The organism is Micromonospora sp. NPDC047730 (assembly GCF_043204765.1).
Lineage (GTDB): Bacteria > Actinomycetota > Actinomycetes > Mycobacteriales > Micromonosporaceae > Micromonospora.
This window is the reverse complement of sequence record NZ_JBIDCU010000003.1, coordinates 174,778-288,703: the sequence shown is the minus strand read 5'-3', so window position 1 is coordinate 288,703 and position 113,926 is coordinate 174,778. Positions and strand designations below refer to the sequence as shown.

Below are 113,926 nucleotides of genomic sequence, written 5' to 3'. Positions count from 1 at the left end.
GTCGCGCCGGCCCGGATGGTGGCCAAGCGGGAGGTGCGGTCCTGGCCGCTGGTCGGGCTGCTCGCGACCGCGGCCGGCACCGTCCTGGTCGACCGGGCCCGGCCGCGCGACCTGCCGGCGACGGTGGCCCGGGTCGCCGCCACCCTGCGCGCCGGCCGCCCGGTGGCGGTCTTCCCGGAGGGTACGACGTGGTGCGGGGCCGCCGACGCGGTCGGCTGCCGCCCCGGCCGGGGGTTCCGCCCGGCCCTGTTCCAGGCGGCGATCGACGCCGGGGCGCCGGTGGTGCCGCTACGGATCGGCTACACGTGCGCGGCGACCGGCGTGCCGACCACGGCCGCCGCCTTCGTCGGCGACGACAACCTGTTCCGCTCGCTGGGTCGGGTGCTCGCCGCCCGCGACCTGGAGGTCCGGGTGACCGTCTCCGCCGCGCTGCACCCCGCGCGGGACGCCGACCGTCGGCTGCTCGCCCGGACGGCCGAGTCGGCCGTGCACCTCGTGCCACCGCCGGCCGGGGCGGCGGCCCCGGGCGCGCCGGTCCCCGTGCCGGTGCTGTCCCCGCCGGTGCTGTCCGCGCCGGTCCCTGTGCCGGTGCTGTCCCCGCCGGTGCTGTCCGCGCCCGTCGCCGTGCCGGTGCCGTCCCCGCCGGTCGCCGCGCCGTCGGAACCGGGGCCGCCCACCGGGCCGGCCGGACCGGAGCGGAGGCTCGACCTGGCCGCCTGACCCCCGCCGGCGAGGACCGTCCGCCGTCCGGCGGCCTCGCTTGCCATATCGCGATGTATCGCGTTAGTGTCCTGCCGTGGTACGCGCCGGGTCGGCGCGTCACCGGAGGGAGGACCGATGACCGGCTGGACCGTGGACGCCCCGCAGCGGCTCACCCTGGACGGGCCGGTCACCCGGCTGGACGTCCACCTGCTCAGCGGCCGCCTCAACGTGGTGGCCGCCGACGGCCCAGCCCGGGTCGACGTCACCCGGGTCGGTCGCCGGCCGGTCCTGGTCGAGCACCGGGACGGTCGGCTCTCCGTACGCCAGCAGCGGCGCCGGCGGTGGTCGGAGTTCGTCTGGTGGGTGGGGCCGCTGGCCCGGCTGGCCCGGGTCGACGTCTCCGTCGCGGTCCCCGCCGACGTGCTGGCCGACCTCGAACTGGTCGAGGGCTCGCTGGTCGCGTCGGGCCTGCGCGGCCGGACCCGGGTGGAGGTGACGGCGGGGCGGATCACGCTGATGGGGCTGCGCGGCCCGACGTCGGCGAAGACCACGTCGGGCCCGGTCGAGGCGCTCGGCGTGTCCGGCGACCTCGACCTGGAGACGGTCTCGGGCGAGGTGACCGTCGCCGACAGCGCGGCCGGGCAGGTGCGCGCGACCACCGTCACCGGCGCCATCACCTGCGATCTGGACAACCCCCGACGCAGCGACATCCGGCTCAGCACGATCTCCGGCGGCATCACCGTCCGCGTCCGCGAGGACAGCGACCTCGCCGTGCGTCTGCACACCACGTCGGGCCGGATCACCAGCGGCTTCGCCCAGGTGCGGGGCAGCGCCGCCCCCGGGGCGGTGGTCGACAGCGAGGGAGTGCTCGGCGCGGGCGAGGGTAAGCTCTGGGCTTCCGCCACCTCGGGCAGCATCGCGCTGCTCGCCCGCCGGGTGGACGACCAGGAAGGGGAGCTGCCGTGACCGCCGTGTTCAGTCACGGGCGGCTCCGGCTCTACCTGCTCAAGCTCCTCGATGACGGCCCGAAGCACGGCTACGAGCTGATCCGCCTGCTGGAGGAGCGGTTCCTCGGCCACTACGCGCCCAGCGCCGGCACCATCTACCCCCGGCTGCAGCGGATGGAGGCCGACGGGCTCGTCACCCACACCGCCGTCGGCGGCCGCAAGGTCTACGAGATCACCGAGGCCGGCCGGGCCGAGCTGCGCCAGCGGGCCGGCGAGCTGGCCGCCCTGGAGTCGGACATCGCGGCCTCGGTCGAGGACCTGTCCGCGCTGGCCGGGGAGATCCGCGACGAGGTACGCGGCTCGGTCCGCGACCTGAAGCGGGAGCTGCGCGAGGCGGCGCGGCAGACCCGACGGGCCCGCTGGACGCCCCCGGCGCCCGGTCCGGCGCCCGCCCCCGGCCCCGCCCCCGGCCCCGCCCCAGGGCCGGGAACGACGCCGCTCGCCGAGTTCGACCAGCGGCTGGCGGCCTTCGCCGTCGAGGTGGGCGCCCTGGTGCGGGCCCGCAGGCTCACCGATTCGCAGCTGCGTACGGCGATCCGGCTGCTCGACGGCGCGTTGGACGGGCTGCGGCGGCTCCTGCGCTGATCACGACGGTCGGCTCACAGGCTTTTTCCAGGAAGTGCCCAGCGCGGACGCAGCGAGAGCGCGGATGATGGGCGCATGGCCGCTACCCAGACCGAGGCGCGACTGCTCGTCGTCGAGGACGACCCCAACATCCTCGAACTGCTCTCCGCGAGCCTGCGCTTCGCGGGCTTCGACGTGGCCACCGCGACGAGCGGCAGCGCCGCCCTGCACGCCGCCAAGGACCACCGGCCCGACCTGGTCGTGCTCGACGTGATGCTGCCCGACCTGGACGGCTTCGAGGTCATCCGGATGCTCCGCGAGGGCGGCACGCGCACGCCCGTGGTCTTCCTCACCGCGCGCGACGCCACCGACGACAAGATCCGCGGGCTGACCCTGGGCGGGGACGACTACGTCACCAAGCCGTTCAGCCTGGAGGAGCTGACCGCCCGGATCCGGGCGGTGCTGCGGCGGACCAGCACCGGCGAGCAGGCGCCCTCCCGGCTGACCTTCGCCGACCTGGAGCTGGACGAGGAGACCCACGAGGTGCACCGGGCCGGCCAGCGGGTGCAGCTCTCGCCGACGGAGTTCAAGCTGCTGCGCTACCTGATGCTGAACGCCAACCGGGTGCTGTCGAAGGCGCAGATCCTCGACCACGTGTGGAACTACGACTTCCGGGGCGACGACAACATCGTCGAGTCCTACATCTCCTACCTGCGCCGCAAGGTGGACAACACCCAGCCCCGGCTGATCCACACCCTGCGGGGCGTCGGGTACGTGCTACGCAAGCCGGCGGCGTGAACCCGGTCCACCAGGGGAAGGCATGGCTGCGCGGCGTCCCGCTGCGGGTGAAGCTGGTCGCCGCGGTGCTCGCCCTGGTCGCCGCCGCCCTCCTGGTGATCAGCTCGCTGACCACCGTCTTCCTCCGGGGCTACCTCATCGAGCAGGTGGACGAGGAACTGAGCCGCACCACCGGCTCGGTGGCCGCGGTGTTGAACCTGTACAAGGAAGGCCAGAAAGGCACCACCACGCTGCCCAGCGACTTCATCATCTCGTTGGCCCAGCCGGCCGGGGTGATGTCGCCCGAGTACGACAGCCGCAACATTCGCCCGGAACAGCTGCCGCGGCTACCGAGCACCACCAAGGGGTTCGCCGCGCTGACCGGCGAGCCGCGCACGGTGCTCGCGCAGGACCACAGGTCTCGCTGGCGGATGCTCTACACCCAGTTGGACGACGGCGAGATCCTGGCCGTCGGCCAGCACCTCACCGACGTCGACCAGGCCGTCAAGCAGCTGATCTGGATTGACCTGCTGGTCGGCGGGTCGGTGCTGATCCTGCTCGCCTCGATCGGCGCGGCGATCGTCCGGACCAGCCTGAAACCGCTGGTGGAGATCGAGCGTACGGCCGCCGCCATCGCCGGCGGTGACCTCACCCGGCGGGTGCCCGACCCGGAGGAGGGGCAACCCGTACCGACCTCGGAGCTGGGCCGGCTCTCCCGGGCGCTGAACGCCATGCTGACGCAGATCGAGGCCGCCTTCACCGCCCGGGCCGCCTCGGAGACCGCCGCCCGGGCCGCCGAGACCACGGCGCGGGACGCGGCTGGCGCGGCGCGGGCGTCCGAGGCGCGGGCCCGGCGCTCGGAGGAGCGGATGCGGCAGTTCGTCGCGGACGCGTCGCACGAGCTGCGGACGCCGCTGACCACCATCCGGGGCTTCGCCGAGCTGTACCGGCAGGGCGCGGCGAGCGCGCCGGAGCAGACCGCCGACCTGCTGCGCCGCATCGAGCAGGAGGCGGCCCGGATGGGGCTGCTGGTGGAGGACCTGCTGCTGCTGGCCCGGCTGGACCGGGAACGGCCGCTCGCCCTCGCCCCGGTGGAGCTGCCCGTGCTGGCCAGCGACGCGGTCGAGGCCGCCCGGGTGGTAACGCCGGAGCGCCGGGTGGAGCTGGAGATCGAGCCCGGGTCCGGCCCGCTGGTGGTCTACGGCGACGACGCCCGGCTTCGTCAGGTGATCGGCAACCTGATGACCAACGCCCTCACGCACACCCCGCCGGACGCCTCGGTGACCCTGCGGCTGCGGGCCGAGCCGGGCAACCTGGCCGTGGTGGAGGTGGCTGACACCGGCCCCGGGCTCACCCCGGACCAGGCGGAGCGGGTCTTCGAGCGCTTCTACCGGGTGGACGCGGCGCGTACCCGGCGGGCCGGCGGCAACACCGGCACCGGGCTCGGCCTGGCCATCGTGGCGGCGCTGGTGCGCGCGCACCACGGCACCGTCGAGGTGGCCGAAACCCCGGGCGGGGGCGCGACCTTCCGGGTCCGGCTGCCGCTCGTGCCCGACATCGAGGGTGATGGCGAGTGACTTTCAGCCAACATTCAGGCCGGTTCCAGGCTGGTCGCAGTGGCCCGAGCGAAGGTGGATCCATGACCGAGTACGAGTCCGACCCGCAGCGCCGGCCGGCCACCACCGACGCCGAGCCGTCGCACCCCACCGCCGAGCTGCCGCGCGTCGAGCGCGCGCAGTCCGACTCCCGCCCCGACCCCGCCCCGGCCGCCCTCGGGGACACCGCCGCCCCGGCGGCGGCCGCATCCGCCGCCCCGGCGTCGGCCGCACCCGAAGCGACGGGCGGCGACGCCTTCCGTACCGCCGAGCCGGGCCGGACCACCGACGCCCCGGTCGCGGGCGACGTCGCAGCGCGCGCCCCGGAGCCGGCCCGCGCCCCCGAGGGCGTCACCGCCCCGGACGCGGTCCGTGGCCCCGGCGTCCCGGCCGGGCAGCCCACCCCGGCGGGACCGTTCCCACCCGCCACGGCCGCCCCGCCCGCCCCGCCCTACCCCGTGTCCGGCCAGGCACCGGGCGGCCACCCGCACGCGGCCGGGCAGCCCGGCCAGCCGCAGGGCACGCCGTACCCGGGCGCGCCGTGGTACGGCCAGCAGTCCGGCTGGAGCGGCGGGGGACAGCCGGGACAGCTGGGGGTGGGCTACGGCCAGCACCCGCACCACCCGGGCCAGCCGGTGCCGCCCTGGGCCCCCGCGCCGGCGGTCGGCCCCCGGCCGGGCCGGATCGCCAAGCTCGCCGGCGCCGGCGTCGCGGTCTTCGCACTGATGCTCGGCTCGGGCGTCGCCGGCGGGGCGCTCGCGCTCGCCGTGGACGGCGACTCCGGGATCACCCGCACCTACTCCGCCGCGCCGGTGATCAACAGCGCCGACCTGCCCCGGATCGCCGCCGCCGTGCAGCCCAGCGTCGTCTCCATCGCCACCGACAGCGGCGAGGGCTCCGGCGTGATCCTCACCGCCGACGGCTACGTGCTCACCAACAACCACGTCGTCGCCTCCGCCGGCCAGGACAGCGTCCGGGTGGTCTTCGCCGACGGCAAGACCGTCCAGGCCCGGATCGTCGGCACCGACCCGAAGACCGACCTGGCGGTGGTGAAGGCCGCCGGCGTCAGCGACCTGAAGCCGGCCACGTTCGGCGACAGCGACGCGATGCAGGTTGGCGACCAGGTGCTCGCCCTCGGCAGCCCGCTGGGCCTCCAGGGCTCGGTCACCGCCGGCATCCTCAGCGCCCGCGACCGCACCATCCAGGCCGGCAGCGGCCAGCAGCGGCAGGAGCCGGGCCAGGGCGCCAGCTCGATCGCCGGGCTGCTCCAGACCGACGCGCCGATCAACCCGGGCAACTCCGGTGGCGCGCTGGTCAACACCCGGGGCGAGGTGATCGGCATCAACACCGCGATCGCCACCGCCGGTCAGGGCAGCACCGGCAACATCGGCGTCGGCTTCGCGATCCCCAGCAACAAGGCCGAGGACGTGGCCGGCAAGCTCCAGCGGGGTGAGAAGGTCAGCCACCCGTCGCTCGGGGTCAGCGTGACGGCCGCCGAGGGCGGCGGGGCGCTGGTCGCCGCCGTCACCTCCGGCAGCGCCGCCGAGAAGGCCGGGCTCCAGCGCGGCGACGTGATCACCCGGTTCGGCGACACGGTGGTCAACGACTCGGACGACCTGGTCGGCGCCGTGCAGGCCGGCAAGGTCGGCGACCGGGTAGCGGTGACCTACAAGCGCAACGGCGCCGAATCCACCGCAACCGTGACGCTCGCCGAGACGTCGTAACCCGTAACCGAGACTTTCCTCCTCCCTCCGGCGGCGGGTGGCGGGGCCAAGGGGGTTGGCTCCGTCACCCGCCGCTTCCTCTGACGGCGGTTCGCCCGGTGCGGGTGAGCCGCCGTCACCCGTCGGGCCGGCATCGTCGGTGGCAGACCGGCGATGGCGTACGGAGGGATGCGATGACCACGGCAGCGGCCGTCCGGACCGACGATCGGATCCAACGGGACGTGCTCGACGAGCTGGCCTGGGACGCCCAGGTGCAGCCGAACGACATCGGGGTGACCGTCGCCGACGGCGTGGTCACGCTGACCGGTTGGGTGGACGGCTCCGCCCGTAAGTGGGCGGCGCAACGCTGCGCGCAGCGCGTACGCGGGGTGCGGGCGGTCGCCGACGACATCGAGGTGCGCCTGCCCGGCGAGGCGGGGCGTACGGACGCCGAGATCGCGATCGCGGTGAGTCGGGCGCTGGAGTGGGACAGCTTCGTCCCCGCCGAGCTGCTGGACGTCACGGTTGCCAACGGGTGGGTGATGCTGCGCGGCGAGGTGGAGTTCGGCTGGCAGCGGCGTACCGCCGAACGGGAGGTGCGCCGGCTGCGCGGCGTGCGCGGGGTGACGAACCTGGTCGAGGTGCGCCCCGCCGCCCGTCCGGACGCCGAGCGGATCCGGCGCGACCTGCAGCGGGCGCTGCTGCGGGGGATCGGCACCGAACGGGTGACCGTCGAGCTGGACGGGGACACGGTGATCCTCGGTGGCGTGGTCCGTTCCTGGTGGGAACGGGACGAGGCGGAGCGGCTGGCCTGGTCCGCCGCGGGAGTGCGGGCGGTGCGGGACCGCCTCCTCGTGGGCGGGTGAACGCCCGGCTTGTCCGGTTTAGCCGTGCCGTCACCGGGAAACCGTCCTCGATCCCGCCGTGTGGGGTGACCGGCCGGAGCGCATCCGGCGCCGGCTGCCCACCCGCACCACCGACCGACGGGGAGGACTCGTGGCCGTGAACCACCTGCCGACCGACCGGGCGGCGGAACGGCCGTTGCGGATCGCGATGGTGGTGCCGCCGTGGCTGTCGATGCCCCCGCCCGGCTACGGCGGGCTGGAACAGGTGGTGACCGGCCTGGTGGAGGCGTTGAGCGAGCGGGGACACGCGGTGACCGTGTTCGGGGCGGGTCAGGAGCACGGCACCCCCGCCGACTTCGTCTCCACCGTGCCGGAGCTGCAGTACGAGCGGCTCGGCGAGGCGCTGCCCGAGCTGGCCCACCTGGCCCGGGTCAACCACCTCGTCGACGCGGCCGACTTCGACGTCGTCCACGACCACACCACGATCGGCCCGCTGGTCGCCGGCCGCCGGGCGGTTCCCACCGTGGCCACCGTGCACGGCAACCCCGTGGGCGAGTACGGCGCCGTGCTCAGCGACACCGACCCGGGCGTCGGGCTGGTCGCCATCTCCCACGCCCAGCGCCGGCTCAACCCGCGACTGCCCTGGGTCGGCACGGTGCACAACGCGATGGACGTCCAGGGCATCCCGCACAAGACCGCGCCCAGTCACGGCCCGGTGCTCTGGCTGGCCCGGTTCAGCCCCGACAAGGGCCCGGACGTCGCCATCCGGGCGTGCCGGGTGGCCGGCCTGCCGCTGGTGCTCGCCGGCAAGTGCAACGAGCCGCCCGAACGCCGCTACTTCGAGGAGGCGGTCCGGCCCGTGCTCGGCGAGGACGTCCACGTGGTGCTCGACGCCGACCGGGCGGAGGCGCTGCGGCTGCTGGTCGAGGCCCGGTGCCTGATCATGCCGATCCAGTGGGAGGAGCCGTTCGGCATGGTGATGGTGGAGGCCATGGCGACGGGCACCCCGGTGGTGGCCCTGAACCGGGGGGCCGTGCCGGAACTCGTCCGGCCCGGGGTGACGGGCCTGATCTGCGAGGGCGTGGACGACCTGCCCAGCGCGCTGCGTGCCGTGCCCGGCCTCGACCCGGCGGACTGCGTCGCGCACGTGGCGCAGAACTTCTCCACCGCCCAGATGGCCGCCGGCTACGAGCAGGTGTACCGCCGCTTTATCGCCGACGCGGCCCGGTCCGCCGGGGTCCGGGAGCCGGCCCGGGTGGCCGGGCGTTGACCGTGGCCGGCCGTACCTGACCGGCCCGCTCCGGCGGCCCGCTCAGCCCGCGCCGTCCGGCGCACCGAGGCCCGGCCGGCACCGGCACCGGACGGCCGCTTTCCGGCCCGTGCCAGGATGAGGCCATGGCGCGGGGACCGGTGGCGTTCGTGCTCGGGGGCGGGGGAGTCCTCGGCGCGGTCGAGGTGGGCATGCTGCGGGCCCTGTTCCGGGCCGGGATCCGGCCCGACATGGTGCTCGGCACCTCGATCGGGGCGGTCAACGGCGCCCTGGTCGCCGCCGAACCGTCCGAGGCGGTCACCGACCGGCTGGTCCGGCTCTGGGCCTCGCCGGAGGCGAGCGAGGTGTACGGCGACTCGGTGGCCCGGCAACTGCGCCGGTTCGCCGCCCGGACCCACCTGCACTCGCCCCGCCCGCTGCGCAAGCTGCTGGAGAGCGAGCTGGGCGCGGAGACCACCTTCGCCGACCTCCGGGTGCCGTTCCGCTGTTGCGCCGCGAACATCGAACGGGCCGCCGAGCACTGGTTCGACAGCGGTCCGCTGGTGCCGGCCGTGCTGGCCTCCGCCTCGGTGCCGGGGCTGCTGCCGCCCGCCCGGATCGACGACCAGCACTACGTCGACGGCGGGATCGTCAACTCCATCCCGATCGGCGAGGCCGTCGCCGCCGGCGCCGGGCGGATCTTCGTACTCCAGGTCGGGCGGATCGAGCGGGAGCTGAGCCCGCCCCGGCGGCCCTGGGAGATCGCCCAGGTCGCGTTCGAGATCGCCCGGCGGCACCGGTTCGCCCGGGAGATGGCGGCCCTGCCCGACGGGGTGGAGGTGCACGTGCTGCCCACCGGCGGGCTGAACCCGCGCGACGACACGCCGTGGGCGTACCGGGACATGGCGGCGGTGGGGCGGCGGATCAGCCGGGCCTACACGGCCTCGCGGCACTACCTGGCCACCCAGGTGGAGCGCTGATGCCCCTGCCGCCGCGGTGGGTACGCCGGGTGCTCCTGGCCCCCGGCGTGGTGCTGCTCGCCTTCCTGGTGGTGACCACCCTGCCGGTCTGGGCGCTGCTCGCGGCGGCCGCCTCGCCGCTGGTCCCGGGCCGGCTCCGGCCGCTGCGACTGCTCTGGATCGGCTGCGTCTACCTGGTCTGGGACGCGGCGGCGCTGCTCGCGCTCTTCGGGCTCTGGGTCGCCTCCGGCTTCGGCTGGCGGGCCCGCTCGCCGGCCTTCCAGCGGGCGCACTACGTGCTCGCCGGCTGGTTCCTGCGGGTGCTCTTCTGGCAGGCCCGCTGGACGCTGCACCTGAGCATCGACGTGGTGGGCACCGATCCCGACACGGCCCTGCCCGGCCGGCCTGAACTGGTGCTCTGCCGGCATGCCGGCCCCGGCGACTCGTTCATCCTGATCCACGCCCTGGTGAACTGGTTCAACCGGGAGCCGCGGATCGTGCTCAAGGACAGCCTCCAGTGGGATCCGGCGATCGACGTGCTGCTCAACCGGCTGCCCAACCGCTTCCTCGCGCCCGGTCCGGACGGGCGGGGCTCGGTGACCGAGCAGATCGGGCACCTGGCCGAGGGCCTGGACGACGACGACGCCTTCGTGATCTTCCCGGAGGGCGGCAACTTCACCCCGCGCCGCCGGCTGCGGGCCATCGCGCGGCTGCGCGCGCTGGGCCTGGAGCGCATGGCGCTGCGCGCGGAACGGATGCGGCACGTGCTCGCCCCGCAGCCCGGCGGGCTGCTCGCGGCCCTGGACGCCGCCCCCGACGCCGGGGTGATCTTCGTGGCGCACACCGGCCTGGACCGGATGCTCACCGTGACCGACGTGTGGCGGGAACTGCCGATGGACAAGCGGATCGTCATGCGCTTCTGGTCGGTGCCGCCCGAGGAGGTGCCGACCGGCCGGCAGGAGCGGATCGACTGGCTCTTCGACTGGTGGGCGCGGATCGACGAGTGGATCGCGGCCAATCGGGACGGCGCCGCGTAGGGTGCGCTGGTGGACCAGATCTGCGTGGTGACGACGGTGGTGGACGCGCGGTCGGTCGCCGACGTGCTGGCGGCCGCGGCCGTCGCCGGGCGGCTGGCGGCCTGCGCGCAGGTGGGCGGCCAGGTGGACAGCACCTACTGGTGGCGTTCCGGGGTGGAGACCAGCACCGAGTGGTCGGTGCAGTTCAAGACCGCGCCGGACCGGGCCGCCGCGCTGGTGGAGCAGATCCGCGCCAGCCATCCGTACGAGGTGCCGGAGATCCTGGTGACCCGGGTGGACAGCGGCGACCCCGCGTACGCCGCCTGGGTGCACGAGCACACCCGGCCCTGAGTACGCGCACTCTGGGGCGGTGACGGGAGCCGGCCGACAATGGCCGGGTGCAGAACACCGGTTACCCCTGTCCCGCCTGCGGCGCACCGGCCTCCCTCGGCTCCGGCTGCTCCGGTTGCGGGCGACCGCCGTACCCGGCCGCCGCCGAGGTGATCCGGCTCGACCGGGAGATCGTCGCGCTCGGCGGCGAGGTCGAGCGGGCCCGCGCGGCGTACCAGGGGCTCGTCGACCGGCTGGCGGCGAGCCGGCGGCGCCGGGCGGAGCTGGCCGCCGCGATCCGGGCGGAGTTCCCGGGCCCCGCCGCGCGTCCGGCTCCCGCCGCCGTCCCGGCGTTCGCGCCGGCCCGCCCGGCGCCGGCGTGGCCCGCCGGGGGGCCGGTCGCGCCCATTCCCGCGCCGGCCGCCGTCGGCGGGGCGGAGACCTCGACCCGGACGGTCCAGAGCCTGCTCTTCGTCCTCGGCGGACTGCTGCTGGGCACCGCGGCGGTGGTCTTCACGGCGGTCGCCTGGGCGGCGGTCGGGGTCGCCGGCCGGGCCCTGATCCTGGCCGCGTTCACCGCGCTCGCCCTGGCCGCGCCGCTGGTGGCGGTGCGGCGGGGGCTGCGCGGCACGGCGGAGACCTTCGCCGCGGTGGGGCTGCTGCTGGTGCTCCTCGACGGGTATGCCGCCTGGACGGTGGACCTGTTCGGGGTGGCCGGCTGGCCCGGCACCCGCTACGCCGCGCTGGTCGGGGGGGCCGGCGCGGCGGTCGCGGCCGGCTACGCCCGGCTCAGCGGGCTGACCGTGCCGTGGTTCGCGGCCCTGGTGACCGCGCATCCGGTGCTGCCCCTGCTCGCCGTCGCGGCCCGGCCGGACGCCGCCGGCTGGGCGGTGGTCTTCGTCGGGGTGGCGCTGCTCGACCTGGCGGTGCTGGTCGCGCTGCGCCCTCGGGGCGGCCCGGCGGGCGGCGCCGCGACCCCGGCCGACGGGTCACCGACGGTCGCGGCACCCGGGCCCGGGGCGCCCACGCCGGCGGTGCCGGGGCCGGCGGTCGCGCCGCCCGGTCCGGCCGTCGCGCCACCCGGTGCGGGGGGCGGATCGGGGGAGCGTCCGGTGGTCATCGCCGGGCGCGTCGTCGCCTGGATCGGGTACGCCGGCGCGCTGGCCGTGGCCGCGAGCTGCGCGCTGGTGCCGCTGGCCCTCGGCCGGGCCGCCGGCACCCCGCTGCTGGCCGGGGGCCCGCTGCTGCTGGTGGCGCTGACGTTGCTCGGCGCGGCGGTGTTCACCGGCGGTCGGGTGTTCCGCGCCGTCGCCGCCGGGCTGCTGGTGCCGGTGCTGGCCGGGGCGGTCGTCCGCCCCGTCGCGGAGCTGGGGACGGCACCGGTGCTCACGGCGCTGGTCGTGGTGGCGCTGGCCGGCGCGGTGCGGCTGCTGCCCGCCGGCTGGCGGACCGGTCCCCGGGTCGGCGCGCTGCTGGTGGCCGGCGGGACCGCCCAGCTCGCCGTGCTGGGAGCCGTGGTGCTCGCCGGCGGGGCGGTCGGTCGGTCGCTGCCGCCGTGGCACGGCGCCGCCGCCGGGCCGGACATCGCCCGGGGTTGGCAGTTGCCGGTGGTGATCGCGCTGACCCTGGCGGCCCTGGGGCTGCTGCTGCCCCGGGCCGCCCGGCCGGCGCTGGCCGCGTTCGGCGTGGCGGCCACCGTGCTCGCCGTGCCCGCCGGCTGGCCGTCGCCGTGGCCCGCCGTGGTGGCCCTGGACCTGGCGGCGGGGGTGGGCCTGCTGGCCGTCGGGGTGGGGCGGCCCGGCACCCGGTCCTGGACGGCGGTGACGGCGGCGGCGTCCGGAGCCCTCCTGCTCGGGCACGGGCTGCTGGTGGGGCTCGCCGCCCCCGGCGGGGCGGGGGCGGCGCTCGCGGTGGTCCTGGCCGCCGGGCTCGCCGTGGCCGCCGCCGGGCGGCGCGGCACGGCCGTCCAGCGCGGGATCGCCGGGGTGTCCCTGGCCGTCGCGTCGCCCGCGGTGCCGGCCGTCGCGGCCGTCGCCCTGATCGCGGCCGGAGCGCCGGCCTGGTGGCAGGCGCGGGCGGCGCTGGCCGCCGTCGCGGTGCTGCCGGTCGGGCTGCTCGCGGTCCGCCGGCACTGGCCCGACCTGCGGACGTACGCCTCCGTCGGGCTCGCCGTGGCGGTCGCGCTGGTCGGGTTGGCGCCGGTGGTCGTACCGGCCGACGAATCGGTGGCGCTCTACGCCGCCGTGGCGGTCCTGCTGGTGACGCTGAGCGGTGCGACGCGCTCCGACACGGTCCTGCGGGTGGCCGGCGTCGGGCTGCTGGTGATCTCCCTCGCCGCCGCCGCGCCGGTGGCGTTGACGGTGCTCCTCGCCCCGTACGGCGGGGTGTCGCCCTGGTCCGGGGCGCCCGCGGTCGAGCCCGTCCCGGAGGCGTTCCCGGCCGGCGTGGCGCTGGCCGCGCTGGCGGTGGCCGCGCTGCTGGCGGCGCGGCCCGACCGAGCTGTCCCGGGCGCGGTCGGGCCCGGTGCCGGCAGGGCCGGCGCCGCCGGGGGCGGTGCCGGCAGGTTCGGCGCCGCCGGGGCCGGTGCCGGTACGCCGGGTGCGTTCGGGTCCGGTGCCGGCATGCCAGGCGCCGGCGGAGCGTCGGCGCGCGGCGGGTGGTGGCCGGCCGCGCTCGTCGCGCTGCCGTTCGCGGCGACCGCCCTGCCGGTGCTGCTGGTCGCCGTCGGCGCGCCGTGGCCGGTGGCGCCGGCCGCCACGCTGGCCGTCGGGGTGGTCGCGGTGCTGGTCGCCGCGTTGGCCGCGCCGCGCCCGCTGCTCGCCCCGGTCGGGGCGCCGGTCGGGTTGGCGTTGACCGCCTCCGGGCTGCTCGGGCTGTTGGCCACCAGGGCGGGCACGCTCGCCGGCCTGGGCGTGCTGGTGGTGGCGGCGGCCGTGGTCGGTGTGGCCGCCCGCCGGGACGACGTCCGGCTCGTTGGTCGCCTGGTCGCGGTCGCCGCCGCGACCGGCCTCGCGGTCACCGCGCCGCTGGCCGGCGGGCTGCCGCTGCGGACGGCCGCGTTCAGCGTGCTCGCCGTCGCGGTGCTCACGCTGGCCGCCGCCGCGCTGCTCGGCGGCCAGCGGGCGCCGGTCGGGGCCGCCCCGGCCCGCCAAGCGTCCACCCCGGCGGCGGTGCTGGACGCGGCCGCCCAGGCGGTGGCGCTGGTCGCGCTGCTGCTCGCGGTCGGGGCGCTCCGGCACGCGGCGGCGGTCTGCGTGCTGTGGGGCGCCGCCGTCGCGCTGCGGGTGCTGCGCCCGGGCGAGCCGGCGGGCCGCCGCTGGGCGTTCGCGGGCATCGCCGGCGGCAGCGAGCTGCTCGGCGGCTGGCTGCTGCTGGCCGCCGGGGGAGTGGCGGTCCTGGAGGCGTACACGGTGCCGGCGGCGGTGCTGGCCCTCGGGGCGGGCGTGGCGGCGCTGCGCACCCGGCCCGGGCTGACCAGTTGGCTGGCGCTCGGCCCGGGGCTCGCGGCCGCGCTGCTGCCGAGCCTGGTGTCGGTGCTGGTGGCGCCGGATCCCCAGCCGTGGCGGCGGCTGCTGCTGGGGGCCGCCGCGCTCGGCACGGTGCTCGCCGGGGCGACCCGTCGCTGGCAGGCGCCGGTGCTGCTCGGCGGGGTGACCCTGGCGCTGCTCGCGCTGCACGAGCTGGTCCGCGGGTGGGACCTGCTGCCCCGGTGGATCTTCCTGGCCGTCGGCGGGTTCGCGCTGATCGGTCTCGCCGCCACGTACGAGCGCCGGCGGCGGGACCTGGCCCGGCTCCGGGCCGCCGTCGGCCGGATGGGCTGACCGCCGGGGTCCGCGCCCGCCGGCCGGGGGTAGGGCAGGCCCTACCCCCGGCCGGGGGGTGGACAGGGTTACTCAGCGCAACCGTTCTCGGGAGACTGGACGGCAGGGGCGCGCCGGCCGGCGCGGTATCCGGGATCGAGGAACGGGAGCCGCAATGGTGCTCGCAGCGGTGGCAGACCCGCCGGTACGGCGGGGCAGTGACTACTCGCAGTTGTCCCGACGGATCAGCGGGGCGGGGCTGCTGGAGCGGCGCCCGGGCCGGTACGTGACGCGGATCGTGCTCACCCTGGGCGTCTTCGCGGCGGGCTGGGCCGCGGTCGGGCTGGTCGGGGACTCGTGGGCGCAGCTCCTGGTCGCCGTGTTCCTGGCCGTCGCCACCACGCAGGTCGCGTTCCTCGGCCATGACGCCGGCCACCGGCAGATGTTCCGCCGGCGCGGGCCGAGCGAGGCGGTGGGCCTGCTCACCGGCAACCTGGCGGTGGGGCTCAGCTACGGCTGGTGGGTCGACAAGCACAACCGGCACCACGCCAACCCGAACCACGAGGACGAGGACCCGGACGTCGGGGCGGGCGCGCTGGTCTGGACGTACGAGCAGGCCGCCGCGACGCGCGGCGTCAACCGCTGGCTCGCCCGTCGGCAGGCGTGGCTGTTCTTCCCGATGCTGCTGCTGGAGGGGCTCGCCCTGCACGTGGCGAGCGTGCAGGCGGTCGTCGGGCGGGAGCCGGACGGCGGGTTCCGCACCCCGATGCGGCACCGGAGGGTGGAGGCGCTGCTGCTGGGCCTGCACGCGGTGGGCTACCTCGGCGGGCTGCTGCTGGCGATGTCCCCGGGCAAGGCGCTGCTGTTCGTCGCCGTCCACCAGGGGCTCTGGGGCCTCTACATGGGCTGCTCGTTCGCCCCCAACCACAAGGGGATGCCGATGCCGACCGCCGACGACGAGCTCGACTTCCTGCGCAAGCAGGTGCTGACCTCCCGCAACGTCCGGGGTGGCCGGTTCGTCGACGTCGCGCTCGGCGGGCTTAACTACCAGATCGAGCACCACCTGTTCCCGAACATGCCGCGGGCGAACCTGCGCCGGGCCCAGCCGATCGTGCGCGCGTACTGCGTCGAGCGGGGCATCCCGTACGCCGAGACGGGGCTGGTGGAGTCGTACCGCCAGGCGCTCGCGCACCTGCACGAGGTGGGCCGGCCGCTGCGCGGCTGAGACGCGCGGCGGGGGCGGCGCCGTCCGGCGCCGCCCCCGCCTCCGTGCGGTCGGGCTCAGGACCCCATGGACTCGATCAGCTCCTGCGGGGCCTCCTGCGTCTCGCTCGCGGCGGGCTTCTTCACGGTGACCGGGGCGCCGAAGTCCGAGTAGGTGGTGGTCATCATGCCCAGCGACTCGTGCAGCACGCTGGTGTCGATGGCGAACTCGACGAGCCGGCCCTGGTCGTCCACCTTGGCGGTGAACGGGACGGCCTTGGCCTTCTCGCCGAGGGCCTTGATGGACGGGTCGTCGGCCTTCGTGCGGGTGTAGTCGAGGGTGCCGGCGTAGCTGCCGGTGCCGGTCTTCTCGACGTCCACCACGCTCTCGATCATCTGCTTCGCGCCGCCCGGGTCGCCCTCGGGCATCAGGTTGAACTGGCCGCTCTTACCGAGCTTGGTGGTGTCCATGTGCAGCCACTTCTTCGGCATCCCCTGCATACCGGTGATCTTCAGGTAGGCGTCGTCGCCGAGCAGCAGGATCCGGAAGGTGCCCTCCGCGCCCAGCTTCATCGTCATGTCGCCGGTCTTGGTGGCCGGGTCCATCACGCCGCTGCCGTTGACGACCGCCGACTTCAGTACCATCCGGACGCTCTGCTGGTTGAGCTTCTGCGCGGCGGCGGTCAGCTCGGCGCGGGCGTCCGCCGGGGCCGAGCTGGCGGGTGCCGCGCCGGTGCCGTTGCCGGCCGGAGCGTCCGCGTCCGTCTTCGTGCCGCACCCGGTGAGACCGAGGCTGAGCGCGGCGACGATAGCGACCCCCGTGGTCGCCAGCCGTCGAGTGTTCATGCTGAGAATCTCCTCTGGCAGGGTGGGCCGGGGGCGACGCCGGTCGCGGCCCGGCCGGGCCGCCGGTCAGCCTAACGTCCGCCGGCCACAGCCGCGGATCTATGTCCCGTCCGGCCGCCCGCCGGGTGGGACACACCTCCCGCCGCTGGTCGGCGTCGTTCCGACCCCTCCCGGTAGGGTCTCCCCATGGCAGACGTGCTCACCGCCGAGGCGGTGCGAGACGAGCTGGGCGGGCTGACGGGCTGGTCGGGAGACCCGACCGGGATCACCCGCACCGTGGAGCTGGCCAGTTTCCCGGAGGCCATCGCGGTCGTCGACCGGGTCGCCGTGACGGCGGAGGAGCTGGACCACCACCCCGACATCGACATCCGCTGGCGCACCCTGACGTTCCGCTGCGTGACGCACTCGGCGCGCGGGGTCACCCGGCGTGATCTGGAACTGGCCCGGCGGATCGACGAGATCGTGGGGAGCGTCCGATGAGATTCGAGATCAGCAAGGTGCTCGACGCCATCGAGGGGCGGGTCTGCACCGACCCGTCGCTGGCCCGGGCCGTCCTCGACCTGGCCGAGGTGATCCGCTACCAGGACCTCGACGGCGGCCGGCCGGCCAGCCTGCTCCGCCTCGGCATGGTGATCGACGCCCTCGCCCGGGAGCTGGAGGAGGACAGCGTCCCCGTCTACGCGGTCGTCCACCGGGCGCTGCTCTCCGACGCCGACCTCACCTCCAACGAGCGGATGGTGGTCCGCCGGTGGGCCGACGACGGGCTGGTCGAGGTGCTCGACAACCCGGGCGACCGGATGCTGGAGGTGGCCGACCTGCTCGGGCTGCCGGTGCTCACCCGGGTGCGGACGGACGGCCTGCGCGGGCGCTACCCGTGGCTGGTCGAGCAGCCCGGCCGCGTGCTGGCCCCGGTGCCGGGCGCCGGCGGGCCGGCCTTCGTCGCCCACGTCGGCGGCGGGCACACCCCGGTCGCCGGCGACCGGTCGCCGGCCGGCGTGAAGCTGCTCTCCCGGCAGTGGCGCTGCCCGGAGCCGGGCTGCGCGCTCTTCGGCGGCGGGGGCGGCGGATCCTTCGCCGACCTGGCCCGGGTGGAGCGCAGCCCCGCCGCCCAGCCTCCGCCCTCCCTGCGCGGTGGCGCGCCCACCTGCCCGCGGCACGGCGCCCGGCTCGGCGACGCCGGTCCGCGACCGCGCAGCGAGGTCCTGGCCGTGCGCGTCGGCGGGCTGATCCGGCGCCGCTTCGTGCTCACCGAGGACCAGCCGGCGCTGGTCGGCCGGGCGCCCGACCAGGCCGGCGGGATCGTGCTCGGCCAGTGGCTCAACGACGAGGCGCGCCGTTGGATCAGCCGCAGCCACCTCCGGTTCGAGCTGCGGGTCGGCGAGGTGATCGTGACCGACGTGAGCACCAACGGCTCCGGCATCCGGCCGGGCGGGTCGATGGCGGAGAGCGACCGCGTCCCGCTGGCGCCGAAGCAGTCGCGGGTGGTGGCCGAGGGCGACATGGTCGAGCTCTACCCGGGGGTGCAGATCGGCCGGCCCGGCGAGCTTCCCGCCGGCGCGCCGTACACGCCGAACTCGGTGATGGCCGAGGCCCCCACGATGGCGATGCGCCTGCCCCGCTGACTGCCGGGAAACGACGGCGGGCGCCGGGACCGTGTCCCGACGCCCGCCGCTGTCGTACGGGGTCAGCCGGCCAGCACGGCGGCGAGCTGGGCCACCGCGTGGTCGATCTCCTCTTCGGTGATCACCAGCGGCGGGGCGAGCCGGATGGTGGAGCCGTGGGTGTCCTTGGCCAGCACGCCGCGCTCGGCGAGCCGCTCACAGGCCTCCCGGCCGCTCATCAGCGCCGGGTCGATGTCCAGCCCCGCCCACAGTCCGCGGCCCCGCACGGCGACCAGGCCCTTGCCGACCAGCGACTGGAGGCCGGCGTGCAGCCGGGCGCCCAGCTCGGTCGAGCGGCGCTGGAACTCGCCGGTGGCCAGCAGCCGGACCACCTCGGTGGCGACCGCGCAGGCCAGCGGGTTGCCGCCGAAGGTCGAGCCGTGCTGGCCCGGCTTCAGCACACCCAGCACGTCGGAGTTCGCGGCCACCGCGGAGACCGGCACGATGCCACCGCCCAGCGCCTTGCCGAGCAGGTACATGTCCGGCACGACGCCCTCGTGCTCGCAGGCGAAGGTGGCGCCGGTGCGGCCCAGGCCGGACTGGATCTCGTCGGCGACGAAGAGCACGTTCCGCTCGGTGCAGACCCGGCGTACGCCCGGCAGGTAGCCCTCCGGTGGCACGACGACGCCCTGCTCGCCCTGGATGGGCTCGAGCAGCACCGCGACGGTGTTCTCGTCGATGGCGGCGGTCAGCGCGTCCAGGTCGCCGTAGGGCACGACCGTGAAGCCCGGCGTGTACGGCCCGAAGTCGGCGCGGGCGTCCTCATCGGTGGAGAAGCTGACGATGGTGGTCGTGCGGCCGTGGAAGTTCCCCTCGGCGACCACGATGTTGGCTTGGCCCGGCGTCACGCCCTTGACCTGGTAGCCCCACTTCCGGGCCACCTTGATGCCGGTCTCCACCGCCTCGGCGCCGGTGTTCATCGGCAGTACGAGGTCCTTGCCGCAGAGCTCGGCCAGCTCCCGGCAGAAGTCGGCGAACTGGTCGTGGATGAACGCCCGGCTGGTGAGGGTCAGCTTGTCGAGCTGCGCGTGCGCGGCCGCGACGAGCTGCGGGTGCCGGTGCCCGAAGTTCAGTGCCGAGTAGCCGGCCAGGCAGTCGAGGTAGCGCCGGCCGTCCACGTCGGTCAGCCAGGAGCCCTCGGCGGAGGAAATGACCACCGGCAGCGGGTGGTAGTTGTGCGCGGTCCACCGCTCCGCGTCGCGGACCGCCTCCGGCGTCCGCAGCATGTCCTCGATCACTTGCTCGCCTTTCCCTGACGGAGTCGCAACGTGCAGCACTTCGGCCCGCCGCCGGCCTTCCGCAGCTCGGACAGGTCGACGCCGATGGTCTCGTAGCCCCGGTCGCGCAGCTTCGCGGCCAGGCCGATGGCCTGTGCGGGCAGCACCACGTGCCGGCCGTCGCTGACCGCGTTCAGCCCGAAGACCTCGGCGTCGGCCAGGGTGGCGTGCACCGCGTCCGGGAAGAGCCGGCGCAGCACGGCCCGGCTGCCGGGCGAGAACGCCTCCGGCAGGTAGGCCACGGTCCGCTCGTCGAGCACGGTGAGCGCGGTGTCCAGGTGGTAGAAGCGCGGGTCGACCAGTTGCATGGTGACCACCGGGTAGCCGAAGACCTCCTGGAGCTGCGCGTGCGAGGCGTGCGCGGTGCGGAAGCCGGTGCCGGCCAGCAGGAAGTCGCCGGCCAGGAGGATGTCGCCCTCGCCCTCGTTGACGTGCTTCGGGTCGTGCAGCTCGAAGCCGGCGGCCTCGAACCAGGCACGGTACGCGGGGGCCTCGTCGGCGCGCTGCGGGTCGCGGAACTGCACGGCCATCGCCTTGCCGTCGATCACCGTGCCGCCGTTGGCGGCGAAGACCATGTCGGGCAGCCCGGGCACCGGAGTGATCTCCTCGACGGTGTGGCCCAGGTCCCGGTAGATCTGGCGCAGCTGCTCCCACTGCCGGACGGCGAGGTCGGCGTCGACCGGGGCCGTCGGGTCCATCCACGGGTTGATCGCGTAGTCGACGGCGAAGTACGTCGGCCGGCACATCAGGAAGCGCTGGCTGGTGGCGTCCATCGTCATTGTCCTGCTCCCAGGGGGTCGGGCGCGCCCCGGCCATCTTCGACCCACGGGGCTGGCGCCGTCCGTCAACGCTATGCGGGCCGGGCCGACAGGATCCACCGGTGATGGTTGCGTGGGGCGGAGGATCGTTGCGTATGAGACCGCGCCGCCGTCGAATCGTTGCGTCCTGGCGGGAGAGGGTCGCGGTCGCCGCCCGTTCGTCCGTCGGCCGCCCGGATCCCCGACCCCGGACGCACTTCGGGGGCGGCGAACCGCCGCCCCCGAAAGGATGTGCCCGGCTGGTGAACCACCAGGCTGGTCGGGCGTCGCCGATGAACCACCGGCACTGCCGGCGCACCGCCGGCGAGCCCGACAGTGCCCGCTACAAGCGGTCCGCAAACTGTGAGTCGAGCCACTCCCGCAGGCGCCCCACCCAGTCGCCGTCGGTGGTCGGCCAGTCGAACCGGCCGGTCATCGCGAGCACGCCCAGGACCACCGCGCCGAGGCCGAACGCGATGCCCAACAGGGCGTCGGTCTTGCCCGCGATGTGCCGGCGTCGGGTGGCCACGAGACCCAGCACGGCGAGGACCGCACCGACCGCACCGAGCCCGATGCCGTACCCGGCGAGGGTGCCGGTGAGCACGAAGAGGGCGCCGGCGACGCCGACGACCAGGCCGAGCGTGGCGAGCAGGCTGGCCCGGGGCTTCGGGCGGGCGACCACCGGCCGCTCCGGGGCGCGGTCGGCGACGCCGTCGCCGTCCCGGTCGACGGGGTGGTCCACCGGGAGATCCCGGTCCGGCCCGGCGGCCCGCGCCGCCGCCGCGTCCCGGTCCAGGTCGACCGTCCGGCCGTCGACGGTCCGTTCGAGGGCCGGGTCCGCGTCGATGATCCGGGGGTTGCGCCGGGTGTCGTCGTCGGCCGGCCGGGCGGTGGCCGCCCGCGCGACGGCGGCGCGCTCGGCCGCCCGCCGCTCGGCGTCGCCGCCCCGCCCGCCGGGTCCGGTCGCCCGACCGTCGGCTCCGGCCGCGGCGCTGCTGCGGTAGGTCGCCTGGTCGCTCTCCCGGTCGGTCACCACCGGGCGGTCGGCCCGGCCCGTGTCCTCGGCCCGGTCCCGGCCGATCGCGTCGTCGTCCGTCGGCGCCGGCTCCGTCCGGCGCGACAGGGAAGGAATCTTGACCACACCACACCTCCTGATGAATGCGCGGCGGCCGATGGAGCGGGTGGCGCCCGCGCGGTAACGAACCCGAGGTACCCAGCCGCGACCTCCGCGACACCCGGCCGCGTCGGCCCCGGCCCCGTCCCGGCTACCGTTGCCGTCGTGCCTGAGGGACACACCATCCACCGACTCGCCGCGCGGCACGCCGAGCTGTTCGCCGGCGACAAGCCGCACGCCGCCAGCCCGCAGGGCCGCTTCGCCGAGGGCGCGGCCCGGCTCACCGGCACCGTGCTGGAGGCCACCGAGGCGTACGGCAAGCACCTGCTGCACCACCACGCCGGCGAGCTGACGCTGCACGTCCATCTCGGGCTCTACGGCAGGTTCACCGACGGCGCGGGGGAACCGCCGGAGCCGGTCGGCCAGGTGCGACTGCGGCTGACCAGCGACCGGCACTGGCTCGACCTGCGCGGCCCGACCGCCTGCGAACTGCTCACCCCACCCGAGGTGGCGGCGCTGCGCGGCCGGCTCGGCCCCGACCCGTTGCGCGCCGACGCCGACCCCGACCGGGCGTACGCCCGGATCTCCCGCAGCCCCACGCCGCTGGCTGCGCTGCTGCTGGACCAGTCGGTGGTGGCCGGCACCGGGCTGATCTTCGTCACCGAGGCGTTGTTCCGGGCCGGGCTGCCGCCGACGCTGCCCGGGCGGCGGCTGCCCCGCGCCGGCTGGGACGCACTCTGGGCCGACCTGGTGACGCTGATGCGGCTCGCCGTCACGCGCGGCCGGATCGACACCGTCCGCGACGCGCACCTGCCCGAGGCGATGGGCCGCGCCGCCCGGGTCGACCGGCACGGCGGCGAGGTGTACGTCTACCGCCGCCCCGGCGCGCCCTGCCACGTCTGCGGCACGCCCGTGGGCCGGGGCGAGCTGGCCGGCCGCAACCTCTACTGGTGCCCCACCTGCCAACCGGCCTGACGCCCGCCGCGCTCACCCTGGGCCGAGCAGCCAGCGGACCACCTCGACCTGTCGCGGGAAGACCTGCCCCTCGCCGATGCTCCACGCCAGCGTCTGCCCGACCGTCCAGCCCCGCACCCGCTCCCGGTCCAGCCCCAGTTCCGCGCTCAGCCGGTCCAGCCGGTGCCGGACGGCGTCCGGCGAGTGCCCCAGCTCCGCCCCGCGCACCAGCGGCACGACGCCGAACTCCCGCTCGCCGGCCAGTGGCTTCGGGTCGATCACCAGCCACGGCTCCCGGGCCGCCCGCAGTACGTTGCCGGCGTGCAGGTCCTGGTTGACCAGCACCTGCTCGCCCTGACTGCCGACGAGGTCGCCGAGCAGCCCGAGCGCCGCGTCGAGGAGCCGCCGCTCGTACGGCCGGCCGGCCCGTTCCCAGTTCACCGGCAGCCGCTCGCACCACCCGGCGGCCTCCTCGGCGAGCGGGGTGAACGGTGGGCCGGCCGGTCGCCACAGCCGGGGCAGCAGCCCGACCGCCACGTCCAGCGCCGCGTCGGCGGGCAGCTCGTGCAGCGGCGTGCCGGGCACGCACCGCTCCACCAGCAGCGCCCGCCGCTCCGGGTCGTGCGCGAGCAGCCGGGCCGCCCCCGCCCCGGCCCAGTGTTCGAGCGCCGTCGCCTCGTGCACGCTGTCCGGGTCCGGGTACTGGAGCTTGAGCACCGCCGGCGTGCCGTCGGGCAGCGTGGCCGGCAGGGCCAGTGACGCGAAGGCGTACGGGTAGGGGCGTCCCACCCGCAGGTGCCAGCGTTCGACGCACTCCGCCAGCCGGGCTGGCAGCACCGCCCGCCACGCCCGGCCCGCCTCGACTTCCTCGGTCCAGCGCAGCCCGTCGGGGATCTCCAGGTCCACGGCCATCCGGTCATCCTCGGCCACGCCGGCTTGTCGCGTACAACCGTTTCCGGGCCGGGGCCGTCTGGAACAGGGAACCCCACGGAGGTGGCCGGATGCCGGACGCATCGGACCAGGAATACATCGAGTACGTCACCGCACGCCTGCCGGCGCTGCGCCGGCTCGCGTACGCGCTCTGCGGCGACGCCGACCAGGCCGACGACCTGGTGCAGGAGACCGCGACCCGGCTCTATCGGCGCTGGGCGCGGATCGGGGAGGTCGAGCAGCTCGACGCGTACGTCCGCACGGTGCTGGTCCGGCTCTTCCTGGACACCCGACGGCGCGGCTGGTGGCGGGTGCACCTGTTCGGCGGGCCGCCCGACGTCCGGTCCACCGAGGACCGGGGCGCCGAGGAGCGGACCGTGCTGCGCGAGGCGCTGGCCCAGGTGCCGCCACGCCAGCGGGCCGTGCTGGTGCTGCGGTTCGTGCACGACCTGCCGGTCGACGAGGTGGCCCGGACGCTGGGCTGCTCGGCCGGCACGGTGAAGAGCCAGACCTCGCACGGGCTGGCGGCGATGCGACGACTACTCGGCGGCCGGGAACTGGCCAGTCGGGCCGGAGGGGAGCGGAGATCATGACGATGGACGAGGAGCGCGTCACCGACCTGCTGCGTCGGCTCGACGACGAGCCCGACGGGCCGCCCCGGATCGATGTGCCGGGGGCGATCCGGGAGGCGCGCCGCCGCCGGCGCAACCGCCGGGTGGCGGTGGCTGGCGCAGCCGCGTTCGGCGTGCTGGCGGCTGCCGCCCTGCCGGCGGCCCTGCACGGCGGCGACGGGGCGACCCCTGCTCCGGCGGGAGTGAGCGTCAGCCCCGTGCCCCCCACCCCGAAGCCGTCGCCGCCCGGCCCGTGGCAGGGAAAGTGCGAAGCCGCGCTACTGCCGGCGCCGGACAGTGCCGCTCCCGGGAGCGAGGTCACCGGAGGTGACCCCGACGGCCGGTGGCTGGTCGGCCACCTGAGCCCGAACGGGTCGCCGGACCACCGCGTGCTGGTCTGGGACGCCGGCCGGGCCCGGGAGGTCGAGATCCCTGGCACGTACCAGGAGTTGCGCGACGTCAACCGGGCCGGCCTGGCGGTGGGCTCGACGAGGCGCATTGGCGGAGGGCTGGAGGCGTGGGCGGTACGTGACGGCCAGCCTGTACGCCTGTCCGTGGTCGGCCCCGGGGCGGCGAGGGCGGTCAGCGACGCCGGCCGGATCGTCGGCTACCGGACCGACGGGACCGGGCCCGGGGGCTTCCCGAGGTGGCGGCCGGTGGTCTGGGACTCGTACGAGAGTCGGGCGGTCGACCTACCGCTGCCCGGCCCGCAGTGGGAGGGAACAGCCGTCGGCATCGACGAGGACGGCACCATCTTGGCCACCATGACCAACGGAGATCTGCATCAGCCTCCGCGCGCCGTCGTGTGGCGGCCGGGCGCGACCCAGCCGGAGGTGGTGCCGCTGCCCCGGGTGCCTGGCGGGGTCGCCTTCCAGTTCCTGCCCGTCTCGCTGGCAGGGGGCTGGGTGACCGGGAGCGCCGGCCGGGAGACGAAACCGGGAGAGCCGGGCACCTCGACGGGGTACAAGGTGCGGATCAATCTGCGGACCGGGCAGTCGGAGGTGCTGTCGGCCGACGTGGGTATGGCAGCCGTAAACAGTCGGGGTTGGATAGCCGGTGTGCTGCCATCCCGGGTCCCCGCCGTGGCCACCGGTACGACAGTGGTGAAGCTGCCCGGGCCGGACGGTAAGACCGGTGCGCGGGGCTGGGTGCGGAGCATCAGCGATGACGGGCGCGTGGTCGGCGGGCAGCTCTACCTGAACAACAGGGGCTGGGCGGTGCGCTGGACCTGCCGCTGACGGGCCGCCGGCCTGCCGCTGACCGGTCCGGGGGCGGTCCCGCACCGCCCCCGGACCGGAGCATCTCAGCGCAGCCGGCGGATGTCGCCGTACGCCCGGTAGAAGCCGCCCCGGCCGGATTCGCGGACCTGGGTGACCAGGTAGCGCGCGCCCGGCTCGCGGATGCCCTTGGGGAACTGCACCGACCAGTCCGGGCGGTAGCCGGGGGAGAGCACGTGCACGCGCAGCCGGCCGCGGTCCTCGACGCACTGCACCACCACGCCGCCGTCGACGTCGCTGGTCACCTCGACCGTCGTCCACGCCGCCGGCTCCGGCAGCCGGGGCGGGGCCTTGACGTCGACCACCTCCGGCACGCTGCCGGCCTCCGCCGCCCGGATCGCCGGCTCGCTGGCGTCGACGCAGGCCAGGTAGCCACCGGTGGTGACCACGTAGAGGCGCTCCTCGTGGTACTGCATCGAGTAGGCCGAGCCACAGCCGGTGCCGAGCTTCCACAGCCGGTTGCCGGCCGCGTCGAAGCAGTAGATCGAGGACTGGCTGTCACCGGCGAAGACGAACCGGCCGCCCTCGGCCGTGGCGCAGGAGAAGACCGGGGCGTCGCACCGGTAGGTGCGCTCGGTGCGGCCGTCCTTCGCCAGCCGCACCACCTCACGGGTGCCGGTGCCGGCGAACACCGCGCCGGGCTCCTGCCAGCCGAAGAGCACCGAGCCGGTGCGGGTGTGCCACAGCTCCTGCCCGGTGCGCCAGTCGTAGCCGGTCACCCCCTGCGAGTGGCCGTGGTAGACCGCGTCGGCGTCGCAGCGCACCATCCAGGCCGACCGGCCGCGCCCCGCCCGGCGCCAGAGGAACTCGTCCTCGTGGTCGACGGCGGCGATGCCGCCGTCCGCGTCGGAGACGCCGAGCACCCCGTCGTGGATGTCGAGCCAGTAGATGTCGATGTCGGGGGCGATCGCGTACGCCACCCGGGGCACCTTGCCGGACAGGTCGTAGACGTTGCCGTCGTCGCACCCCGCGTAGATCCAGGCGTCGTCGGCGACGATGCACTTCACTCCGTCGGGGAGGCGGACCTGGTCCAGCACCCGGGCGTCGTGACCGAGGGTCGTGATGACCCCGCGCTCGTTGCCGACCATGCAGGTCTGCCCGTCAACGAAGATGCCGAAGGCCGGGGCGCCGGAGTCGTAGCGCCAGAGCACCGGGGCGGTGCGGGCGGTGGATCGCGTGCTGACGATCTGTCGCCGGGAGACGGCGCGCTTCTGCCGTGCGCCGCGCACGGCCGGCGCGTATCCCTTGCGGACCTTCTCGCCGATCTTCTTGGCGGCGGCCGCGCGGGCCCGGGCGTTGTCCGGGTATGCCGTGGTCTTGACCTGGCCCTGGTCGCCGATCCGGCCGTAGCGGACGGTCAGCGCGGCGTCGTCGACCACGACCTCGTAGAACTTGTGCGCGCCACCGTCCGCTTCGGACAGTTCGAGGTAGGTCGTCTCCTGCGACAAGGGGGCCTCCGAGGGGTCAGCGACCGGCCCGACGTGGCCGGCGCGGCGACAGCGGGCACACGGTAACCGCCACCCCCGACAAGGATCGACCGCTTGGTAAGGAAGGGCCCCTTCCTAACCTCAGGTGTTAGGAAGGGGCCCTTCCTCTACCTCAGGCGTTAACAAGGTGCCCTTCCTTACACCTACCGGCGGGAGACGGTCAGGGCGTCGACGGCCTTGCGGGCGGCGATCAGCACCGGGTCCCAGACGGGGGCGTACGGCGGGGCGTAGCCGAGGTCGAGGGCGGTCATGTCGTCCACCGTCATGCCGTTCCACAGTGCCACCGCGAGCGTGTCGATCCGCTTCGCGGCCTCGGACCAGCCGACGATCTGCGCTCCGAGCAGCCGGCCGCTGGGCTTCTCCGCGATCAGCTTGACCGTCATCGGGCGGGAGCCCGGGTAGTAGCCGGCGCGGTTGGTGGACTGCGCGATCACGGAGACGAACTCGAAGCCGGCCGCCCTGGCGTCCCGCTCGCGCAGCCCGGTGCGCCCCACCTCCAGGTCGCAGACCTTGGTGACGGCCGTGCCGATCACGCCGAGGAAGGTGGCGTACCCGCCGCCGATGTTGATGCCGGCCACCCGGCCCTGCTTGTTGGCGTGGGTGCCCAGCGGCACGTGCACCGGCATCCCGGTGACCCGGTGCACGGTCTCCACGCAGTCGCCGGCGGCCCAGACGCCCGGTACGCCGGGCACCCGCATCCGGCGGTCCACCCGGACCCCGCCGGTGACGCCCAGCGGCAGGCCGGCGGCCTCCGCGAGCGCGGTGTTGGGGCGTACGCCGAGACCGAGGACGACCAGGTCGGTGGGGATCGGCCCCTCGGCGGTGACCACCGCGGAGACCCGGCCGTCGGTCTCCTCCAGCCCGGTGACGGCGAGGCCGGTGCGGATCGTGATGCCGATCGCGCGCATCGCGTCCGTGACCAGCTCGGCCATGTCCGGGTCGACGGTGGACATCGGCTGCTCGGCCTGCTCCACCAGCGTGACGGAGAGCCCGCGCTGGATCAGCGCCTCGGCCATCTCCACGCCGATGTAGCCGCCGCCGACCACGACCGCCCGGCGCGGCCGGGGCTCGGACTCCAGCCAGGCGCGCAGCGCCGCGCCGTCGTCGAGGGTCTGCACGCCGAACACCCCGCCGGTGCCGGCACGCGCCCAGTCGGGCTTCGTCGGCACCGCGCCGGTCGCGTACACCAGGGTGTCGAACCGCTCGCGGACCTCGCCGCCGTTCCCGAGGTCCCGCGCGACCACCTCGCGCCGGTCGAGGTCGATGGCGGTGACCTCGTGCCGCATCCGGACGTCGATGGCGAACTTCTCCCGGAACGTCGCCGGGTCGCGGGCGATCAGCTCGTCCCGCTCGGGCACCAGCCCGCTGATCCAGTAGGGGATGCCGCAGGCCGAGTACGACGTGAAGTGCCCGCGCTCGAACGCGACGATCTCCAGATCGCCGCGGTCGCGGCGGCGGCGCGCCTGGGACGCCGCCGCCATGCCCGCCGCGTCTCCACCGATGACGATCAGCCGTTGCGCCACGGGGACCATCCTGTCACGGGCGAGCCGCCCCGCGGGTCTGTCGCGCGACGTCGGAGACCACGTCCACGAGCGTGCCGCCGCGGGCGAGGACGGCGCGCTGCCGGGCCGCCCCGCTGCCGTGCCGGCGCAGCCCGCCGACCAGGTCGGTCACCTCGTCCAGGTCGCCGTGCCGCTCCAGCGCCGGGCACAGCCGCTCGACGAGCTGGTCGAAGAGCTCCCACGCCGGGCGCAGCTCCCCGTCGGTGAGGTCGACGCCGTCGCCCTCCAGCCCGTCGTGCGCCGCCCGCCAGTGCGCGGCGACCAGCAGGTGGTGGTCGGTGCGGATGGCCGGCCGGCCGGCGGCCATGTCGTCCAGCGCGGTCGCCACCATGGCCCGGACCAGCGCGGCGACGAGCACCGCGTCGTCCACGGACGGGCAGACGTCGCCGATCCGGATCTCCACGGTCGGGTACCTGGCCGACAGCCGGGCGTACCAGTAGAGCATCCCCTCGTCGAGCATCACGCCGCTGGCGATGAGCTGCCGGATCAGCCGTTCGTAGTGCTCGTGCGACTTCAGGAACGGGGTGGGCGCCACCGACGGCCAGTGCTCCCACTCGATCGACCGCCAGCTCGCGTACCCGGTGTCCTCGCCCTTGGCGAACGGGGAGTTGACGGTCACCGCGTGCAGCACCGGCAGCCAGGGCCGGACGTGGTTGAGCACCTGCACCCCGGTCTCCGCGTCGGGCACCCCGACGTGCACGTGCATGCCGTTGTTGCCGGGACCGGGGACCAGCAGGCGGAACCGCTCGACCATCCGGTCGAAGCGCGGCTTGTCGACCACCGGGGGCACCGGCCCGTCGACCGGCCCGGTGCCGATGGCGAGCAGCCGTACGCCGGCCCGCTCGGCGGCGTCGGCGAGCGCGGCCCGCAGCACCCCGAGGGAGTGCCGGATGGAGGAGAGTTCCAGGCCGGGCGGGCTGCCGATCTCGATCTGGCTGGTCTGGAACTCCCGCTCCACCTGGCCGCGCAGCTCGGGGGGCACCTGCTCCATGACGAGGTCGACGGCGGGCACCGCGGCCCCGGTGTGCGGGTCGACGAGCAGGAACTCCTCCTCGACACCCACCGTGAGCAGATCCGTCCCCTCGGCCGTCGCGCTCGGGGCCTCCGCCACCTGGCCGGTCATCGCCACCACCGTCCGTTCGCGCCCGGTCGCGGTCTGTCCGTGCCGGGTCGGCCAGTGGTTACCCACCGTGCCGACGCCGGGAAACGCGCCCCGGCGCGTCGCCCGGCGTGTCGCCCGTCGCGTAGCGGGCCCGCCCGGCACCGCCGCCGGCGGCAGGCCGCGCGGGGCCGGTGCCACCGCTGCCGGCGGCACGCCGCGTGGAGCGGTCGCCGGCGGTCGTCCTCGCCGCCGGGCGTCACCGTCGGCGGTCGTCCTCGCCGTCCTGCACCATGGCGCGGACCCGGCGCAGGGTCGCGTCCTGGGCCAGGATGGCCTCCCGCCACCGGTCCAGCGTCCGGCGCAGGTCCCAGACCGTGGCCCGGAGCTGCTGCACCTGTTCGCGGGTCGCTTCGAGTTGCGCCCGGGTGACCAGGGCGGTCTCCTCCAGCTCGGCGACCCGGGTGCGCAGCGGCTGCACCAGCGTGAGGGCGGCGTCGGTGAGGGTGTCGGCGGCGTCCGCCTTGAACTTGCCGCGCTGCACCACGACGGTCGCGATGGCGGCGAGACCGCCGGCGCCGCCGAGGACCCCGAGGATGGAGAGCAGGACCTGTACCCACTGCGGTGCGCTCGGCGCGGACGCGTTCACGTCCCACCTCCGGTGGAAGCCACGCCGCCGTCCAGCCCGACGGGCTGGGCCGCCTGGGCGGCCCGGGTGAGGGCGCGCAGGTCGCGCACGATCTGTGCGGCGCGCCAGCCCGAGCCGATGGACACCGCCCCGACGAAGGAGGTCGCGGCGACCCCCTGCTGCCCGGCGACCACCGCCACGGCGACGGCGTACATGCCGGTGATCGTGCCGAGCATCAGCACCGAGGCGAGCTCGGTGCCGAGGGCGGTGGAGAGCCGGCCGGGCCAGAAGATTCCGAGCAGCCCGGCGACGCCGGCGACGACGAGACCGAACTCCCACCCCACCTGGATGGGGCCCGGCATCGCCACCTCCACCGACTGCGGCCGGACGCCCAGCGAGATCAGGAGGACCCCGCACACGGGGGCGGTCACCATGACGGCGATCTCGAAGGGCTGGTGCCGCGGGCGGATGCGGTTGTGGGGCACGGTGGCTCCTTGGTGGTGGCCCACCACCTCGTCGAGGCGGCCCGTCGGGCCGGGCGGGCGCCCGGCCGTGAGGGGGTGTGCCGGGAGGGCCCGCTCCCGCTGGCCCGGTCGGCTCGGCGGCCTGCCCGACGGGTCGGGCGGCGCATCGGTGACCGGGAGTGACGACAGGCCGGCGTTGGCCCGTCGATGCCCCAAGTCGTACCACTCCCACGGAGGCTCCGTCCACCCCGGATCTGTCGTAAAACAGCAGGTCAGAGCGTTCGGGAGTCGCCGATCGGGCCGGTCGGCGTGACAGCGGGCCCTAGGCTGGTCGGCGTGCCGGGAGCGTGGCGGGTCGTGCTGGGGACGTGGGCGTACGCGCTCACCCACCTGGCCCTGCTCGCCGACCGTCCGGCCGGCCTGCTCGCCGGGGCCGCACTGACCGCCGTCGTGCTGCTCGCCGCCGTGCTCGCGCTGCACGCGGCGGTCGGCGTCGGCGCTCCCCGGGCCGGCCGCGCCGCCGCCCTGCGGGCCCGGGCCCGCCGTCGCCGGGTGCCCCGGCAGGTCGATCCGGACGCCGCCGGGCGTCCCCGCCCCCGGGCGCCCGGGGCCGTTCCCTCGGCCGCGTAGCGCCGCCGCCGCGCGGCCGATTCCGCCGTCACCCGAGGCCCGGCGACGCCCTGTCGTCCCGTCGGGCCGTCACCCGGAATCGGAACGAGGGGTCACCATGCTCGCCTTCGCACCACTGCACGACGCCGTCGGCGCCGCCGGCAGCGCGCTCTCCTGGCTCACCACCCTGCTCGAACCGCTGGCCGGCGGCGCGGCCACCGCCGCCGCGATCGTCGTCCTCACCGTGGCCGTCCGGCTGCTGATCTCGCCGCTGACCCTCGCGCAGGTTCGCGGGGAGCGGCGTCGCGCGGCGCTCGCCCCCGAGGTCCGCGACCTTCAGCGGCGGTACGCGCACGACCCCGCCCGGTTGCAGGGCGAGTTGTTCGCGTTCTACCGGGCCAACGGCGCCAGCCCGGTGTCCGGCTGCCTGCCGATGCTGCTCCAGGCGCCGGTCCTGCTGGTCATGTACCGGCTCTTCACGACCGTCGACGGCGGCACGGGGCTGCTCGCCGAGCGGCTCGCCGGGGTGCCGCTGGGCCACCACCTCGGCGACGGCCTGGGCGGCGCGGTGCTGCCGCTGTTCGGCGTGCTGCTGGCAGCCCTGCTCGCCCTCGCGTGGTGGACGTCGCGGCGGATGCGGCGTGCCGCGGCCGCTACCGGCACGGTGGCCGGTGCACCGACGGAGGGACCGGGGGCCGCGGTGCTCGGCCGGCTGCTGCCGCTGCTGCCGTACGCGACCGTGCTGGTGGCGCTGGTGCTGCCGCTGGCCGCGGTGATCTACCTGGTCACCACGACCGCCTGGTCGGCGCTGGAGCAGGCGGTGCTGCGCCGCCCGCAGGCCGCGCCGGCGGACATCGATCGACATTGACATCTGTCGGGTCGGCACGTACAACTCGTGAGAGAGCGCTCTCTCGACCCGTCCCCGCAGAGAGGCACGTCCATGACACCTGCCCCGGCGGCCCCCGCCGCCCCGCCCCCACGACGCCGGCCGGCCCTGGCGTCGGCACTGCTCGCCGTTGTCGCCACCACCGCCCTGGCCGGGGTGACCGTGACCGCGAACGCCGCCGTGCCGGCGCCCGCACCCGGCTGGAGTCTGGTGTGGAGCGACGACTTCACCGGCGCGGCCGGCACGCTGCCGTCCGCCGCGAACTGGATCATCGACACCGGCACCAGCTACCCCGGCGGACCGCCCAACTGGGGCACCGGCGAGATCCAGACCTACACCGACAGCACCGCGAACGTCAGCCACGACGGCGGCGGCAACCTGCGGATCACCCCGCTGCGCGACGCCTCCGGCCGCTGGACCTCCGCCCGCATCGAGACCGTGCGCAGCAACTTCAAGCCCCCCTCCGGCGGCGTGCTCGCCATCGAGGGCCGGATCCAGATGCCGAACGTGACCGGGGCCCAGGCGGCTGGCTACTGGCCGGCGTTCTGGGCGCTCGGCTCGCCCTACCGGGGCAACTACCAGAACTGGCCGAGCATCGGCGAGTTCGACGTGATGGAGAACGTCAACGGGATCAACTCGGTCTGGGGCGTGCTGCACTGCGGCGTGGCCCCCGGCGGGCCGTGCGACGAGTTCAACGGCATCGGCGCGTCCCGGGCCTGTCCCGGCAGCACCTGCCAGTCCGCGTACCACACCTACCGCTTCGAGTGGGACGCCTCGGTCAGCCCCCAGCAACTGCGCTGGTACGTCGACGGCCAGCTCTACCACACCGTGAGCCAGTCCCGGGTCGGCGAGCCGTACTGGTCGCAGATGACCGGCCACGCCGGCTACTTCCTGCTGCTGAACGTGGCGATGGGCGGGGCCTTCCCGAACGGGGTGGCGGGTTCGGCCACGCCGACGGCCGCCACCGTCTCCGGCCGGCCGATGCTGGTCGACTACGTGGCCGTCTACAGCCGGGGCGGCGGCACCACCCCGCCGCCGACGACCCCGCCTCCCGGCGGGGTGCGGGATGCGTACGCGACGATCCAGGCGGAGTCGTTCAGCGCGCAGAACGGAGTGATCGTCGAGGCGTGCGCCGAGGGCGGCCAGAACATCGGCGCGCTGCGCAACGGCGACTGGGTGCGGTTCGACAACGTCGAGTTCGGCGCCACCCCGCCGCGCGACTTCGTCGCCCGGGTCGCCTCCGGCGCGGCGGGCGGGGTCAGCGGCCTGGTGGAGGTCCGGCTGGACAGCCCGACCGGCCCGCCGATCGGCAGCTTCGCGATCGCCAACACGGGGGGCTGGCAGAGCTGGCGCTCGGTGCCCGGCAACGTCGCCGGCCCGACCGGCCGCCGGACGGTCTACCTGACCTTCACCAGCGGCCAGCCCGCCGACTTCGTCAACGTCAACTGGTTCACCTTCCGTCGTTGAGCCGCGGGGAACCCGGGCGGTCGCCGCCCGGGTTCCCCGCCCCGCCGCCCCTGGACAGAAACAGTTAACAGTCCTAATAATAGGCGTCAATGTCGATGCCAATGGATGTCGTCCGGGTGTGGAGGGTGCTGTGAAACGATCCAGGTCTCTGGTGTTGTCGCTGGTCACCGCCGTGGTCGCGGCGGTCGGGGCGGTGTGGGTGGCGATGCCGGCGTTCGCCGCCGGGGCCACCGCGAGCTTCGTGAAGACGTCCGACTGGGGGTCGGGCTGGGAGGGGAAGTACACGATCACCAACGGCGGCGGCACCACCGTCGACGGCTGGGCCGTCACCTTCGACCTGCCGGCCGGGACGACCGTCGGCTCGTACTGGGACGCCCTGCTGACCTCGTCGGGCCAGCGGTACACCTTCACCAACCGGTCCTGGAACGGCAGCATCGCCCCGGGCGCCTCCGTCTCGTTCGGCTTCCTGGGCAACGGGCCCGGCGCCCCGGCCAACTGCCAGCTCAACGGCGCGTCGTGCGGCGGCGGCACCGCCCCGCCCACCACCGCACCCCCGACCACGCCGCCGCCGACCAGCCCGCCGCCGAACACCGGGCTGCCGAAGCACATCCTCACCGGGTACTGGCACAACTTCGACAACCCCGCCGTGGAACTGCGGCTGCGCGACGTGCCGAACGAGTACGACGTGGTCGCGGTCGCGTTCGCCGAGGCCACCGCCACTCCCGGCGCCGTCACCTTCGCCGTCGACCCGGGGCTCTCCGCCGCCCTCGGCGGCTACACCGACGCGGACTTCTCCGCCGACGTGCGCACCCTCCAGTCCCGGGGCAAGAAGGTGATCATCTCGGTGGGCGGCGAGACAGGCCGGGTGGCGGTCAACGACGCCGCCTCCGCCGCGGCGTTCAGCGACAGCGTGCACGCCCTGATCCAGCGGTACGGCTTCGACGGCGTCGACATCGACCTGGAGAACGGGCTGAACCCGACCTACATGGCGCAGGCGCTGCGCTCGCTGCGGGCCAAGGTCGGCAGCCGGCTGATCATCGCGATGGCCCCGCAGACCATCGACATGCAGTCCCCGGGCAGCAGCTACTTCAAGCTCGCGCTCGACATCAAGGACATCCTCACCGTCGTGAACACCCAGTTCTACAACTCGGGGGCGATGCTCGGCTGCGACCGCAACGCCGCGTACGCCCAGGGGACGGTGAACTTCGTCGTCGCGCTGGCCTGCATCCAGTTGGAGGCCGGGCTGCGTCCCGACCAGGTCGGCCTCGGCCTGCCGGCCGGACCCGGCGCGGCCGGTGGCGGCGTCGTCGCGCCGAGCGTGGTGAACGCGGCACTGGACTGCCTGGCCCGCGGCACCAACTGCGGCAGCTTCCGCCCACCGCGCACCTACCCGGGCATCCGCGGCGCGATGACCTGGTCGGTCAACTGGGACGTGACCAACGGCAACGCCTTCGCCCGCACGGTAGCCCCCCACCTCGCCACCCTGCCCTGACGGCCCCGGGTCAGCGGGTGGCGGCGCCGGCGCGGTCGCGGTGGCGGGCGCGCCGGCGGCGGGACTTCTTGACCGCCCACCAGACGATCATCACCACGAGGACGGCGACGATGCCGTAGTCGAACCAGTCGCTGTACCGCTCGATCCGCTGCCAGCGGGAGCCGAGGGCGTAGCCCAGGCCGACGAAGAGCGAGTTCCAGACGCCGCTGCCCAGCGTCGTGAAGGCGACGAACTCGGGCAGCGGCATGCGGTTGGCCCCGGCGGGGACGGAGACCAGGCTGCGCACCACCGGGATCATCCGGCCGAAGAGCACCGCCCACCGGCCGTGCCGCTCGAACCAGCGGTCCGCCCGCTCCAGGTCGTCCCGGTCGACCAGCGGCAGCCGGTCCAGCCAGCGCTTGAGCCGGTCCTCGCCGGCGACCGCGCCCAGCCAGTAGAGGACGAGCGCCCCCACGAGGGAGCCGGCGGTGGCGGCGAGGACCACCAGCACCACGTTGAACCGGCCCTCGCCGGCCAGGTAGCCGGCCATCGCCAGGACGATCTCGCTCGGGATCGGCGGGATGATGCTCTCCAGGGCGACCAGCAGCGCCACGCCGAACGCGCCGGCGGCATCGATGACCCCCGCCACCCATCCGGTCAGCCCGCCGAGCCGGGTCGGGTCGACGTTCTCGGCGAGTGCCATCGCGATCCTTTCGCCGGGGCCGGGGGATCAGAGTCCTCTACCCCGCGACCCGCCGGTCACACCTGCCCGTGGCCGGAGCCACGCCGGCTCAGCCCTCCGGGTGCAGCGCCGCGTCGGCGGGCCCCCGCCGCCACCCGGTGAACCGGATCCGCAGCCCCGCCCGGGTCGGGGAGCAGCAGTACGGCCCGGCCGTCGCCACCGCCTCCGGCGGCAGCGGGGCGAGCCGGACCAGCCGCCACGGCTCGCCGCCGGCCCGGGCCCGCACGGTGAGCGCGTCCCGGTCGCGGCTGACCCGGACGGTCACCTCCCGCCCGGCCCACTCCGGCACCGGGGCGACCGACCAGTCGGACACCTCCCGGGTCACCACGGCGCCGACCTGCGGCAGGCCGTCGCTGACCTCCACCCCGGCCTTCACCCAGTTCCGCTCGTCGACGCGGACCAGCACGCCGGCCTGGTCGAACTGCTCGCCGTAGTCGAGGTGGAAGGCCACCTCCACCGCGTCGCCGACGGGCAGCGGCGCGAGCAACGCCGGGGCGTCGTCGTGCACGAAGCCGTACGAGGTGTGCCGCCACAGGTCGCTGCCCCCGGCCGGCTCCACCAGCAGCCCGCCGGCCGGCCCGTGCTCGACCCGTACCGGCTCGTTCCACCACTCGCCCTTGGCCCAGTCGACTTCACGCGCTCCGTCTCCCATGCCGGCGACCGTACCGCCGTCCGGACCACGCGCCGCTGCCGCCCGGTCCCGCGTTTGCCGGACGCGGGGATCGGAGACATTAGGTCGGCATGGCTGACAGGTGGTATTCCGAGGCCGTCGTCTACTGCCTCGACATCGACACGTACGCGGACTCCGACGGCGACGGCGTCGGCGACATCAGGGGCCTGATCGGCCGACTCGACTACCTCGCCCGGCTGGGCGTCACCTGCCTCTGGCTGCACCCCATCCACCCGTCGCCCAACCGCGACGACGGCTACGACGCCACCGACTTCTACAACGTCGATCCCCGCTTCGGCACCCTCGGCGACTTCGCGGAGCTGCTGCACCAGGCGCAGAACCGCGGCATCCGGGTGATCATCGACCTGGTCGTGAACCACACCTCGGACGAGCACCCCTGGTTCCAGTCCGCCCGCTCCTCGCCGGACTCGCCGTACCGCGACTGGTACGTCTGGTCCGACCACGAGCCGGACGACCGCCACCAGGGCATGGTCTTCCCCGGCGAGCAGAACGAGACCTGGACCTACGACCGGACCGCCAAGGCGTGGTTCTACCACCGGTTCTACAAGTTCCAGCCGGACCTCAACTTCGCCAACCCGAAGGTGCGCGAGGAGGTCAAGAAGATCGTCTCGTTCTGGCTCCAGCTCGGCGTCTCCGGCTTCCGGATGGACGCCGTGCCGTTCATCATCGAACTGACCGAGGCGGGCAACCCGAACTCCCCGAAGGACTTCGACTTCCTCACCGAGCTGCGCCAGCACGTGCAGTGGCGCCGGGGCGACGCCGTCCTGCTCGCCGAGGCCAACGTGGAGCCCGACCAGCTACCGACCTTCTTCGCCGACGCCGGCGGCTCGGCGAACCGCCTGCACATGCTCTTCGACTTCATGCTCAACGGGCGGCTGATGCTGGCCCTGGCCCGGCAGGACCCGGAGCCGATCATCGAGGCGCTGCGGGACACCCCCGCGCTGCCCGAGGGTGGGCAGTGGGCCACCTTCCTGCGCAACCACGACGAGATCGACCTGTCCCGGCTCACCGCCGAACAGCGCAACCAGGTGTACGCGGAGTTCGGCCCCGACGAGAACATGCGCATCTACGACCGGGGCATCCGCCGCCGGCTCGCCCCGATGCTCGGCAACGACCGCCGGCGCATCGAGCTGGCGTACTCGCTCCAGTTCTCGCTGCGCGGCACGCCGGTGCTGCGCTACGGCGAGGAGATCGGCATGGGGGAGGACCTGTCGCTGCCCGGCCGGGAGGCGATCCGCACCCCGATGCAGTGGTCGTACCAGCCGAACGCCGGATTCTCCACGGCCGACCCGGAGAAGCTGGTCCGGCCGGTGGTCGACAAGGGCGAGTTCGGCTACGAGAAGGTCAACGTCACCGCCCAGCGCGGCGACCCCAGGTCGCTGCTCGCCTGGTTCGAGCGGATGATCCGTACGCTCCGCGAGGCCCCCGAGGTGGGCTCCGGCTCGACCACGCACATCGACGTGGCGATGCCGCCGGGCGTGCTGGCGCACCGGGCCGACGGGCGGACCGGGACGATGGTCTTCCTGCACAACCTCGGCACCTCCGACGCCGAGGTGGACCTGGGCACGCTGGAGCCGGAGGCGGACCTCCCCGTCGACGTCCTCGCCGACCGCAACTACGGCGGGGTCGGCAAGCTGGACCGCCTCAAGCTGGCCGGCCACGGCTACCGGTGGATCCGCCTCTGCCGGGGCCGCGGCCTGTAGCCCGGCCCCATGCCGACCGGTCGTCCACCCCACCTCGGCGGACGACCGGTCACTCCCGCCAGCCGGCCAGTTCGACCCCCTTGGCGAGTTCGACCCGGAAGCCCATGGTGATCTCGCCGCTCTCGCCCGGCCCGAGTCGCAGCCGCCAGGTCAGCTCGCCCAGCTCGGTACGCTCGGCCGGCGGCGGGACGACCGTGGCTTCCCGGACGACCACCGCCTCGTCGCGGGACACCGGAAGCTGGTCGCGTACCTCCACCGTCGCCGTCTGGGGCGTGTGGTTGGCGACGCTGATCCGGTACTCCACCTCCCGTCGCCGGGTCGAGCCGAGCGTGGCCCGGGTGTCGGCGCGCCGGCCCAGCTTCCGCTCCACCCGTACCCGGTCGTCCACCCCGAGCGCCAGTTCGGTCTCCTCACCCGGCGACCACGTCGACAGCCGGGTGGCCGCGACGAAGTCGGCGCCGTGGAAGACCGCCGCCGGGCCGGGGAGCAGCGTGTGCGCCGAGGTGTTGCGGACCGTCGCACGCAGGTGCGCCTCGGCCGCGCGGACCGGCGCGGTCACGTGGTCCAGCCGGGCCGGCAGCTCCAGCACGGCGATGGTGGCCCGGTGCGCGCTGCCGTCCGCCGGCACCGCGACCGGGCGGGCCGGCCGGTAGGTGGCGGCGGTGACCCCCTGCTCGACCGTGGCCACGCTCTCCCGCACCTTGGGACGCGGCGGGGCGGACCGGGCCGCACCATCCGCGGCGGCCGGCGCCGCGCCGGGCGCCGGCGGTGGCGGCAGCGCGCCGAAGCTCGCCGCCGACCTGGGCATCGGCGATACCGGCCGGACCCGGTCGAGATACCAGGGCGACAGTTCGGGTACGCCGGTCGCCGCTGCCGGGCGGGCGGTCGAGAGCTGGAGTTCGCACTCCGGCCAGTCCTCGCCGGTGTCCTGGCTGACCAGGCCGAACCAGGTGACGGTCATGGTGTCGTCGACCAGCCGCAGGTCGTAGGAGGGCTGCCAGCGGGCTCCGTCGACCAGGTAGGTCAGCTCCAGGTCCAGCTCGGCGTCGTCGGCGTCCACCGCCACGGTCACCTCGGCGGCCAGCCGGTCCGGTTCCCGCTTGCCGTTCGCCGCCGCCAACTGTCGCTCGACGGCCGCCAGCTCCTCGGCCAGGTCGGCACGTCGCCGGGCCAACCCGCGCCGCCGGCTGCGGGAGTCGGTGAGCTGGCCGGCCACCGAGTCGGCGAAGCTGGCCACGTCGGCCGGGGCGGCGTCACCGGAGGCCAACGCGCGGGCGTACGTGCCGCCGGCCCGCTCGGCCAGCCGGCCGATGAACTGCCCCCGCTGCGCCTCGATCTCGTCCGCGTCGTCGACCTTGGCCAGCTCGTCGGCCAGCTCCCGGCTCCGCTGCTCCAGCTCGCGGACCTGCCCGTCGGTGCTGCGTGCCTGCCGCCACGTCGTCACGTCCACGCCGAGCACGGTGACCGCGCCCCGGCCGCCGACCCGTACCGAGTCCCGCCGCAGGCCCAGCGGCAACGGTGCGACACGTACGCGGTGCTCACCTGCGGCCAACCGGGTGCTGCCCCGGCGGGTGACCCGGGCCCGGTCCGGGTAGACGGTGACACCGGCGACGGGTGCTTCGATCTCCACTGCGTTCACGGCGGCGACGGTAGCCGAACCGTGCTCGTAACCCCGGCAGGCCGCGGCGGGATGTCGGCAGGACCGGCGTCCCGCGCCCGGCAGGCACGCCGTACGCCTGGGTTAAGCTCCTCCGATCGAGCGGAAGTTACCGGGAGGTAGGCATGTCGGAGGAACAGCGGGTCGCCATCGTCACGGGGGCGGCGCGGGGGATCGGGGCGGCCACCGCCCGCCGGCTGGCCGCCGACGGCCTCGCGGTCGCGGTGGTCGACATCGACGAGTCGGCGACCAAGGACACGGTGGACGCGATCGCCGCCGCCGGTGGCCGGGCGCTTGGCGTCGGCGCCGACGTGTCCGACCGGGCCCAGGTCGAGGCGGCCGTGGAGCGGGTCGCCGCCGGGCTGGGCGCGCCGACCGTGCTGGTGAACAACGCCGGCGTGCTGCGCGACAACCTGCTGTTCAAGATGAGCGACACCGACTGGGACACGGTCATGGGCGTGCACCTGCGCGGCGCGTTCCTGTTCAGCCAGGTGGCCCAGAAGCACATGGTCGAGCAGAAGTGGGGCCGGATCGTCAACCTCTCCAGCACCTCCGCGCTGGGCAACCGGGGCCAGGCGAACTACTCCGCCGCGAAGGCCGGCCTCCAGGGCTTCACCAAGACGCTCGCCATCGAGCTGGGCCCGTTCGGGGTGACCGTCAACGCGGTCGCGCCCGGCTTCATCGTCACCGACATGACCGCCGCCACCGCCGCCCGGATGAAGGTCGACTTCGACGACCTCCAGAAGCACGCCGCGGCGGAGATCCCGGTCCGCCGCCCCGGCCGGCCGGAGGACGTCGCGCACACCATCTCGTTCCTGGTCAGCGAGGGAGCGTCGTTCGTCTCCGGCCAGGTCGTCTACGTCGCCGGCGGCCCCAAGGACTGACCCCGCCCCCACGTCCCACCCCGTCCCGGCGAGGCGGGGTGGGTCAGGTGCGGGCGGTGCGGGTGCGCCAGAGCCAGAGCAGGCCGAGCACCGGCAGGACCAGCGGGATGTAGCCGTACCCGCTGCCGAACCGCGACCAGACCGTCTCGTCCGGGAACAGCTCCGGGTCGGCCACGCTGAGGATGCCGACGCCGAGCACCCCGGCCAGCTCCACCGTGCAGCACGCCAGGGCGACGCGCCGGCCGGCGGCACCCGCACGCGCCAGCCCCACCGCCGCGACGATGTAGATGGCCGCGGCGAGGGCCGAGAGCAGGTACGCCACGGGGGCCTCGTCGAACCTCGTGGCGATCTGGAGGCCGGCGCGGCTGGTGGCGGCGATCGCGAAGAGCAGGTAGACCGCGATCAGCAGCCGTCCCGGGCCGGCGTTGGTCCGCGTCCGTTCCGGGGCCCGCACCTCAGCCACCCAGCACCTCCCACGTCTGTTGCAGCCGCACGACGACCACCGGCGTGACCAGGCAGACCGCGCAGACGATGGCTGAGCCCCAGCGGGTCGGCTCCATCCGGGCCAGCACCCAGGCCAGCGGCGGCAGGCAGACCAGCGTCGCCAGGTAACCGAAGAAGGCCCCCGGCTCCCCGGGGCGCTCGCCGCCGCCGAGGGCGACCCCCGCCACCACCGCGAGCACGAGCAGCGCCGCCTCCAGCAGGGCCAGACCGGCGAACTGCACCCGGTCCGGCGCGCGATGGCGCAGCGTCGCCACCAGGGCCCAGGCGGCGACGAGGAGCGAGAGCACGATCGATGCGGTCGCGAGGAGCCCGTCCACCGGCGAACCGGCCGAGGCTGCGCTGGTCATCGGGGCCACCCGGGGCTCGCTTCGGTCACCGGCACAGCCTACTAACCCGCGTAGTACACCCCGCCACCCGCCGCCCCGGACACCTGGAATAGGCCCGGTCACACGGGCGGGCGTCGGGGCGGGCGACTAGCGTGGACCGGGGCCGCGGGGTGCTGCCGTGGCGCGACGACGACGGTGGGGGTTCTCGTGGTGCGGTTCGGGTTGTTCGGCACCGGTCACTGGGCGGCGCAGACGCACGGCGCGGCGCTGCACGCGCACCCGGGGGCCACGATCGCCGGGGTGTGGGGCCGCGACCCGCGCAAGGCCGCCAGCCTGGCCGACCGCTACGGGGCGCCGGCGTTCACCGACGTCGACGCACTGCTCGACGCCTGCGACGCGGTCGCGGTGGCCCTCCCGCCGGACGTCCAGGCCGACATCGCGACCCGCGCGGCGGCCGCCGGCCGGCACCTGCTGCTGGACAAGCCGCTCGCGTTGAGCGTCGCCGACGCCGACCGGGTGGTCGACGCCGCGCAGGCGGCCGGCGTCGCCTCGGTGGTCTTCTTCACCGGCCGCTACCAGCCGGACATCGCCGCCTTCCTGGCCTCGACCGCCGCCGTCGGCGGGTGGCACACCGCGAAGGCGGTCCGGTTCGGCTCGATCTTCCAGCCGAGCAGCCCGTACGGCGCCTCGCCCTGGCGGCGGCAGTACGGCGCGCTCTGGGACATCGGCCCGCACGCGCTGTCGGTCATCCTGCCGGTGCTCGGCCGGGTCACCCGGGTCGCCGCGATGGACGGGCCGCGCGGGCTCGTCCACCTGCTGCTCACCCACGACGGGGGAGCGACGAGCACGATCTCGCTGACCCTGGACGCCCCGCCCGAGGCGGTGAGCCGGGAGTTCGTCTTCTACGGCGAGAACGGCGTCGAGACCGTCCCGGCCGGCGAGGGCGACTCGGCCACCGCGTTGGGGGTGGCGATCGACCAGTTGCTGGAGGAGATCGGGTCGGGCACCCGGGACCACCGCTGCGACGTGCGCTTCGGCCGCGAGGTCGTCGCCGTGCTCGCCGCCGCCGAGACCGCCCGCGCCGAGGGCCGCACCGTCGACCTGCCGGCCTGAGGGCCGCACCGTCGACCTGCCGACCTGAGGCGGAAAAGCGGTCGCCGGTCGGCGACGACGGAGCTAGGGTCGCGGGCATGTCCGCGCACGCTCTGATCGAGGGGGTCGGCACGCCGGCCGCCTTCGGGCCACTGCTGGCCCGCCTGCGAGTCCGGCGTCCGGCCCTGGCCGGCGCGACCCGCGACTGATCCCGCACCGCACGCACGGCGCCCTCCGCCCGGTCCTGGCCGGGCCCTCGGCGCCGCCCCACCGCCGCCCCGGGTGACACCCCGGGGTGGTGCCGCCGTCGGCGCCACCCCGGTCACCCGCCCGGGTGACGTGCCGCGCGCTACCCCGGTCTCCGGCCGGGCGGTGGCGTGCCGCACCGACCCCGGTCTCCGGCCGGGCGGTGGGTGCCGCCGTGCGCCGCCGACCCGCAGTCCCCGCGCCACGCCCACGGCCGTCCGAGTCCACTCTTCCCTCGGACAGGCCCCCTTCCGGCTGCCTGTCCGCACCGTCGCCGCACGGCGACAGACAGGACGACGACCCGTGGCGCCCCGCCGTACCCGAGCAACCGAACGCGACCGCTCCCGGCGCGTACTCTCCCAGAACTTCCTCGTCGACCCGGCCGCGATCGCCCGGCTGGTGCACGCCGCCCGACCCCGGCCCGACCGGCTCCTGCTGGAGGTGGGCGCCGGCCGGGGCCAGCTCACCCGGCCGCTCGCCGCCCGCTGCCGGCACCTGATGGCGTACGAGGTGGACCCCGCCGCCGGCGCCGAGTTGGCCAGGGTCTGCGCCGGCCTGCCGAACGTCACCCACCGCCAGACCGACTTCCTGACCGCGACGGCTCCGCCGGAGGAGTTCGACGTGGTCGGCAACATCCCCTGGTCGCTCACCTCGGCCGTTGTGCGGTGGTGCCTGGCCGCGCCCGGGCTGCGCGCGGCGACCCTGCTCACCCAACTCGAGTACGCCCGACGGCGCAGCGGCGACTACGGCCGGTGGACCCGGCTCACCGTCCTGACCTGGCCGGAGTTCGGCTGGCGGCTCGCCGGGCGGGTGCCCCGCACCGCTTTCCGCCCCGTGCCCGGGGTGGACGCCGGCATGCTGCGCGTCGAGCGGCGGCCGGAGCCGCTGCTGGCCGAGTCGGCGCTGCCCGCGTACCGGCGGATGGTGGAGATCGGCTTCGGCGGGGTCGGCGGCTCGCTCGCGGCCTCGCTGGGCCGGCACCACCCGCGGGCGCGGCTGTCGGCGGCGCTGCGGGCGACGCGGCTCGACCCGGCCACCCCGGTCGGGCACGTCTGGCCGGAGCAGTGGCTGGTGCTGTTCCGGCTGCTGCACGCCAGGTGAGCCGGCCAGCCGCTGGAGTGTGGCGTGCAGTCGTGCCGCGGGTCAGGCCAGCGTGTTCAGGGCCTCGCTCAGCTCGGCGGGGGAGCCGAACTCCTCCGTCGGCAGGGACCGGAGCATCTGGAGCATCTCCGTGCTGACCCCGTTCTCCTGGCCCCAGCGGACCAGGTCCTCCCGGGAGACCGGGTAGTCGAGCCCGGCCAGGTACTCCTGCAACTGCACGCCGGTGACGGTCATGCCGACGGGCTACCCGCTCAGCCCGACGGCACACCGCCCGTGCCTCCCGGGTCCCGGGCCCCCACGCCCCGCTCAGGTCCGGTCCCGCGCGGCCCACGTCGCGCGGGACCGGCGGGGGTGCCGCCCCGCTCGCCGGCCGGCGGTTTGCCCGGCGACACGCCGGGTAGCCGCCTGCCATGCTGGTTCAGCGGCTCGGCGCGCCGAGCGACTTCGACCCGTTGCTGGAGCGCGTCCGGGACGCCCGGATCGTGATGATCGGTGAGGCGACGCACGGCAGCTACGACTACTACCGGCTGCGCGAACAGCTCACCCGCCGGCTGATCGCCGAGTGTGGCTTCTCCTTCGTCGCCGTGGAGGGGGACTGGCCCGACTGCGACCGGGTGCACCGGTCCGTGACGGGCGCCCCGGGCGGGGCCACCGAGCCGCGCATGGCGCTGGAACGCTTCGAGCGGTGGCCGACCTGGATGTGGGCGAACGCCGAGGTCTCCCGGTTCTGCAGTTGGCTGCGGGCGTGGAACGTCGAACGGCCAGCGGACGCCCGGGCCGGCTTCCACGGCCTGGACGTCTACAGCCTGTGGGAGTCGATGCAGGCGATCTTCGACTACCTCGGCGAGGAGGACCCGGCGTCGCTGGAGGCGGCGCAGGACGCGTACCGCTGCTTCGAGCCGTACGGCAAGCGGGTCGAGGAGTACGGCGCGGCCAGCCGGTTCGTCTCGGCGCGCTGCGAGGAGGAGGTCGTCCGGCTGCTGGCGCGTACCCGCGAACAGGCCGCCGCGGACGGCCCGGACAGCTTCTCGGCCTGGCAGAACGCGGAGGTGGTGGCCGGCGCGGAGCGCTACTACCGGGCCATGGTCCGGGGCGGCCCGGAGTCGTGGAACGTCCGGGACACCCACATGGCGGACACGCTGGACCGGCTGCTGGACCGCTACGGCCCGGGCTCGCGGGGGATCGTCTGGGCGCACAACACACACATCGGGGACGCCCGGGCCACCGACATGGCCGCCGACGGGCTGATCAACATCGGTCAGTTGGCCCGTGAGCGGCACGGGGCCGACGACGTGGTCCTGGTCGGCTTCGGCGGCTACCGGGGCACGGTGATCGCCGCGCCGCGCTGGGGCTCGCCGGCCGAGGCGATGGTGGTGCCGCCGGCCCGCCCGGGCTCGGTCGAGGGCCGGCTGCACGAGCTGATGCCGGAGCGGGCGGTGCTCGTCTTCGGCGGCGCCGACCAGCCGGTCTGGGTCACCGACACCGTCGACCACCGGGCGATCGGGGTGGTCTACGACCCGTCGTTCGAGTCCTGGGGCAACTACGTGCCGACCCGGCTGGGGGAGCGCTACGACGCCTTCGTCTGGTGCGACGAGACCACCACCCTGCACCCGCTGCCCGCCCTGACCACGCCCGGCGAGATGGAGACCTACCCGGCCGGCGTCTGACCGGCCGGGTAGGCGTCGGGCGGGTCAGGCGCGGGGGGTCACCGGGATCTTCTCGTCGAGGTGGGCGCGCAGGCCCTCGCCCTCGATGTCGACGTTCGGCAGGGCCCTGTCCAGCCAGCGCGGCAGCCACCAGGCTGCCCGGCCGAGCAGCGACATCACCGCCGGGACGATCGTCATCCGCACCACGAACGCGTCGATGGCGACGCCGATCGCGAGCGCGAAGCCCATCGACTTGATCACCGGGTCGTCGAGGAACACGAAGCCGCCGAACACCGAGATCATGATCAGGGCGGCGGCGGTGACCACCCGGGCCCCGTGCCCCATCCCGTTGATGGTCGCCTGCTGCGCGGTGTCGCCGTGCACGAAGTCCTCCCGCATCCGGGAGACCAGGAAGACCTCGTAGTCCATCGCCAGCCCGAACAGGATGCCGATCAGCAGGATCGGCAGGAAGCTGACCAGCGGGCCGGGCGTGTCCAGGCCGACCAGGTCGGCGAGGTGGCCCTGCTGGAACACCGCCACGGTGATGCCGAACGTCGCGGCGACGGTGAGCAGGAAGCCCAGCGCGGCCTTGACCGGCACCAGCAGCGAGCGGAAGACCAGCATCAGCAGCAGCACCGAGAGCCCGACCACCAGCAGCAGGTAGACCGGCAGGGCGTCGGCGAGCTTCTCGGAGACGTCGATGCCGATCGCGGTCGCGCCGGTCAGCAGCACGTCCACGTCGCGGAACCCGCCGACCGCGGCCCGGACGTCGTTGACCAGCGTCTCCGTGGCCTCGTCGGTCGGCCCCGTCTTCGGCACCACGCCGAGCAGCGCGGTGCGGCCGTCCGGGCTGAGCTGCGGCGGGGCCACCGCGAGGACGTTCTCGGTGCGCTGGATCAGCGCGGTGACCTGCGGGACGGCGGCCGAGGTGGCCTGCGGGGTGTCCCCGGCGACCACCACCGCGAGGCGGCCGGTGAAGCCCGGCCCGAAGCCCTCGGTGATCAGGTCGTTGGACGCCCGGGCGGGCGAGCCGACGGGCGCGGTGCCCGCGTCGGGCAGCGCCAGCCGCATGTCCGGCGTGGGCAGCGCGAGCAGGCCCAGCCCGAGCAGCCCGACCAGGATGACGGGGATCCGGAACCGGGTGACGGCGCGCGCCCAGCGGAACCCGAGCCCGGACCGGTTCTTGGCCGCTGACGCCGCGGCGCCGTCGACCGCCCCGTCCCCGGCCGGCACGGACGAGCGCAGCCTGCGGGAAAGCACCCGGCGGCCGGCGAATCCGAGCAGGGCGGGCTGGAGCGTGATCGCGACGAGCACCGCGACGGTGACCGTGGCGGCGGCGGCCAGACCCATCACGGTCAGGAACGGGATGTTGACCACGGCCAGGCCGGCCAGCGCGATGACCACGGTGGCCCCGGCGAAGAGCACGGCCGAGCCGGCGGTGCCCACCGCGCGGCCCACCGCCTCGTCCGGCGGCAGCCCCTCGATCAGGTTCTGCCGGTAGCGGGAGGTGATGAACAGCGAGTAGTCGATGCCGACCGCGAGGCCGAGCATCAGGGCGAGGATCGGCGCGGTGCTGGTCAGGTCGACCACGCTGCTCAGCGCGAAGAGGCCGGCCATGCCGACGCCCACGCCGATCAGGGCGTTCAGCATGGTCATTCCGGCCGCCACCAGCGACCCGAACGTGACCACCAGGACGATCGCGGCGATCGCGACGCCGATCGCCTCGGTCGAGCCGACCTCCGGCACGGCGCTGAGCACCTCGCCGCCGGGCGCGACCTCCCAGCCCTGGGCCTCGGCCCGCGCGCCGACCTGCTCGTACGCGTCGCGTTGGGCGTCGGTCACCTCGTCGGCTCCGGTGGCGAACTGGACCTGGACCAGCGCGTACCGGCCGTCGGGGGAGACCGCCCCCACCTGGAACGGGTCGACGGCGCCGACCACCCCGGGCAGCGTCGCGGCCTCCTGGGCGAGTTCCTTCACCACGGCCTGCCCCTGTGGGCTGCCGAGCGCGCCGTCGGCCGGTGCCTTGACCGCGATGGTGCCGGTCGCGCCGCTGGCCGCCGGGAACTGCTCGGCGAGCAGGTCCAGGGCGCGCTGGGACTCCGTGCCGGGCATGGTGAAGTTGTCCGCCATCGGGCCGCGCAGGGTCGCGGCGGCGAGGCCGAGTCCGACGAGTACGACGAGCCAGATCGCCGCGACGAGTCGCCGCCGGCGCATCGAGCCCCGGCCGAGCCGGTAGAGCAGGGTCGCCATGAGTTCCTTGTCCTCGGTCGTGGTGGTTGGGAACGAGTCAGTCGACGGGCTCCAGCGCCCGTCGTACGAGTGTCAGCAGGGCGGCGCGCAGTTCCTCGTCGGGTACGTCGACGAACTCGCCGCACGTCTCGGCGATGCCGGCGAGCAGCACCAGCGCGGTGATCCGGGCGGAGGGGCGCTCCGGGTGCCCGGCGAACGCGTCGATCAGCTGCTCGGAGATCCGCTGGACGTGCGCGAAGGCGGGCTGCTGGAGCAGCTCCGGGAACTCGCCCCGGATCAGGGCGATCTCGCGCCGGAACCGGACCGCGAGGTCGACGAAGCCCTCGGCGGCGACCCGCTGGGCGTCCGCCCCCCGGTGCGCGGCGATCCGCTCGCCGAGCGCCTGGAGGACCTTCATGGGCCGGGCCATCAGCTCGGTGAGGATGGCCTCCTTGTTGGCGAAGTGGTAGAGCACCGCCGCCTTGGAGCAGCCCACCTCCCGGGCGATGTCCTGCAACGAGGTGCCCCGGTAGCCGGTCACCGCGAAGCGTCGCGCCGCCGCCGCCAGGATGTCGTCGTGTGTCTCCGGTACCGCCCGCACCATGCCGGTCCACCTCCCCGAACCAGCATGCCTGACCGATCGGTCAGAGCCTGACCGATCGGTCAGATCGAAGGCGTGGCGTTCCCCACAGGCCGTCGGGGTGTGCCGCGGGCCGACACCCTCCGGCGCCGGTCCGGCCGAGGTTCAGCGGGGCGCCGGACCCGAACCGGGGTCGTTGCCTAGTCCGCCTCGCCGTGCGCCCGGTCGTACGCGTCCCGCGCGTCGGCGATCGCGGTGCGGTGCCGCTCGGCCCAGCTGGTCAGAGCGACCAGCGAGTCGTAGAGCTCCAGCGCGATCGGGGTGGCGGTGTACTCCACCTTCGGCGGCACGGTCGGATAGACCGTCCGGCGCAGCAGGCCGTCGCGTTCCAGGTTGCGCAGGGTCAGGGTGAGCATCCGGCGGCTGATCCCCTCCACCGTGCGCTCCAGTTCGGTGAAGCGCACCGGCCCCTGGGAGGCGGCGACCAGGATGCCGATGCTCCACTTGCCACCCACCCGGTCGAGCACCTCGCGGACGGTGCACGCCCTGGCCTGGCCGGGGGTGAAAGGCGCGTCGCCGGCCGCGCATTTCTGGACCCCGTCCACGGACACATCGGTGTTCCCCTGGGACATGAAAGTGCCTCCTTACGCTCCGCCTCATGGTCACAGAAGATGTCTCTGGTAACAAACCGTGCACCTAGGAGGCGTCCGTGTCCACCCGTACCGCCGAATCCCGCTGGCCGGCGCTGCTCGTGCTCTGCGCCGGCAGCCTGATGATCATCCTGGACGGCAGCATCGTCGCGGTGGCGCTGCCCGCCATCCAGCGGGACCTGGGCTTCACCGCGACCGGCCTGGCCTGGATGGTCAACGCGTACCTCGTCGCCTTCGGCGGGCTGCTGCTCCTCGCCGGACGCCTCGGCGACCTGCTCGGCCGGCGGGCGGTCTTCCTGGCCGGCGTCGCGCTGTTCACCGTGGCCTCGCTGTTCTGCGCGGTGGCGACCGGCCCGGAGGCGCTGGGCGTGGCCCGCTTCCTCCAGGGCGTCGGCGGGGCGCTCACCATGGCGGTGAGTCTCGGCATGATCGTCCGGCTCTTCCCGGAGCCCGCCGAGCGGGCACGCGCGATCGCGGTCTTCAGCTTCACCGGAGCCGCCGGGGCGTCGATCGGCATGCTGGCCGGGGGCGTGCTCACCGACCTGGCCGGCTGGCCCGCCATCTTCGCGGTCAACCTGCCGATCGGGCTGCTGATCCTGCTGGCCGCCGTACGCCTGCTCGACGCCGACCGCGGCATCGGCCTGCGCGCCGGCCTGGACCTGCTCGGCGCGGCGCTGGTCACCGGGGGCCTGATGCTCGCCGTGCTGGCGATCGTCGGCACCGGCGAGCACGGCTGGGCCTCGGCCCGGACGCTCGGCGCCGCCGCGCTCGCGGTGGCCCTGCTCGCGGCGTTCGGGCTGCGGCAGCGGTCGACCGGGACCCCGCTGCTGCCGCCGCGGGTGCTGCGTACCCCCGACCTGGTCGCCGCCAACGTCGTGCAGTTCCTCATGGTCGCCGCGTTCTTCGGCTTCCAGTTCCTCCTCGCGCTGGAACTCCAGCTCGTCCTGGATCTCGACCCGACGGCCACCGGGCTGGCCTTCCTGCCCACGCCGGTGACGATCGCGGTGGTCTCGCTCGGCCTCGCGGGCCGGCTGATCGCCCGGTACGGCGCGCGGGCGCTGCTGGTCACCGGGCTCGCGCTGGCGGTGGCCGCGTTCCTGCTGCTCGCCCGGCTCCCGGTCGACGGCGGCTACCTGCCCGACGTGCTCCCGTCGATGCTCCTCTTCGGCGTCGCCGGCGGGCTCGCCCTGCCGGCGGTCACCACGCTGGCGATGGCCGGCGCCGACCCGGCCGACGCCGGGCTGGCCTCCGGGCTGGTCAACACCACCCAGCAGGTCGGCGGCGCGCTCGGGCTGGCCGTGCTCGCCACGCTGGCCGCCAGCCGCGCCGACGTCCTGCGGAACGTCGGCCGGGCCGAGGCCGAAGCGCTCGCCGCCGGCTACCGGACCGCGTTCACCGTGGCCGCCGCCCTCGTCGCGGCCGCCCTCCTGGTCGCCGTGGTCACTCTCCGCCCCCGGCCCGCCCCAGCCGCCGAGCCGACCCCAGCCGCCGAGCCGACCCCGGTCGCGGAGTCGACTTCGCGGTAGGTCGTCGCGGCCTCAGCGGCTCACGGCGGTCTCCCGGTCGACGCGGGACAGCTTCTCGGGATTGCGTACGTGGTAGAGGCCGGTGACGTGGCCGTCTTCGAACCGCACCGCCAGCACGCCGTCGAGCTCGCCGTTGACCCGGACGAGCAGTCCCGGGCCACCGTTGACCTGTACCAGCTCGACCGACCTCTCGGCGTCGCGCTTCCACCAGCCGACCGCCAGCAGGCGAGCCACCTTGTCGACCCCCACGACGGGCCGCGGCAGGGCATGTTTGATTCCGCCGCCGTCGCTCAGGGCGACGACGTCCGGCGCGAGGATGTCGAGCAGGCTCTGCAGGTCGCCGGTTTCGACCGCTCGTTGGAAGGCTTGGAGTGCGGCTCGGGTCTCGGCCGGGGAGGCGATGCCGCGTGGTCGGCGGGCGGCGACGTGTGCCCGTGCCCGGTGGGCGATCTGGCGGACGGCGGCGGGGGTCTTGTCGACGGCTTCGGCGATCTCGTCGTAGTCCAGATCGAACACCTCGCGCAGCACGAACACCGCCCGCTCGATCGGCTGAAGCGTCTCCAGCACCACCAGCATCGCCATCGAGACGCTGTCGGCCAGCTCGACGTCCTCGGCCACGTCGGGCGCGGTCAGCAACGGCTCGGGCAACCACGGCCCGACGTACGACTCCTTGCGCCGGCCGAGCGCACGCAGCCGGTCCAGCGCCTGCCGGGTGACGATCCGCACCAGGTAGGCGCGCTCCTCCCGCACGGTGCCGGAATCGACGCCCACCCATCGCAGCCACGTCTCCTGCAGGACGTCCTCGGCGTCAGCGGCCGAACCGAGCATCTCGTAGGCGACGGTGAACAGCAGGTTGCGGTGGGCGAGGAACGCCTCGGTGGCGGCGTCCAGCGGCGGCTCGGCGGTGTCCGTAGTGCGCTTGCTCACGCCTCGCTCCTGCCTGTTCGCTCCCGGCTCTGCCACACGCACATGACGCCGGTCCCCGCCGTTCTGTGACACCCATGATCGATGGTCCACGTCACACGACCGTGCTGTCACGGGGATCGGCGAGCCGACGTCTCGTGCTCGTCCGGACGCCATCCGAACGGTCCGGTCCGAGATCGAGAAGGGACGACCTCACCATGTCCACGCCCACGACGACCGAACTCCGGTCGCGCATGCCCAACCCCCTCGCGTTCATCCCCGAGGTGGCCGAAATCGCCGAAGGCATGCACAAGGTCTTCCGGAACGGTGCCATTCCACCGACCACCGTCAGCCTGCTGCAGCTCCGCGCCGGGCAGATCCTCGGTAGCACGTACTTCACCATTCGGGAAACCGGCAACCTCCGCGCGGCCGGGGAATCCGAGGAGCGGATCACCGCCGTGGCGACCTGGCGGGACGCCCCGTACTTCACTGACGCCGAACGGGTCGCACTGGAACTCGTGGAGGCCGTGCTCACCCCGAACCCGACCGGGGAGCGCGTCCCCGACGCGCTGCACGTCAAGGCGTCCGCGCACTACGACGACAAGGCGCTCTGGACGCTGATCGTGGCGATCGCCCACATCGGCTTCTTCACCCCAGCAGCTCTCATCGCCAAGCCGATCCCCGGCATGCCCCCCGGCCAGAACTACAGCGAGTAGCGCCCAACAGGTATCCGACCACCTATCAGAAAGGCACGGCACATGAGCATCAGGAAGTTCGCGGTGGCCGGAGCGACCGGCCGGCTGGGCCGCCACGTCGTCGACGTCCTCGCCGAACGGGGGCACCAGGTCGTTCCGATGTCCCGGGCCACCGGCGTGGACGTCATCACCGGTGACGGCCTCGCCGAGGCCCTCACCGGGGTCGACATCATCATCGACGTCGCGTCGTGGCACGCCTCCGAGCAGCACGCGGCGACGGAGTTCTTCCGCACGTCAGCCCGCAACCTGCACGAGGCCGGCCAGAAGGCGGGAGTCGCTCAGATCACCGTGGCGTCCGTCATCGGCATCGACAAGGCCACCGCCGGCTTCGGCGTCGCCAAGAAGGTGCACGAGGAGCTCCACCTCTCCGAACGCCTCCCCGTCCGCATCCTGCGGGCCGCGCAGTTCCACGAATTCGTCGGTCAGTTCCTGGACTGGCGGCAGGGCGACGTCGCCCACGTCCCGGCCTGGCCCAGCCAACTCGTCGCGGCTCGCACCGTGGCTAAGGCGCTGGTCGACCTGGCCACCGACCCCGACGCGCCCGTCCGGCCCGTTCCCGGAACGCCGATCCCCGAGATCGCCGGACCCCGCAAGGAGAACCTCGCCGAGGCGGCCAAACTCCTTGGTGCCCGCCGGAACATCAAGGTCGTCGGCGTCGACAACCCCAACCTGCCCGACGCCGAGTACGCCGCCGGCGGAGGGCTCCTGCCCGGCCCGCATGCCAAGCTCGCCGGACCCACCTTCCAGGAGTGGCTCGACACCCGACCCTGACCCGGCCGGAGCCGGCCGCGCGCGGCCGGCTCACCGGTTCCGGTACCGAGCCGCCGCGCGAACGATCCGCGGCGCGCGACACCACCAACCAGTGAGGACGAAAGTCATGGCACACACGAAGGCGCAGGCTCCGGCGGTCACGTCGCGCCGCTGGGCCGCGCTGTTCTTCATCGGGCTGGGCCAGCTCATGATCATCCTGGACGCGACCGTCGTGAACATCGCGCTGCCGTCGCTCCAGCGCGACCTGGGGATCTCCGACGGCGACCGGCAATGGATCCTGACCGGGTACACGCTGGCGTTCGGCAGCCTGCTGTTGCTCGGCGGCCGGATCGCCGACTACACCGGCCGTAAGCGGGCCTTCCTGGTCGCGCTGCTCGGCTTCACCGCGGCGTCGGCGCTCGGCGGCGCGGCGACCAACTTCGAGATGCTGTTGACCGCCCGCGTCCTGCAGGGCGCATTCGGCGCGCTGCTCGGGCCGTCCGCGCTTTCCCTGCTGACCGTGACGTTCACCGAGCCGAGGGACCGCGCCAAGGCCTTCGGGATCTGGGGCGCCATCTCCGCCGCGGGCGGCGCGGTCGGGCTGCTGGCCGGCGGGGCACTGACCGACTACCTGGACTGGCGCTGGTGCCTCTACGTCAACATCCCGATGGCGCTGATCGCGGCGATCGGCGGGTACGCGGTGCTCGCCGAGTCGCGGCGCGCGGGCAAAGCCCGCTTCGACATGCCCGGCGTGCTGCTGGTGACCGGCGGGCTGGTCGCGATCGTGTACGCCACCAGCCAGGCCGAGTCCGCCGGCTGGGGCTCGGCGGAGGTCATCGGCCTGCTGGCCGCCGGCGCGGTACTGCTCGCCGCCTTCGCCCTCGTGGAGAGCCGGGTGCGGCAGCCGCTGCTGCCGCTGCGGCTGATCGCCGACCGCACCCGCGCCGGTGCCTACCTGTCCGTCGGCCTGGCCGTCATCGGAATGTTCGGGGCGTTCCTCTTCATGACCTACTACATGCAGGTCGTCAAGGGATACTCGCCGATCAGGACGGGCGTGTCCTTCCTCCCGATGGTCACGGCGGTCCTGATGTCGGCCGGCGGCCTCGCCACCCGGTTGCTGCCCAAGCTCCCGCCGCGGGCGCTGATCGTGCCCGGCATGCTCATCAGCTGCTGCGGCATGCTATGGATGGTCACCCTCGACGCCGGCACCGGCTACGCCGGCGGCGTCCTGGTCGCGCAGCTTCTGCTCGGCTTCGGCGCGGGCATGATCATGCCGGTGGCCCTCAATTACGCCACCCACGGCGTCGACCAGGGCGACTCGGGCGTGGCCTCGGCCAGCTTCAACACCGCGCAGCAGATCGGCAGTTCGATCGGCACCGCGCTGCTCAACACCATCGCCACCGGCGTGACCGTGGACTACCTGGCCTCGCACGGCTCGGGCCCGGCCGTCGCCAGGCAGGCCATGGTGGAGGGCTTCGGCGCGGCCAGCGCCTGGGCCGCGGGGATCATCGCGGTTGGCGCGCTGATCGTCGCCGTGCTGATGAACGCCCCACGCCCCGGGCGCGACGCCGCCGCCGAGGGCGCCGGGAGCGCCGAGCCGCTGCTCGTACCCGCCTGAGGGCCCATCCGGGTCGCCCCGGGTGCCGGGCGCCGTCCTTGCTGGTGGAGGCCGTGCCCGGCCCGCTGAACGCGTTGGCCCGCCCCCGGCGCGCCGGCGGTGTCGGAGCTGGCCGCGCTCGGGGTGGCCGGGTCAGCTACGGCGGTGGCCTGTACGACGCCGCCCGCGCGCACACGGCCCGGCTGCTCGACGTCGTCCGGGCCGGCGGCGACCCCTTCGGCGGGGATCACACCGCCGCGTCCGGTTGACCGTCGGCCGCCGGGCCGGGAAGGTAATCGGATGAGTCGTGCTGACGAGACCCGGGACGGGGTGGCGCTGACCAACCTCGACCAGCCGCTGTCCGACGGCGACGACGCGACCAAGCGGGACCTGGTCGACTATCTCGACGCCGTCCACGAGCGGATCCTGCCGCCGCTGCGCAACCGGCCGCTGTCGGTGATCCGGGTCCGGCCCGGACAGCCGGCGTTCATGCAGAAGAACCTGCCGAAGTACACCCCGGACTGGGTGCGCCGCACCTCCGTCTGGGCCGAGGCGTCCCACCGCGAGGTCTCGTACGCGCTCTGCGACGACCGGCGCACCCTGCTCTGGTTCGCCAACCAGCGTGCCGTGGAGTACCACCCCACCCTGGCCACGGTGGACGACCTGCACCGCCCCACCCACCTGGTGCTCGACCTCGACCCGCCCGAGGGGGACTCGTTCGGGCTGGCGGTGGCCGCCGCCCTGCTGGTCCGGCAGGCGCTCGCCGACGCCGGGCTCACCGGCGCGGTCAAGACCAGCGGTGCCAAGGGCGTGCACGTCTTCGTGCCGGTCGCGGCGGGCGCCGCCGTGGAGGACATGGCCGCCGCCACCCGGGCGGTCGCCGCCCGCGCCGAACGGCTGGACCCGGCGCTGGCCACCACCGCCTTCATCCGGGAGGACCGGGGCGGCAAGGTGTTCGTGGACTCGACGCGGGCCGGCGGGGCGACCGTGGTGGCCGCCTACAGCCCGCGGCTGCGGCCGGGCGTGCCGGTGTCCTTCCCGGTGGACTGGGCCGACCTGGGCGACGTCGCCCCGGCGGACTTCACGATCCGCACCGCCCCGGCGCTGGTCGCCGACCGCGACCCGTGGGCCGAGCGGATGCCCGCGCCGCAGCAGCTCCCGGCGGACCTGGTCGCGGAGGGGCACACCATCCCGATCGCGCGGGTGCAGGCCATGCACGAGGGCAAGCGCCGGGCCCGCGCCCGCCGCGCCGCCGGCTGACGTACGCGCCGCACCGCCGCTGACCGGCGGTCCGCCGGAGGTCCGTCCTCGGCCGGAGGTCCGGCGTCGGCCGGAGCCCGGCGGTCGGCCGGAGAGGTGTCGTCCGCGTGGCGCTACCGCTCGCCGGGTCGGACGAGCCCGCTCTCGTAGGCGATCACGACGAGCTGGGACCGGTCGCGGGCGTGCAGCTTGGCGAGCAGGCGACTGACGTAGGTGCGGGCGGTGTCCGGGCTGAGGTGCAGGGCGGCGCCGATCTCCGCGTTGGACCGCCCGGCGCCGACCTGGGCGAGGACGTCGCGTTCCCGCTCGGTGAGCCCGGCGAGCCGGGTGCCGTCGGGCACGGGGGAGCGGGCGGCGGCGGCGAGGACCCGGCGGGTGACGGCGGGCGACAGCAGCGCGTCCCCGCCCGCTACGGTGCGCACGGCGGCGCGCAGGGCGTCGGGCGCGGTGTCCTTGAGCAGGAACCCGGCCGCCCCGGCGCGGATGGCGTCGAAGAGGTACTCGTCGTCGTCGAAGGTGGTCAGCATGACCACCTGTACGTCGGCGAGGCCGGGGTCGGCCAGGATGCGCCGGGTGGCCTCGATGCCGTCGGTGGCCGGCATGCGGACGTCCATGAGGACGACGTCCGGCCGGTGGGCCCGGACGGCGGCCAGGCCGGTGGCGCCGTCGGCGGCCTCGGCGACAACGGCGATGTCCGGGTCGCGTTCGAGCAGCGCCCGGAGCCCGGCGCGGATGAGGTGCTGGTCGTCGACGAGGACGACGCGGAGGGGCGTCACGGCCGGGGCCCGGACAGCGGCAGTCGGACGGACACCCGGAAGCCGCCCGTCCCGGCGGTGCCGGTGTGGACGGTCCCGCCGAGCAGGGCGACCCGTTCGGACATCCCGCGCAGCCCCTGGCTTCCGCCGCCCTGCTGGCTCAGGCCGCCCGGTGCCTGGCCCCCGCCGCACAGCCCTTGGCTACCACCGCTCCGCACCGGGCCCCCGCCGCCCGGTGCCTGGCTCCCGCCGTCCTCCCCGGGCGGCGCGGCGGCGCCCCGGCCGTCGTCGACGACCTCCAGCGCCAGGTGGGAGCCGGTCGCCCGGACGGTGACGTCGACCCTCGTGGCCCGCGCGTGTCGCAGCGCGTTGGTCAACGCCTCCTGCACGACCCGGTAGGCGGTCGTGCCCACGACCGCCGGCAGCGCGCCGACGTCGCCGTCGACGCGCAGCTCGACGGCGAGGCCGCTGCGACGGACGCCCTCCGCCAGGGCGGCGAGCTGGTCGACCCCCGGCGGTGGCCGGCGGACGCCGGTGTCGCCGCGCAGGGTGCCCAGCGTCGCGCGCAGCTCGGCCATGGCACTGCCGCCCGCCGACCGGATCGCCGCCAGCGCCGCGTCCACCCGCTCCGGTGCCCGGTCGGCGAGCGCCTCCTGCGCCACCGCCGACTGGAGTGTGACCACGGACATCGTGTGCCCGAGGGTGTCGTGTACCTCCCTGGCGATGCGCAGGCGCTCGGCCTCGACCTGCCGGGCGGCCTCCCGCCGCCGCTCCTCGGCGGCCGCGACCACCTGCCGGGCCAGCTCGGCCCGCAGCGAGCACCGGTGACGGACGGCGTCCCCCAGCGCGACGACGGCCAGCATCAGCGCCGCCTCGGACCCGAGGCCGAAGCCCAGGACGATGCCGGCGTCGTCGCCCTCGGCCAGCCGCGACGCCACCGACGCCGCCAGCAACGCCCCGCCGACCACCGCCGCCCACAGCGCCCGGCCCCGCTCCGCAGCCGCGTACAGGACGGCGGCGGCCGGCGCGGCCAGGCCGATCGGCGGCAGGTCCAGGGTGTAGTACGCCGTGATGCCGAGCGCGGTCGCCAGCAGCGCCGGCACGGGCCAGGCCCGGGCGGCGAGCAGCAGAGCCCCGAAGCCGACCGCGAATCCGTACGCCGTCGGGGCACTCGGGGCGTCGCCGGTGGCCACGGCCGCCGCGACCAGGCAGAAGGTGGCCAGGCCGAGCAGGGCGTCGGTGCGGGTGGGGCGGGATACCGGCACGCCACGAGCGTAGGACCAACCGGGCGCCGGCACTGTCGCCCAGGCGCGTCCGTCAGCGGCTGTCGGCTACGTCCGGAAGCGACCTCGACCGCGCGGGTGGGCGACCGGGCGGCGTCGGCGCACGTCCGGGAGCGACCCGGGTTCGCGCTCCTGGGCGGCAGACCGGCGACGGCGGCCGGCCTAGCGTCGACGACGACCAGGCGTATGGCGTCGGAACGGCGCGACGGATCGGCAGGAGGACTCATGACCCGCAACAGGCTGACCTGGGCGGTGCTCGTCGCTCTCGTGTGGACGGCGATGATGTCGTTCGGCGGCGTCGCCGCCGAGACCGTGATGCTCTACCCGAACATCTTCGGCGACCCGCCGGCGTCGCTGGACCGGGCCCGCGAGTTCCTGGTGGCGGGCGGCCCGAGTGACTACTTCCCGCCGCTCGGCGCCACCGTCGTCCTCACGTCCCTCGCCGCGACGGTGCTCACCTGGCGTGACCGCCGGCTGCGCTGGTGGATCGTCGGCGCGGCAGCGGTGTTCGTCGCCTGCGAGTTCCTGTTCTCCGTGTTCTTCTTCTGGCCGCGCAACGAGATCATGTTCGTCGACCCGGTCGGCACGCACTCCCCGGAGTACCTGCGCCAGGTCGCCGCGGAGTTCGTCGCCGGGCACCGGGTGCGTCTTCTGGGCGGTGCGGTGACCGCCGTGCTGGCGTTCACGGCGCTGCTGCGCTGGGCCCGGTCCACCGCGCCACGGACCTGACGGAGACGGACAACGGGGCGGACGCGTCTGCGTCCGCCCCGTGTGTGTTGGGCGAACGCCAGGGCCAACATGGCCGGCACCCGGGATCGGCGCCTTCCGGCTCCGCGAGCCGAGGCGGGCGATGACGGTCGACGCCGGCACATGTTCGGCACAGGGGCTTCCCACCCGACGCGCGCGCTGCCCTATGGCGACGATGATCCAATAGGTAGTCTCTCGCTCATGGTCGCGCTGCCCCGCGCCTCGCGTTCATGGCGACCCCGCGCCGCAGCCGCCTTCGCCGTCGCGTCATGCCTCGCGGTCGCCCTTCGATGAGCCGCCGTGCGGACGATCGAGGTGGCCCGAGGCGTTTGCCGCGTAGACGCCCCGCGCTCGGTGGACCCGTGGACGTTGTTGGCCGCGCTGCGGCCCATCGGTTCAACGGGAACGGATGCACATTGAGAGGGTTTAGTGATTAAGGCTGGTTCGAAGGTCCTGGCTCTGATTGTTGGTGCGCTCGTCATTCCGTTGAGCCTGATCGGATGCACGGAGAGCGAAGGATCCGGCGGGCGGACGGAGATTGTCGAAATCGAGAACACCGCACAGGTCTTCGGCAGGCAGGGTGAGGCGGTGACCGTCAAGAGGCACTACATGATCCTGAACCCACCGAAAGATCTCACGGAGTTGAAAGAACTGGTCGAGGGCTACAGCAAGGATCACCCGATTGACGGAGAAATCGAGGCGACACCAGGTCGGAACAGGGTTTTCGACGTGTCCTTCTACAGGGAGAGCGAGGATCTGCCGAGAGGCTGGCAGCCTGATGAAGGCTACCTGAACACGGATCGACTCGAACATCACAAGAACGATCTGGTTGCATCTGTCTCCTGGTCGGATGTCGATCCGAAAAAGAACTACGATCTTTATGAGAAGAGCAAGAAGGGCAAAATCGTGAAGCGGATGCGCTTCATCGAGGATCAGCTTGTCGAGTGATGCTGGGATCTGAGGCGGGTATGTGGCCGCAGCCGTTGCCGTCGTTCCTGCGGCCGGCCTCGCTGTGCTCGTCGAATGGGCTGCAGTCAAGACTGTGGCAGCGGACAGGAGAGGTGAGCCGGTAGCCGGCACGAACGCCTATCTCCTGACTGGCATCGAGGCGATGAGGCATGCCGTCACGGCATACTTGGCGCAGTGAGAATTAGCGAAGGCCCCTTAGCGTGACCAGGTCGTCAGTAGGCTTTGCTTGTGAACGACCTGCGGGTGTCCGATCGTGATCGGGAAGCTGTTGTGGCTCGGCTCGGTGCCGCTGCCAGCGAGGGGCGACTGACCCTCGCCGAGCTGACTGATCGGTCAGGGCAGGCCTATGCCGCGAGGACCTACAGCGAGTTGGCGGCCCTGGTCGCCGACCTGCCGCCGGCGGAGCGCGACAACCGAAGCCTGGTCGTCGATTACACAGGCCTGGCCCTATCGCTCTTGGCGCTGGCCGGGGGCGTGGTCTGGATGCCGCTGTTTCCGCACCTTGATTTCGGTGCCCTTCTCGGAGCCACCGGCGTCGTGTTCGGCCTGTTCGCGATTCGTGCAAGCACTCACGCTCTTTGCCGCGCGGTGGCAGTCTTGGGGCTTGTCGGCGGCTCGTTCGGCGTTGCCCTGCAAATCGCCTGGATTGCTGTCAACGCGCTGGAGTACGTGAAGGACTTGCTCTTGTAATGCGTAGGTCGTGCTGGGCGCGGGCCGCCGTCCTCACGCCCGAGATGCAAGCCTCGCCCCTGTATGAATTCGCACGACCCGCGGCACGCCGCCGTGTCGAGGTGGCTCAACGGGGGAGTGCCGCCGACACAGGTAGCCGAGTGGGCCGGGCGATCCGGCGGGGTGCTGTTGAGGATCTACGCCAGGTGTCTGGACGGCGGTGACGCCGCTCGCCGGCAGCGCATCGAGAGCGATTGGCCACGACTGACCCGCGCCGAAAACCTTGGCACGTATGTGGCGCAGACGGCCGCTACGGGCCGCTGGCGGCCCCGGACACTGCCGGACACACGATGAAGGCCCTTGACCGGGTTTTGCCTGGTCAAGGGCCTTTTCGTGCTGGTCGGCTCTGGTGCCCCCGGCAGGATTCGAACCTGCGCCCCCGCCTCCGGAGGGCGGTGCTCTATCCCCTGAGCTACGGGGGCTCAGCGACTTGAGAAGACTAGCAAACGCCTCCCCGGAACGCCGAATCGGTATCGGATGATCGAGCCCGTGTCGCCGAGCCAGGCCGCGGGCGGCCCGGAACGCCTGGTCGGCCCGCTGGTTGACCGGCTCAGGCTGGTCGGCCCGGTCGGCCCGGTCGGCCCGGTCGGCCCGGTCGGCTCCGGTCAGGCTGGTCGGCCCGGTCAGGCGGGTCAGCCCGGTCAGCCCGGTCAGCCCGGCCGCGCCCGGTCAGGCGGCGACGGCGCGGCCGCAGCTGGGCAGCGGGTGCAGCACGATGCGGCGGGGCAGCCGGCGGGGCCACTCGCTGCGGGGCCAGGAGCCGTCGACGATCAGGTGCACCGTCCGCTGCTCCGCGCCGCTGAGCCGCAGCACGAAGTCGCGGGGGAGCGGCGGGTCGACCGACGGCGTGGTGATCATGAAGCGCACCCGGCCGCGGGACGAGACGGCGGAGATGACGTCCGCCGCCGGCATCGTGCCGCGCAGGCGTACCCGGCCGATCCAGTAGACCTCGGCGAGGTGCTCCTGCGCGGCCCGGGTGATGGCCGGGTACTCGCTGCGCACCCAGCGCTCCACCGCGCCCACGCAGAGCCCGCAGGCCCGCTCCCGGGGCTCCCGCGGGCCCAACCCCCAGGCCCGCAGGTACGCCCCGACCGCGCCGGCGTCCATCGGCAGCTCGAAGCGGCGCTGGATGAGGGTGTGCAGGCTCTGCCGCGTCCACAGCTCCTCGTCCAGGCCCAGCGCGTCGGGGTAGACGCCCCGCAGGACGTCGATCAGTTCGAGTTCCTGTTCACGGCTGAGCGTTCCCGGCTCGCCCTGCCGCTGTCCGCGACGGACGGCTGCCACCGCCCCGTCACCGCCGATGGTGTGGCGTCGGCACCAGCTGGTGACCGAACGCCGTGCGTCTCTCAGTGCAACCCCCACGTCTTGCGCAACGAGCCCGAATCGCAACTGGTCACGATATGTGTGGAGAAAACTCCCTTAGTGAGGAAATCAGTCGGACCGGTCACTAGTTCGCGTACGCTAACAAACCGGGCACGGACCCCGGCGAGAACGGCGAGAGGCCCGGGTCGGCCGGGTGAACCGGCGCGACGCGGACCTCTCGACGGATGAGCGGTGCGGCGGGGGCGGGTCAGCCGCCCAGGCGCTTCAGCGCGTTCTGCAGGTTGGTCAGGTCCTTGCGCTGGGTGTTCTTCATCGTCTGGGCCGTCCGGACGACGTCAGGCTCGTCGCTGGCGTCGAGCACGCCGTCGATCATGTGGATGCCGCCCAGGTGGTGCTTGATCATCATTTGCAGGAACAGGACGTCCAGTTCCCGGCCGTCGGCCGCGCGCAGCTTCGCCATCTCCTCGGGGGTGGCCATGCCCGGCATCAGCCCGTTCTTGACCAGGCCGGCGCCGTCGGACATCCAGGACATCGGCGGCTCGCTGCCCGCCGGGTCGAGCCCCCACGAGCGCAGCCACGCCTGCATGATGCCGAGCTCGCCCTGCTGGGCGGTGGCGATGTCGCCGCCGATGCTGCGGACCTCCGGGTCCGTGCCCCGGTCGAAGGCGATCAGGCCCATCTCCACCGCCTGCGCGTGGTGGGTCGTCATGTCCCGGGCGAAGCCCGCCTCCGCCGAGGTCTCGCCCGGCCGGGTGAGCCGGGGCGTCAGCAGGCCGCCGGCGTACCCGAGGAGCAGCCCGACCACGATGGCGAGAGCCAGCGCGGCCGTGCCCCAGCGGCGCGCGGACGGCCGCCGCTCCTCCGGAGCGGGGCTGGCCGGCTCGGCGGTATCGATCATGGTCGGGGTGCTCATCGCTCTCCTCAGCCCATCTGGTTGCCGTCGCGCGGCGTGGTGCCGGTGGCGGTGATGCCCTGGCTGCACAGCGCGGTCGGGCCCTCGATCGAGGCGTTGACCCGCAGCGCCTTGATGAAGTCGTCGATCCGGCTGTCGTCGGCGTTGTCGACCTTGAGCTGGTAGCCCCAGGCCTGCAGGGAGATCGGCTTGTCCAGCCCCTCGAACGGGCTGAGCATCATCTTCTCCTTGCCCTGCACCTTCTCGGTCAGCTTCGCCACCTGGTCGGCGGGCAGGCCGGGACGGTAGGTGATCCAGATCGTGCCGTGCTCCAGGCTGTGCACCGCGTGCTCGTTGGCGACCGGGGCGTCGTAGACGTCACCCATGCAGTTCTGCCAGGCCGCGTTGTGGGGGCCGGCCACCGGCGGCAGGATCGAGTAGGTGATCGGGCCGGTCTGGTGGTTGCCGCCCGCGACGAGGTCCTTGTCCTTCTCGCGGAAGTTGACGATGCCCTGGATGTCGGCCGCCCGGTCCTCCCAGGGCTTGGAGCCCTGGAACGACGCCCAGGCGCCGTAGCCGATGATCGACACGGCGAGCACGCCCACGGCGACGAAGAGCGCGATGGGGCCCCAGGAGCGGCCCTGGCTCACCTTCACCGGGGTGACCGGCTTGCGGCCCTTGCCCCCGGCGCCCGGGCGGGGACCCGTCGGCTTGCCGGACCCGCCCTTGTTGCCGGACCCGGTCTTGGCGCTGCCGGACCCGGCCTTGTCGGCGCCCGCAGCCGGCCGGCCCGCCGCCGGCTTCTTGCCGGTGCTGACCACGGTCGGACGGCGCTCGGGGCCGCCACCAGGTGTGCTGATGCTCATCGTGCCTCGTCAGGTCGGTCGGTCAGGGGATCCGGCGGGCCGGTTTCACACTCTGGGTCGCCGCCGCGGGTGCCGAGTCTACCCCCGATAACATGGATCGGTGACTCCCGCAGAACTCGCCGAGGTCGTCCTCTCCGCAGCCCACGCCGTCTTCACCGAGCGGGGCCTGGACCGCTCCGCCCTGCCGGACTCCACGGCGGTGGAGCGACCTCGCAACCCCGAGCACGGCGACTACGCCTCGACGCTGGCGCTCCAGCTCAGCAAGAAGGTGGGCGTCCCGCCGCGCGAGCTGGCCACCGCCCTCGCCGAGCAGCTCGGGCGGGCCCCGGGGGTCAAGTCGGTGGAGATCGCCGGCCCGGGCTTCCTCAACATCCGGCTCGACGCGGCCGCCGCCGGCCAGCTCGCCCGGACGATCGTCGAGGCCGGCGAGGAGTACGGCCGCAGCGAGCGGCTCGCCGGCCAGCGGATCAACCTGGAGTTCGTCTCGGCGAACCCGACCGGCCCGGTGCACATCGGCGGCGTCCGCTGGGCGGCCGTCGGCGACGCGCTCAGCCGCCTGCTGCGCGCCACCGGCGCCGATGTCGGCACGGAATACTATTTCAACGACGCCGGCTCCCAGATCGACCGGTTCGCCCGTTCCCTGCTCGCCGCCGCGAAGGGCGAGCCGGCCCCCGAGGACGGCTACGCCGGGGCGTACATCACCGAGATCGCCGACGCCGTCCGCGGCGCCCGGCCGGACGTGCTGGAGCTGGACGACGCCGCCGCCCAGGAGGTCTTCCGGGTCGAGGGCGTGCAGCTCATGTTCGCCGAGATCAAGTCCTCGCTGCGCGGCTTCGGGGTGGAGTTCGACACCTACTTCAACGAGAAGGACCTGCACGACCGGGGCGAGCTGGACCACGCGCTCGACCGGCTGCGCGAGCAGGGCCACACGTTCGAGGCCGACGGCGCGACCTGGCTGCGCACCACCGACTTCGGCGACGACAAGGACCGGGTGCTGCGCAAGTCCAACGGCGAGTGGACGTACTTCGCCGCCGACTGTGCCTACTACCTCGACAAGCGCGAGCGCGGCTTCGAGCGGGTCGTGATCATGCTGGGCGCCGACCACCACGGCTACATCGGCCGGATGAAGGCGATGGCCGCGTGCTTCGGCGACGACCCGGAGCGCAACCTGGAGATCCTGATCGGCCAGCTGGTCAACCTGGTCCGCGACGGCGCCCCGGTCCGGATGAGCAAGCGGGCCGGCACCGTGGTGACCCTGGAGGACCTGGTCGACGCGATCGGCGTCGACGCCTCCCGCTACGCGCTGGCCCGCTACTCCAGCGACTCCCCGATCGACATCGACGTCGAGCTGTGGACCCGGGCCACCCGCGACAACCCGGTCTACTACGTCCAGTACGTGGCGGCCCGGACGGCCAGCGTGGGCCGCAACGCGGCCGAGGTGGGGCTGACCCGGGGCGACGCCGAAGCGTTCCGCCCCGAGCTGCTCGGGCACGAGAAGGAGAACGAGCTGCTCAAGGCGCTCGCCGAGTTCCCCGCCGTGGTCGCCACGGCGGCCGAGCTGCGGGGGCCGCACCGGGTGGCGCGCTACCTGGAGGAGCTGGCCGGGGCCTACCACCGGTTCTACGACGAGTGCCGGATCCTGCCGCGCGGCGACGAGGAGGCCACCGACCTGCACCGCGCCCGGCTCTGGCTGAACGACGCCACCCGCACCGTGATCGCCAACGGGCTGCGCCTGCTGGGCGTCTCCGCCCCCGAGAGGATGTGACATGCGAGCGCATGAGGCCGGTGCCCTGCACGGGGACATCGGCAGCCGGGGGCCGGCGTGGCTGCGTACGCCGGTCGACGTCAACGCGCTGGTGCCGGCGCTCTGGCCGCGCAACGTGACGCGTGGCGGCGACGGGGTGCTCACCGTGGCCGGGCTCGGCGTCGGCGACCTCGCGGCCGAGTTCGGCACGGCGGTGTACGTGCTCGACGAGGACGACCTTCGCTCGCGCTGCCGCGACTTCCGCACCGCCTTCGACGGCGTCGACGTCTACTACGCGGGCAAGGCGTTCCTCTGCCGCGCCGTGGTTCGGATGATCGCCGAGGAGGGCCTGCACCTCGACGTGTGCACCGGTGGTGAGCTGGCCACCGCGCTGTCGGCCGGGATGCCGCCCGAGCGGATCGGCTTCCACGGCAACAACAAGTCGGTCGGCGAGCTGGCCCGGGCGCTGGACGCCGGGGTCGGGCGGATCATCCTCGACTCGTTCCACGAGATCGACCGGCTCACCGCGCTGGCCCGGGAGCGGGGCGTCCGACCGAAGGTGATGATCCGCGTCACCGTCGGCGTCGAGGCGCACACCCACGAGTTCATCGCCACCGCGCACGAGGACCAGAAGTTCGGCTTCTCCCTCGCGGGCGGGGCGGCGGCCGAGGCGGCCTTCCGCGTGCTCGACGAGGGCGTGCTGGAGCTGCGCGGCCTGCACTCGCACATCGGCTCGCAGATCTTCGACGCCAGTGGCTTCGAGGTCTCCGCCCGTCGGGTGCTCGGCCTCCAGGCGCAGATCCGCGACGCGCGCGGGGTGGAGTTGCCCGAGCTGGACCTCGGCGGCGGCTTCGGCATCGCGTACACGACCCAGGACGACCCGGCCGCGCCGCAGGACCTGGCGAAGCGGATGCGCCGGATCGTCGAGTCCGAGTGCGCCGCCGAGCGGCTGGCGGTGCCGCACCTGTCGATCGAGCCGGGCCGGGCGATCGTCGGGCCGGCCGTGTTCACCCTCTACGAGGTCGGCACGGTCAAGGACGTCGACGGGATCCGGACGTACGTGAGCGTGGACGGGGGGATGAGCGACAACATCCGCACCGCGCTCTACGACGCGTCCTACTCCGCGACGCTGGCCTCCCGGGCGTCGGCCGCCGAGCCGATGCTCGCCCGCGTGGTGGGAAAGCATTGTGAGTCCGGGGACATCGTGGTGAAGGATGAATTCCTGCCCGCCGACGTGCAGCCCGGAGATCTTGTCGCGGTGCCCGGCACCGGCGCCTACTGCCGGAGCATGGCCAGCAACTACAACCACGTGCCCCGGCCCCCCGTGGTCGCGGTGCGGGCCGGCCGGGCACGTCTGATCGTCCGGCGGGAAACCGAAGAGGACCTGCTCGCATTGGATGTGGGATGACGTCACCTGTGCGCCTGGCGCTGCTCGGCTGCGGCACGGTCGGTAGCGAGGTGGTCCGGCTGCTGCACGAGCAGTCGGCCGACCTCGCCGCCCGGATCGGCGCCCCGCTGGAGATCGCCGGCATTGCCGTACGCCGTCTCGGCCGCGACCGGGGCGACCTCCCGGTCGACCCCGCGCTGTTCACCACCGACCCGCTCGGGCTGATCAAGCGCGACGACGTCGACGTGGTGGTCGAGGTGGTCGGCGGCATCGAACCGGCGCGGAGCTGGCTCGTCGAGGCGCTGCGGGCCGGCAAGAGCGTGGTCACCGCCAACAAGGCACTGCTCGCGGAGGACGGCGCGGCCCTGCACGACGCGGCGGCCGAGGGCGGCGGCGACCTCTACTACGAGGCGTCCGTCGCCGGGGCGATCCCGCTGCTGCGCCCGCTGCGGGAGTCGCTGCACGGGGACCGGATCAACCGGGTCACCGGCATCGTCAACGGCACCACCAACTTCATCCTCTCCGCCATGGACGCCACCGGCGCCGGCTTCGCGGAGGCGCTCGAGGAGGCCACCGAGCTGGGGTACGCCGAGGCCGACCCGACCGCCGACGTGGAGGGCTTCGACGCGGCGGCCAAGGCGGCCATCCTCGCCTCGCTGGCGTTCCACACCCGGGTGGGCGCGGCCGACGTGCACCGGGAGGGCATCACCGAGGTCACCGCCGCCGACGTGGCCAGCGCCAAGGCGATGGGCTGCACCATCAAGCTGCTCTGCATCGCCGCCCGGGGCGCCGACGCCGCCGGCCGGGAGACGGTCAGCGTGCGGGTGCACCCGGCGATGATCCCGCTGACCCACCCGCTGGCCGGCGTCGGCGACGCGTTCAACGCGGTCTTCGTCGAGGCCGAGGCGGCCGGGCAGCTGATGTTCTACGGGCGGGGCGCCGGTGGTGCGCCGACCGCCAGCGCGGTCCTCGGCGACGTGGTGGCGGTCTCCCGCAACCGGCTCGCCGGGGTGCGCTCGGCCAGCGAGTCCGCGTACGCCGACCTGCCGGTCCGGCCGATGGGGGAGGCGCTCACCCGCTACCACATCAGCCTGGACGTGGCGGACCGGCCGGGCGTGCTGGAGGCGGTGGCCGGCGTCTTCGCCCGGCACGACGTCTCGATCGCCACCGTGCGGCAGGGCCCGGCGGGCGGCGACGCGGCCGGCCGGGGCGAGGACGCGGACCTGGTCATCGTCACCCACGTGGCCCCGGACGCGGCGCTCGCCGCCACCGTCGGCGAGCTGCGCGGGCTGGAGATCGTCCGGTCGGTGGCGAGCGTTTTGCGGGTCGAGGGCGGGGCGTGACGGCGTTCGCGTCTCGTCAGGTGGTTAACGACGGGTGCGCCGCGGGCGGGCCAGGCAGGCTGGTCCACGCTGACGGTGCCCCCGGCCCAGTGGGGCGATAGAGCGAGGAGAGCGACATGTGGCGGGGTCTGATCGACGCGTACCGGGACCGGCTGCCGGTCACCGACGCCACGCCCGTCGTGACCCTGCACGAGGGGAACACCCCGCTGCTGCCCGCGCCGGTGCTCTCCGCCCGGCTCGGCTGCGACGTCCACCTGAAGGTGGAGGGGGCCAACCCCACCGGCTCGTTCAAGGACCGGGGCATGACGCTCGCGGTCTCCAAGGCGGTCGAGGCCGGCAACAAGGCGATCATCTGCGCCTCCACCGGTAACACCAGCGCGTCCGCGGCGGCGTACGCGGCCCGCGCCGGCCTGACCTGCGCCGTGCTCGTGCCGCAGGGCAAGATCGCGCTGGGCAAGCTGGCCCAGGCGCTGGTGCACGGCGCGAAGCTGCTCCAGGTGCAGGGCAACTTCGACGACTGCCTGTCGCTGGCGGCGAAGCTCGCCCAGGACTACCCGGTCGCCCTGGTCAACTCGGTCAACATCGACCGGCTGCACGGCCAGAAGACGGCCGCGTTCGAGATCGTCGAGGCGCTCGGCGACGCCCCCGACATCCACTGCCTGCCGGTCGGTAACGCCGGCAACGTCTCCGCCTACTGGATGGGCTACTCGGAGGAGCTGCGGGACGGCAACGCCACCCGGGCCCCGAAGATGTACGGCTTCCAGGCGGCCGGCGCGGCGCCGATCGTCACCGGCCAGGTGGTCCGCGAGCCGTCCACGATCGCCACCGCGATCCGGATCGGCAACCCGGCGAGCTGGACCAGGGCGCTGGACGCCCGGGACTCCTCCGGCGGGCTGATCGCCGCCGTCACCGACCGGGAGATCCTGGCCGCGTACCGGCTGCTGGCCCGCGAGGTCGGGGTCTTCGTCGAGCTGGGCAGCGCGGCCAGCGTGGCCGGCCTGCTCCAGCAGGCCGCCGCCGGCAGGATCCCGGCCGGCTCGACGGTCGTCTGCACGGTCACCGGGCACGGCCTGAAGGACCCGGAGTGGGCCATCTCCACCGCTCCCGCTCCGATCACCATCGCCAACGACCCGCTGGCCGCCGCCCGCTCGCTCGACCTGGCCTGAACCACGCCCGGTCCCGCCCGTCCTGTGGGCGGGACCGGGAGCGGGGGCGGCCGGTGCGCGCCGCAGCGGGTGCGGGAGACTTGTTGCGCCCCGCAACCGTCCTCTCTCCAGGAGTGAGTCACGCCGATGTCGGTGCTCGCCAGATTCAGCCTCGCCAATCGAGGGCTGATCGCCCTCATCGCGGTGGTGACCACGGCGTTCGGAGCGTTCGCCGTGCCGTCGCTGAAGCAGCAACTCCTGCCGTCGCTGGAGTTCCCGGCCGCGTTCATCGTGGCGGCGTACCCGGGCGCCGGCCCGGAGGTCGTCGAGTCGCAGGTCACCGAGCCGATCGAGAACAGCCTCCAGGGCATCCCCGGCCTGGACAGGGTCACCTCGACCTCGCGCGAGGGCTCGACGACCATCCAGGTGCAGTACGAGTTCGGCACCGACCTGGACGACGTGGTCAACAAGATGGAGACCGCGCTCAACCGGATCGACACGCAGCTGCCGGAGGGGGTCGACCCGCAGGTCATCGCCGGCAGCACGGACGACCTGCCGGCCGTGGTGCTCGCCGCGTCCGGCGGCGCCGACCAGCGCGCCCTCGCGGAGAAGCTGCGTGGTGCGGTCGTGCCGGAGCTGGAGGCGATCGAGGGGGTCCGGTCGGTCGACGTGACCGGTGCCCGGGACGACGTCGTGGTGGTCACCCCGAATCCGGCGAAGCTGGCCGCGACGAAGCTCCAGCCGGCCGCGATCGGCGCCGCGCTGAAGACCAACGGCGTGACGGTGCCGGCCGGCGCGGTGGCCGACGGCACCCGGGCGCTGCCGGTGCAGGTGGGGACCCCGCTCGCCACGCTGGACGACCTGCGCGGCATCGTCGTCGCGCCGGCGGCGGGGAAGGCCGCCCCGGTCCGCCTCGGCGACGTGGCCACCGTCGAACAGCAGGCCGCCCCGGCCACCGCGCTCACCCGGACCAACGGCAGGGACAGCCTCGGCATCGCCGTCACCGCGGCCCCCGACGGCAACGCGGTGGAGATCTCCCACGAGATCCGGGACCGGCTGGCCGAGCTGCGGGAGGCCTCCGGCGCCGAGCTGACCGTGGTCTTCGACCAGGCGCCGTTCGTCGAGAAGTCGATCGAGAGCCTGACCACCGAGGGCCTGCTGGGCCTGGTCATGGCCGTCATCGTCATCCTGGTCTTCCTGCTGTCGATCCGCTCCACCGTGGTCACCGCGGTCTCCATCCCGCTCTCGGTGGTGGTCGCCCTGATCGCGCTCTGGGTCGGCGACTACTCGCTGAACCTGCTCACCCTCGGCGCGCTCACCATCGCGGTCGGCCGGGTGGTCGACGACTCGATCGTCGTGCTGGAGAACATCAAGCGACACCTGGAGTACGGCGAGCCGAAGCGCGAGGCGATCCTCGCCGCCGTCCGCGAGGTGGCCGGCGCGGTGACCGCGTCCACCCTCACCACGGTGGCCGTCTTCGCGCCGATCGCGCTGGTGGGCGGCTTCGTCGGGCAGCTGTTCGCGCCGTTCGCGATCACGGTCACCGTGGCCCTGCTCGCCTCGCTGCTGGTCTCGCTGACCGTCATCCCGGTGCTCGCGTACTGGTTCCTCAAGCCCTCCGGCGGCACCGTGGACGACGCCGCGGTGCGCCGGGCGGCGGAGGAGAAGGAGCTGCGCAGCCCGTTGCAGCGGGCGTACCTGCCGGTGATCGGGTTCGCCACCCGCAAGCGGGCCACCCGCTGGATCACCCTGGGGCTCGGCGTGCTCGTGCTGTTCGGCACGTTCGGCCTGTCCCGTCAGCTGGAGACCAACTTCATCGACGACTCCGGCCAGGACACGCTGAGCATGACGCAGGAGCTGCCGGCGGGCACCGGGCTGGCCGGCACCGACGCGGCGGCGCGCCAGATCGAGGCGGTGTTGGAGCGGACCGACGGCATCGAGACGTACCAGGTGACGGCGGGCGGTGGCGACAACCCGTTCGCGGGCGGCGGCAACAACGTCGCCACCTGGTCGCTGGCCCTCGGTGGCGAGACCGACGCCAAGGAGATGCGGGAGGTCCTGCGCCGGGAAATCGACGCGCTCGGCGCGGCCGTCGGCGAGGTCAGCTTCGGGGCCGGGCAGGGCGGGGCCGCCGCCAACCAGTTGGAGGTGGTCGTCCAGGCCACCGACCCGGAGGCGCTGAACCGGGCAGCGGAGGAGGTCCGGGCGGCGATGGCCGGGGTGGCGGGCGTGGCGGACGTCTCCACCAGCCTCGCCACCCGGGTGCCGCGCGTCGACGTCACCGTCGACCGGGTCGCCGCCGGCCGGGCCGGGCTCACCGAGGCCGCCGTCGGCCAGCTGGTGGCGCAGGCGTTCCGGGGCGCGCCGCTGGGCCAGGTGACCCTGGACGGCGGGCAGCGGGATGTGGTGCTGCGGTTCGCGGGCAAGGTGCCGGTCTCCGTCGAGGAGCTGCGCGCGCTGCCGGTGGGGCCGGTGAAGCTGGACGACATCGCCGACGTCACCGTGGCCGAGGGGCCGCAGCAGGTGACCCGGATCGAGGGTGAGCGCAGCGTCTCGGTGACCGGTACGGCCACCGGCTCCAACCTCGGCGCCACCACCCAGGAGCTGCAGAAGAAGCTGGACGCCATCGACGTTCCGGGGGCGACCTTCGCCATCGGCGGCGTCAGCGCCGACCAGGAGGAGGCGTTTGCCGACCTGGGCCTGGCCGTGCTCGCGGCCATCGCGATCGTCTTCCTGATCATGGTGGCGACGTTCCGCAGCCTGACCCAGGCGCTGATCCTGCTGATCTCCATCCCGTTCGCGGCGACCGGCGCGATCGGCCTGCTGCTGGCCACCGGCACCCCGCTGGGCGTGCCGGCGCTGATCGGCGTGCTCATGCTGGTCGGCATCGTGGTGACCAACGCGATCGTGCTGCTCGACCTGATCAACCAGTACCGGGCGCAGGGCATGGGGGTCCGGGAGGCGGTGGTCGAGGGCGGCCGGCGCCGGCTGCGGCCGATCCTGATGACCGCGGTCGCCACCATCTTCGCGCTGCTGCCGATGGCGTTCGGCCTCACCGGGGAGGGCGGCTTCATCTCCAAGCCGCTGGCGATCGTGGTGATCGGTGGTCTGCTCAGCTCGACGCTGCTCACCCTGATCCTGGTGCCGACGCTCTACACGATGGTGGAGCACACCAAGGAGAGCATCCGCTCCTGGCGGGCGCGCCGGTCCGGCGGCGCGACTCCGGCGGCCCCCGCCGCCCCCGCCGCCGGCGTCCGGGACGCCGGGACGGAGCGGGCCGGCGAGCCGGTTTCGGTGCCCGCGGCGCCGTCGGCCGGCGCGGAGGGGGCCGCCCGGCCGGCGCCGTCGGCTGCGCTGGTGGACGGCACGGATCAGTTCGAGGTGCTGCGGCTGCCGAAGAGCCGCAGGTCGCCGCTGCCACCGGCCGAGTAGCGCCCGTACCTCCGTGGACGCCCCCGGCCGGTTCCGCCCGCCGGGGGCGTCCGCGTTCGGTCAGGTACCCGCCGGACGCCGTGGCGCGCCGGCCGCCGCCCGGTAGGGTCCGGACGTGCCGTCCACCTTCTCGGTCCTCGCCCGCAACCGGAACTTCCGCAACCTCGTCCTGGCCGAGCTGGTGGTCTTCGGCGCCGACTGGTTCGTCATGGTGCCGCTGCTGGTGCTCCTGCCGGACCTGACCGGCAGCGGCGTGTGGGGGGCCCTGGTGCTCGCCGTGGACACCGGCATCGTGGCGCTGCTGCTGCCCTACACGGGCACGGTCGCCGACCGGTTCGACCGGCGCAAGATCATGATCGCGGCCAACGTCGCGGCCCTGTTCGGCGTGCTCCTGCTGCTCGGGGTGCGCAGCGCCGGCACGGCCTGGCTGGCGATGGTCGGGATCGGCGTGGTGGCGGTGGCCAAGGCGTTCTACTCCCCAGCGGCGCAGGCCGCCCTGCCCAACGTCCTCGACCCCGACGAGCTGGCCGCGGGCAACGCCGTCGCCGGGTCGGCCTGGGGCACGATGACCATCGTCGGCGCCTCGCTCGGTGGCGTGCTCAGCGCCGCCGTCGGCCCGTACGCCTGCTTCTGGGTGGGGGTGGTCGGCCTGGCGGCCGCGGCGGGCCTGGCCACGCTGATCCGCCGGCCGTTGCAGGCCCCGCGCGACGCCGGGCGACCGGCGCAACAGACCTGGGCGGCGATCCGCGAGGCGCTGGGCTACATCGGGCACCGGCCGAGGGTGCTGGGGCTGGTCACCGTGAAGAGCGCGGTCGGCCTGGGCAACGGCGTGCTGACGGTCTTCCCACTGCTCGCCGCGGTGTACGGCGTGGGGCCGGTCGGCACCGGGCTGCTCTTCGCGGTCCGCGGGGCGGGTGCGCTGGTCGGGCCGATCCTGATGCGTCGGGTGCTGAACAACCGGGCCTGGCTGCTGTCCGGGCTGGCGCTGTCCATGTCCCTCTACGGCCTGGCCTACCTCGGCATCTCGGTCGTCGACTGGTTCCCGCTGGTGCTGGCCCTGGTCTTCGTCGCCCACTTCGCCGGTGGCAGCAACTGGGTGATGTCGAACTTCGCCCTCCAGGGCGAGGTGCCCGACCGGTTGCGGGGCCGGGTCTTCGCCACCGACATGATGCTGGCGACCCTGGCCATCTCGGTCAGCCAGCTCGTGGTGGCGGCCGTGGTGGACACGGTGGACGAGCGGGTGGTGCTGGCCGGCTGCGGCCTGGTCACGCTGGTCTACGCGGTCGGCTGGCGGATCGCCACCCGCCGGCTCTCGCTCACCGACCCCGTCGCGGAGCCGGACCCGACCCCGGCCCGCTGACCCGCCCGCCGGTCAGCGCTGTCCCGCCCCGCCCGTGGGCGCATCCGGCCGGGGCAGGCCGTCCCACTGTGTCGGCGCGTGACCGGGGACCGCCGTGGGCCACCCCGGCGTGGGCTGCCCGGCTGCGGTCGGCGCGGGCCCGGGGGTCGGCGCGGGCCCGGCGGGCGGCCATCCGCCCGCGGGGGCGGCCGCTGGGCCGGTCGCCCGCCGCCCGGTGAGCACCGCCGCGATCACCAGGCCCAGCCCGAGGGGGTACGCCAGGGCCATCACCACGCTGTACGCCGTGTTCATCAGCTGGAACTCGCGCCACCCGAAGCCGGCGTCGTCGTCGGAATACCCGAACCACCCGAAGTCCTCGCCGTCGGAAGATCCGAAGGTGCCGTCGATCAGGCGGGGGGCCAGCAGGACCCAGGCGAGGGTGAGCACCGAGCTGACGAGCAGCACGCCGAGGCCGAACAGGGCCAGCAGCCGGGGCCGTCGGGGCAGCCGACGCCCCGCCGTCACGGTCAGCACGAGGCCGACCAGCAACACCAGCACCGTGGGCGCCTGCGTGGCCACCATCATCGCCACGTGTCCGAGCACGCTGCCTCCCGTCGTCGTCGGTCGGGTCAGGCTAGCGGAACGGCACCGGGCCGGATCACCCGCGCGGTGCCGCGGCGGCCCCGTCCCACCCGGCGGGCGGACGGCCGCGACGTCGGTGCGGAGCCCTAGCATGAGCCAGTGCCGACGACATTCGCCTCCGGTCCGGTCCGGGTCCGGGTTCCCGCCACCAGCGCCAACCTGGGGCCGGGCTTCGACGCCCTGGGGCTCGCCCTGGCCCTCTACGACGACGTGGCCGCCGAGGTCACGGCGGGGGGCGTCACGGTGGCCGTGACGGGGCAGGGCGCCGGGGAGCTGCCGACCGACGACCGGCACCTCGTGGTGCGCGCCATGCGGGCGACCTTCGAGGCGCTGGGCGGCCAGCCGGCGGGCCTGGCGGTGGAGTGTGTCAACCGCATCCCGCAGGCCCGGGGGCTGGGCTCCTCGTCGGCCGCGATCGTCGCCGGCGTGCTGCTCGCCCGGGCGCTGGTGACCGAAGGGGAGACCCGGCTGGACGACGCCGCCGCGCTGCGGCTCGCCGCCGGGATCGAGGGCCATCCGGACAATGTGGCGCCCTGCCTGCTCGGCGGCTTCACGCTGGCCTGGACGGAGCCGTCCGGGGCCCGGGCGGTGTCGCTGCCGGTCGCCGCCGGCGTACGGCCGACGGTCTTCGTGCCTCAGGAGCGCGGCCTGACGGCGGCGGCGCGGGCCGCCCTGCCGGCCGCCGTGCCGCACGGGGACGCGGCGCTGAACGCCGGACGCGCCGCGCTGCTGGTGCACGCGATGACCGCCGAGCCGGCGCTGCTGCTGCCGGCCACCGTCGACCGGCTGCACCAGGACTACCGCGCGGAGGGGATGCCGGGCAGCGCCGCCCTGGTCAGGGCGTTGCGTGAGGCCGGTGTGGCCGCTGTGATCAGTGGGGCCGGGCCGACCGTCCTGGCCCTGGACGGGTTGCCGGAAGGCTATGATCCGGGAACAGACTGGCAGGTCTGGCGGTTGGACCCGGACGGGCACGGAGCACGGGTTGCCCGGGGTAGACTCGGACACGCGGAGCGGGACCCTGTTGCCGCAGGTCGGAAGAGTTGATTACGCTCTAGACTTAGCACAGCCGCGAAGCATGCGATCTTCCTGCGGGTCGGCGCACCCCCGAAGCTTTCGGCGGTCAGCCCGTCACCCCTGCTTAGGCCCACGCCGCACCGCAGTCTTCACAGGTCGCCGCAGACGGCGAGACCTGCTCACCGACGTCGGTGAGTCGGGAAACCGACCGGCTGCTGTGTCACAGACTCCCGCGACGCGTCCATGCGAGGCGGGTGCACCGAGGCCGCCCGGCCACCTTGTTTCGACCCCGGGCAGTCCCGGCCTATCGAGGGAAGGAATCCATTGAGCGACACCACCGACGTGACGTCGGATGTTTCCAACGTCGCTGGCGATGCCACCACCGCCGCCGCCCCCGCCCGTCGTCGGCGCAGCGGCACCGGCCTGTCGGCGATGCTGCTGCCGGAGCTGCAGAGCCTGGCTGCGTCGCTCGGCATCTCGGGCACGGCTCGGATGCGCAAGGGCGAGCTGATCAGCGCGATCTCCGAGCGGCAGGGCGGTGCCACCGCCGGGACCCCTCGACCGCGGGCCGAGGTCGCGGCCGCCGCCGCTCCCGCCCGTGAAGAGGTCCACGCCGAGGTCCGCGAGACCACCGAGCGGCCCAAGGCCGAGCGGCGGGCCGCGGAGCAGGCCCCGGCGGAGCCGGCGCCCGTCGAGACCGAGGCTCGTCCCCGGACCCGGCGCAGCCGGGCCGCCGCCGCCGAGGCGCGGGCCGCCGAGGCCCGTCCCGCGGAGACCCGCACGGAGGAGGCCGAGGCCGGCGAGCGTGCCGACCGGGCCGAGGGCCGTGGCCGCGAGCGTGCGGAGCGCGTTGAGCGTGGCGAGCGGGCCGAGCGTGCGGAGCGTGGCGCGGAGCGTGCCGAGCGCGGCGACCGTGCCGAGCGGGCCGACCGCGCGGAGCGCGGCGAACGGGCCGAGCGTGGCGAGCGGGCCGAGCGGGGCGACCGTAACGAGCGGGCCGAGCGTGGCGAGCGGGGCGACCGCAACGAGCGCGCCGAGCGGGGCGACCGCAACGAGCGGGGCGACCGGGGCCAGCGCGCCGAGCGCGACGCCGACGGTGACGACGACGGCGAGGGCGGCGGCCGGCGCGGCCGGCGCAGCCGGTTCCGGGACCGTCGCCGCGGCCGTGGCGAGCGGGCCGAGGGCGGCGGCGAGGGCGGGCGCGAGCCGCAGGTCGGCGAGGACGACGTGCTCGTCCCGGTGGCCGGCATCATCGACGTGCTCGACAACTACGCCTTCGTGCGGACCACCGGCTACCTGGCCGGCCCGAACGACGTCTACGTCTCGATGTCCCAGATCAAGAAGTACGGTCTGCGGCGCGGTGACGCCATCACCGGTGCGGTGCGCGCTTCGCGCGACGGCGAGCAGCGGCGGGACAAGTACAACCCGCTGGTGCGGCTGGACACCATCAACGGGATGGAGCCGGACGAGGCGAAGCGTCGGCCGGAGTTCTACAAGCTCACCCCGCTCTACCCGCAGGAGCGGCTGCGGCTGGAGACCGAGCCGCACATCCTCACCACCCGGGTGATCGACCTGGTCATGCCGCTCGGCAAGGGCCAGCGCGCGCTGATCGTGTCGCCGCCGAAGGCGGGCAAGACGATGGTGCTGCAGGCCATCGCGAACGCGATCACGCACAACAACCCGGAGTGCCACCTGATGGTGGTGCTGGTGGACGAGCGCCCCGAAGAGGTCACCGACATGCAGCGGTCGGTGAAGGGTGAGGTCATCGCGGCGACGTTCGACCGTCCGCCGCAGGACCACACCACGGTGGCGGAGCTGGCGATCGAGCGGGCGAAGCGCCTGGTCGAGCTGGGCCACGACGTGGTCGTGCTGCTCGACTCGGTGACCCGGCTCGGTCGGTCGTACAACCTGGCGGCGCCGGCTAGCGGCCGGATCATGTCGGGTGGTATCGACTCCACCGCGCTCTACCCGCCGAAGCGCTTCCTGGGTGCGGCCCGCAACATCGAGAACGGCGGCTCGCTGACCATCCTCGCCACCGCGCTGGTGGAGACCGGGTCCATGGCGGACACGGTCATCTTCGAGGAGTTCAAGGGCACCGGCAACGCGGAGCTGAAGCTGGACCGGAAGATCGCCGACAAGCGCACCTTCCCGGCCATCGACATCCACCCGTCCGGCACGCGCAAGGAGGAGATCCTGCTCGCGCCGGAGGAGCTGGCCATCATCCACAAGCTCCGCAAGGTGCTGCACTCGCTGGACTCGCAGGCGGCGCTGGACCTGCTGCTCGACAAGCTCAAGCAGACCCGCACCAACATCGAGTTCCTGATGCAGATCGCCAAGTCGACGCCGGGGGAGTGACCCTCCCCGGGTGAGACCGACGAGAAGGGCACGGCCACGCGGCCGTGCCCTTCTCGCGTTCCCGGGCACCCCTTGTCGTTCGCCCGCCCGCCGTCCGTCTGCCCACGACAGTCGCATTCGGTCACCACGCCCCGTCGCGCGCGTCATCTGGCGGTGTCGAGCCTGGGCCTGGCGGCAGTGCGCGCGGTCGAGCCGCCCTCGCCGGACGGGGCGGGGAACGGCTCCGGCTGGTCGCATGGACGGGGCAGCTCGACAGCGCGTTCCACCACCCCACCGACGCCGGCGGCGCGGTTGCTGCGGACCGGGCAGCGAAGGGTGGAGTTTTCCTTCGGTTTGGTTGACAGGTATTGAAACTTCTATTCACAGTCCGGTTGACTGTGGCCCATGCGTACCCGCAGACGATCTGCCCGTCTTGCCGGCGTCCTGCTGTTGACGCCGCTGCTCACCATGGCCGGCACCGTGCCGGCGACCGCCGGTGCGCCGGATCCGGCCACCGACCCCTCCGCCACCGCGGCCGAGGACGCCCCCCGCGCCTCCTCGTACCCCGCCGACTCCGTCACGCTCTCCGGCGGCATCGAGCCGGCCGGCGGCCTGGAGACCGCCAAGACCACCCGCCCGGTCGCCCCGGGCCTCCAACTCACCTCCTTCGACCGGTACGACGCCGACGGCTGGCTCCGCGCCGACGCGCTCACGGCCGACCTCACCGGCGGCGTCACCGTCGACTACGTGAACTCCGGCGCGGTCAGCCGGGCCGAGCCGCTGCGCCGCGCGGTGGACGCCTCCCGCGCGGTCGCCGCGGTCAACGGCGACTTCTTCGACATCAACAACTCGGGCGCCGCCCAGGGCGTCGGCATCCGCGACGGCGAGCTGGTCCAGTCCGCGGTCGGCGGGCACCGCAACGCCGTCGCGATCACCACCGAGGGGCTCGGCCGGGTGATCGAGGTGAACTTCGACGGCACCGCGACGCTGCCCACCGGCCCGGTGCCGCTGACCCAGTTCAACAACATGATCCAGGCGAACGGGATCGGCGTGTTCACCGCGCTCTGGGGGTCGTACACCCGGGAACGCGCGGTCGCCGGCGCCGCCCGCGTCACGGAGGTCACGGTGGTCGACGGCCGCGTCGCCACCGTCGGCACGACGGCCGGCAGCGGGCCGATCCCGGCCGGCACCACCGTGCTGCTCGGCCGCGACGCCGGCGCGGACGCCCTCGCCGGGCTGCGCCCCGGCGACCCGGTGATGGTCGCCTGGCAGCCCAAGCCCGCCGACGGCAGCACCCTGCACGCGGCGGTCGGCGGCGGCAACGTGCTGGTCCGGGACGGCGTGGTGCAGAACATCGCCGACGCGTCGCTGGCCCCGCGCACGTCGGTCGGCTTCTCCGCCGACGGCCGGCGCATGATCCTGCTGACCGTGGACGGCCGCCAGGTCGACAGCCGCGGCGTCACCCAGACCGAGATGGGCCGGATGATGGCCGAGCTCGGCGCCCACCACGCGCTCAACCTCGACGGCGGCGGCTCGTCCACGCTGCTCGCCCGGGAGCCGGGCGCGGCGGCCGTGCAGGTGGAGAACAGCCCCTCCGACGGCACGGAGCGCGCGGTGCCCAACGGCCTGGCCCTCTACGCGCCCCAGGGCAGCGGCCGGCTCACCGGGTACTGGCTGGAGACCGCCAGCGACCCGACCAGCGCACCCGGCGTCGCGCCGGTGCGCGGCGGTCGCCCCGACCGGGTCTTCCCCGGCCTGACCCGCCGGCTCACCGCCGCCGGCCACGACGAGACGTACGGCCCGGCGGCCGGCGCGCCGGAGTGGCGGGCCAACCCGGCGGTGCACGGCAAGGTCGACGAGTCCGGTGTCTTCCGGGCCGCGACGCCGGGCCGGACCACCGTCACCGCCTGGCGGGGCGAGGCCAGCGGCACCCTCGACCTCACCGTCCTCGGCCCGCTGGCCCGGATCGACTCCACCGTGGACCGGATCGGCCTGGACGGCACCGACGGCAGCGCGCTGTTCGGCGTGGTCGGCTACGACGCGGAGGGCAACACCGCCCCGATCGAGCCCGCCGACCTGAAGCTCGACTACGACCGGGACCTTCTCAAGATCACCCCGACCGCCGACGGCAACCTCGCCGTCACCGCGCTGCGGGACACCGGCTCGGCGCTGGTCACCGTGCGCGTGGGCGGCAGCAGCACCGTGCTGCCCGTCACCGTCGGGCTCACCGACGTCCCGGTGGCCACGTTCGACGACGCGGCGGCCTGGAAGTTCAGCCAGGCCCGGGCCAGCGGTGCCGTCGCCCCGGCGCCGGGGCGCACCGGCACCGGCCTGAAGATGACGTACGACTTCAGCCAGTCCACCGGCACCCGGGCCGCGTACGCCGACCCGCCGGCCTGGATCGACGTGGCCGGCCAGCCGCAGGCGTTCGGCATGTGGATCCACGGCAACGGCACCGGGGAGTGGCCCAGCCTGCACCTGCACGACGCGCAGAACACCCAGCACGTCCTGCGCGGGCCACTGATCACCTGGAAGGGCTGGAAGTACGTCGAGTTCGCCGTGCCCGCCGGGGTGCAGTACCCGGTGCGGATCCGCCGGTTCTACGTGGCCGAGACCAACGCCGCTGCCCAGTACCGCAGCGAGGTGGTCATCGACGACCTGGTGGCAAAGGTGCCGCCGACGGTCGACGCCCCGGCCGAGGCGCCGCGCACCGACCGAGTGGTGCTCCGCGACGGCACGGTCGACGGCGCGCCCTGGCGCTTCGCGGTCATGTCCGACGCGCAGTTCGTCGCGGCGGACCCGGACAGCGACCTGGTCGCCCAGGCCCGCCGTACGCTCCGCGAGGTCAAGGCCGCGAAGCCGGACTTCCTCGTGATCAACGGCGACTTCGTGGACACCGCGTACCCGGCCGACTTCGCGCTGGCGAAGCGGGTGCTGGACGAGGAGCTCGGCGGGGAACTGCCGTACTACTACGTGCCCGGCAACCACGAGATCATGGGCGCCCCGATCGCCAACTTCCGGGCCGCGTTCGGCGACAGCGAGCGGGTCTTCGACCACAAGGGCACCCGGTTCGTCACGCTGAACTCGTCGACCGGCTCGCTGCGCGGCGGCGGCTTCGACCAGGTGCGGATGCTGCGCGAGGCGCTCGACTCGGCGGCCGGCGACCCCGCCGTCGGCTCGGTGGCGGTGCTGTACCACCACCCGCCGCGCGACCCGAGCCCCGCCAAGGCCAGCCAGCTCGGCGACCGGAAGGAGGCCGCGCTGTTGGAGCAGTGGCTGGCCGACTTCCAGCACCGCACCGGCAAGGGGGCGGTCTTCGTCGGCGGGCACGTCGGCACGTTCCACGCCGACCGGGTCGACGGGGTGCCGTACCTGATCAACGGCAACTCGGGCAAGAACCCGTCCACCCCGGCCGACCAGGGCGGATTCACCGGGTGGACCGAGTTCGGGGTGGACCCGGTGAGCGCCGCCGAGGCCGACCGGGCCCGGCGGGACCCGCTCGCCGAGGGCCCGAGCTGGGTCGCCGCCGAGTTCCACGCGCACGTCGACGGGCTCGCGTTGGCCGCCCCGGCCAGCGTCGCCGTCGGCGCCCCGGCCACGGTCACCGCCACGGTGACCCAGCCGGGCGGGCGTACGGTGCCGGTGGCGGCCCCGGTGAGTGCGGACTGGTCCGCCTCGCCGAACCTGCACGTCGGCTCGGCCGCCGGGCTGAAGCCCTGGCACGTGGCCCGCTTCGACCCGGCCACCGGCACGCTCACCGCCCTGCGCCCCGGCGCGCAGGTCACGCTGGCGGTGGACGTCAACGGCGTCCACGCCGAGGCGACCGTCACCCTGACCCCCGCCGCCTGAGGTGTAAGGAAGGGCACCTTCCTATCGCCTGGTGCATAGGAAGGTGCCCTTCCTAACGCCAATCTGAGGCCCGCACCGATAGGTGCGGGCCTCAGAAGTCGCCCTCGGCGACCTGGAAGACGGTGAGGCCGAGGGCGCGCCACATCCGTACGACCTGCTGGCGGTCGTCGAAGACGCCGACCACCCGGTAGCGGTCCCTGACCTCGTGCTCGTAGATCTCCTGCTTGACCACCGAGTCCTTGCGGTTGTCGCCGACGGCGCGCAGGTGCAGGTCGAGGTAGGGGACCCGGACGTGCCGGGCCAGCCACGCCTCGGTGGCGGGCCGGGCGGTGGCGTCGCGGCCCGAGCAGAAGACCACCCCGTACCCGGCCGCGTGCATCGCCCGGACCGCCGCGATCACCGCCGGGTTCGGCTCGTCCTCGTCAACCCGGGTCATGTCGTACGGGCTGCGCGAGACGTTCAGCGCGACCGTCCCGTCGATGTCGACCAGCACGATCTCCGGTGGCTCGGTCGACGGGGCGTGCACCGTGGCCGGCCGCCCCGTCCGGGCCTGCGGCACCGGCAGCGGCAGCGCGCGCCCCGCCAGGTAGCGCTCGTGCAGCCGGCGGATCCACGCCTCGCCGACCCGGTCGGCCTCCGGGCGGGCGGCGTCGCGGCGCAGGCACTCCGCCAGCGGCACGTCGGTGAAGTCGTGCACCTCGAACTCGGCGCCGTGCCGGGCGGCCAGGTCGGCCCAGTCCCGCAGGGTCCGCGACCGCAGGTTGGTGTCGTCGACGCAGACGTCCGCCCGGGCCCGCAGCAGCGCCTCGACCTGCGCCCGCTGCACGACGGTGACCTGCCACTCCGCCCACTGGGTGAACAGCCGCTCGCCGTGCAGCATCCGGCGCAGGTCGTCCCGGTTGACCCGGACCACGGACGGTTGCAGCGTCCGGGCGAACGTGGTCTTGCCGGAGGCGGGGAGTCCCCGGGTGGCGATCAGGCGGGCCATGGCTCCTCCGTGTCGTACGTCTCGGTGGCCGGCGGCACGTCGCCGCCGTACCCCGGTCGGGGCACGACCGGCGGGCGGCCGTGCCGGGGTGAATGCCCGGCCAGGCGGCGGGAATGCGGGAGACGAGGCGCGCGTTGTCGATGCCGGACCAGCCGTGCGGCCCGATTGCCGGGCCGGCGCCGGCCCATGGCACACTGGTCAATCGGCCACCGGTTCCGGTTCACGCCCGAGCCCGTCGCGCACGAGGCGACGGACACCGACGGCGACCCGGCGACCATCCACGAAAGGACCGAGGCGACATGAAGCCCAACATCCACCCGGAGTACGTGACCACCGAGGTCACCTGCTCCTGCGGCAACACCTTCAGCACCCGCAGCACCGCCAAGGGCGGCTCGATCCACGTCGAGACCTGCAGCGCCTGCCACCCGTTCTACACGGGCAAGCAGCGCGTCCTGGACACCGCCGGGCGGGTCGCGAAGTTCCAGCAGAAGTACGCCAAGGTTCAGGCCAAGAAGGCCAAGTAACTCCTCGTTCGGCGCCCGCGCCCGGTTTCGTGCCGGTCGCGGGCGTCGTCCGTATCCGCCCCGGTTCCGCCTCCCGTCCCGCCGTCGTCGAAGGAGCTTCCCCCGCATGAGCAGCGAGCGCCTGGCCGCCCTCCTCGACGAGTACGCCGAGCTGGAGAAGCGGCTGGCGGACCCGGCCATCCACGCCGACCAGGGCACCGCCCGCCGGGTCGGCCGTCGGTACGCCGAGCTGGTCCCGCTGCACAAGGCGGCCGGGGAGCTGGAGCAGGCCCGTGCCGACCTCGCCGCCGCCCGGGAGTTGGCCGCCGAGGACCCGTCCTTCGCCACCGAGGCGGAGTCGATCGCGGCGACCCTACCGGCGCTCGAGGAGCGGCTGGCCGAGCTGCTGATCCCGCGCGACCCGCACGACGCCAAGGACGTGATCGTCGAGATCAAGGCCGGCGAGGGCGGCGAGGAGTCCGCGCTCTTCGCCGGCGACCTGCTGCGGATGTACACCCGGTACGCCGAGCGGCGCGGCTGGCTCACCGAGGTGATCGACGCCCAGGACTCGGACCTCGGCGGGGTGAAGGACGTCTCGCTGGCGATCAAGACCAAGGGCGTGCCCGAGGGCGGCAACGGCGTCTGGTCCCGGCTCAAGTGGGAGGGCGGCGTGCACCGGGTGCAGCGCGTCCCGGTTACCGAGTCGCAGGGCCGGATCCACACCAGCGCCGCCGGCGTGCTGGTGCTGCCCGAGGCCGAGGACGTCGACGTCACCATCGACCCGAACGACCTGCGGATCGACGTGTTCCGCTCGTCGGGTCCGGGCGGCCAGTCGGTGAACACGACCGACTCGGCGGTGCGGATCACCCACGTCCCGACCGGCATCGTGGTCTCCTGCCAGAACGAGAAGTCCCAGTTGCAGAACCGGGAGCAGGCGATGCGGATCCTGCGCGCCCGGCTGCTGGCGGCGGCCCAGGAGCAGGCCGACGCGGCCGCCTCGGACGCCCGCAAGGCACAGGTGCGTACCGTGGACCGCTCGGAGCGGATCCGCACCTACAACTTCCCGCAGAACCGGATCACCGACCACCGGATCGGCTACACCGCGTACAACCTGGACCTGTCCCTCGCCGGGGACCTGGACGGCGTCCTCGACGCCCTGGCGGAGGCCGACCGCGCCGCCCGCCTGGCCGGCGACACGGAGCTGACCCGCCGCTGACCCGCCGGCCGGCCGATGAGAAGGCGGGGGTCAGGAGGCGCGGGGGCGGGTCTTCGCGCGGAGCATCTCGCGGTCGGCCGCCTCGAAGGCGGCGCTGAGGGCGTCGCGCAGGCCGGGGCCGGTGGCGCCCACCTCCGCGAAGCCGACGCTGACCCCGACCGGCGTGCCGGGCACCAGCGACTCCCAGTCCTCCGCCCGCACCGCGGCGTCGATCCGGCGGCCCACCTCGGCCGCCTCGGCCATCCCGGCGTGGGGGAGCACCACCACGAACTCGTCGCCCCCGTAGCGGGCCACGAAGTCGCCCCGGCGCATCACCCGGTTGATCACCCCGGCGACGCGCTGGAGCACCAGGTCGCCGGAGTGGTGCCCGTGCCGGGTGTTGACCGCCTTGAAGCCGTCCAGGTCGCAGACGCCGATCACCACCCGGTCGCCGCCGGCGACCACCGTGGCGATGTAGCGCTCCAGCCGGCGCCGGTTGGGCAGCCCGGTCAGCGGGTCGGTCAGCGCCTCGCCCTCGAAGCGGGCCGCCTCGCGGCGCATCTCCTCGTGGTCGATGCGGGCGGCGATGCCGTCGATGTAGACGTCCCGGAGCCGGTCGTTGCGCTGGGCGGCCAGCCGGAACGCCAGCCGGTCGGCCCGGTGGGCCGCCGCGTGGTCGCCGGAGCGGGCCAGGGCGATGCTGCGCAGCCGCGCCGGCTCGGCCGCGCCCAACGTCTCGCTGGAGACCTGGACGGTGTCCAGCCGGGTGACCGCCTCGATCGGCCGGCCCTCGGCGACGGCGAGGCAGACCTGGCCGAGCTGGCGCATGTCCCGGGCCCGGGCGCTGTCCCCGCCGTGGCCGAGCAGCCGCGCCGGGGCGGCGTCCGTGCCGACCTCCAGCCGGTCGCCCAGGGCCCCCCGCCGGGCGGCGGCGTAGCCGTACGCGGCCAGGCTGCTCGGGCGCAGCCTCCCGGCCCGGCCGCTGCGCAGGAACCGGTCCAGGTCGGCGGCGACGTCCCGCAGCACCCGCAGGCAGCCGTCGCTGTCGCCGTTGTGGTCCAGCGCCACCGCGTTGCGCAGCCGGATGCCGGGCGCGGCGAACGTCTCCGGCGGGATCCCGGCGGCCGTCCCGAGCTGCCGGGCCCGCTCGATGGCGCCGAGGGCGTAGCCGTGGAAGCTGAGGTAGGAGTAGGCCATCGCGAGGTCGTGCCAGCCCCACGCGGTGTCCCGGTCGGGATCCGGCACCGCGCCCAGCGCCCGGGCGGCCTTGACCAGGTGCGTGACGCAGCGGTCCAGCGCGCCCTGGTGGTGCGCGGCGAGCGCGGCCAGCGCGTTGAGGTGCCCGTGCAGGTAGGGCTCGGCGAGGTCGCGGACCGCGGTGGAGGCCTCCTCGACCGCCCGCGTGTATTCGGCCGTCCGGCCCAGGTTGATCACCGCCGAGAGGCGCTGCACCAGGGCGTCGGCCCGCGCGTACGGGTCGGTGGTGGTGCCGATGACGCGGTCGAGGATCGCGTACGCCTCGGCGGAACGGCTGGACTCCTGCAACGCCCGCGACCGCGTGAGGGCGTCAACCTGGTCGGTGACCCGGTCGAGCCAACCCACCCGCGACCTCCTGTCGGTGTGCGCCCGGACGCATCCGCTCGTGATGTCCGGCGCGACGCCTCATGATTATCTCGTGACGACCGCGCCGCAACAGCCGTCCGAAGGGACGAGACGACAACGCCCTTCCGTGGCGGTGTCCCGGGCGGCCCGGGCGCTGGCCGAGGCCGGCGTCGAGGCGGCCCGCGCCGAGGCGGAGCAGTTGGCCGCGTACGTGCTGGGGGTGCCCCGGGGGCGGCTCGCGCTGGCCGACGACCTCACCGCCGACCAGCTCGACCGGTTCGACGGGCTGGTCGCCCGGCGGGCCGACCGGGAGCCGTTGCAGCACCTCACCGGCGTCGCCGGCTTCCGGCACCTGGAGTTGGCCGTCGGGCCGGGTGTCTTCGTGCCGCGGCCCGAGACCGAGCTGCTCGCCGGCTGGGGGATCGCGCGGGCCGGGCGCCTGGCCGCCCCGGTGGTGGTGGACCTGTGCAGCGGCTCCGGCGCGATCGCCCTGTCGGTCGCCCAGGAGGTGCCGGCCGCCCGGGTGGTGGCGGTGGAACGCTCGGCCGACGCGCTGCCCTGGCTGCGGCGGAACGCGGCGACCCGGGCGGCGGCGGGGGACCGGCCGATCGAGGTGGTGGCGGCGGACGTCACCGCCCCGGACCTGCTGGCCGACCTCGTCGGCCGGGTCGACGTGCTGCTCTGCAACCCGCCGTACGTGCCCTCCGACGTGCCGGTGCCGCCGGAGGTGGGCCGGCACGATCCGGCCAGCGCGGTCTTCGGCGGGGCGGACGGCCTGGCGGTGATCCGCCCGGTGGTCGCGCGGGCGGCGGCCCTGCTGCGCCCCGGCGGGGCGCTCGGCGTCGAGCACGACGACACGCACGGCACGGCGGTGCCCGACCTGCTGGCGGCGGACGGTCGGTTCGAGGCGGTGGCCGACCACCCGGACCTGGTCGGGCGGCCCCGCTTCGCCACCGCGTCCCGCCGGGCGGACGGCCCGCACGCCGCCGTCCACCCGGCGTGGCAGACTGACTCCTCGTGATGCTCTACGACTGCCGGTCGCCCGCCGACCGGGACCGCGGCATCGCTGCGGCCATCGAGGCGGTCAAGAACGGCGAACTCGTCGTCCTGCCGACGGACACGGTCTACGGGATCGGCGCGGACGCGTTCACCCCGTACGCGGTCAAGGCCCTGCTGGACGCCAAGGGCGGCCGGCACGTGCCGCCGCCGGTGCTGATCGGCTCCCGGCACACCCTCGACGGCCTGGTCTACTCGCTGCCCCAGGCCGCGCGGGACCTGGTGGAGGCGTTCTGGCCCGGCGCGCTGACCATCGTCGTCGAGCACTCACCGAGCCTGCGCTGGGACCTCGGCGACACGTCCGGGACGGTGGCGGTGCGGATGCCGCTGCACCCGGTGGCGCTGGAGGTGCTGCGCGAGACCGGCCCGATGGCGGTCGCCTCGGCCAACAAGACCGGCCAGCCGGCCGCGCTCACCGCCGAGCAGGCCCGCGACCAGCTCGCCTACTCGGTGCGGGCGTACCTGGAGGCGGGGCCCTGCCCGGACCCGGTGCCGAGCACCATCGTCGACCTCACCGGCGAGGTGCCGCAGGTCCTCCGCCAGGGCGCCGTCCCGCTGGAGAAGCTGCGTGACGTGGTGCCGGCCATCCTCGTCGGCCAGGGGGTCTGAGTGCCGCCGTTCACCGTGTTGCACGTCTGCATGGGCAACATCTGCCGGTCCCCGATGGCCGAGCGGCTGCTGGCCCTCGCCGTCCGGGAGCGGCTGGCCCGGCGGGAGGCCGACCCGGGCCGCGCCGACGAGCTGGTGCACAGCCACAGCGCGGGCACCGGCGGCTGGCACGCCGGTGAGGAGATGAACCCGCCGGCCGCCCGCCAGGTCACCACCCGGGGCGGCAGCACCGACGGCTTCGCCGCCCGCAAGCTCCGCTCGGACCACATCGACGCCGCCGACCTCGTGCTCACCGCCACCGCAGACCAGCAGGAGTACGTGGTGGCGCTGCGTCCCGACGCCGCGGCGCGCACCTTCGTGCTGGGCGAGTTCGGCCGGCTGCTCGCCGCGGTGGACGCGGCCGGGCTGCCCCCGGCCGAGGCCACCCCGGAGGGGGTGTACGCGCGCGGCGTGGCGCTGGTGGCGGCCGCCCACGCCGCCCGGGAGGGCACCACCGCCCTGCCCACCGACGATCTCGACGACCCGTGGGGGCGCGGCGACCAGTGCTTCAGCCGGGTGGCCGACGAGATCGAGGAGACCGTCCACCCCCTCGCCGCCGCGCTCCTGCCGTAACCGCCCGCCGCGCTCCGGGCAGGCTCCCGCCGTGGCCGTCCACCCGCGCCGCCGGACTCGTGCCGTAATTCGCCGGAGTTACCCTCGCGCGTGAGTTTTCTGCGGGTTTGGGGGAAAGGGGCGGTGGAGAGGGCCTTTCAGGTCATTCTGGGTGGGTCCTGACCGGCTCCTGCGGGGAGAGCTGATGACCCGGGCACACCTCGAAAGACTGTTCACCGTGCTGCTCGCCGGCGTGCTCGCCGGCGTGGCGCTCGCGGCGGCGGCCCTACCGACCGCGCTGGTGTTCGGCATCGGGTTCTCGGCGCTCGCCGCGCCGTACTCGGAGCTGCCCAACACGTTGCGCACGCCGCCGACGGCCCAGCGGTCGAACCTCTACGCCAACGACGGCACCACCCTGATCACCTCCTTCTACCAGGAGGACCGGGTGGACGTGCCGCTGGCCGAGGTCGCGCCGGTGATGCGGCAGGCGATCGTCGCCGCCGAGGACGTCCGGTTCCACGAGCACAGCGGGGTCGACCTGCGCGGCGCGGTGCGGGCCTTCACGGTCAACCAGGGCAGCGGGGAGACCCGGCAGGGCGCGTCCACGCTGACCATGCAGTACGTCCGCAACGTGCTCAGCAACGACCCCCGGCTCAGCGAGCGGCAGCGCGCCGCCGCCACCGAACTCACCACCGCCCGCAAGATCCAGGAGATGCGGTACGCGCTGGCCCTGGAGCGGGAGCTGACCAAGGACGAGATCCTCGCCCGCTACCTCAACATCGCCTACTTCGGGGCCGGGGCGTACGGGGTGGCCGCCGCGAGCAAGCGCTACTTCTCCAAGGCGCCGGCGGATCTCACCCTGGCCGAGGCAGCGCTGCTGGCCGGGCTGGTCCGCTCCCCGCACACCGACGACCCGATCAACGGCGACGCGGACGCGGCGCTCGCCCGCCGGGCGTACGTGCTGGACCGGCTGGTCGAGTCGGGGCAGGTCCCGGCCGCGGCGGCGGACCTGGCCCGGGCCGAGCAGTTGCACCTGCGCCCCAGCCAGACCCCGAACGACTGCACGGCGGTGCCGGAGGAGCACGCCGACTGGGGCTTCTTCTGCGACTGGTTCACCCGCTGGTGGAACGCCCAGCAGGCGTTCGGCGCGACGGTCGACGAGCGGCAGCTCACGCTGCGTCGGGGCGGCTTCTCCATCGTCTCCTCGCTGGACCCGGCCGTGCAGCGCGCCGCCACCGAGCAGGTCCGCCGGATCTACTCCCTGGACGACCGCCGGGCGGCGCCGACGGCGGTGGTCCAGCCCGGCACGGGCCGGGTGCTCGCCATGGCGGTGAACCGGAACTACAGCGTGGCCGGCAACCCGGCCGGGCAGAAGAACCACCCGAACACGGTCAACCAGTTGGTCGCCGGGGGCGGGGCGATCGACGGCTACCAGGCCGGCTCGACGTTCAAGATCTTCACCATGCTGGCCGCGCTGGAGTCCGGGCTGCCGCTGGACACGGAGTTCGACGCGCCGGAGCGGATCGTGACCGAGTTCCGGGCGACCGGGGCGGCTAGCTGCGACGGGTACTGGTGCCCCCAGAACGCCAACAGCGACATGGACGGCGAACACACCATGTGGACGGCGTTCGGCAACTCGGTCAACACCTACTTCGCCTGGCTGGCCGAGCGGGTCGGCGCGGACCGGGTGGTGGAGATGGCCGAGCGGCTCGGGATCGTGTTCCGGGCCGAGGACGACGCGCGGCTGGCCCGCCACGGGGCGCGCGAGTGGGGGCCGTTCACCCTCGGCGTCTCCGCCACCACCCCGCTCGACCTCGCCGGCGCGTACGCGGCGGTGGCGGCCGAGGGGACGTGGTGCGCGCCGCTGCCCGTCGTCTCGGTGACCGACGCGGCGGGCCGGCCGGTGGCCGCCGCGCGGCCGGACTGCCGGCAGGCGGTCGACACGGACGTGGCCCGGGCGGCGGCCGACGCCGCCCGCTGCCCGGTCGGCGACCAGTCGATGTACCGGGAGTGCGACCGCGGCACCGCCGAGGGGCTGCGCCGGCAAGTCGGCCGCCCGGTGGCCGGCAAGACCGGCAGCTCGGACGGGTACGCGACCGAGACCGTGGTCGCCTTCACCCCGCAACTGGTGGTCGCCTCGATCGCCACCAACCCCGACGACCCGCGCGACGCGGTCGGCCAGCGGGTGCAGGGGCAGCTGGTCGAGGCGGTGGGCGAGGTGCTCTCCTTCGCCCTGCGCGACCAGCCGGTCCGGGACTTCGTGCCGCCCAGCGAGGCGACCGCCTTCCGGCACACCGGCGCCCGCACGGGCAACTGACCCACTCAGGGGGTCTGCTCGGCGCCCCGGGCGATGTTGCGGGCCATCCCGCCGAAGACCACCGCGTGGAAGGGCGCCACCGCCCCCCAGTACGCGTGCCCGGCCAGGCCGCGGGGCAGGAACACCGCCCGCTGGTGGTAGCGGCTGCGGCCGCCGTCGAGCGGGGCCACCCGCATCTCCAGCCAGGCCCGGCCGGGCAGCCGCATCTCGGCGCGCAGCCGCAGCAGCTCGCCCGGGACGATCTCCTCCACCCGCCAGAAGTCCAGCGCCTCGCCGACCCGCAGGCGGTGCGGGTCGCGCCGGCCCCGGCGCAGCCCCACGCCGCCCACCAGCCGGTCCAGCCAGCCCCGGGCGGACCAGGCCAGCGGGAACGAGTACCAGCCGTGCTCCCCGCCGACGCCCTCGACGACCCGCCACAGGGCCTCCGGCGGCGCGTGCACGACCCGCTCCCGTACGTCGGTGTAGGCGGTGCCGCCGGACCACTCCGGGTCGCTGGGCAGCGGCTCGGCGGGCGCGTCCGGGCCGCTCGCCGTCGACCAGCGGGTCTCCACCTCGCCGTCGCGCACCTTGACCAGGGCCAGCGCGACCGCCTGGTCGAAGCTGGTCAGCCCCTCCGGCGGGTCCGGGACGTGGGCGGCGATGTCGTGCTCGCGGGCGACGGCCTCGTGGACCAGGCTCTCCACCAGCGGCCGGGCGATCGCGTTCGGCACCGGGGTGACCAGCCCGACCCAGTACGAGGAGAGCGACGGGGTCAGCGGTCGCACCGGCACGATGATCCGGCGGCGCAGCCCGGCCACCCGCGCGTAGCGCTGCACCATGTCCTGGAAGGTGAGGACGTCGGGCCCGCCGACGTCGAAGGCGCGGTTCACCTCCGGCGGCAGGCTCGCGCAGCCGACCAGGTAGCGCAGCACGTCCCGGACGGCGATCGGCTGGATCCGGTTGCGGACCCAGCGCGGGGTGACCATGCCCGGCAGCCGTTCGGTCAGGTGGCGCAGCATCTCGAACGAGGCCGAGCCGGACCCGATGATCACCGCCGCCCGCAGCACCGCCGTCGGCACCCCGCTGTCCAGCAGGATGCGTCCCACCTCGGCCCGCGAGCGCAGGTGCGCCGACGGGACCTCGCGGTGCGCCGCCGGCTCCGGCCCGCCGAGGTAGACGATCCGGCGTACGCCCGCGGCGCGGGCCGCGGCGGCGAAGTTGACCGCGGCCTCCCGGTCGGCGGCCTCGAAGCCGGCCTGCCCGAGCGAGTGCACCAGGTAGTACGCGACGTCCACGCCCTCGAACGCGGCCGCCAGGGTCTCCGGCCTGCGCAGGTCGCCCTCGGCGATCTCGGCGCGCTCCGCCCAGGGCACGTCCCGCAGCCGGCCGGCCCTGCGGGCGAGGCAGCGCACCGTGTGCCCCTCGGCCAGCAGCCGGGGCGCGAGCCGCCCGCCGATGTAACCCGTGGCTCCGGTGACCAGGCATCTCACGGCTTCCAGTGTGCCGCCCAATAGACTCTGGCGCTGTGGCTACTGAGACGGGCACCTTCTGGGGGCCGGACTTCGATCAGCTCCGCGCGACGGACCCGGAGATCGCCGGGGTGGTGCTGGGCGAGCTGGACCGGCTCCGGGGCGGCCTCCAGCTGATCGCCAGCGAGAACCTCACCTCGCCGGCGGTGCTGGCGGCGCTCGGCTCGACGCTGACCAACAAGTACGCCGAGGGCTACCCGGGCCGGCGCTACTACGGCGGCTGCGCCGAGGTCGACCGGGCCGAGGAGATCGGCATCGCCCGGGCGAAGGAGCTGTTCGGCGCCGAGCACGCCAACCTCCAGCCGCACTCCGGGGCGAGCGCCAACCTGGCCGCCTACGCCGCGCTGGTGCAGCCGGGGGACACGGTGCTCGCCATGGACCTGCCGCACGGCGGCCACCTCACCCACGGCAGCCGGGTGAACTTCTCCGGCAAGTGGTTCCACACCGTCGGCTACACGGTGCGGCGGGACACCGAGCTGATCGACTACGACGAGGTGCGCGACCTGGCCCTCGCCCACCGCCCCAAGATGATCATTTGCGGCGCGACGGCCTATCCCCGGCTGATCGACTTCGCGCGGTTCCGCGAGATCGCCGACGAGGTCGGGGCGTACCTGATGGTGGACGCGGCGCACTTCGTCGGGCTGGTCGCGGGGAAGGCCGTCCCGTCGCCGGTGCCGCACGCCGACGTCGTCTGCTTCACCACGCACAAGGTGCTGCGCGGGCCGCGGGGCGGCATGATCCTCTGCCGGGAGCCGCTGGCCCAGCGCATCGACAAGGCGGTCTTCCCGTTCACCCAGGGCGGGCCGCTGATGCACGCCGTCGCCGCCAAGGCCGTCGCGCTGCGCGAGGCCGCCCAGCCCGAGTTCCAGGCGTACGCGGCGCAGGTGGTGAGCAACGCGCAGGCGCTCGCCGCCGGGCTGGCCGCCGAGGGCATGCGCCCGGTCTCCGGGGGCACCGACACCCACCTCGCCCTGATCGACCTGCGCGAGGTCGGGGTGACGGGCGCGGACGCCGAGGCCCGCTGCGACGCCGCCGGCATCACGTTGAACAAGAACGCCGTCCCGTACGACCCGCAGAAGCCGATGGTGGCGTCGGGTATCCGCGTCGGCACCCCGAGCGTGACCACCCAGGGGATGCGGGAGGGCGAGATGCACCGGATCGCCGGGCTGATCGCCCGCGCGGTGCGCACCGATCCCGCCGCGCCGGGGGGCGCCGACGAGCTGACCCGGATCGCGTCCGAGGTGACCGCGCTGGTCGCCGACTTCCCGGCGTACCCCCGTGGCTGAGCCCGGGGTGCGCGAGCCGGCGGCGACCGCGGCGGCCGGCCGGCGCTGGCGGCTGCGGCACCTGCCGGTCCTGCTGGCCGCCAGCGGCCTGCTGATCGCGGTGGCCGCGCTGGCGGGGGCGCTGGCCGGCGGCGCGGACGCGGCGCTGGGCGCGGCGGCCGGGGTGGGTGTCACGGCGGTCAGCTACACCCTGACCACGGTGGTGCTGGCCTGGGCCGACTCGGTGAATCCGCAGCTCGTGCTCCCGTTCGGCCTCGGCCTGTACGCGGCCAAGATGACCCTGCTGGGCGTCGTGATGGTGGCCGTGGCGTCGACCGGCTGGCCCGGGCTGATCCCGCTCTGCCTGGGCATCGCCGCCGGCGTGGTGGTCTGGACCGGCGTGCACATCTGGTGGCTCACCACCGTGCACGCCCGCCGTCCCCGCTGAGCCCGCCGCAGGTGGCGGGCACGGTGGTGGCCCACGGCCCGGACGGCGCGGAAATGTGTCCGCCACCGGTCATTTGCACGCTGGCGGAAGGGGAGTAGCGTGCCCACAGACGACGCTGCCCGCCACCGGCCCACACAACGACGGTTGTGCGGGGGGCGAGGCACAGCCTCGTATTCCCGGCTGATATCGTTCGCCCCGTCATGGCTGGTGACCAACCCCCCCGACCCAGCGGCGGCCCGGACGACGTTCCGACCGGAGCCGGCCAGGGTTGGACCGCGCTCACATACCTGATCGCGGGCATGCTCGTGTGGGGCTTCATCGGCTGGCTGGTCGACCAGTGGCTCGACACCGGCGGCATCGCCACCGGGATCGGCGTCGTGCTCGGCATGGCCGGGGGGATCATCCTGGTCGTCCGTCGACTCGGCACGCCTACTTAGGAAGGGACGCGGTGTTCGGACAGGCGAACGTCCTGGCAGCGGGCCAGGCGGCATTCCCACCCAGCGTGGAGGACTTCTACCTGCCCAGCATCCTGCCCTGGGGTGCGCACGACTCCTACTGGTTCACCAAGATCACGGCCATGGTCTGGATCGCCGTCGGCGTCCTGATCATCTTCTTCCTGGCCAGCTACCGTAAGCCGCAGCTGGTGCCGACCAAGAAGCAGTGGCTCGCCGAGTCGATCTACGGCTTCGTGCGCAACAACATCGCGGTCGACATGATCGGGCACGCGGGTGTGCGGTTCGCGCCGTACTTCACCACGCTGTTCTGCTTCATCCTGCTGACCAACTTCTTCGCGATCGTGCCGCTGTTCCAGATCTCGCCGAACTCGCACATCGCCTTCCCGGCCTTCCTCGCCGTGATCAGCTACGTGCTCTTCATCTACGCCGGCATCAAGCACCACGGCGCCGGGAAGTTCATCAAGAACTCGCTCATCCCGCCGGCGCCCTGGTACATCCTGCCGCTGCTGATCCCGATCGAGTTCTTCTCGACCTTCCTCGTCCGGCCGTTCTCGCTGGCCGTGCGTCTCTTCGCGAACATGTTCGCCGGCCACATGCTCCTGCTGGTCTTCACGCTCGGCGGCTTCGCGATGCTCAACGCCAACGCCTGGCTCGCACCGGTCTCGGTGCTGTCCTGGGCGATGACCGTCGCGCTCACCTTCCTCGAGTTCCTGGTGATCGTCCTGCAGGCCTACGTCTTCACCGTGCTGACCGCCAGCTACGTGCAGGGCGCGCTCGCCGACGAGCACTGATCCACCTCGCACCAACAGTTGTCGTCCCGCGTGACCGTCACGCGTGATAACCAGGAGGAACCCACTAATGGACATCTACGCCGCGGTAGAGGGCAGCACCGCCGCCATCGGCTACGGTCTCGCGGCCATCGGCCCGGGCATCGGTGTCGGCCTGGTCTTCGCCGCCTACATCCAGTCGACCGCCCGCCAGCCGGAGTCGTCCCGGATGACCCTGCCGTACGTCTGGATCGGCTTCGCCGTCATCGAGGCGCTCGCGCTGCTGGGCATCGCCTTCGGCTTCATCTGGCAGGGCCCGATTCAGTAATTCCGCCCCCCTCGGACCGGGAGGTCTTCCATGTTCCTGCTCGCCGCTGAGGGTGGTGAGTCGACCCACAACCCGATCGTGCCGATCTGGCAGGAGATCGTGGTGGGCGGCATCGCCTTCGCCCTGCTCTGCGTCGTGCTGATGAAGTTCGTCTTCCCCCGCATGGAGCAGACGTTCCAGGCTCGGGTGGACGCGATCGAGGGCGGCATCAAGCGCGCCGAGGCCGCCCAGGCCGAGGCCAACCAGCTCCTCGAGCAGTACCGCGCGCAGCTCGCCGAGGCGCGCACCGACGCCGCCAAGATCCGGGACGACGCCCGGGCCGACGCCGAGGGCATCCGGCAGGACATCCTCGCCAAGGCACGGGAGGAGTCCGACCGGATCATCGCGGCCGGCAAGGAGCAGCTCGCCGCCGAGCGGGCCACCATCGTGCGCGAGCTGCGCACCGAGGTCGGCACGATCGCGGTGGACCTGGCCAGCAAGATCGTCGGTGAGTCGCTCGCCGACGAGGCGCGTCGCAAGGGCACCGTCGACCGGTTCCTGAGCGGTCTCGAGAGCGCGGGGGCCCGCTGATGCAGGCCGCCAGCCGGGAGTCGTACAAGGTCGCGGCCGAGCGCCTCGACGCGTACGTCCGCGGCACGGAGCCGTCGGCGGTGGCCACCACCGCCGACGACATCCTCTCCGTCGCCGACCTGCTGCGGCGCGAGCCGCGGCTGCGCCGGGCGCTCTCCGACCCGGCCCGCTCGGGCGCGGACCGCACCGCCCTGCTCGGCGAGCTGCTGCGCGGCAAGGTCGGCGCCGAGGCGCTCGACCTGGTCGCCTCGCTGGTCGCCGGCCGCTGGTCGGCGCCGTCGGAGCTGCTCGACGGTGCCGAGCGGCTCGGCGTGGAGGCGCTGCTGGCCAGCGCCGACTCCGCCGGCGACCTCGGCGAGGTCGAGGACGAGCTGTTCCGCTTCGGTCAGGTGGTCTCCGGTCAGTCGGCGCTCTCCAACGCGCTGGCGGACCCGATCGCCCCGGTCGGGAAGCGGGCCGACCTGGCCCGCGAACTGCTCGCCGGCAAGGCCCGCCCGATCACCCTCCGCCTCGTCGAGGCGGCGCTGGGCGGGTTCGGGGGGCGCTCCTTCGCCGGGGCGCTCACCCGACTGGTCGAGCTCGCCGCCGACCGGCGGGACCGGCAGGTGGCGTACGTGACCGTAGCGGCCCCGTTGAGTGACGAGGACGAGCGCCGGCTGGGCGCGAGCCTCTCCGCGATATACGGTCGAGAGGTTTCCGTCAAGCAGACGGTGGACCCCGGAGTTCTCGGTGGCGTGAGCGTGCGGGTCGGCTCCGACCTGTACGACGGCACCGTCCTGCGCCGCCTCAACGAGAGCCGCAACGCGCTCGCGAAGCGCTGAGGCGGCACTGCCGCCCAGCGCCTGTGAATAGACGCCATTCGGACCGGTCGGTACTAGGTATCCCGGGCCCCTGATACTTAAGGAAGCAGAGGATGGCCGAGCTGACCATCTCGACGGAGGAGATCCGCGGCGCCCTGGAGCGCTACGTCTCCTCCTACTCGTCCGAACTCTCCCGCGAGGAGGTCGGCACCGTCGCCGACACCGGCGACGGCATCGCCCACGTCGAGGGCCTCCCCTCGACCATGACCAACGAGCTCCTGGAGTTCGAGGACGGCACCCTGGGTGTGGCGCTGAACCTCGACGTCCGGGAGATCGGTGTCGTCGTTCTCGGTGACTCCGCCAAGCTCGAAGAGGGGCAGCGCGTCAAGCGCACCGGCCGGGTGCTCTCCGTGCCGGTCGGCGACGCCTTCCTCGGCCGCGTGGTCAACGCGCTCGGCCAGCCGATCGACGGCCTCGGCGACATCGCCAACGAGGGCTTCCGCGAGCTGGAGCTCCAGGCCCCGAACGTGATGGCCCGGCAGTCGGTCGACGAGCCGCTGCAGACCGGCCTCAAGGCCGTCGACGCCATGACCCCGATCGGCCGTGGGCAGCGTCAGCTGATCATCGGTGACCGGAAGACCGGCAAGACCACCGTCGCGCTGGACACCATCCTCAACCAGCGGGACAACTGGCGCTCCGGCGACCCGAAGAAGCAGGTCCGCTGCATCTACGTCGCCATCGGCCAGAAGGCCTCCACGGTCGCCTCGATCAAGGGCGTCCTGGAGGAGGCGGGCGCGATGGAGTACACCACCATCGTCGCCTCCCCGGCCTCCGACCCGGCCGGCTTCAAGTACCTCGCCCCGTACACCGGCTCGTCCATCGGGCAGCACTGGATGTACGGCGGCAAGCACGTCCTGATCGTCTTCGACGACCTGAGCAAGCAGGCCGAGGCGTACCGCGCCGTGTCGCTGCTGCTGCGCCGCCCGCCGGGCCGCGAGGCGTACCCGGGTGACGTCTTCTACCTGCACTCCCGGCTGCTGGAGCGCTGCGCGAAGCTCTCCGACGAGCTCGGCGGCGGCTCGATGACCGGCCTGCCGATCATCGAGACGAAGGCCAACGACATCTCGGCCTTCATCCCGACCAACGTCATCTCCATCACCGACGGCCAGATCTTCCTCGAGACCGACCTGTTCAACCAGGGCGTCCGGCCGGCCATCAACGTCGGCACCTCGGTCTCCCGGGTCGGTGGCGCCGCGCAGGTGAAGCCGATGCGGAAGGTCGCCGGGTCGCTGCGGCTCAACCTGGCCCAGTACCGCGAGCTGGAGGCGTTCGCCGCCTTCGCCTCCGACCTGGACAAGGCCTCCCGCGCCCAGCTGGAGCGCGGTTCCCGCCTGGTCGAGCTGCTGAAGCAGTCGAACTACTCGCCGTACCCGGTGCAGGAGCAGGTCGTCTCGGTCTGGGCCGGCACCGAGGGCAAGCTGGACGACATCCCCGTGGGTGAGGTCCGCCGCTTCGAGTCGGAGTTCCTCCAGTACCTGCGCCACAAGCACGAGGGTGTGCTGGCCGGCATCGCCGACAACAAGTGGGACGACGAGATCGTCGGCTCGCTCGACCGCGCCATCACCGAGTTCAAGCAGCTCTTCCTCGGCAAGGCCGACGAGCGTCGGATCAACGAGGCCCCGGCCGCGCCGCTCGAGGGCGAGGAGAACCGCGAGACGGTGACCCGCTTCCGTGACGGCACGACCGACCGCCCGGTCGAGAACCAGTAAGGGCTGATTCATGGCGGCCCAGGTACGCGTTCTTCGTCAACGGATCCGCTCGGCGAAGGGGATGAAGAAGATCACCAAGGCGATGGAGCTCGTGGCGACGAGCCGGATCGCCAAGGCCCAGGCCCGGGTGGAGGCGTCCCTGCCGTACGCCCAGGCCATCACCGGTGTGCTCACGGCGCTGGCGTCCAACGCGCGGATCGACCACCCGCTGCTCACCCCGCGTCCGCGGGTGCGGCGGGCGGGCGTCCTGCTGGTCACCTCCGACCGTGGCCTGGCCGGCGGTTACAGCTCCAACGCGATCAAGACGGCGGAGTCGCTGATCGCCCGGCTCCGTGCCGACGGCAAGGAGCCGGTGCTCTACGTCATCGGGCGCAAGGGCGTCGGTTTCTTCCGCTTCCGTGACCGGCCGATCGAGGCGAACTGGACCGGGTTCTCGGAGCAGCCGACGTTCGCCGACGCCCGCGCCGTGGGCGAGACGCTGATCAAGGCGTTCACGGCCGGCGCGGACGACGTCGACGGCGGCGCCGGGCCGGACGGGGTGCTCGGTATCGACGAGCTGCACATCGTCTACACCGAGTTCCACTCCCTGATGACCCAGACCCCGGTCGCGAAGATCATCGGGCCGATGCAGGTCGAGGACCGTCCCCGGTCCGAGGGCCTGCTGCCGGCGTACGAGTTCGAGCCGGAGGCGGAGGCGCTGCTCGACGCGCTGTTGCCGAAGTACATCAACACGCGGATCTACGCGGCGTTGCTGGAGTCGGCGGCCAGCGAGTCGGCGGCCCGTCGGCGGGCGATGAAGAGCGCCACCGACAACGCCGAAGAGATGATCGAGAAGTACACGCGTGAGATGAACTCGGCCCGCCAGGCCGGGATCACCCAGGAGATCAGCGAGATCGTCGGCGGCGCGAACGCGCTGGCCGCGTCGGGAAGTGAAGTGTGATGACTGCCCCAGTAGAGACCAAGACGGCCACGGGTCGCGTGGTCCGGGTCATCGGCCCGGTCGTCGACGCCGAGTTCCCGCGCGACGCCATGCCGGCCCTGTTCAACGCCCTGCACGTGGACGTGACGCTCTCCGGCGGCGAGAAGACGCTGACCCTGGAGGTCGCCCAGCACCTGGGTGACAACATGGTCCGCGCCATCTCGATGCAGCCGACCGACGGCCTGGTCCGCGGCACCGAGGTGCGCGACACCGGCTCGCCGATCACCGTGCCGGTGGGCGACACGGTGAAGGGCCACGTGTTCAACGCGATCGGCGAGTGCCTCAACCTCACCGAGGGCGAGACGCTCCAGCCGGACGACCACTGGGGCATCCACCGCAAGGCCCCGGCCTTCGCGGACCTGGAGCCGAAGACCGAGATGCTGGAGACCGGCATCAAGGTCATCGACCTGCTCGCCCCGTACGTCAAGGGTGGCAAGATCGGTCTGTTCGGCGGCGCCGGCGTGGGCAAGACGGTGCTCATCCAGGAGATGATCACCCGTGTCGCCCGGAACTTCGGTGGTACGTCGGTCTTCGCCGGCGTGGGTGAGCGCACCCGTGAGGGCAACGACCTCATCGCCGAGATGACCGAGTCCGGCGTCATCGACAAGACCGCGCTGGTCTACGGCCAGATGGACGAGCCGCCGGGCACCCGGCTGCGGGTGGCGCTCTCCGCGCTGACCATGGCCGAGTACTTCCGGGACGTGAAGAAGCAGGAGGTGCTGCTCTTCATCGACAACATCTTCCGCTTCACCCAGGCGGGTTCGGAGGTCTCCACCCTGCTCGGCCGCATGCCGAGCGCCGTGGGTTACCAGCCGACCCTGGCCGACGAGATGGGCGAGCTCCAGGAGCGGATCACCTCCGTCCGGGGCCAGGCCATCACCTCGATGCAGGCGATCTACGTGCCGGCGGACGACTACACCGACCCCGCCCCGGCCACCACGTTCGCCCACCTCGACGCGACCACCAACCTGGAGCGGTCGATCTCCGACAAGGGCATCTACCCGGCCGTGGACCCGCTGGCGTCCTCGTCCCGGATCCTCGCCCCGGAGTTCGTCGGCGCCGAGCACTTCGCGGTGGCGACCGAGGTGAAGCGGATCCTGCAGAAGTACAAGGACCTGCAGGACATCATCGCCATCCTCGGTATCGAGGAGCTCTCCGAGGAAGACAAGATCACCGTGCAGCGTGCGCGGCGGATCGAGCGCTTCCTGTCGCAGAACACCTACGCCGCCGAGCAGTTCACCGGCGTACCGGGCTCGACGGTCCCGATCAAGGAGACCATCGAGGCGTTCAAGAAGATCAGCGAGGGTGAGTACGACCACTTCCCCGAGCAGGCCTTCTTCATGTGCGGCGGTCTGGAGGACCTGGAGCGCAAGGCGGCGGAGCTGATGAAGGGCTGACCTGTCGGTCCTGAGAAAGGCCGTCCCGGCAATGCCGGGACGGCCTTTCGTTCATCTTCGGGCCTTATGATCGCCGCTGCCCGGTTCCGCGCGGTCGGCGATCAAGCCGAACGCGAGGTACCGTCGATCCGCGCGCTCGCCGGAAGCGAGCGTCGATCTGTGCAATCAATCGGCTGCGTGCGCCCGTCTCCTGATCGTGGGCGTGACGAACGGAGATGATCGTGGGTAAGGCCGGCAAGGGCGGCGGCAAGTCGTCCGTGTGGTCGGGGGTGCCGCGGTGGGCCCGGGCCTGCACCGTGTTCGGTGCCGTCCTGATGCTGCTCAGCGGCGTGGTCCTGGTCGGCGCCGAGGCGCTGATGGCCCGCTACGAGGGCGCGGTGGGCAAGGCCGACCTCTTCGGCGACCAGGCCGCCGGGGCGAAGGAGCGCAAGAGCGACATCAAGGGCCCGCTCAACATCCTGCTGGTCGGCATCGACCCGCGCAACCCGGAGACGCCGCCACTGGCCGACTCGATCATGGTGCTGCACGTGCCCGCCGAGATGGACCGCGCCTACCTCTTCTCGATGCCGCGCGACCTCATCGTGGAGATCCCCAAGTTCAGCCGGGCGGAGTTCAACGGCGGCACCGACAAGCTCAACGCGGCGATGTCGTACGGCAGCCGGGTGCCCGGCGGCAACCCGGACGCCGCCCGGGGCTTCGAGCTACTGGCGACGACGGTGCAGAAGGTCACCGGCATCAAGCGCTTCGACGCCGGCGCGATCATCAACTTCAACGGCTTCCAGAAGATCGTCGACGCGATGGGCGGCGTCGACATGTACATCGAGCGCGAGGTGCGCTCCGAGCACCGCGAGCCGAACGGCAAGCACCGCAAGGGCAACCCGTACGGTGAGGGCTACGTCGGCCCGCAGGCGGTCTACAAGAAGGGCAACCAGCACCTCAGCGGCTGGCAGGCGCTCGACTACGTCCGGCAGCGCTACCCGAAGAACGGCGTCCCGGACGGAGACTACGGCCGGCAGCGCCACCAGCAGCAGTTCGTCAAGGCAATGGCCGGGCAGGCGTTGAGCGCCGACGTGGTGACGAACCCGATCAAGCTGGACCGGGTGCTGCGGGCGGCCGGGCAGTCGCTGATCTTCAGTGGCCGCGGCAACAGCGTGATCGACTTCGGCATCGCGCTGAAGAACATCCGCCCGGAGACGATCCAGATGGTCAAGCTGCCCGGCGGCGGGGTCACCGAGAACGGGAAGTACCGGGGCGAGCGCTTCGAGCCGGAGGTCGACGACTTCTTCACCGCCCTGAAGAATGAGCAGCTGGACGCGTTCCTGTTGGAGCACCCCGACTTCCAGAACAAGGCCAAATAGCCGTGGCGCAGGTCTCGCCACCCGCGTTGGGGGCGCGTCCGCGGCAAGACTAGACTTTCGACAATCCGCCGCCGCAGCAAGGAGACAGCGTGGCACAGCAGCTTCACGTCGAGCTCGTAGCCGTCGAGGAGAAGGTCTGGTCCGGTGACGCCGAGATGGTCGTCGCCCGGACGACCGAGGGTGAGCTGGGTGTGCTGCCGGGGCACGCGCCCCTGCTCGGCCAGCTCGCCGAGCCCGGCCAGGTACGCATCAAGCTCGCCGGTGGCGAGCAGGTCTCCTACGAGGTCGCCGGCGGCTTCCTCTCGGTGACCGCCGACGGCGTCACCGTCCTGGCCGAGAGCGCCACCCCGGTTTCCGCCGCACAGAGCCGCTGAGCCGCACCGCCGATGGGGATCGTCGAAGGGATCGGAATCGGCGTAGTCGTCATCCTCGGCGCGCTCCTGATCCTCTTCGCCCGGCGGGCCGTCGTCACGCGTAGCGGAGGCATCATCCGGCTCGGCGTCCGGACCTCCACGATGCTCGACGGCCGCGGCTGGTCCCCCGGCTTCGGCCGGTTCGTCGGCGACGAACTCCGCTGGTACCGGGTCTTCAGCTTCGCCATCCGTCCCACGCGGGTGCTCTCCCGCAAAGGGCTGGCCGTGGAGCGCCGGCGGCTGCCGGAGGGGCAGGAACGCCTCTCCATGCCCGCCGACTGGGTCATCCTCCGCTGTACCAGCAACCACGCTCCGGTCGAGATCGCCATGGCGCGATCCACCGTCACCGGGTTCCTCTCCTGGCTCGAGGCCGCCCCTCCGGGGGCGGCCTCGCCGCGTCTGGCCTCCCAGGACTGGCCCGCCGCCTGACCACATCCTCTTCAGGAATCTCCCACGCCGCCGACCGCCTGCTTCGCGACGAGAGTGACCCGGAGACACCCCACCGCAAGCTGAGAGACGCCTCAGGCGGCCGAAGCCACGAGTTCCACCTCGTACCCCTGGTTGTCGGTGAGGTAGGCGGCGTAGGTCTGCGGGCCGCCGGCGTGGGGATGCAGGTCGGGGAAGAGCAGCGTCCAGCCGTGTGCCGGCGCCGCCGCGACCAGCCGGTCCACCGCGGCGGGCGGGCCGGCGTGGAAGGCCAGGTGATTGAGGCCCGGGGCGAGCCGGTCGTGCCGCCGCCCGCGCAGCGCCGGTGACTGCTCCACCACGAGGTACGTCGGGCCGAGCCGCCAGGAGCGGCCGGCCGGCCACTCCTGGAACGGCGTCCAGCCCAGCTCGCCGAGGAGCCAGCCCCAGCCGCGTATCGCGGCGGCCAGGTCGGGTACCCAGATCTCGACGTGGTGCAGCGCGCCGGCGGTCAGCGCCTGCCGCCCGGCACCCATAGCACATCTCCACCGGGATTGGCGGTTCTTGCCAGGATGAACAGCAGGTCAGAGAGCCGGTTGAGATACTTTGCCGGGAGCGAGCTGGTCCGCTCAGGGTCGTGCGCGACCAGGGCCCACGCCGCCCGCTCGGCGCGTCGGGCGACCGTCCGCGCCACGTGCAGCAGCGCCGCACCCGCGGTGCCGCCGGGGAGGATGAAGGAGTCGAGCTTGCTCAGGCGTGCGTTGTACTCGTCGCACCAACCCTCGATGCGCTCGACGTACTCCTCGGTGACCCGCAGCGGCGGGTACTTCGGGTCCGGCTCCACCGGGGTGGCCAGGTCGGCGCCCACGTCGAACATGTCGTTCTGGATCGACGCCAGGACGCCCCGCAGCTCGTCGTCGAGCTGCCCAAGCGCGAGCGCCACGCCGATCGCGGCGTTGCACTCGTCGACGTCCGCGTACGCGGTGATGCGCGGATCGGTCTTCGGCACCTGTTCGTTGTTGCTCAGCCTGGTCATGCCGGCGTCGCCGGCCTTGGTGTAGATGCGCGTGAGGTGGACGGCCATGACGCACAGCCTACGGATACCGGACCTGACGATCCCGGTGCGCCCGGGCGCACTCCGGCCGGGTGGGGTGGGCCCCGGGGACGCCGGTGACCCGGCGGTCAACGACGTCGACGTCATCCGGGTGCGCGGCGATGCCCGCCTGGCCGGCACGGTGCACGTCGTCGGCGCGAAGAACTCGGCACTGAAGCTGATGGCCGCCGCGCTGCTCGCCCCGGGACGCAGCGTGATCACCAACGTCCCGCGGATCACCGACATCGCGATCATGGGCGAGGTGCTCCGCCGGCTCGGCTGCGGCATCCGCTTCGACGCCGACGACCCGGTCGACCCGATGGTCGTGCACGGCGGGGTGGCCCGGTCCCGGTCGGTCGTCATCGACGTGCCCGAACAGCCCGGCACCGAGGCCGACTACGACCTCGTCCGCCGGTTGCGCGCCTCCATCTGCGTGCTCGGCCCGCTGTTGGCCCGCCTGGGGTACGTGCGGGTGGCCCACCCCGGCGGGGACGCCATCGGCTCGCGGGGGCTGGACATGCACATCTCCGGGCTGACCCGGATGGGCGCGGAGATCTCGGGCGAGCACGGCTTCGTGATCGCCTCGGCGCCGCACGGGTTGCACGGCGCGGAGATCATGCTCGACTTCCCCAGCGTCGGGGCGACGGAGAACCTGGTCATGGCGGCGGTGCTGGCCCGCGGGGCCAGCGTCATCGACAACGCGGCCCGCGAGCCGGAGATCGTCGACATCTGCACCATGCTCAACCAGATGGGCGCGCGGATCTCCGGCGCCGGCACGTCGACGCTGCACATCGAGGGGGTGCCCGGGCTGCGGCCGGTGCGGCACGCCACGGTGGGGGACCGGATCGTGGCCGGCACCTGGGCCTTCGGCGCGGCGATGACCCGGGGGGACGTCACCGTCACCGGGGTGGAGCCGGGGTTCCTGGAGGTCGCGCTCGACAAGCTGGTCTCCGCCGGTGGCCTGGTGGAGACCAGGGGCGACGCGTTCCGAGTCCGGATGGACGACCGGCCGAAGGCGGTGGACGTGGTCACCCTGCCGTACCCGGGCTTCGCCACCGACCTGCTGCCGATGGCGATCGGCCTGGCGGCGGTCAGCGACGGCGCGTCCCTGATCACAGAGAACATCTTCGACGGCCGGTTCATGTTCGCCAACGAGATGATGCGGCTGGGCGCGGACATCAAGACCGACGGGCACCACGCGGTGGTACGCGGCCGCGAGCGGCTCTCCGGCGCCCCCGTACGCGCCACCGACATCCGGGCCGGCGCGGGGCTGATCATCGCCGGGCTCTGTGCCGAGGGGGTCACCGAGGTCTCCCACGTGCACCACGTGGACCGGGGCTACCCGGACTTCGCGGCGGACCTGCGGGCCCTCGGCGTCGAGGTGGAGCCGGGCACCGCGCCGGAGGAGCCGGACCTCACCATCTGACGGCCCCGCCGCTGCCGTCCGCCGCCCGGGCGACACGCCTTAGCATCCGTTCAGGCGTGCCGACTAGGGTGCTGGCAGACACTCATTCAGGCGAGGGAGAAGCAGATGGCGGGTCGACTCGCGGTCGTCGGGGCCGGGCTGATGGGCTCGGGCATCGCCCAGGTGGCGGCGCAGGCGGGCTGGCAGGTGACGCTGCGGGACCTGGACGACGCGGCCACCAAGCGGGGCGTGGACGGCATCCGGAAGTCGCTGGAGAGGTTCGCCCAGAAGGGGAAGATCGAGGCGTCCGACGTCGAGGCGGCGCTCGGCCGGATCACCCCGACCACCGACCTGGAGGCGGCGGCGGACGCGGACATCGTCGTCGAGGCGGTCTTCGAGAAAATCGAGATCAAGCACGAGGTGTTCCGGGCGCTCGACAAGATCTGCCGGCCCGACGCGATCCTGGCCACCAACACCTCGGCCATCCCGGTGACCCAGATCGCCACGGCGACCGAGCGGCCGGAGGCGGTCGTCGGCACCCACTTCTTCTCACCGGTGCCGATGATGAAGCTCTGCGAGCTGGTGCGCGGCTACAAGACCAGCGACGAGACCCTGGCGACGGCGAAGGCGTTCGCCGAGGGGATCGGCAAGACCGTCGTGGTGGTCAACCGGGACATCGCCGGCTTCGTCACCACCCGGCTGATCAGCGCGCTCGCCATGGAGGCGGTCAAGCTGGTCGAGTCCGGCGTGGTCTCCGCCGAGGACCTGGACACGGCCTGCAAGCTCGGCTTCGGCCACGCCATGGGCCCGCTGGCGACGATCGACCTGACCGGCGTGGACGTGCTGCTCAACGCCACGAAGAACATCTACACCGACACCGCGGACGAGAAGTTCTTCCCGCCGGAGCTGCTCCAGCGCATGGCCACCGCCGGCGACCTCGGCCGCAAGTCCGGCAAGGGCTTCTACACGTACTGACGGGCGGCCGGGCGCGACCTTCGCCGGCCGCTCAGCGGACCGCCTCCACCGGTGCGGGGGCGGTCCGCCGCAGCCCGGCGGTGAGCACGAGCGTGGCCGCCAGCGACGCCGCGGCGAGCAGCGTGACGGCCCAGTTCGCCGGGACCAGGTCCGCGACCGCGCCGGCGAGCACGGCACACAGCGCCTGCGCGGCCAGCATCCCGTTGTGGTGCAGGCCGAGCACCTGGCCCCGGATCTCGGCGGGCGAGTGGGCGATCAGCCGCTCCTGCAACGGCAGCCCGGCGGCGAAGCCCGCCGAGGCGACGGCCGCGACGGCCATGGCCAGCGGCAGCGCCGGCGACAGCGCGAAGGCCAGGTAAGGCAGGGCGAGTAGCAGTCGCAGGGCGGGGACCAGCCGGTCCCGCGTGGCCGGCGGCAGGGACCGCCCCACCACGATGTCGCCCGCCAGCATGCCGAGGGCTGCGGCGGCGTAGAGGAAGCCGGCCCGGTCCCCGGCGTAGGGCACGAACAGCGCCTCGCAACCGACGACCAGGCCGCCCGGCACCCACAGGTTGAGCAGGAGCGACCGGCGGCCGGGATCCGTCCACAGTTCCCGGTTCACCCTGAGCGTGCGCCCGACCGTCGTCCGGGCGGTGGTCCGGGCCGGGCGTTCCGAGATCCCGCACCACCCGACCGCCGCCGCCACCATCCGCAGCACCGCCGAGAGCAGGAACACCTCGTACGGGGTCAGCCAGGCCAGCAGGACGCCGGCAAGTCCGAACCCGGCGATCTGCATCGCCCCGACGCTGGTGTTCAGGGTGGACCTGCCCAGCACGTACGCGTCGGCCGGCAGGATGTCGGTGAGCAGTGCCCACCGGGCCCCGGCGGTGATCGAGCCGACGTACGCGCTGGCGAAGACGACCGCGAACCGGGCCCACAGCGGCAGGCCGGGCACAACCTGCAGCGCCGCTCCGGCGGCGACCAGCACGGCGGCGAGGGTCAGCGCCCGGCGGGGCGGCACGTTGTCCGCGGCCGACAGCAACGTCAGGCTGCCGAGCACGCCGGCGAGCGGTGCGCCGAACATGCTCAGCGCGGTGAGCAGCGCCGAGCCGGTCGACGCGTAGGTCAGCGCGCCCAGCGCCAGCGCCGACGTCGTGTGCGCCGCGATTCCCGCGCAGTTCGCGAGGAACAGGTTGCGGAACTCCCGGACCGCGAACAGATCTGCGTACGTTCTCACGGGCGCCATCGTGTGGGGTGCCGGGTGGATCTCGTAGGGTTACGTCTGGAGGCGAAACGTGGGCGTCTGGCAGGTGCCGTCGGACCTACTCGCGCGGAGCCGCTTCGCGGTCTCGCCGATGGTCGACACGATCGCCGCGCTGCGCGCGCTGCACGACCCGCGTACCCCCTGGCAGCGGGCGTGGCGGGGGCGGCACGTCGAGGCGTTCCGGCGGATGCTGGCCGGTCGGCCGGTGCTCCGGGCGCTGCTGCCCGCGTCGTTCCACCCCCGGTGGACCGCGGACTTCCTCACCGTCGCTCCCGCCTCGCCGGAACCGACGTTCGCGGCGGAGCTGGCGGCCGTCGGGCGGTTGTCCGACGAGCGGATCCGGGCCGACCTGCGCGCCACCCGCCCGGAGCCGCTCGCCGCCGAGTTGCTGGCGGACGGTCTCACCGGGCAGGTGGTGGGGCTCCTCGACTGGGTCTGGACGCACACCGTCGAGCCGGAGTGGCCGGAGCGGGAACGCCGGCTCCGGGCGGACATCGTGGCTCGCACCGCCGCCTTGAGCACGGGCGGCTGGGCCGGGGTGGTCGCCGACCTCAACCGGAACATGCGCTGGCTGGGCGACGGGCGGCTCCAGGTCAACGACTACCCGGAGCCGCCGCTGTCGCTGGACGAGGCCGAGCAGTTGGTCTTCCTCCCGGCGCACTGCCGTCGCGGCTGGGTGGTCTGGGACAAGCCGACCCGCTTCGGGATGGTGTATCCGGCGCGCGGGATCCTGGTCGATCCCACCTCACCGGCACCCGAAGGGCTCGCCCGGCTGATCGGCGCCAACCGGGCCAACATCCTGGCCAGGTTGGACACGCCGCTGAGCACCTCGCAGCTCGTGGTGGTGACCGGGTTGTCCCTCGGGACGGTGAGCGGCCACCTGCGGGTGCTGCTGGACGCGGGCGCCGTCGGCAAGCGGCGGTCCGGGCGCGAGGTGCTCTACTGGCGTACGCCGCTCGGCGCCGCGCTCGCCGCCGGCGGGTGAGCGAGGCCGCCTGGCCGCCGGCGGGGCGGGGGAGGGCCCCGTCCGGCTCAGCCGTCGCGCTTGGTCGTCCAGCGGAACGTGGTCAGGCAGAGCACCAGCCCGACCACGCACCAGGCGACGAGCACCAGGGCGACCCGGTCCAGCTCGAACGAACCGCCCGGCTCGCGGGCGCCGAAGCTCTCCGGCAGGAAGACCGAGCGCAGGCCCTGGCACATCCACTTCAGCGGGAAGAGCGCCGCCACCTGCTGCATCCAGCTCGGCAGCTCGGTGAAGACGAAGAACACGCCGGAGATGAACTGGAGCACCAGCGCGACGGGGGTGACCACGGCCGAGCCGCTGCGGGCGGTGCGGGCCAGCGACGAGATGGCGATGCCGCACAGCGTGCAGGCGGTGACGCCGAGCACCGACACCCAGCCGAAGGTGAGCCACTTCGCGGCGGTGCCGGGCAGCTCCAGGTCGAACAGCGCCACCGAGACGGCGAGCAGCAGCACGGTCTCCGCGATGCCGATGGCGACGACCATCAGGACCTTGCCGGCGAACCAGACCCACTTCGGCATCGGCGTGCCCCGGTAGCGCTTGAGCACCCCCCGGTCCCGCTCGATCGGGATCCAGATGCCGAGGTTCTGGAAGCTGACGGTCATCAGGCCGGTGGCGATCATGCCGGTGATGAAGTACTGGGTGTAGCTGACCCCGGGCGCGATCCGGTCGTCGAAGATCGCCGCGAAGATCACGATCATGATGACCGGGAAGCCCATCGTGAAGACGACGGACTCCCGGCTGCGCAGGAACTGGGTGATCTCCAGCCGGCCCTGCCGCAGGCCGAGGGCGACCGGACCGGGCCGTCGGGCGGCCGTGGTGGCCGGTGGGACGGGCTTCGTCGTGGTGGTCATCGGTGTCCGATCATCCGCAGGTAGACGTCCTCCAGGGTCGGCCGGGTCACCGTCAGGCCGGGGACCTCGCCGCCGAAGCGCGCCGCCAGGTCGGCCACCAGCGCCGTCGGCGTCGCGCTCTCCGCCGTCTCCAGCGCCCCCTCCGGCGTACGCCAGGAGACCGTCGCGAGGGCCGCCTGCCGGTCGCCCAGCCGGTCGGGTCCGGCGACCTCGACCAGCCGTCCGCCGGCGATCACGCCGACCCGGTCGGCCAACGCCTCGGCCTCGTCGAGGTAGTGGGTGGTCAGCACGATGGTGGTGCCGGCGGCGGCCAGGTCCCGGATCAGCTCCCAGAACTCCCGGCGCGCCTCGGGGTCGAAGCCGGTGGTCGGCTCGTCCAGGAAGAGCAGCTCGGGGCGGCCGACGATGCCGAGCGCCACGTCGAGCCGGCGCTTCTGCCCGCCGGAGAGGGTGTGCGTACGCGCCTTCGCCTTGCCGGCCAGCCCCACCCGCTCGATGACCTTGTCCGGGTCGTCCGCCCCGGCGTAGAAGCCGGCGAAGTGGCGCACCACCTCCGCGACGGTCAGCTCGTCGAACTCGCCCGTGCCCTGGAGCACGATGCCCACCCGGGAGCGCCAGTCGGCGGCCGGCCCGGCCGGGTCGCTGCCGAGCACCGAGACCTCGCCGGCGTCGCGCCGACGGTAGCCCTCCAGGATCTCCACCGTGGTGGTCTTGCCGGCGCCGTTGGGGCCGAGCAGGGCGAACACCTCGCCGCGGCGGACGTCCAGGTCCAGGCCCGCCACGGCGACGTTGTCGCCGTACGCCTTGCGCAGCCCCCGGACGGAGATCGCGAGCTCGTCATCCATGTCGTCAAGTGTGCGTCCTGGCCGTGGCCGTGACCCGCCCGGGGTGTGGGGCTCCGGCCCATGTCGGGAGCTTCGCACCCGGGCGTCCGCTCCATGGAGCTGTGTGGTTTTCCACAGCGCCGGTGACTGAACGGTAACTTAGACTCCCGCCATGGACGAGAAGGCTCTCCCGGGTCGGCTGCCCGAACGCGACCGCCCGTGGGTGATGCGCACGTACGCCGGGCACAGCTCGGCCGCCGCCACGAACGCGCTCTTCCGCCGCAACCTGGCGAAGGGGCAGACCGGCCTGTCGGTCGCCTTCGATCTGCCGACGCAGACCGGCTACGACCCCGACCACGAACTCGCCGCCGGTGAGGTCGGCCGGGTGGGCGTCCCGGTGGCGCACCTCGGCGACATGCGGGCCCTCTTCACGGGCATCCCGTTGGCCGAGATGAACACGTCCATGACCATCAACGCGCCCGCGATGTGGCTGCTCGCCCTCTACGGCACGGTCGGCGCGGAGCAGGGGGCCGAGCTGGCCCGCTGCGCCGGCACCACGCAGAACGACATCATCAAGGAGTACCTCTCCCGGGGCACCTACATCTTCCCGCCGGCGGCGTCGCTGCGGCTCACGGCCGACGTCATCGCGTACACGCTGCGGGAGATGCCCCGGTGGAACCCGGTGAACATCTGCTCGTACCACCTCCAGGAGGCTGGCGCGACGCCGGTGCAGGAGGTCGGTTTCGCGCTCTCCACCGCCGTCGCGGTGCTCGACGCGGTCCGGGACTCGGGCCAGGTGCCCGCCGAGCGGATGGGCGACGTGGTGCAGCGGGTCTCCTTCTTCGTCAACGCCGGTGTGCGCTTCGTCGAGGAGATCGCCAAGATGCGGGCCTTCGGCGCGCTCTGGGACGAGATCACCCGCGAGCGCTACGGGGTGGCGAACCCGAAGCAGCGTCGGTTCCGCTACGGCGTGCAGGTCAACTCGCTGGGCCTGACCGAGGCGCAGCCGGAGAACAACATCCAGCGCATCGTGCTGGAGATGCTGGGCGTGACCCTGTCCCGGGACGCCCGGGCCCGCGCCGTCCAGCTGCCCGCCTGGAACGAGGCCCTCGGCCTGCCCCGGCCGTGGGACCAGCAGTGGTCGCTACGCATGCAGCAGGTGCTCGCGTACGAGTCGGACCTGCTGGAGTACCCGGACCTCTTCGAGGGCTCGCACGTGATGACCGCGCTGGTCGACGAGATCGTCGCCGGGGCGCGGGTCGAGCTGGAGAAGGTGCTGGAGATGGGCGGCGTGGTGGCCGCCGTGGAGACCGGCTACCTCAAGAGCGCGCTGGTCGCCTCGCTGGCCGAGCGGCGCCGCCGGATGGAGGCGGGCACCGACGTGGTGGTCGGGGTCAACCGGTTCGCCGAGACCGAGCCGTCGCCGCTGACCGCGGCCGGTGCCGAGGCCGTCGAACAGGTCGACCCGGCGGTGGAGGCGGCCGCCGTGGCCGCCGTACGCGAATGGCGGGCCGGGCGGGACGCGGCGGCCGTGGACGCGGCGCTGGCCCGACTGCGCGCGGACGCCGCGACCACCACGAACCTGATGCCGGCGACGCTCGAGTGCGTGCGGGCCGGCGTGACCACCGGCGAGTGGGCCGGCGCGCTGCGGCAGGTCTTCGGCGAGTACCGCGCCCCCACCGGCCTGGCCGGCGCCGCCGGGGCCGGCGGGGACGCCACCCTGGCCGCCGTCCGCGAGCGGGTCGCCGCCACGGCCCGCGAGTTGGGCAGCGGCCGGCTGCGGCTGCTGGTCGGCAAGCCCGGCCTGGACGGGCACTCCAACGGCGCGGAGCAGATCGCGGTACGCGCCCGCGACGCCGGCTTCGAGGTGGTGTACCAGGGCATCCGGCTGACCGCCGGGCAGATCGTCGCCGCCGCCGTCGAGGAGGACGTGGACCTGGTCGGCCTGTCGGTGCTCTCCGGCTCGCACCTGGCCGCGGTGCCGGCGGTGCTGGACGGGCTGCGCGCGGCCGGCCGGCCGGACCTGCCCGTGGTGGTCGGCGGGATCATCCCGGCCGGCGACGCCGCGCAGCTCCGGGCCGCCGGGGTGGCCCGGGTCTTCACGCCGAAGGACTTCGCCCTCACCGGCATCATCGACGACCTGGTCACCGTGGTTCGCGAGGCCAACGGCCTGAGCTGAGGGGACGGGCGGTCAGCGGGTGATGTAGGTCATGCAGTCGGCCATGTCGTTGTCCGGGCCGACCTTGATCGCCGGCGCGTGGCACTCCAACTGGTCGTTGTGCCGGCAGTCGGCCCGCTGGCAGGCGCCGACCTGAGCGATGAGGCCGTCCACGCCGGCCCGGACGGCGGGCATCTCGATGAACGTGTGGCAGTGCGCGTGGTCCATGCTGCCGATCGTGATGGCGAAGGCGTGGCAGTCGCCGGTGTGGTTGTACGCGCAGGCCGAAACCACACACTCCTGGACCCGGGGCATCTCCATCGCTGCGGTCATGCCGACCTCCTCTAGAGTCTTGCCCCGACTTTAGGCTTTTGGTGGGGTTGGCGAGGCGGATTCAGCCCTGCCCGAGCACCTCCGACAGCGGAGCCGGCTCCAGGCCGCGCTCGGCCAGCCCCGCCAGGATGTGCGGCAGCGCCTCGTCCGTCATCGGCGCGTTCGCCTCCGTCACGTGCAGGACGATCACCGACCCGGGGCGCACCCCGTCCAGCGCCGCCCGCACGACCGGCCGCCACGACTTCGCGAACGGATCGCCGCTCACCACGTCGCCGTCGACCACGGTCACCCCCAACGGCGCCAGCGCGTCCAGCGCCTGCCGGTCGTGGCACAGCCCCGGGAAGCGGAAGTACCGGGTCTGCCGCCCGCCGTACGCGGCGACCACGTCGAACGTCCGCGCCACGTCGGCCGTCATCTCCCGCTCCGGGATCCGGGGCAGGCCGTAGCAGTCCGGGGTGAAGGCCAGGTGCCCGTACGTGTGGTTGGCCAGCTCGAAGCGCGGGTTCGCGGCGAGCCGCCGGGTCACCGCCGGGTACTGCTCGACCCACTTGCCGGTCAGGAAGAACGTGGCCGGCACCCGCTCCCGCTCCAGCAGGTCGATGATCTTCAGGTTCGCGTACGACCGCACCGCGCCGCTGCGCAACTGGTACCGCATCGCGTCCGTCATGTCCGCGTCGAAGGTGAGCGCCACCCTGTTCCCCACACGCGGCCCGTGGTCCACGACGGGTGGCCTTGTGCCGGGCGGGGTCGCGCCCGGGGTCGTCGGGGTGGGCGGGGCCGTGCCCGGGGTCGTCGGGGTGGGCGTCGGCCCCGACGACGGGGACTGTGGCTGCGCTGTGGGGATCGGGACGATGCCGGTGGCGGTCGGGGTGCGGAGGGGGACCGGGCCGGCGAGGAGCGCCGCGGCGGCGATCACGGCGGCGATGGTGGCGGCGGCGAGCGGAACGCGGGGGATCTTCACGGGCACCGGGAGATGATGTCAGCGCTTCGTGTTCTCCGGGTGCCGGGCGTGGGGTGGTGTGCGGTCGTGGTGGGGTGTGGGTTGCGGCGTGTGGTCGTGGCCGGGGTTGTTGGGTTGCGGTGCGTGGTGGTGGGGTGTGGGCCCCCCGGGCCCCCCCCCGGGGGGGGGGGGGGTGTACCACGCCGGGGCCCCCGCCGCCCACCCCCCCGGG

The 113,926-nt window shown here is 73.9% G+C and carries 102 protein-coding genes, 1 tRNA gene and 4 pseudogenes (1 of these 107 cut by a window edge); 69 read left to right on the top strand and 38 right to left on the bottom strand.

The window, feature by feature from the left end:
- The 14 genes and pseudogenes from ACGF5G_RS10635 to ACGF5G_RS10570 form a co-directional block, all read left to right on the top strand.
- A protein-coding gene (locus ACGF5G_RS10635; protein WP_393261177.1) for a lysophospholipid acyltransferase family protein crosses the window boundary here: on the top strand, positions 1-720 show its 3' portion. Its footprint begins 324 nt before the window's first position; 720 of the gene's 1,044 nt are visible here — the last part of the coding sequence; the start codon falls outside the window, past its left edge; its stop codon occupies positions 718-720.
- Positions 721-837: 117 nt separating this feature from the next.
- Positions 838-1,668 (top strand): DUF4097 domain-containing protein, encoded by an 831-nt coding sequence (locus ACGF5G_RS10630; protein WP_393261175.1) that lies wholly within the window; start codon positions 838-840, stop codon positions 1,666-1,668.
- A complete protein-coding gene (locus tag ACGF5G_RS10625; RefSeq protein WP_393261172.1) occupies positions 1,665-2,294 on the top strand; it encodes a PadR family transcriptional regulator in 630 nt (209 codons plus the stop codon). Before ACGF5G_RS10630 ends, ACGF5G_RS10625 begins: the two co-directional genes overlap by 4 nt.
- A 75-nt stretch (positions 2,295-2,369) precedes the next feature.
- On the top strand, positions 2,370-3,071 hold the full coding sequence (locus tag ACGF5G_RS10620; protein ID WP_091103329.1) for a response regulator transcription factor: 702 nt from the start codon (positions 2,370-2,372) through the stop codon (positions 3,069-3,071).
- Positions 3,068-3,233 (top strand): annotated as a pseudogene (locus tag ACGF5G_RS10615) (two-component sensor histidine kinase); the annotation flags it as partial. The gene ACGF5G_RS10620 and the pseudogene ACGF5G_RS10615, both read left to right, overlap by 4 nt.
- A 182-nt stretch (positions 3,234-3,415) precedes the next feature.
- Positions 3,416-4,627, top strand: a pseudogene (locus ACGF5G_RS10610) (ATP-binding protein); the annotation flags it as partial.
- Between the two features lie 62 nt (positions 4,628-4,689).
- The gene (locus tag ACGF5G_RS10605; protein WP_393261169.1) at positions 4,690-6,369 is read left to right on the top strand and encodes a S1C family serine protease; all 1,680 of its coding nucleotides are present in this window, start codon (positions 4,690-4,692) and stop codon (positions 6,367-6,369) included.
- Positions 6,370-6,542: 173 nt separating this feature from the next.
- Positions 6,543-7,214, top strand: coding sequence for a BON domain-containing protein (locus tag ACGF5G_RS10600; RefSeq protein WP_393261166.1), 672 nt, complete (start codon positions 6,543-6,545; stop codon positions 7,212-7,214).
- 187 nt (positions 7,215-7,401) lie between these two features.
- Positions 7,402-8,463, top strand: coding sequence for a glycosyltransferase family 4 protein (locus ACGF5G_RS10595; protein ID WP_393261675.1), 1,062 nt, complete (start codon positions 7,402-7,404; stop codon positions 8,461-8,463).
- Between the two features lie 125 nt (positions 8,464-8,588).
- Positions 8,589-9,422 (top strand): patatin-like phospholipase family protein, encoded by an 834-nt coding sequence (locus ACGF5G_RS10590; RefSeq protein ID WP_393261163.1) that lies wholly within the window; start codon positions 8,589-8,591, stop codon positions 9,420-9,422.
- Positions 9,422-10,438 (top strand): 1-acyl-sn-glycerol-3-phosphate acyltransferase, encoded by a 1,017-nt coding sequence (locus tag ACGF5G_RS10585; protein ID WP_393261161.1) that lies wholly within the window; start codon positions 9,422-9,424, stop codon positions 10,436-10,438. The genes ACGF5G_RS10590 and ACGF5G_RS10585 overlap by 1 nt, the downstream gene beginning before the upstream one ends.
- A 9-nt stretch (positions 10,439-10,447) precedes the next feature.
- Positions 10,448-10,768 (top strand): divalent-cation tolerance protein CutA, encoded by a 321-nt coding sequence (gene cutA, locus ACGF5G_RS10580; RefSeq protein ID WP_350703705.1) that lies wholly within the window; start codon positions 10,448-10,450, stop codon positions 10,766-10,768.
- A gap of 47 nt (positions 10,769-10,815) precedes the next feature.
- On the top strand, positions 10,816-14,568 hold the full coding sequence (locus ACGF5G_RS10575) for an SCO7613 C-terminal domain-containing membrane protein (protein WP_393261159.1): 3,753 nt from the start codon (positions 10,816-10,818) through the stop codon (positions 14,566-14,568).
- A 154-nt stretch (positions 14,569-14,722) separates the two neighbouring features.
- Entirely contained in the window at positions 14,723-15,772 is a 1,050-nt protein-coding gene (locus tag ACGF5G_RS10570) for a fatty acid desaturase family protein (protein WP_393261156.1), read from the top strand.
- A 56-nt stretch (positions 15,773-15,828) separates the two neighbouring features.
- On the opposite strand, the gene ACGF5G_RS10565 is transcribed toward ACGF5G_RS10570, so the two are convergent.
- A complete protein-coding gene (locus ACGF5G_RS10565) occupies positions 15,829-16,596 on the bottom strand; it encodes a hypothetical protein (protein WP_393261154.1) in 768 nt (255 codons plus the stop codon).
- 186 nt (positions 16,597-16,782) lie between these two features.
- Between ACGF5G_RS10565 and ACGF5G_RS10560 the strand changes: the two genes are divergently transcribed.
- The gene (locus ACGF5G_RS10560) at positions 16,783-17,076 is read left to right on the top strand and encodes a 4a-hydroxytetrahydrobiopterin dehydratase (RefSeq protein ID WP_357459411.1); all 294 of its coding nucleotides are present in this window, start codon (positions 16,783-16,785) and stop codon (positions 17,074-17,076) included.
- On the top strand, positions 17,073-18,218 hold the full coding sequence (locus ACGF5G_RS10555) for an FHA domain-containing protein (RefSeq protein ID WP_393261151.1): 1,146 nt from the start codon (positions 17,073-17,075) through the stop codon (positions 18,216-18,218). Before ACGF5G_RS10560 ends, ACGF5G_RS10555 begins: the two co-directional genes overlap by 4 nt.
- 62 nt (positions 18,219-18,280) lie before the next feature.
- Here ACGF5G_RS10555 and rocD read toward each other — a convergent pair whose 3' ends face one another.
- The 3 genes from rocD to ACGF5G_RS10540 all read right to left on the bottom strand — a co-directional run bounded on the left by rocD (position 18,281) and on the right by ACGF5G_RS10540 (position 21,472).
- Positions 18,281-19,495, bottom strand: a complete 1,215-nt coding sequence (gene rocD / locus ACGF5G_RS10550; protein ID WP_357698084.1) for an ornithine--oxo-acid transaminase — start codon at positions 19,493-19,495, stop codon at positions 18,281-18,283.
- Positions 19,492-20,307 (bottom strand): dimethylargininase, encoded by an 816-nt coding sequence (gene ddaH, locus ACGF5G_RS10545; protein WP_393261672.1) that lies wholly within the window; start codon positions 20,305-20,307, stop codon positions 19,492-19,494. The genes rocD and ddaH overlap by 4 nt, the downstream gene beginning before the upstream one ends.
- Positions 20,308-20,674: 367 nt before the next feature.
- Positions 20,675-21,472 (bottom strand): thrombospondin, encoded by a 798-nt coding sequence (locus ACGF5G_RS10540; protein WP_393261148.1) that lies wholly within the window; start codon positions 21,470-21,472, stop codon positions 20,675-20,677.
- A gap of 138 nt (positions 21,473-21,610) precedes the next feature.
- Between ACGF5G_RS10540 and ACGF5G_RS10535 the strand changes: the two genes are divergently transcribed.
- Positions 21,611-22,420, top strand: coding sequence for an Fpg/Nei family DNA glycosylase (locus ACGF5G_RS10535; RefSeq protein WP_393261145.1), 810 nt, complete (start codon positions 21,611-21,613; stop codon positions 22,418-22,420).
- Between the two features lie 12 nt (positions 22,421-22,432).
- Here the strand turns inward: ACGF5G_RS10535 and ACGF5G_RS10530 are convergent, their stop codons facing one another.
- Entirely contained in the window at positions 22,433-23,311 is an 879-nt protein-coding gene (locus ACGF5G_RS10530) for an aminoglycoside phosphotransferase family protein (RefSeq protein WP_393261143.1), read from the bottom strand.
- Between the two features lie 89 nt (positions 23,312-23,400).
- On the opposite strand from ACGF5G_RS10530, the gene ACGF5G_RS10525 reads away from it, so the two are divergent.
- Together ACGF5G_RS10525 and ACGF5G_RS10520 are read left to right on the top strand one after the other, a co-directional pair.
- On the top strand, positions 23,401-23,922 hold the full coding sequence (locus tag ACGF5G_RS10525; protein WP_393261140.1) for a SigE family RNA polymerase sigma factor: 522 nt from the start codon (positions 23,401-23,403) through the stop codon (positions 23,920-23,922).
- A complete protein-coding gene (locus ACGF5G_RS10520; RefSeq protein ID WP_393261139.1) occupies positions 23,919-25,178 on the top strand; it encodes a hypothetical protein in 1,260 nt (419 codons plus the stop codon). The genes ACGF5G_RS10525 and ACGF5G_RS10520 overlap by 4 nt, the downstream gene beginning before the upstream one ends.
- Before the next feature lie 65 nt (positions 25,179-25,243).
- On the opposite strand, the gene ACGF5G_RS10515 is transcribed toward ACGF5G_RS10520, so the two are convergent.
- The 5 genes from ACGF5G_RS10515 to ACGF5G_RS10495 all read right to left on the bottom strand — a co-directional run bounded on the left by ACGF5G_RS10515 (position 25,244) and on the right by ACGF5G_RS10495 (position 30,478).
- Positions 25,244-26,665, bottom strand: coding sequence for a WGR domain-containing protein (locus ACGF5G_RS10515; protein ID WP_393261136.1), 1,422 nt, complete (start codon positions 26,663-26,665; stop codon positions 25,244-25,246).
- 182 nt (positions 26,666-26,847) lie between these two features.
- Positions 26,848-28,227: an FAD-dependent oxidoreductase gene (locus ACGF5G_RS10510; RefSeq protein WP_393261134.1), complete on the bottom strand. Its 1,380-nt coding sequence runs from the start codon at positions 28,225-28,227 to the stop codon at positions 26,848-26,850.
- Positions 28,228-28,240: 13 nt separating this feature from the next.
- Positions 28,241-29,389, bottom strand: a complete 1,149-nt coding sequence (locus ACGF5G_RS10505; RefSeq protein WP_393261132.1) for a glutamate--cysteine ligase — start codon at positions 29,387-29,389, stop codon at positions 28,241-28,243.
- 235 nt (positions 29,390-29,624) lie between these two features.
- A complete protein-coding gene (locus ACGF5G_RS10500; RefSeq protein WP_357698929.1) occupies positions 29,625-29,972 on the bottom strand; it encodes a hypothetical protein in 348 nt (115 codons plus the stop codon).
- A gap of 38 nt (positions 29,973-30,010) precedes the next feature.
- On the bottom strand, positions 30,011-30,478 hold the full coding sequence (locus ACGF5G_RS10495; RefSeq protein WP_393261130.1) for a hypothetical protein: 468 nt from the start codon (positions 30,476-30,478) through the stop codon (positions 30,011-30,013).
- A 315-nt stretch (positions 30,479-30,793) separates the two neighbouring features.
- On the opposite strand from ACGF5G_RS10495, the gene ACGF5G_RS10490 reads away from it, so the two are divergent.
- From ACGF5G_RS10490 to ACGF5G_RS10475, 4 genes are all read left to right on the top strand, one after another.
- Positions 30,794-31,087, top strand: coding sequence for a DUF6412 domain-containing protein (locus ACGF5G_RS10490; RefSeq protein WP_393261128.1), 294 nt, complete (start codon positions 30,794-30,796; stop codon positions 31,085-31,087).
- A 97-nt stretch (positions 31,088-31,184) separates the two neighbouring features.
- A complete protein-coding gene (locus ACGF5G_RS10485; protein ID WP_393261125.1) occupies positions 31,185-31,934 on the top strand; it encodes a YidC/Oxa1 family membrane protein insertase in 750 nt (249 codons plus the stop codon).
- Between the two features lie 72 nt (positions 31,935-32,006).
- Positions 32,007-33,419, top strand: coding sequence for a carbohydrate-binding protein (locus ACGF5G_RS10480; RefSeq protein ID WP_393261122.1), 1,413 nt, complete (start codon positions 32,007-32,009; stop codon positions 33,417-33,419).
- A 130-nt stretch (positions 33,420-33,549) separates the two neighbouring features.
- Positions 33,550-34,911, top strand: coding sequence for a chitinase (locus ACGF5G_RS10475; RefSeq protein WP_393261120.1), 1,362 nt, complete (start codon positions 33,550-33,552; stop codon positions 34,909-34,911).
- A 10-nt stretch (positions 34,912-34,921) separates the two neighbouring features.
- On the opposite strand, the gene ACGF5G_RS10470 is transcribed toward ACGF5G_RS10475, so the two are convergent.
- Entirely contained in the window at positions 34,922-35,593 is a 672-nt protein-coding gene (locus ACGF5G_RS10470; RefSeq protein ID WP_393261117.1) for a DedA family protein, read from the bottom strand.
- Positions 35,594-35,681: 88 nt separating this feature from the next.
- Positions 35,682-36,284: a DUF1349 domain-containing protein gene (locus tag ACGF5G_RS10465; RefSeq protein ID WP_393261115.1), complete on the bottom strand. Its 603-nt coding sequence runs from the start codon at positions 36,282-36,284 to the stop codon at positions 35,682-35,684.
- Positions 36,285-36,373: 89 nt separating this feature from the next.
- On the opposite strand from ACGF5G_RS10465, the gene ACGF5G_RS10460 reads away from it, so the two are divergent.
- Positions 36,374-38,026, top strand: a complete 1,653-nt coding sequence (locus ACGF5G_RS10460; RefSeq protein WP_393261112.1) for an alpha-amylase family protein — start codon at positions 36,374-36,376, stop codon at positions 38,024-38,026.
- 49 nt (positions 38,027-38,075) lie between these two features.
- Here the strand turns inward: ACGF5G_RS10460 and ACGF5G_RS10455 are convergent, their stop codons facing one another.
- Complete coding sequence (locus ACGF5G_RS10455) at positions 38,076-39,665, bottom strand: mucoidy inhibitor MuiA family protein (protein WP_393261109.1); 1,590 nt, start codon at positions 39,663-39,665, stop codon at positions 38,076-38,078.
- A gap of 143 nt (positions 39,666-39,808) precedes the next feature.
- Here ACGF5G_RS10455 and fabG point away from each other — a divergent pair, with 143 nt between their 5' ends.
- Positions 39,809-40,567, top strand: a complete 759-nt coding sequence (gene fabG / locus ACGF5G_RS10450; RefSeq protein WP_393261106.1) for a 3-oxoacyl-ACP reductase FabG — start codon at positions 39,809-39,811, stop codon at positions 40,565-40,567.
- On the opposite strand, the pseudogene ACGF5G_RS10445 reads toward fabG, so the two are convergent.
- A pseudogene (locus tag ACGF5G_RS10445) lies at positions 40,540-41,030 on the bottom strand (hypothetical protein). The gene fabG and the pseudogene ACGF5G_RS10445 sit on opposite strands and share 28 nt — an antisense overlap.
- Positions 41,023-41,418, bottom strand: a complete 396-nt coding sequence (locus ACGF5G_RS10440; RefSeq protein ID WP_350703661.1) for a hypothetical protein — start codon at positions 41,416-41,418, stop codon at positions 41,023-41,025. The pseudogene ACGF5G_RS10445 and the gene ACGF5G_RS10440 overlap by 8 nt, the downstream one beginning before the upstream one ends.
- A gap of 186 nt (positions 41,419-41,604) precedes the next feature.
- Here ACGF5G_RS10440 and ACGF5G_RS10435 point away from each other — a divergent pair, with 186 nt between their 5' ends.
- Together ACGF5G_RS10435 and erm are read left to right on the top strand one after the other, a co-directional pair.
- A complete protein-coding gene (locus tag ACGF5G_RS10435; RefSeq protein WP_393261669.1) occupies positions 41,605-42,510 on the top strand; it encodes a Gfo/Idh/MocA family protein in 906 nt (301 codons plus the stop codon).
- Between the two features lie 528 nt (positions 42,511-43,038).
- Positions 43,039-43,836 carry an ErmE/ErmH/ErmO/ErmR family 23S rRNA (adenine(2058)-N(6))-methyltransferase gene (gene erm, locus ACGF5G_RS10430; RefSeq protein ID WP_393261104.1) on the top strand — a complete coding sequence of 266 codons (798 nt, stop codon included), beginning with the start codon at positions 43,039-43,041 and terminating at the stop codon, positions 43,834-43,836.
- Positions 43,837-43,878: 42 nt separating this feature from the next.
- Here erm and ACGF5G_RS10425 read toward each other — a convergent pair whose 3' ends face one another.
- Positions 43,879-44,070 (bottom strand): DUF2795 domain-containing protein, encoded by a 192-nt coding sequence (locus tag ACGF5G_RS10425; protein ID WP_393261101.1) that lies wholly within the window; start codon positions 44,068-44,070, stop codon positions 43,879-43,881.
- 176 nt (positions 44,071-44,246) lie between these two features.
- Between ACGF5G_RS10425 and ACGF5G_RS10420 the strand changes: the two genes are divergently transcribed.
- Positions 44,247-45,503: an erythromycin esterase family protein gene (locus tag ACGF5G_RS10420; RefSeq protein ID WP_393261099.1), complete on the top strand. Its 1,257-nt coding sequence runs from the start codon at positions 44,247-44,249 to the stop codon at positions 45,501-45,503.
- A gap of 24 nt (positions 45,504-45,527) precedes the next feature.
- On the opposite strand, the gene ACGF5G_RS10415 is transcribed toward ACGF5G_RS10420, so the two are convergent.
- The 4 genes and pseudogenes from ACGF5G_RS10415 to ACGF5G_RS10400 form a co-directional block, all read right to left on the bottom strand.
- Positions 45,528-46,439 carry an MMPL family transporter gene (locus ACGF5G_RS10415; protein WP_393261667.1) on the bottom strand — a complete coding sequence of 304 codons (912 nt, stop codon included), beginning with the start codon at positions 46,437-46,439 and terminating at the stop codon, positions 45,528-45,530.
- A 27-nt stretch (positions 46,440-46,466) separates the two neighbouring features.
- Positions 46,467-47,732, bottom strand: a pseudogene (locus ACGF5G_RS10410) (MMPL family transporter); the annotation flags it as partial.
- 37 nt (positions 47,733-47,769) lie between these two features.
- Positions 47,770-48,315, bottom strand: a complete 546-nt coding sequence (locus ACGF5G_RS10405; RefSeq protein WP_393261098.1) for a TetR/AcrR family transcriptional regulator — start codon at positions 48,313-48,315, stop codon at positions 47,770-47,772.
- 176 nt (positions 48,316-48,491) lie between these two features.
- Entirely contained in the window at positions 48,492-48,923 is a 432-nt protein-coding gene (locus ACGF5G_RS10400; RefSeq protein WP_393261096.1) for a winged helix-turn-helix transcriptional regulator, read from the bottom strand.
- A gap of 77 nt (positions 48,924-49,000) precedes the next feature.
- Here ACGF5G_RS10400 and ACGF5G_RS10395 point away from each other — a divergent pair, with 77 nt between their 5' ends.
- Positions 49,001-50,467, top strand: a complete 1,467-nt coding sequence (locus tag ACGF5G_RS10395; RefSeq protein ID WP_393261094.1) for an MFS transporter — start codon at positions 49,001-49,003, stop codon at positions 50,465-50,467.
- Between the two features lie 12 nt (positions 50,468-50,479).
- On the opposite strand, the gene ACGF5G_RS10390 is transcribed toward ACGF5G_RS10395, so the two are convergent.
- Positions 50,480-51,394 carry an RNA polymerase sigma-70 factor gene (locus ACGF5G_RS10390; protein WP_393261091.1) on the bottom strand — a complete coding sequence of 305 codons (915 nt, stop codon included), beginning with the start codon at positions 51,392-51,394 and terminating at the stop codon, positions 50,480-50,482.
- Positions 51,395-51,588: 194 nt separating this feature from the next.
- On the opposite strand from ACGF5G_RS10390, the gene ACGF5G_RS10385 reads away from it, so the two are divergent.
- From ACGF5G_RS10385 to ACGF5G_RS10365, 5 genes are all read left to right on the top strand, one after another.
- Positions 51,589-52,086 carry a carboxymuconolactone decarboxylase family protein gene (locus tag ACGF5G_RS10385; protein ID WP_393261089.1) on the top strand — a complete coding sequence of 166 codons (498 nt, stop codon included), beginning with the start codon at positions 51,589-51,591 and terminating at the stop codon, positions 52,084-52,086.
- 42 nt (positions 52,087-52,128) lie between these two features.
- Positions 52,129-52,896 carry an SDR family oxidoreductase gene (locus ACGF5G_RS10380; RefSeq protein WP_393261086.1) on the top strand — a complete coding sequence of 256 codons (768 nt, stop codon included), beginning with the start codon at positions 52,129-52,131 and terminating at the stop codon, positions 52,894-52,896.
- A 106-nt stretch (positions 52,897-53,002) separates the two neighbouring features.
- The gene (locus ACGF5G_RS10375) at positions 53,003-54,493 is read left to right on the top strand and encodes an MFS transporter (protein ID WP_393261084.1); all 1,491 of its coding nucleotides are present in this window, start codon (positions 53,003-53,005) and stop codon (positions 54,491-54,493) included.
- Positions 54,494-54,546: 53 nt separating this feature from the next.
- The gene (locus ACGF5G_RS10370; protein WP_393261082.1) at positions 54,547-54,741 is read left to right on the top strand and encodes a hypothetical protein; all 195 of its coding nucleotides are present in this window, start codon (positions 54,547-54,549) and stop codon (positions 54,739-54,741) included.
- A gap of 31 nt (positions 54,742-54,772) precedes the next feature.
- Positions 54,773-55,732 (top strand): DNA polymerase domain-containing protein, encoded by a 960-nt coding sequence (locus tag ACGF5G_RS10365; protein WP_393261080.1) that lies wholly within the window; start codon positions 54,773-54,775, stop codon positions 55,730-55,732.
- 113 nt (positions 55,733-55,845) lie between these two features.
- Here ACGF5G_RS10365 and ACGF5G_RS10360 read toward each other — a convergent pair whose 3' ends face one another.
- On the bottom strand, positions 55,846-56,508 hold the full coding sequence (locus tag ACGF5G_RS10360; protein WP_393261079.1) for a response regulator: 663 nt from the start codon (positions 56,506-56,508) through the stop codon (positions 55,846-55,848).
- Positions 56,505-57,752, bottom strand: coding sequence for a sensor histidine kinase (locus ACGF5G_RS10355; RefSeq protein WP_393261076.1), 1,248 nt, complete (start codon positions 57,750-57,752; stop codon positions 56,505-56,507). Before ACGF5G_RS10355 ends, ACGF5G_RS10360 begins: the two co-directional genes overlap by 4 nt.
- A gap of 243 nt (positions 57,753-57,995) precedes the next feature.
- Here ACGF5G_RS10355 and ACGF5G_RS10350 point away from each other — a divergent pair, with 243 nt between their 5' ends.
- The 3 genes from ACGF5G_RS10350 (at position 57,996) to ACGF5G_RS10340 (ending at position 60,176) form a co-directional block, all read left to right on the top strand.
- Positions 57,996-58,499: a DUF1772 domain-containing protein gene (locus ACGF5G_RS10350; RefSeq protein WP_393261075.1), complete on the top strand. Its 504-nt coding sequence runs from the start codon at positions 57,996-57,998 to the stop codon at positions 58,497-58,499.
- Positions 58,500-58,946: 447 nt separating this feature from the next.
- Positions 58,947-59,465, top strand: a complete 519-nt coding sequence (locus ACGF5G_RS10345) for a hypothetical protein (protein ID WP_393261073.1) — start codon at positions 58,947-58,949, stop codon at positions 59,463-59,465.
- A 249-nt stretch (positions 59,466-59,714) separates the two neighbouring features.
- Positions 59,715-60,176: a DUF1707 domain-containing protein gene (locus tag ACGF5G_RS10340; protein WP_393261070.1), complete on the top strand. Its 462-nt coding sequence runs from the start codon at positions 59,715-59,717 to the stop codon at positions 60,174-60,176.
- Between the two features lie 386 nt (positions 60,177-60,562).
- Here ACGF5G_RS10340 and ACGF5G_RS10335 read toward each other — a convergent pair.
- From ACGF5G_RS10335 to ACGF5G_RS10320, 4 genes are all read right to left on the bottom strand, one after another.
- Positions 60,563-60,637: transfer RNA gene (locus ACGF5G_RS10335), tRNA-Arg, on the bottom strand.
- Positions 60,638-60,884: 247 nt separating this feature from the next.
- Positions 60,885-61,577, bottom strand: a complete 693-nt coding sequence (locus ACGF5G_RS10330) for a winged helix-turn-helix domain-containing protein (protein WP_393261068.1) — start codon at positions 61,575-61,577, stop codon at positions 60,885-60,887.
- A 208-nt stretch (positions 61,578-61,785) separates the two neighbouring features.
- Positions 61,786-62,436 carry a DUF305 domain-containing protein gene (locus ACGF5G_RS10325; RefSeq protein ID WP_393261664.1) on the bottom strand — a complete coding sequence of 217 codons (651 nt, stop codon included), beginning with the start codon at positions 62,434-62,436 and terminating at the stop codon, positions 61,786-61,788.
- A 23-nt stretch (positions 62,437-62,459) separates the two neighbouring features.
- On the bottom strand, positions 62,460-63,296 hold the full coding sequence (locus ACGF5G_RS10320; protein ID WP_393261065.1) for a DUF3105 domain-containing protein: 837 nt from the start codon (positions 63,294-63,296) through the stop codon (positions 62,460-62,462).
- A 100-nt stretch (positions 63,297-63,396) separates the two neighbouring features.
- Between ACGF5G_RS10320 and argS the strand changes: the two genes are divergently transcribed.
- The 6 genes from argS to ACGF5G_RS10290 all read left to right on the top strand — a co-directional run bounded on the left by argS (position 63,397) and on the right by ACGF5G_RS10290 (position 73,707).
- On the top strand, positions 63,397-65,061 hold the full coding sequence (gene argS / locus ACGF5G_RS10315) for an arginine--tRNA ligase (protein WP_393261063.1): 1,665 nt from the start codon (positions 63,397-63,399) through the stop codon (positions 65,059-65,061).
- A gap of 1 nt (position 65,062) precedes the next feature.
- The gene (gene lysA, locus ACGF5G_RS10310; RefSeq protein WP_393261061.1) at positions 65,063-66,448 is read left to right on the top strand and encodes a diaminopimelate decarboxylase; all 1,386 of its coding nucleotides are present in this window, start codon (positions 65,063-65,065) and stop codon (positions 66,446-66,448) included.
- A gap of 8 nt (positions 66,449-66,456) precedes the next feature.
- Entirely contained in the window at positions 66,457-67,770 is a 1,314-nt protein-coding gene (locus ACGF5G_RS10305; protein ID WP_393261661.1) for a homoserine dehydrogenase, read from the top strand.
- Positions 67,771-67,886: 116 nt separating this feature from the next.
- A complete protein-coding gene (gene thrC, locus ACGF5G_RS10300; protein ID WP_393261058.1) occupies positions 67,887-68,936 on the top strand; it encodes a threonine synthase in 1,050 nt (349 codons plus the stop codon).
- Positions 68,937-69,062: 126 nt separating this feature from the next.
- A complete protein-coding gene (locus ACGF5G_RS10295) occupies positions 69,063-72,347 on the top strand; it encodes an efflux RND transporter permease subunit (protein ID WP_393261056.1) in 3,285 nt (1,094 codons plus the stop codon).
- 115 nt (positions 72,348-72,462) lie between these two features.
- Positions 72,463-73,707: an MFS transporter gene (locus ACGF5G_RS10290; RefSeq protein WP_350703628.1), complete on the top strand. Its 1,245-nt coding sequence runs from the start codon at positions 72,463-72,465 to the stop codon at positions 73,705-73,707.
- A 12-nt stretch (positions 73,708-73,719) separates the two neighbouring features.
- Here the strand turns inward: ACGF5G_RS10290 and ACGF5G_RS10285 are convergent, their stop codons facing one another.
- Positions 73,720-74,289 carry a hypothetical protein gene (locus ACGF5G_RS10285; RefSeq protein ID WP_393261054.1) on the bottom strand — a complete coding sequence of 190 codons (570 nt, stop codon included), beginning with the start codon at positions 74,287-74,289 and terminating at the stop codon, positions 73,720-73,722.
- Between the two features lie 138 nt (positions 74,290-74,427).
- Here ACGF5G_RS10285 and thrB point away from each other — a divergent pair, with 138 nt between their 5' ends.
- The 3 genes from thrB (at position 74,428) to ACGF5G_RS10270 (ending at position 81,525) form a co-directional block, all read left to right on the top strand.
- The gene (gene thrB / locus ACGF5G_RS10280) at positions 74,428-75,372 is read left to right on the top strand and encodes a homoserine kinase (protein WP_393261051.1); all 945 of its coding nucleotides are present in this window, start codon (positions 74,428-74,430) and stop codon (positions 75,370-75,372) included.
- Positions 75,373-75,666: 294 nt separating this feature from the next.
- A complete protein-coding gene (rho, locus tag ACGF5G_RS10275; protein WP_393261048.1) occupies positions 75,667-77,697 on the top strand; it encodes a transcription termination factor Rho in 2,031 nt (676 codons plus the stop codon).
- A gap of 384 nt (positions 77,698-78,081) precedes the next feature.
- Complete coding sequence (locus ACGF5G_RS10270; RefSeq protein WP_393261045.1) at positions 78,082-81,525, top strand: phosphodiester glycosidase family protein; 3,444 nt, start codon at positions 78,082-78,084, stop codon at positions 81,523-81,525.
- Positions 81,526-81,616: 91 nt separating this feature from the next.
- Here the strand turns inward: ACGF5G_RS10270 and ACGF5G_RS10265 are convergent, their stop codons facing one another.
- Positions 81,617-82,513 (bottom strand): AAA family ATPase, encoded by an 897-nt coding sequence (locus ACGF5G_RS10265; protein ID WP_393261043.1) that lies wholly within the window; start codon positions 82,511-82,513, stop codon positions 81,617-81,619.
- Positions 82,514-82,812: 299 nt separating this feature from the next.
- Between ACGF5G_RS10265 and rpmE the strand changes: the two genes are divergently transcribed.
- Complete coding sequence (gene rpmE, locus ACGF5G_RS10260) at positions 82,813-83,037, top strand: 50S ribosomal protein L31 (RefSeq protein WP_350686436.1); 225 nt, start codon at positions 82,813-82,815, stop codon at positions 83,035-83,037.
- A gap of 106 nt (positions 83,038-83,143) precedes the next feature.
- Positions 83,144-84,232 (top strand): peptide chain release factor 1, encoded by a 1,089-nt coding sequence (gene prfA / locus ACGF5G_RS10255; protein WP_393261041.1) that lies wholly within the window; start codon positions 83,144-83,146, stop codon positions 84,230-84,232.
- Between the two features lie 30 nt (positions 84,233-84,262).
- Here prfA and ACGF5G_RS10250 read toward each other — a convergent pair whose 3' ends face one another.
- Positions 84,263-85,813, bottom strand: a complete 1,551-nt coding sequence (locus ACGF5G_RS10250; RefSeq protein WP_393261039.1) for a GGDEF domain-containing protein — start codon at positions 85,811-85,813, stop codon at positions 84,263-84,265.
- A gap of 43 nt (positions 85,814-85,856) precedes the next feature.
- On the opposite strand from ACGF5G_RS10250, the gene prmC reads away from it, so the two are divergent.
- The 4 genes from prmC (at position 85,857) to ACGF5G_RS10230 (ending at position 90,386) form a co-directional block, all read left to right on the top strand.
- Complete coding sequence (prmC, locus tag ACGF5G_RS10245) at positions 85,857-86,834, top strand: peptide chain release factor N(5)-glutamine methyltransferase (RefSeq protein WP_393261037.1); 978 nt, start codon at positions 85,857-85,859, stop codon at positions 86,832-86,834.
- Positions 86,834-87,478, top strand: coding sequence for an L-threonylcarbamoyladenylate synthase (locus tag ACGF5G_RS10240; RefSeq protein WP_393261659.1), 645 nt, complete (start codon positions 86,834-86,836; stop codon positions 87,476-87,478). The genes prmC and ACGF5G_RS10240 overlap by 1 nt, the downstream gene beginning before the upstream one ends.
- Positions 87,479-88,090 (top strand): phosphotyrosine protein phosphatase, encoded by a 612-nt coding sequence (locus ACGF5G_RS10235; protein WP_393261036.1) that lies wholly within the window; start codon positions 87,479-87,481, stop codon positions 88,088-88,090.
- 184 nt (positions 88,091-88,274) lie between these two features.
- The gene (locus ACGF5G_RS10230) at positions 88,275-90,386 is read left to right on the top strand and encodes a transglycosylase domain-containing protein (protein ID WP_393261033.1); all 2,112 of its coding nucleotides are present in this window, start codon (positions 88,275-88,277) and stop codon (positions 90,384-90,386) included.
- A gap of 5 nt (positions 90,387-90,391) precedes the next feature.
- On the opposite strand, the gene ACGF5G_RS10225 is transcribed toward ACGF5G_RS10230, so the two are convergent.
- Complete coding sequence (locus ACGF5G_RS10225) at positions 90,392-91,855, bottom strand: SDR family oxidoreductase (protein ID WP_393261031.1); 1,464 nt, start codon at positions 91,853-91,855, stop codon at positions 90,392-90,394.
- Between the two features lie 35 nt (positions 91,856-91,890).
- Between ACGF5G_RS10225 and glyA the strand changes: the two genes are divergently transcribed.
- The 13 genes from glyA to ACGF5G_RS10160 all read left to right on the top strand — a co-directional run bounded on the left by glyA (position 91,891) and on the right by ACGF5G_RS10160 (position 102,872).
- Positions 91,891-93,180 carry a serine hydroxymethyltransferase gene (gene glyA, locus ACGF5G_RS10220; RefSeq protein WP_393261028.1) on the top strand — a complete coding sequence of 430 codons (1,290 nt, stop codon included), beginning with the start codon at positions 91,891-91,893 and terminating at the stop codon, positions 93,178-93,180.
- Positions 93,173-93,607, top strand: coding sequence for a hypothetical protein (locus tag ACGF5G_RS10215; protein ID WP_393261025.1), 435 nt, complete (start codon positions 93,173-93,175; stop codon positions 93,605-93,607). Before glyA ends, ACGF5G_RS10215 begins: the two co-directional genes overlap by 8 nt.
- Positions 93,608-93,807: 200 nt before the next feature.
- A complete protein-coding gene (locus ACGF5G_RS10210) occupies positions 93,808-94,044 on the top strand; it encodes an AtpZ/AtpI family protein (RefSeq protein ID WP_350703604.1) in 237 nt (78 codons plus the stop codon).
- An 11-nt stretch (positions 94,045-94,055) separates the two neighbouring features.
- A complete protein-coding gene (gene atpB / locus ACGF5G_RS10205; protein ID WP_393261022.1) occupies positions 94,056-94,853 on the top strand; it encodes a F0F1 ATP synthase subunit A in 798 nt (265 codons plus the stop codon).
- A 67-nt stretch (positions 94,854-94,920) separates the two neighbouring features.
- Positions 94,921-95,157 carry an ATP synthase F0 subunit C gene (locus ACGF5G_RS10200; protein WP_357698819.1) on the top strand — a complete coding sequence of 79 codons (237 nt, stop codon included), beginning with the start codon at positions 94,921-94,923 and terminating at the stop codon, positions 95,155-95,157.
- A 30-nt stretch (positions 95,158-95,187) separates the two neighbouring features.
- Positions 95,188-95,727, top strand: coding sequence for a F0F1 ATP synthase subunit B (locus ACGF5G_RS10195; protein WP_350684039.1), 540 nt, complete (start codon positions 95,188-95,190; stop codon positions 95,725-95,727).
- Entirely contained in the window at positions 95,727-96,548 is an 822-nt protein-coding gene (locus ACGF5G_RS10190; RefSeq protein ID WP_393261019.1) for a F0F1 ATP synthase subunit delta, read from the top strand. The genes ACGF5G_RS10195 and ACGF5G_RS10190 overlap by 1 nt, the downstream gene beginning before the upstream one ends.
- Positions 96,549-96,640: 92 nt before the next feature.
- Positions 96,641-98,296, top strand: coding sequence for a F0F1 ATP synthase subunit alpha (gene atpA, locus ACGF5G_RS10185; RefSeq protein ID WP_357698815.1), 1,656 nt, complete (start codon positions 96,641-96,643; stop codon positions 98,294-98,296).
- 10 nt (positions 98,297-98,306) lie between these two features.
- A complete protein-coding gene (locus ACGF5G_RS10180) occupies positions 98,307-99,236 on the top strand; it encodes a F0F1 ATP synthase subunit gamma (protein ID WP_393261016.1) in 930 nt (309 codons plus the stop codon).
- Positions 99,236-100,672 (top strand): F0F1 ATP synthase subunit beta, encoded by a 1,437-nt coding sequence (gene atpD / locus ACGF5G_RS10175; protein ID WP_357698810.1) that lies wholly within the window; start codon positions 99,236-99,238, stop codon positions 100,670-100,672. The genes ACGF5G_RS10180 and atpD overlap by 1 nt, the downstream gene beginning before the upstream one ends.
- A gap of 215 nt (positions 100,673-100,887) precedes the next feature.
- Positions 100,888-102,030, top strand: coding sequence for an LCP family protein (locus ACGF5G_RS10170; protein WP_393261013.1), 1,143 nt, complete (start codon positions 100,888-100,890; stop codon positions 102,028-102,030).
- An 89-nt stretch (positions 102,031-102,119) separates the two neighbouring features.
- Complete coding sequence (locus ACGF5G_RS10165) at positions 102,120-102,404, top strand: F0F1 ATP synthase subunit epsilon (protein ID WP_350684044.1); 285 nt, start codon at positions 102,120-102,122, stop codon at positions 102,402-102,404.
- A gap of 12 nt (positions 102,405-102,416) precedes the next feature.
- A complete protein-coding gene (locus ACGF5G_RS10160) occupies positions 102,417-102,872 on the top strand; it encodes a DUF2550 domain-containing protein (protein WP_393261011.1) in 456 nt (151 codons plus the stop codon).
- A 92-nt stretch (positions 102,873-102,964) separates the two neighbouring features.
- On the opposite strand, the gene ACGF5G_RS10155 is transcribed toward ACGF5G_RS10160, so the two are convergent.
- Positions 102,965-103,384: a VOC family protein gene (locus ACGF5G_RS10155; protein WP_393261008.1), complete on the bottom strand. Its 420-nt coding sequence runs from the start codon at positions 103,382-103,384 to the stop codon at positions 102,965-102,967.
- Positions 103,360-103,932, bottom strand: coding sequence for a cob(I)yrinic acid a,c-diamide adenosyltransferase (locus ACGF5G_RS10150; RefSeq protein WP_357698798.1), 573 nt, complete (start codon positions 103,930-103,932; stop codon positions 103,360-103,362). The genes ACGF5G_RS10155 and ACGF5G_RS10150 overlap by 25 nt, the downstream gene beginning before the upstream one ends.
- Between ACGF5G_RS10150 and murA the strand changes: the two genes are divergently transcribed.
- Together murA and ACGF5G_RS10140 are read left to right on the top strand one after the other, a co-directional pair.
- Positions 103,931-105,367, top strand: a complete 1,437-nt coding sequence (gene murA, locus ACGF5G_RS10145; protein ID WP_393261006.1) for a UDP-N-acetylglucosamine 1-carboxyvinyltransferase — start codon at positions 103,931-103,933, stop codon at positions 105,365-105,367. The two genes, ACGF5G_RS10150 and murA, sit on opposite strands and share 2 nt — an antisense overlap.
- A gap of 105 nt (positions 105,368-105,472) precedes the next feature.
- Positions 105,473-106,321: a 3-hydroxyacyl-CoA dehydrogenase family protein gene (locus ACGF5G_RS10140; RefSeq protein WP_393261003.1), complete on the top strand. Its 849-nt coding sequence runs from the start codon at positions 105,473-105,475 to the stop codon at positions 106,319-106,321.
- A gap of 31 nt (positions 106,322-106,352) precedes the next feature.
- Here ACGF5G_RS10140 and ACGF5G_RS10135 read toward each other — a convergent pair whose 3' ends face one another.
- Positions 106,353-107,537, bottom strand: coding sequence for an MFS transporter (locus ACGF5G_RS10135; RefSeq protein WP_393261001.1), 1,185 nt, complete (start codon positions 107,535-107,537; stop codon positions 106,353-106,355).
- Between the two features lie 58 nt (positions 107,538-107,595).
- On the opposite strand from ACGF5G_RS10135, the gene ACGF5G_RS10130 reads away from it, so the two are divergent.
- Complete coding sequence (locus tag ACGF5G_RS10130; RefSeq protein WP_393260999.1) at positions 107,596-108,549, top strand: ArsR family transcriptional regulator; 954 nt, start codon at positions 107,596-107,598, stop codon at positions 108,547-108,549.
- 47 nt (positions 108,550-108,596) lie between these two features.
- On the opposite strand, the gene ACGF5G_RS10125 is transcribed toward ACGF5G_RS10130, so the two are convergent.
- Together ACGF5G_RS10125 and ACGF5G_RS10120 are read right to left on the bottom strand one after the other, a co-directional pair.
- Positions 108,597-109,439 carry an ABC transporter permease gene (locus tag ACGF5G_RS10125; RefSeq protein ID WP_393260997.1) on the bottom strand — a complete coding sequence of 281 codons (843 nt, stop codon included), beginning with the start codon at positions 109,437-109,439 and terminating at the stop codon, positions 108,597-108,599.
- On the bottom strand, positions 109,436-110,284 hold the full coding sequence (locus tag ACGF5G_RS10120) for an ABC transporter ATP-binding protein (RefSeq protein WP_393260995.1): 849 nt from the start codon (positions 110,282-110,284) through the stop codon (positions 109,436-109,438). Before ACGF5G_RS10120 ends, ACGF5G_RS10125 begins: the two co-directional genes overlap by 4 nt.
- Positions 110,285-110,435: 151 nt before the next feature.
- Between ACGF5G_RS10120 and ACGF5G_RS10115 the strand changes: the two genes are divergently transcribed.
- Positions 110,436-112,442, top strand: coding sequence for a protein meaA (locus ACGF5G_RS10115; RefSeq protein ID WP_393260993.1), 2,007 nt, complete (start codon positions 110,436-110,438; stop codon positions 112,440-112,442).
- Between the two features lie 12 nt (positions 112,443-112,454).
- Here ACGF5G_RS10115 and ACGF5G_RS10110 read toward each other — a convergent pair whose 3' ends face one another.
- Positions 112,455-112,754 carry a DUF1540 domain-containing protein gene (locus ACGF5G_RS10110; protein WP_357459581.1) on the bottom strand — a complete coding sequence of 100 codons (300 nt, stop codon included), beginning with the start codon at positions 112,752-112,754 and terminating at the stop codon, positions 112,455-112,457.
- Between the two features lie 61 nt (positions 112,755-112,815).
- A complete protein-coding gene (locus tag ACGF5G_RS10105; protein ID WP_393260990.1) occupies positions 112,816-113,721 on the bottom strand; it encodes a polysaccharide deacetylase family protein in 906 nt (301 codons plus the stop codon).
- Positions 113,722-113,926 lie beyond the last annotated feature (205 nt).

Excerpts from the sequence above, each read along its gene's own strand:
- ACGF5G_RS10190 (WP_393261019.1), top strand. The coding sequence starts at position 95,727 with ATGCAGGCCGCCAGCCGGGAGTCGTACAAGGTCGCGGCCGAGCGCCTC.
- ACGF5G_RS10320 (WP_393261065.1), bottom strand. The coding sequence starts at position 63,296 with ATGAGCATCAGCACACCTGGTGGCGGCCCCGAGCGCCGTCCGACCGTG.
- ACGF5G_RS10180 (WP_393261016.1), top strand. The coding sequence starts at position 98,307 with ATGGCGGCCCAGGTACGCGTTCTTCGTCAACGGATCCGCTCGGCGAAG.
- ACGF5G_RS10595 (WP_393261675.1), top strand. The coding sequence starts at position 7,402 with ATGGTGGTGCCGCCGTGGCTGTCGATGCCCCCGCCCGGCTACGGCGGG.
- ACGF5G_RS10600 (WP_393261166.1), top strand. The coding sequence starts at position 6,543 with ATGACCACGGCAGCGGCCGTCCGGACCGACGATCGGATCCAACGGGAC.
- ACGF5G_RS10630 (WP_393261175.1), top strand. The coding sequence starts at position 838 with ATGACCGGCTGGACCGTGGACGCCCCGCAGCGGCTCACCCTGGACGGG.
- ACGF5G_RS10405 (WP_393261098.1), bottom strand. The coding sequence starts at position 48,315 with ATGGTGCGGGCGGTACCGGAGACACACGACGACATCCTGGCGGCGGCG.
- ACGF5G_RS10440 (WP_350703661.1), bottom strand. The coding sequence starts at position 41,418 with ATGACCAGCGCAGCCTCGGCCGGTTCGCCGGTGGACGGGCTCCTCGCG.
- ACGF5G_RS10365 (WP_393261080.1), top strand. The coding sequence starts at position 54,773 with ATGAGTCGTGCTGACGAGACCCGGGACGGGGTGGCGCTGACCAACCTC.
- ACGF5G_RS10525 (WP_393261140.1), top strand. The coding sequence starts at position 23,401 with ATGCCGGACGCATCGGACCAGGAATACATCGAGTACGTCACCGCACGC.
- lysA (WP_393261061.1), top strand. The coding sequence starts at position 65,063 with ATGCGAGCGCATGAGGCCGGTGCCCTGCACGGGGACATCGGCAGCCGG.
- ACGF5G_RS10420 (WP_393261099.1), top strand. The coding sequence starts at position 44,247 with ATGCTGGTTCAGCGGCTCGGCGCGCCGAGCGACTTCGACCCGTTGCTG.
- ACGF5G_RS10200 (WP_357698819.1), top strand. The coding sequence starts at position 94,921 with ATGGACATCTACGCCGCGGTAGAGGGCAGCACCGCCGCCATCGGCTAC.
- ACGF5G_RS10565 (WP_393261154.1), bottom strand. The coding sequence starts at position 16,596 with ATGAACACTCGACGGCTGGCGACCACGGGGGTCGCTATCGTCGCCGCG.
- ACGF5G_RS10160 (WP_393261011.1), top strand. The coding sequence starts at position 102,417 with ATGGGGATCGTCGAAGGGATCGGAATCGGCGTAGTCGTCATCCTCGGC.
- fabG (WP_393261106.1), top strand. The coding sequence starts at position 39,809 with ATGTCGGAGGAACAGCGGGTCGCCATCGTCACGGGGGCGGCGCGGGGG.
- ACGF5G_RS10380 (WP_393261086.1), top strand. The coding sequence starts at position 52,129 with ATGAGCATCAGGAAGTTCGCGGTGGCCGGAGCGACCGGCCGGCTGGGC.
- ACGF5G_RS10520 (WP_393261139.1), top strand. The coding sequence starts at position 23,919 with ATGACGATGGACGAGGAGCGCGTCACCGACCTGCTGCGTCGGCTCGAC.
- ACGF5G_RS10605 (WP_393261169.1), top strand. The coding sequence starts at position 4,690 with ATGACCGAGTACGAGTCCGACCCGCAGCGCCGGCCGGCCACCACCGAC.
- ACGF5G_RS10110 (WP_357459581.1), bottom strand. The coding sequence starts at position 112,754 with ATGACCGCAGCGATGGAGATGCCCCGGGTCCAGGAGTGTGTGGTTTCG.
- ACGF5G_RS10560 (WP_357459411.1), top strand. The coding sequence starts at position 16,783 with ATGGCAGACGTGCTCACCGCCGAGGCGGTGCGAGACGAGCTGGGCGGG.
- prfA (WP_393261041.1), top strand. The coding sequence starts at position 83,144 with ATGAGCAGCGAGCGCCTGGCCGCCCTCCTCGACGAGTACGCCGAGCTG.
- ACGF5G_RS10120 (WP_393260995.1), bottom strand. The coding sequence starts at position 110,284 with ATGGATGACGAGCTCGCGATCTCCGTCCGGGGGCTGCGCAAGGCGTAC.
- ACGF5G_RS10505 (WP_393261132.1), bottom strand. The coding sequence starts at position 29,389 with ATGACCGGCCAGGTGGCGGAGGCCCCGAGCGCGACGGCCGAGGGGACG.
- ACGF5G_RS10385 (WP_393261089.1), top strand. The coding sequence starts at position 51,589 with ATGTCCACGCCCACGACGACCGAACTCCGGTCGCGCATGCCCAACCCC.
- ACGF5G_RS10125 (WP_393260997.1), bottom strand. The coding sequence starts at position 109,439 with ATGACCACCACGACGAAGCCCGTCCCACCGGCCACCACGGCCGCCCGA.
- ACGF5G_RS10425 (WP_393261101.1), bottom strand. The coding sequence starts at position 44,070 with ATGACCGTCACCGGCGTGCAGTTGCAGGAGTACCTGGCCGGGCTCGAC.
- ACGF5G_RS10375 (WP_393261084.1), top strand. The coding sequence starts at position 53,003 with ATGGCACACACGAAGGCGCAGGCTCCGGCGGTCACGTCGCGCCGCTGG.
- ACGF5G_RS10150 (WP_357698798.1), bottom strand. The coding sequence starts at position 103,932 with ATGGCCGTCCACCTCACGCGCATCTACACCAAGGCCGGCGACGCCGGC.
- ACGF5G_RS10485 (WP_393261125.1), top strand. The coding sequence starts at position 31,185 with ATGCTCGCCTTCGCACCACTGCACGACGCCGTCGGCGCCGCCGGCAGC.
- murA (WP_393261006.1), top strand. The coding sequence starts at position 103,931 with ATGACGCACAGCCTACGGATACCGGACCTGACGATCCCGGTGCGCCCG.
- ACGF5G_RS10170 (WP_393261013.1), top strand. The coding sequence starts at position 100,888 with ATGATCGTGGGTAAGGCCGGCAAGGGCGGCGGCAAGTCGTCCGTGTGG.
- ACGF5G_RS10555 (WP_393261151.1), top strand. The coding sequence starts at position 17,073 with ATGAGATTCGAGATCAGCAAGGTGCTCGACGCCATCGAGGGGCGGGTC.
- ACGF5G_RS10265 (WP_393261043.1), bottom strand. The coding sequence starts at position 82,513 with ATGGCCCGCCTGATCGCCACCCGGGGACTCCCCGCCTCCGGCAAGACC.
- ACGF5G_RS10460 (WP_393261112.1), top strand. The coding sequence starts at position 36,374 with ATGGCTGACAGGTGGTATTCCGAGGCCGTCGTCTACTGCCTCGACATC.
- ACGF5G_RS10620 (WP_091103329.1), top strand. The coding sequence starts at position 2,370 with ATGGCCGCTACCCAGACCGAGGCGCGACTGCTCGTCGTCGAGGACGAC.
- prmC (WP_393261037.1), top strand. The coding sequence starts at position 85,857 with ATGTCCGGCGCGACGCCTCATGATTATCTCGTGACGACCGCGCCGCAA.
- ACGF5G_RS10240 (WP_393261659.1), top strand. The coding sequence starts at position 86,834 with ATGCTCTACGACTGCCGGTCGCCCGCCGACCGGGACCGCGGCATCGCT.
- ACGF5G_RS10115 (WP_393260993.1), top strand. The coding sequence starts at position 110,436 with ATGGACGAGAAGGCTCTCCCGGGTCGGCTGCCCGAACGCGACCGCCCG.
- ACGF5G_RS10465 (WP_393261115.1), bottom strand. The coding sequence starts at position 36,284 with ATGGGAGACGGAGCGCGTGAAGTCGACTGGGCCAAGGGCGAGTGGTGG.
- ACGF5G_RS10480 (WP_393261122.1), top strand. The coding sequence starts at position 32,007 with ATGACACCTGCCCCGGCGGCCCCCGCCGCCCCGCCCCCACGACGCCGG.
- atpA (WP_357698815.1), top strand. The coding sequence starts at position 96,641 with ATGGCCGAGCTGACCATCTCGACGGAGGAGATCCGCGGCGCCCTGGAG.
- ACGF5G_RS10210 (WP_350703604.1), top strand. The coding sequence starts at position 93,808 with ATGGCTGGTGACCAACCCCCCCGACCCAGCGGCGGCCCGGACGACGTT.
- ACGF5G_RS10195 (WP_350684039.1), top strand. The coding sequence starts at position 95,188 with ATGTTCCTGCTCGCCGCTGAGGGTGGTGAGTCGACCCACAACCCGATC.
- ACGF5G_RS10140 (WP_393261003.1), top strand. The coding sequence starts at position 105,473 with ATGGCGGGTCGACTCGCGGTCGTCGGGGCCGGGCTGATGGGCTCGGGC.
- ddaH (WP_393261672.1), bottom strand. The coding sequence starts at position 20,307 with ATGGACGCCACCAGCCAGCGCTTCCTGATGTGCCGGCCGACGTACTTC.
- ACGF5G_RS10530 (WP_393261143.1), bottom strand. The coding sequence starts at position 23,311 with ATGGCCGTGGACCTGGAGATCCCCGACGGGCTGCGCTGGACCGAGGAA.
- ACGF5G_RS10590 (WP_393261163.1), top strand. The coding sequence starts at position 8,589 with ATGGCGCGGGGACCGGTGGCGTTCGTGCTCGGGGGCGGGGGAGTCCTC.
- atpD (WP_357698810.1), top strand. The coding sequence starts at position 99,236 with ATGACTGCCCCAGTAGAGACCAAGACGGCCACGGGTCGCGTGGTCCGG.
- ACGF5G_RS10400 (WP_393261096.1), bottom strand. The coding sequence starts at position 48,923 with ATGTCCCAGGGGAACACCGATGTGTCCGTGGACGGGGTCCAGAAATGC.
- ACGF5G_RS10155 (WP_393261008.1), bottom strand. The coding sequence starts at position 103,384 with ATGGGTGCCGGGCGGCAGGCGCTGACCGCCGGCGCGCTGCACCACGTC.
- ACGF5G_RS10230 (WP_393261033.1), top strand. The coding sequence starts at position 88,275 with ATGACCCGGGCACACCTCGAAAGACTGTTCACCGTGCTGCTCGCCGGC.
- ACGF5G_RS10325 (WP_393261664.1), bottom strand. The coding sequence starts at position 62,436 with ATGATCGATACCGCCGAGCCGGCCAGCCCCGCTCCGGAGGAGCGGCGG.
- ACGF5G_RS10585 (WP_393261161.1), top strand. The coding sequence starts at position 9,422 with ATGCCCCTGCCGCCGCGGTGGGTACGCCGGGTGCTCCTGGCCCCCGGC.
- thrC (WP_393261058.1), top strand. The coding sequence starts at position 67,887 with ATGTGGCGGGGTCTGATCGACGCGTACCGGGACCGGCTGCCGGTCACC.
- ACGF5G_RS10350 (WP_393261075.1), top strand. The coding sequence starts at position 57,996 with ATGACCCGCAACAGGCTGACCTGGGCGGTGCTCGTCGCTCTCGTGTGG.
- ACGF5G_RS10470 (WP_393261117.1), bottom strand. The coding sequence starts at position 35,593 with ATGGCACTCGCCGAGAACGTCGACCCGACCCGGCTCGGCGGGCTGACC.
- rpmE (WP_350686436.1), top strand. The coding sequence starts at position 82,813 with ATGAAGCCCAACATCCACCCGGAGTACGTGACCACCGAGGTCACCTGC.
- ACGF5G_RS10570 (WP_393261156.1), top strand. The coding sequence starts at position 14,723 with ATGGTGCTCGCAGCGGTGGCAGACCCGCCGGTACGGCGGGGCAGTGAC.
- ACGF5G_RS10270 (WP_393261045.1), top strand. The coding sequence starts at position 78,082 with ATGCGTACCCGCAGACGATCTGCCCGTCTTGCCGGCGTCCTGCTGTTG.
- ACGF5G_RS10295 (WP_393261056.1), top strand. The coding sequence starts at position 69,063 with ATGTCGGTGCTCGCCAGATTCAGCCTCGCCAATCGAGGGCTGATCGCC.